Here is an 83,498-nt window from a genome sequence, read left to right as displayed (position 1 = left end):
TGCTGCTTGTTGCCGAATCCGATGTTGATGCCGCCGCCGGTGTTTCCGCCGGCGCCGCCGGTGCCGTTTCCGCCGGTGTTGTTGTTGCCGTTGCCGGCATCACCGCCGGTGCCGTTGCCACCGTTGCCGCCCTGCTGCTTGTTGCCGAATCCGATGTTGATGCCGCCGCCGGTGTTTCCGCCGGCGCCGCCGGTGCCGTTTCCGCCGGTGTTGTTGTTGCCGTTGCCTGCGTTGCCGCCGGTGCCGTTACCACCGTCGCCACCCTGCTGGGTATTGCCGAACCCGACGTTGATCGGGCCATTGAGCGGGATCGGGGCGGCGGACGGGATCGGGGCGGCGGACGCCGCGCCCGCACCGAGGATCAGCATCGGCACCGCGATCGCGCCAAGGGCGAGGCCACGCAGAGTGGACTTGGTGGAGGTGGACTTGGTGGACTTGGTGGTGTTCGACATGGAGTGTTCCTTCGGTGTCGGGGGATGGGGTGGAGCTTTCGATGCCGTCAACGATGCCCGGCGCCACGGTGCTGCCGCATCCCCTTCCGGGTGAGCATCACCGCACCCTCGACGTGTTCCGAAAACCGATTTACCGCAGCGCATTACCTAACCTCGCATGGGGGTGAGCGCACTCCCACCCTGAAGGGGATGCGCGCGGCGCCGCGGGCCGTGGCCGCCGCGGTTTTCTGCCGGCCCCTCGCTGCCACGCGTTCAGCGACGCGCTGACAGTGTTACCGCAATCCAGGCACCCTCGGCATCATCACGCTGTGCCGCGGCGGCTTCTTCACCGCTGGTGCCTGGTCTCCGCCTGCATCTGCGCGAACCGAACTCGGACCATGAGCCAGAGAGTCGAAGAGTCAGGGTTCCCAGGGTGGCCGAAAACCACCCCAGTGTGGCTAACCCCGCCCCGACCAGCGCACTACCGTGAAGAACCAGACACAACCAGCGCCGATCGCCACATCCCGGACCCGAGGGACGCGCGCGCCCATGACGCCGAGCGCCGACACCTCCCGGCTCGCGCGCCCCGACCCCACCGAAAGAACCATCCCCGTGACAGATCCCGTTCTGACCTACACCGACCACGGACACGCCCACCAGATCCCGCTGACCACGGACCGCTCCCCGATCGTCATCGGCCGCTCCGCGCACGCCGATGTTTCACTGCCCACCGACCCGGACATCTCCCGGGTGCACGCCCTCATCGAACGCATCGGCACCTACTGGATCATCACCGACGAAAGCTTCTCCCGCAACGGCACCTTCGTCAACAGCACCCGGATCCGCGGACGCCGTACCCTGCGCCCCGGAGATGTCATCCGCATCGGCGACAGCGCCCTCACCTACCAGGAGGACCCCGCGACGGACTGCGTCGAAACCGAGATAGGCGACACCCTCGGCACGCACCCCGACCTCACCCCAGCCCAACACGCCGTCCTCACCGAACTGTGCAGGCCGTTCCGCGACGGCACCGAATACCCCATCCCCGCGTCGAACCATGACATCGCCGACGCCCTGCATCTGAGCACCGAAACCGTCAAATCCCACCTGCGCGCCCTCGGCGTCAAATTCCAGATCGACGACTTCCCCCGGCACCAGAAACGCGCCCGACTCGTCGCCCTCGCCCTCGCCAACAGCATCGCTACCCCTCACCCCTGACACCTCTGTTCTCGATCACCACCATGCGAACCCTGCGAAGACCGGCCTGACCTGGACTTGTCGGTCCGCACCGCGACCTTCCGGGGGGCCTTAGCACGGTAGCGAACCGCCCGCCGGTAATCCGGATGAATCGCGCGAACCCGATCCCATAGGATTTATGCAGCACCGATACGGGTAGGCAATGACGCACCCGTGAACCGATCCCCAGGGGAGAGTCGAACGATCGTGGCCGACGACAACAGTGGAGTCGAGCAGAACGCCTTGCTGACCGAGGAGGCACTCGCGGCAGCGGCAGCGGAGGCCGAGAAGGCGTTCGCCGCTGCGGCTGATCTGGATGCGCTGGCGGTCGCCAAGACCGACTACATCGGCGGCAAGTCGCCGATCGCGCTCGCCCAGCGCGGGCTGGGCGCGCTGCCCAAGGAGGAGAAGGCCGACGCGGGCAAGCGGGTCAACGTCGCCCGCAAGCGCGTGTCCGACGCGTTCGAGGCGCGCCGCGCCGCGCTGCTGGAAGAGCGCGATCAGGCCGTGCTGGTGGCGGAGAAGATCGACGTCACCCTCCCGGCACGCCGTCAGCCGGTCGGCGCCCGCCACCCCATCACCGTCATCTCCGAGCAGATCGCCGACGTGTTCGTCGGCATGGGCTGGGAGGTCGCCGAGGGTCCCGAGGTCGAGACCGAGCACTTCAACTTCGACGCGCTGAACTTCCTGCCCGATCACCCGGCGCGCACCATGCAGGACACCTTCCACATCGCCCCGGAGGGCTCGCGCCAGGTGCTGCGCACGCACACCTCCCCGGTGCAGGTGCGGTCCATGCTGGAACGCGAGCTGCCGATCTACGTCGTGTGCCCCGGCCGCACCTTCCGCACCGACGAACTCGACGCCACCCACACCCCGGTGTTCTCCCAGGTGGAGGGTCTGGCGATCGACAAGGGCCTGACCATGGCCCATCTGCGCGGCACCCTGGACGCGTTCGCGCGCGCCCTGTTCGGCCCCGACACCCGAACCCGCATGCGCCCCAACTACTTCCCCTTCACCGAACCGTCGGCCGAGGTCGACGTGTGGTTCCCGGACAAGAAGGGCGGCGCGGGCTGGGTCGAGTGGGGTGGCTGCGGCATGGTCAACCCGAAGGTGCTGATCGCCAGCGGCATCGATCCCGAGGTGTACTCCGGGTTCGCGTTCGGCATGGGCATGGAGCGCACGCTGCAGTTCCGCAACGGCATTCCCGATATGCGCGACATCGTCGAAGGCGACGTGCGGTTCACCCTGCCCTTCGGTATCCGGTCTTAGAGAGAGAGCGACAAGTCACGTGCGAGTAGCGCAGTCCTGGCTGACCGAGATCCTGCAGCGCACCACCCCGGAATGGTCGGTGTCCGCCGACGAGCTCGATGCCGGTTTCGTCCGCGTCGGCCTGGAGGTCGAGGAGGTCGACGAGCTCGAGCCGATCGGTGGTGACATCGACAAGCCGCTGGTCGTCGGCCGTGTCGCCGAGATCACCGAGCTCACCGAGTTCAAGAAGCCGATCCGCTTCTGCAAGGTCGATGTCGGCAACCCCGAGCTGCAGGAGATCGTCTGCGGCGCCCGCAATTTCGCGGTCGGCGACCTCGTCGTCGTCGTGCTGCCCGGTGGCGAGCTGCCCGGTGGGTTCAAGATCTCCTCGCGCAAGACCTACGGGCACACCTCCAACGGCATGATCTGCTCGGTCGCCGAACTCGGCATCGGCAAGGATCACGACGGCATCCTCGTGCTCGAGCCCGGCTCGGCGCAGCCAGGTGACGACGCGAACGTGCTGCTCGGCACCGACGACACGATCATCGAACTCAACATCACCCCCGACCGGGGCTACTGCTTCTCGGTCCGCGGCCTGGCCCGTGAACTGGCCTGCGGCTTCGATCTCGAGTACGCCGACCCGGCCGTGCGGACCCTGGCCGACGGCGACGCGGAAGCGTGGCCGGTGCGGCTCGAGGCCGATTCGGAGTGCACCCGTTTCGGCGTGCGCCGGGTCACCGGGATGAACCCGGACGCGGTGAGCCCGCTGTGGCTGCAGCGCAGGCTGATGCTGTCGGGGATGCGCCCGATCTCGCCCGCTGTCGACGTCACCAACTACGTGATGCTCGAACTGGGTCAGCCGCTGCACGCGTTCGACGCCGCGAAACTCCACGGCGGCTTGGTCGTTCGCTCGGCCAACACCGGTGAGACCCTGCGCACCCTCGACGATGTCGAGCGCACCCTCGACGCCGAGGACGTGGTGATCGCCGACGACTCCGGCGTCATCTCCCTGGCCGGTGTGATGGGCGGCGGCAGCACCGAGGTCGGCGCGGGAACCACCGATGTGGTGCTCGAGGCCGCGACCTGGAACCCGCTGCGGGTGTACCGGACCGCGCGCAGGCACAAGCTGGTCTCGGAGGCGGGCAAGCGCTACGAGCGCGTCGTCGACCCGGAGATCAATATCGCCGCGCTCGACCGGGCGGCCACCCTGCTGGCCGAGATCACCGGCGGCACCATCGAATCCACGCTCACCGACATCCGCGTTCCGCTGGAGCCGGTCGCGCCGATCGCGATGGACATCGACCTGCCCGACCGTGTCGCCGGCGTCACCTACCCGGCGGGCACCGCCGTGCGCAGGCTCGCCCAGATCGGCGCCGGGGTCGAGATCGAGGTCAACGACGCGGGCAAGACCCAGCTGCTGGTGACCCCGCCGAGCTGGCGCCCCGACCTGTCCCAGCCCGCCGACCTGGTCGAAGAGGTGCTGCGGCTGGAGGGTCTCGAGCAGATCCCGTCGGTCCTGCCGTCGGCGCCCGCCGGTCGCGGCCTGACCGCCACCCAGAAGCGGCGCCGGGCCGTGAGCCGGGCGCTGGCCTTCGCCGGTGGCGTCGAGGTGCCCGCGCCGGTGTTCCTGCCCGCCGGGGTGTTCGACGTCTGGGGTCTCGACGTCGACGACGCGCGCCGCAACACCACCCGCGTGCTGAACCCGCTCGACACCGAGCGCCCCGAGCTGGCGACCACGCTGCTGCCCGGTCTGCTGGAAGTGGCCATCCGCAATATCTCGCGCGGCGCCCGCGACCTCACGATCTACGGCATCGCCCAGGTCGTGCGGCCCGGTGCCGAGACCCACGCGGTCGCGGCGCTGCCGGTGGATCGTCGTCCCACCGACGAGCAGATCGCCGAGCTGAACGCCTCGCTGCCCGCGCAGCCGGTGCACGTGGCCGCGGTGCTCAGCGGCAAGCGGGACCCGCGCGGTCCGTGGGGCCCTGGCCGCCAGGCCGAGGCCGCCGACACGTTCGCGCTGGTCGACGCCGTCGCCGACGCGGCGGGTGTCACCATCGAACGCCGGGCCGCCGCCTACCTGCCGTGGCATCCTGGCCGCTGCGCCGAACTGGTCGTCGACGGTGTCGTGGTCGGTCACGCGGGCGAGCTGCACCCGGCCGTCCTGGAGCGTGCCGGGCTGCCGCCGCGCACCTGCGCGCTGGAACTGGACCTCGACGCCCTGCCGCTGCTCGAGGCCCGTCCCGCGCCGACGGTGTCGGCGTTCCCCGCCGTCCTGCAGGATGTGTCGATCAGTGTCGAGAAGGCGGTTCCCGCCGCGAGTGTCGAATCGGCGCTGCGCACCGGCGGTGGTGACCTGCTCGAGGACATCGCCCTGTTCGATGTCTACGAGGGCGCGCAGGCCGGTGAGGGCCGCAAGTCCCTGACCTACGCCCTGCGTTTCCGCGCCACCGATCGCACCCTCACCGAGGACGAGGCCAGTGCCGCGCGCGATGCCGCCGTCGCCTCGGCAGCGACCGCGGTAGGCGCCGAACTGCGCGGCTGATCCGCATCCCGAAGGCCGCCCGGCATCCCACCGGGCGGCCTTCGCCGTTTCCGCCCTCAGGTCAGGAGACCAGGTTCTTCCGCAGTTTCATCAGGGTCCAGCCGTCGAGTCCGAGTCCGTCGGTGAGGTACTCGCCGAAGTCCCCGTACTTCTCCTCGATCTGCTGGAGCGCCACGTCGAGGTACGCGACCCGTACTTCCTGCAGGGGAATCAGCAGGTCCGGATTCTGCATGATGCCTGCCTGCTTCAGCTGGGCCCGCAGTGCGGCATCCGCCGCCGCCCGATACTGATTCGACAGCAGGTAGTCCTGCCGGGCCACCGACTCCGGCACACCGACGGCCCGCAGGGTCACGTAGGACAGCCATCCCGTCCGATCCTTGCCTGCGGTGCAGTGGTACAGCGTGGCGTTCGCGGTATTCGCGAGATCCTTGACGGACTGCCCGAACTTCCCCAGCGCGTCGGGGGTGAAGAAGTTGAGGTACACGTTCTGCATGATCTGCTCGGCTTTGCCGTCGCCCAGCATTGCCTGCTGCTGCACCGGATCCTTCGACGAAATCGCCTGGAACATCTTCGTGAACATGCCGCCGTCGTCGATCGGACGCGCCACCAACGGAACTCCCGCGGGCAGCTTGTCCGCCCCCATCGCCTGCACCTCGGACGGCGTCCTGAGGTCGATCACAGTCTGGAGTTTCAACGCCGCCAGCTTCTGCAGATCGGCATCGGTCAGCTTGGCGAGCGCGTCGGCCCGAACAAGCTTGCCCGCCTTGACCTTGGCTCCGTCGTAGGTGATGTACCCACCCAGATCCCGAACGTTGGCAGCACCCTGCAGGTCGATCTTGGTGGGTCCCCCCGCGGCAGGGGCTGCGCCGGCGGTACCCGCCAACCCCGCAGCCACCAACCCGACAGCCAGCAGCGGCACGGACACCAACGACAACAATGATTTCCGCTTCCGCGAAACAGATGAATTACTCATCCGCGAGACGATATTTCCGCCCTACGGCCGCGCCTCCGGTTCCCGAATGCGGCACCGCCCAGCAGGACTCGCTACTCGGTCACCGGGATCGGTCGTTTCGGTGAGCCACGCGGCGGGGCGGGATCGGGACGCGGTCCAAGTCGTGGGCGAGCACGGCGCCGGGGAAGTCCGCCTGCTCCAGGAACAGTGGGTCGTCGGCTTCGGCATAGCGTTCGGAGAAGTGAGTCAGGACCAGGGTGCGCACCCCGCAGGCCCGCGCCACCTCGCCCGCCTGCCGCGCCGTCAGGTGGCCTCGCTCGGCGGCCTGGCCGGTCTCGGAGTCGAGAAAGGTGGACTCGATGATGAGCATGTCCACGCCCTCGGCCAGGGCGAAGACGTTGTCGCACAGGCGGGTATCCATGACGAAGGCGACCTTCTGACCGGGCCTGGGCACCGTGCACTCCTCCAGGAGCGCGCCGGATAGTTCGCGGACGGCCGAACCCGAGATACCGTGCGCGCGTAGCTGTTCGGGCAAAAATGTCCGCCCGTCCGGCTCGGCGATGCGGTAGCCGTAGGTGGGGATGCTGTGGTCCAAGGGCAACGCGGTGAGTGTGAAGCCGTCACCCGGCAACGTCGCACCCGGGCCGCTGACGGGGTGCTCGACAAGTGTGGGCGAACCGTAGTAGCTGGTCGCGAACTTCAGGCGCTCCCAATATTCGGCGCCGTCGGCGGGGAACACGGCGTGGACAGCATGCGGTACTCCGTCGCGACCGAGCCGCTGCACGATGCCGGGGACGCCGAGGGCGTGATCCCCGTGGAAATGGGTGATGCAGACCCACTGCAGTTCGGTCGCGGAAGCGCCCGCGTGCGCCATCTGCCGCTGGGTACCCTCGCCCGGGTCGAACAGGATGCCCTGGCCGTCCCAGCGCAACAGATAGCCGTTGTGATTGCGGCGGCGGGTGGGCACAGCCCCGGCTGTGCCCAGCACGATGAGTTCCCGGGTCGACATGAGCCCATCCTCGCGGGTCGTGGCGGTGGTGTCAGGTCGATTTCCGGCTCGCGGTTCGACCGGCATCCGGACCAGGTGGCCGGCTCGGCCGAGGAGGGGCGACGGCTCGGGTACCGCGCGGGGCGGGATAGGTTGGCACGTGTGTCGATGATGAAAGGCGCCAATGTTGCGGTGCCTGCCTCCGCGGTCCGCGTCGAAGTGGGTTGGCAGTCGGGTGCGGGGGTGCCCGATGCCGACGTCTCCGCCCTGCTCCTCGCCGGCGCGAAGGTGCGCTCCGACGACGACTTCGTCTTCTACAACCAGGCGGTACACCCCTCGGGCGCGGTTCGCCACGAAGGAAAACAGCAGGGCCACACCGTCATCGACGCCCTGTCGGTGAACCTGGCTCAGGTGGAGTCGCAGATCGAGACGATCGTGCTCGCGGCCTCCGCGGACGGCGGCACCTTCGGCCAGTTCCACGGCCTCTACATCCGGGTGATCGACGCCGCCACCGGCGCCGAGGTAGCCCGCTTCGACAGCGCCGGCGCCACCACCGAGACCGCGTTCGTCCTCGGTGAGCTGTACCGCCGCCAGGGTGCGTGGAAGTTCCGCGCGGTCGGCCAGGGCTACGACTCCGGATTGGCAGGACTGGCAACAGATTTCGGCATCTCGGTCGACGACGCACCCGCCACCCCGCCCGCCCCGGCGCAGTTCACCCCGCCGACCCCGCCGCCGTACGTCCCCGCACCCCAGCCGTACGCCCCGGCCGCTCAGCCGAGCCCGCCCCAGCCGTTCGCACCCCCGCCCCAGCCGTTCGCACCCCCGCCCCAGCCGTACGCTCCTTCGCCCCAGCCGTACGCTCCTTCGCCCCAGCCGTTCTCCCCGCCCCACCATGGCCAACTTCCCGTCGCCCCGCCTCCCGCACCTCCGGTGAACCTGTCCAAGATCTCGCTGACCAAGGAATCACCCACGGTCTCGCTCACCAAGCACGGCGCGACCGGCGGCGTCATGCGGGTGAACCTGAACTGGACGTCGATGGCCGCGACCGGCCGCCTGTTCGGCAAGCTGCGGGGCAAGAACATCGACCTCGACCTGTGCTGCTTCTTCGAACTGGTCAACGGCGCGATCGGCTCGGTCCGCGCTCTCGACCGCCGCTTCGGCGCACTGTACGAGCCGCCGTTCATCCACCTCGACCAGGACGATCGCACCGGCGCCAGCATCACCGGCGAGAACCTCTCGATCAACCTGGACTACACCCAGTTCTTCCGCCGCATCCTGGTCTTCGCCTCGATCTACGACGGCGCGAGCGATTTCCGCGGCGTGCACGCCACCGTCACCCTGAACCCGGTGAACTCGCCGGCGATCGAGATGACCCTCGACGGCTGCACCGACAACTCCCGTGACGCCGTGCTCGCCGTGCTGGAGAACGTCGACGGCGAGCTGGTTGTCCGGCGCGAGGGCACCTTCGTCCGGCCGCCCGCCGGTCAGCCGGGCGGCGGTGTCGTGGAGATCGCCCGGTTGTACAACTGGGACTTCGGCTTCCAGGCGGGCCGCGGCAAGTGATGCGACACCCTGCGACCCGGGCGCTGAACGCACTGGTCTACCACCCGGACAAGCACGTCGCCCAGACGCCCGCCGCCTACGGCCTCGACTACCGCGATCTGCACCCGCGCACCACCGACGGCGTCGACCTGCACGGCTGGTTTGTGCGCGCCGACCGCCCACGCGGGCACATCCTCTACGCGCACGGCAACGCAGGCACCATCGGCGACCGCGTGCCGATCATCGCGCTGCTGGTCCGGGCCGGGTTCGACGTCCTCGCCTTCGACTACCGCGGCTTCGGCCACAGCACGGGATCGCCGGGGGAGCAGGGCACCTACCTCGACGCCAGGGCGGTCCGCGCCGCTCTGCTCGACCAGCCCGGCGTCGACCCCGATCGGGTGCTGTACTTCGGCAAATCGCTCGGCGGCGGTGTTCTGCTCGAGCTGGCCACCGAGCATCCGCCCGCGGGCATGATCCTGATGTCGACGTTCAGCAGTATGCGCGCCGCAGCCCGCTCGGTCTACCCGTTCCTGCCCGCTCCGCTGATCCCGAACGCCTACCCGAGCCTGCGTCGGATCGCCACGCTGCGTGTCCCGGTGCTGATGTTCCACGGCGACCGCGACGAACTGCTCCCGCTGCGCCATGCCGAACGCCTCTTCGCGGCGGCGCGGGAACCGAAGGAGCTGGTCGTGGTGCCCGGCGCGGGCCACAACGACGTCATCGACGCGCTCGGCCAGCGCTGGCCGCAGCGCATCACACAGTGGTCGGAGACCTTCCTGCCTGCGTAGCCTGGCGGTATGAGCGAAACGAGCGAGATCCTCGGCCGCCTGGCCGCGCTGCCCGACGCCGAGCTGGTGTCGGTGCTGCGGGCCGCGGTCGCCGGACGGCCCGGGCTCGGCGGCGTCGCCGCCGCGCTCGCCCAGGTCGAGGCCGGTCATGCGGAGACCGGATCACCTGTGACTCTGGACACGAACGTCGTGGACGCCGATGTGGTGTCCGTCGCATCGGACCAGGTAGGAGGCGCCATGCCGGTACCGCCGGTACCGCATGGCCTGCCCGGCGCCGCCGCACCCACTGTGACCGGCGGCTATTCCACTTCCGGAGTGCCGACATTCGACGCGGTTCGCGATAAGGTCGAGCAGCGTTTCGGCACCGCGCAGGGAATGGGTGAGCTCGACCAGCAGACCCCGGCGGGTCGCAGCGTCGACGAACAGTGGGAGGCGCGGGAGAAAGCCGCGCGCGAGCGTCTGGCTCAGATCCGGAAATCGATGCAGGGCAACGATTCCGGCGCCGACGACAAGTAGCCGCAAGGCCTCCCGTCCGAGCAACGACCGTGATGGGTGGACCCAGATGACACAGGCGCGCCAGATCGCCGAACGACTGCTCGACGCGCAGGTGGACTTCCTGCTCGCCGAGGTGACCGGCGACCGGTTCGCCGAGGTGATCGCGCGGGATGTGGCCGCCGTGCTGGCCGTCGGCGACACCATCGTCTTCGGTGACGCCGTCTCGCTCGAGCAGGGCGAGGAAACCGTGGCCACGGTGTTCGATCGCATCGGCGGCAGCCCCGTCATCGCCGACACCGTCGGTATCTTCTCCGACGCGATCTACGACCACATCGCGTCCAACACCGAGTACACCCTCGGCGACGTGGTCGACCGCGAGCCGGTGGAAGCGTTGCTGGAGAAGATCTTCGGCATGCACCAGGCCCAGGAGCGCATTCTGGACCGGCTCACCGAGAGCCCGCTCGTCGCCACCGTCGCCGCCCGCTTCGTCGACAAGCTGATCGGCGACTTCATGCAGGCCAACCGGGAACGCGCCGAGAAGATCCCCGGCGTCTCCTCGCTGATGTCGCTGGGCCAGTCGGCCGCCAACCGCGCCAAGAAGGTCGCCGACAGCACTTTCGTCGGCGACCTCGCGGGCAAGGGCGCGCTGTTCGCGCTCAAGCGCACCAACAACGCCATCCGCGACATGCTGCGCGACGCCCCCGTGCACTCGGCGGCGATGGAGTTCTGGGATCTGCACGCCGACGAGCCGGTGGCGGGCCTGCGCGAGTACCTCACTCAGAAGGATCTCAACGAACTGGTCCAGATCTGCTACGAGATCGCGGTGACGACCAGGGAGAAGGAATACTTCGGGATGCTGGTGCGCGAATGCGTCGAGGTGTTCTACGCCAAGTACAGCAAGCACACGCTCTCGGCGATGCTGCCCGAGCTCGGGCTGACCGCCGACGACATCAGCACCGAGATCCTGCGCTACGGCCCCGCCGTCATCGATGCGGCCAAGCGCAACGGTGTGCTGGCCGGACTGATCCGGGAACGCCTCGAGCCGTTCTTCTTCTCCGAGCAGGTGCTCGGCATTCTCGGCGGCGAGTAATCACCGTCGGGTCTCGAATTTCCGGAATATGCCGGGGATTTGCGGGTCGGGTCGCTATCGTTCATTTCTGATCGGTTGACGTGCCCGCGTTTGCCTCGGTGCCGTGCGAGTCGCGCTGCCGGAAATGTGGGTGGCGTCACGATGCCATTTCCCGGCTATGTGTCGAGCATCGAACAGGCCGGTCACGCAATTGCCGTGTGGGCTGTGAGCTTTCGGATACAGAAACCCCCGTTGATTTCCGGCATGTTGAGATCAGTGCACGAAACCCGTTCTTACACCGTCTCGGATTGACCGCGCGGTCCGCGCAGTGCAAGTTGACACCTGACTTTCGGTGGGCCGCCGGGAAATTCGCCCGGCGGCGTGACAAAGGAGCAGGTGGTGCGTTCACATTCCCGTCGGCAGGCCGCGGGTGGCAGGCTGATCCGGCCGCGCACCATCTCCGGCCAGCTCGCCCGGATCCTGGCGGTGTCGCTGGTGCTGGTGCTGGCGCTGCTCGGGCTGACGATGTCCACGCAGATCGGCGCCTTCCGCCGCAGTGGTGAGACTGTGGACGCGGTCGCGGTGGCACTGGCCGCCCAGGATCTGGTGCACCAGGTGCAGCGCGAACGCGGCCTGAGCAACGGACTGCTCGGTGGCGACCAGCGGCTGCTGCAGCCGGTCACCGATCAGCGCGCGGGCACCGATGCGGCACTGCGGAATCTGGCCGCGATCGTGGCGGCCGACCCGCCGGGTGCGGGTGAGGTGCGGTCGGCGCTGGGCCACCTGGCCGGTCTGCCCAGCTTCCGCTCGCAGATCGACACCCGCACGATCTCGCGGGCGGCGGCCTTCCAGTTCTACTCCGACAGCGTTGATGCGATGAACCGCCTGGTCCTCGGTCTCGACCAGGCCCGCGACCCCGCGGTGCGCCACGGCCTGCAAGCCCTCTACGCCCTCGGGGACGCGAAGGAGTTCACGGCGCGCGAACGCGGTTTCCTCAACGGCGTGTTCGCCGCCGGGGAGTTCGCGCCCGGGGAGTACGTGCAGTTCCTCGACATCCGCGCCGCCCGCAACGCCGCGCTCACCCAGTTCGACCGCGACGCCACCGCCGCCCAGCAGGACCGACTCGACCTGGTATTCGCCGGTGAGAGCGCCACGCGGGCAACCGAATCGGAGAACATCGCGATCGCGTCGACGGCCGGACCGGTGGTGCAGGCGGTCGACCCGGCGGTCTGGTGGTCGCAGATGACCGACGTGATCGACGCGCAGCGCACCGTGCAGCAGGCGGTCGGCGACGACGTCCGCGCTCGCGCCGCCGACCTGCGTCGCACCGCCGCGCTGATCCTCGCCGGGTTCGCCCTGGCGGCTCTGCTCGCGATCGCCGCCGAGGTGGCGCTGGTGTTCGCGAGTATCAGGGCCATCGTGCGGCCGCTCGCCCGGCTGGCCGCCGAGGCCGACGATGTCGCCTCCCACAGGCTGCCCGAGGTGATCGCCGCCTGGCGCGGCGCCGCCGACACCCAGCCTGATCCGCCCGCGCCCGTGCGCACCCCGCCCGGTGCGAGTGCCGAGATCGGCGCCGTCGCGGGCGCGCTGGACCGGGTCCAGACCACCGCCTTCGACCTCGCCTCCGAGCAGGCGCTGGTGCGGCGCAACACCACCGAGTCGATGGCGAACCTGGCGCGGCGCAACCAGAACCTCGTGCGCAGGCAGCTCGGCCTGATCAGCGAGTTCGAGCGCGAGGAACTCGATCCGAAGGCGCTGTCGAACCTGTTCGAACTCGACCACCTCGCGACTCGCATGCGCCGCAATGCCGAAAGCCTGCTGGTACTCGTCGGCGAGGCCAGCCCGCGCCGCTGGGCGGAACCGATCGCCCTCACCGACGTCATCCGGGCAGGCCTGTCCGAGGTCGACGACTATCGCCGGGTGATGCTGCGCCGGGTCGACGACATCGCGATCGCGGGTGCGGTCGTCAGCGAACTCGCTCACGTCCTGGCCGAACTCATCGAGAACGGCCTCGCCTTCTCCCCGCCCGACCTCGAGGTCGAGGTCTACGGGCGCAAGGTCGCGGGCGGCTACCTGCTCGCCGTCGTCGACCACGGCGTCGGCATGGCACCCGAACAGCTCGCCGAGGCCAACGCCCGCCTGCGCGGTGAGCAGGACTTCATCGTGGCCTCCACGCGCTACCTCGGGCACTACGTGGTCGGCCGGCTGGCCGGTCGGCTCGGCATCGATGTGGAGCTCAACACCTCGCCGGTGAGCGGCATCGTCGCGCGGCTGCTGCTCCCGCCGAGCATCCTGGCCGACGAAACATCTTCCCGCCCAGCATCATCAGTTGCCACGAGGGCCCAGGTCGGCGCGGACGAGGCCGGTGTGTCGGCGAGTCCGGCCGGCGCGCCTGGTGCCCACACTCAGGATGCGCACTCGGGGAAGCGCCCCGGAACGGCGTCGAACGGTGCTGACCGCCGAGTCGGACACAGCCGCGTCGAGATGCCGGTGCACACCACCAACGGCACTCAGCTGCCGGAGGCTACCGATGGCACCGGGCGGTGGCGGGCCGCCGACGGCGGCGCGGCGGCAGACGGGCCGCGCACTGCCAACGGCCATGCCTCGGACCATGCGGCGGGTGTGTCACCCTACGCGCAGTTCCTCACCGGCACAGGGAGTTCCGTCGGTGACCGCAGCGGCCGCAACGGGGCCGCACCCGCGGATTCCGTCGCCGCCCGGACCAGCAACGGATCGGCGGCGCCCGGGCTCCACGCGGACCGTCCCGACCGGCCGGTGGCCGAATCGATCGGCTCCGCAGCGCTCCTCGCAGATCATCTCGACCGGCCTGCGGTCGAATGGATCGGCTCCACAGCCTCCGACCCGGACCGTCGAGGCCGGCCCGCGGTCGAACCTGGTGGCCCCGCCGTCGAACGCACGCGCAACGGTCTGGTGAAGCGCAGCAAACGCGCCAAGATCACCGGCTCTCCGGACCGCCCTCGCCGTGAACCGGCGGCCCGCCAGGACCGTCCACCCGCCGTCGAACGAACCCCGGACCAGACACGCAGCATGCTGTCCTCCTTCCGCACCGGCCACGAACGCGGTGGCGATACCCGATCCGCGCCCACCCCGCCCGATCCGACCCACTGACCGATCGGACCCGACCTCAGGAGCCCCCGGTGACCACCCATCTACCGACCGCCGACCCCCACACCTTCAACTGGTTGCTCGGCAACTTCGTCCGCAACACCGACGGCGTGCGCGACACCGTCGCCGTGTCCTCCGACGGTCTGCTCATCGCCATGTCCGACGGTCTGGATCGCACCGGCGCCGACCGGCTCGCCGCCATGGTCTCCGGCCTGTCCAGCCTCGCCCGCAGCGCCTCGCGCAGTTACGATTTCGACGGGCTGAAGCTGATCATGATCGAGATGAAGCGCGGCTTCCTGCTGGTCTCGGCGCTGGGCGACGGTAGCTGCCTCGGCGTGATCGCCGACGGTGGTTGCGATGTCGGTCTCGTCGGCTACGAGATGGCGGTGCTGGCCGAACGCGCGGGCGCGCTGCTCGACCCGATGCTGATCGGGGAACTGCGAGAGTCGTTGCGCAGATGAGAGATCCCGATCGCCCGCGGCTGCCCGACCCGCGCATGATCCCGATGAACCGGCCCACCGGCTGGCGCGACGAGCTGGGACCGGTCCCGGTGGCGCCGACCGACAGCGCGGACGTCGAGGACCGCTTCGTCCGTCCGTTCGTGGTCACCGCGGGCCGCACCGTCCCGGTGCTGGACGGTCTGCGCATCGAGACGCTCGTCCAGGCGCCGCCGTCCGCGCTGTCGGCGCCGCTGCGGTTCGAGGAAAGAACCGTCGTGCGGTTGTGCCTGCGACCGCACTCCATCGCCGAAATCGGTATCGCGCTGCGCGTTCCGGTCGGCATCGCCAAGGTGATCGTCAGCGATCTGGCGGCGGCGGGTCATGTGACCGTCCGCGACGCGCCGGAACTGTCGACCGCCGCCATCGAGAGGATCAGGGATCTTGTTCGGGCACTCTGAATTCCGCACCGCTCCGGCGATGCCGACGTCGGTCAAGATCGTGGTCAGCGGCGGCTTCGGCGTCGGCAAGACCACCTTCATCGGCGCCATCTCCGAGATCGAGCCACTGGTCACCGAGGCATCGATGACCGAGGTGTCGATCGGCGTCGACGACCCCGGCCGCCGCGCCGAGAAGACCGCCACCACCGTCGCTTTGGACTTCGGCCGGATCACCCTCGACCAGTCCCTGATCCTCTACCTGTTCGGTACCCCGGGCCAGGACCGCTTCGTCTTCCTGTGGGACGACCTGGTCGACGGCGCGCTGGGCGCGGTGATCGTCGTCGACACCGGCCGCGTCGAAGACTGCTACCCGGTCCTAGACTACTTCGAAGACCACAACACCCCGTTCGTCATCGTGGTCAACCGCTTCGACGACGCCACCCACTTCGACCTCACCGAGGTCCGCGAAGCCCTGGGCCTCGACGACTGGATTCCCGTCCTCGACTGCGACGCCCGCGACCGCGACTCCGTCCGCGACGTCCTCGTAGCCCTCCTCGAACAAGTCCTCCTCCACCGAGTCCAACCCCGCCACCGGGAGGTGAGCTGACCGGGGCGGGTCAGGGCTGGACGTGGACATCGAGTGCTCTCGGGCCACGCGCGGTGCCGCTGATCACCGTCGATTCAGCGTGATGCCCCACAGGGCGATGTGGAAGCGCGCATCGGTGACGTCGACCGAGGTGTCGGTGAAGCGGTTGCCGCCGAGGGTGTTTCGCACGAAATCCCGCACCGTGGCCGGTTGTGCGTCCAGCTCGGCGAGCAGCTGCTGCGGCACCTCGATGGTGCCGTCGAAGTACCGTGGCTGACCGGTGATTCCGGGCTGTTGTGGAGTTTGCCGCAAACCGTCGACGGTGTGCAGGACGACGTCGAGTCCGGTGCCGTCGCCGAAGTCGATGCGCAATGGGGTGGGGGAGACGGCCAGGTCGAAGGACTGCACACCGGCAGTCCAGCCCTGTGGCGAGACGCCCCGGTAGTCGTAGGGTGACGGCGGGCCCAGTGTTTCCTCGGCGCGGTTCACCGGCGAATTCTCCAGTGCCGCACCGGCTGGTGGCTGATCGGTGGCGACGAAGGTCCACGCCGACTCGGTGAGTGTCTTGCGCCAGAAGCCGGTTCGGCCACCGTCACGGCCTTCGACCCGCAGTTCCCGTGCGGCGGAGCCGGGTCCGGTCCGGTGGATGGAGATGCGGTCGGTGATCTCGCCGGGCACCTTCGGCTGCGCGACCCAGTCGGGGGCGGGCAGCTGGATGGCGGCGTAGCGGCTGTCGACGCGCTCGGACAGCATGTCGGGGGCTTCGGGGAGTCCGCGCTGATCCTGGTAGGAGTAGCGGAAGAAGACCTTGTCCGCGCCGGAGATGTCGAAATCGTAGAGGCGCGTGTAGAAGTCGCCGAACCGGTTGACAATCAGCGAGGTCGACGCGCTGGTGGACAGCGCCACCGCCTGGAAGCGGCCGCCGAACGGCAAACCCATCTCGTAGCTGTGATCCACCGGCAGCCACGGATCGACGTACTGGATTCGCTGGCCGCCGTGGGTCAGGGCGAACACGTGCGACACCTTCGCCCCGCCGACCGGATGCTCGTTGCCCGCGGTGTCGGTCCAGACGTGATCCTCGTTGGGCGACAACACCGACCACGACCAGGTCAGCGCACCCGGTGGGAGGGTGTTGCCGGGGCCGGTCCACAGCGGGGTGCCGTAGCGGCTGCTCCAGTTCCAATCCTTGGGCGCGCTCAGGGCATGGTCCATCGTGATGAAGCGGCCGTCGCGGTCGATCATCATCACTTCGTCGTCGTCGGCCGAGACACCGGCGATGGTGCCCGCCAGGCAGCCGGGCAGCGCGACGGTGCGCCAACCACCCCGGGCAGCGGCCTCTTTCACATACACGTTGCCGTCGCGGGCGGCGAAGCTCCAGCGCCGGTTGAACGACTCGGTGGTGGTACGGAGGTAGACCTGCTCGGGCAGCGCGACAGTAGCCGGGGCGAAATCCGCCAACCCCGCGGTGGACTCGTCGACAGTCACCTCCGGCGTGCCGACCGTACCCACCGGCAGACATCCCGGATCGGCGCCGGACGCCGATTGCGTTGTCACCCCGGCGAAGACCAGACCGGCCGCCGCGAGCAGCGCTCCACGCCGCACGGCGTGCCCGCGCCTCACAGCCACCCCGCCGCGCCGAAACCGGCCAGGGCGACGGCATTGATGCCGAAGATCGTGCCGACCACCAGCGCCTTGCTGCGCACGCTGGGCAGATCATGCACGAAGAAGCAGGCCGCGAAGAACGGCACGTACCCGATGATCCAGATCAGGAACGGGAAGCCGGGCTGCCACCACGACCAATCCCAGGTGAGCACCCCGGCCTTGTTCAGCAGCACCTCGACACCCACCGCCGCGGCGGAATTCGCCGCGATCAGCACCGGCCGGTTCGGCAGCCCGAAGATCCGGGTTTCCCTGGGCGGCAGCATCTTCGCCGCCGCGATCCCCATGATCGCGAACATGAAGCAGATCTCGATATTCAGCCCGATGAGGATCTGATACGCCGTCGGCCCGCTCGCCGCCCACACCGGCGCACGCTCGGTGAAGTGGAAGACCAGCGCGTTCCAGATCTCGTTGAACCAGTCCATGCCCCACAGCGCGAGCCCCGCGAACAGCACATTCCAGTTCCGGCGCTCGATCTCGACGGAATAGATGTAGATGACCATCAGCAAGAGCGGAATGACATACCACTTGAACTGATCCGCATCGCGAAGTAATTCCAGCGCAGCCCGTGCATTGTCGGTCAACGGGGCACCTCCTGCTCATGATCGACGAACCCGGCGAGTATGATACAAATCAACACAGAACGTCAACGTGTATCGCCGAATCGGCGTCGATCCTGAATCAGCGTGTGTGCGAACACGACCGGGGCATGGTCATCGACCACGCCCCGGCAGCGGACCTCAGCGGGAGCCCAGCGGCACGCCGAAGAGGGTGGCGAACTTCGCGGAGAGGGACTCGCCGAGGAAGTCGAGCGCGCCCGGAGTGGCCGCCATGGTGCCCGCGTCGGAGGTGGTGCAGCCGGCGGGGGCGGGGACACCGTCGAGACGGTCGCGCAGCCACAGCAGCGCGGCCGGTCCGCCGACGACCTCGGCGACGATGTGCTCACTGGCGTGGTCGCGGGTGTAGGTGAGTGACGTCTTCGGGTCACGGCAGTACGTGTCGACCAGGGTGTTGGTGGCCGAGAGGGGCAGGATTTCGTCCCAGGCCGAATGCCAGACGTACAGGGGCATGTCGGGCACGGACTTGCCCATACGGGTGTCGTCGAGCATGGCCGCGACCGGCGGGTCGTCGAGCGGATTGCCGTTGGAGCCGATCATGCCGATCATGTTGAGGAACGGCAGCAGTGCCGACTGGTACTGCACACACAGGGGCGACTTGATCGCGGACAGCCCCTTGCCGACCGGGTCGAGTCGCTGATCGAGGTAGGCCGCGAAGTCGGGGTACTCGCGCGTGAGCCCGAGGACGGCCGCGAAGACGAGACCCGAGGTCGCCTGGTTGTTCGCCATGCTCAGTGCCGCACCGAGATCGGCGCCGACGCCACCCTCTGCCGCGCCCACGATGTTCAGTTCGGGCGCGTAGGAGGCCTTCAGTTCGGCGGCATGGCCGGTCGCGATCGAGCCGCCGGAGTATCCGTAGAGCCCGACCGGCGCGGTCGGGCCCACTTCGAGCGGCGCGAACGAGGTCGCCGCGCGAATTCCGTCGAGGGTGATCCGGCCGGCCAGCGGCCCCGCCGCATAGGCCGAGTTCGGGCCCTGGTGATCGGGAACGACGACCGCCCAGCCCTGCGCCAGCGCGGCCTGCGCGAAGAGGAACTCGGCCGGAACGACGATCTGACCCGCCAGGGGCGCGACCGAAAGATGTTGCAGCGCATAGGACGGCGCGCAGTAGCCCGCGGTCGAGTCCTCGGCCAGCTGCACCGACAGCAGCTTGCGCGGCTCGGGTGCCTGCCCGCGCGGCTTGATCACGGTGGCGACCGCCGGGATCGCCTCGTCGCGGCTGTTGTTGGAGCGATACGACACCTGCCAGGCGTCCACGTCGATCGGCAGCAGGCCGAAGTCGGCGATGCGCACCTGGCGGGCCGCGATGATCGCGCCCGGCGCCGTGGCCGCCACGATGTCGGCGGGCGGCAGGTAGAAGCCCGGATCCAATTCGGGCGGCAGCGGAACCACCGGTGCGGGCGCCACCGCCGCCGGCTCGGCGGCCAGTGGGCCTGCCACCACGACCGTTGCGGCCGCGAGCACGCCGGTCGCCAGGGCGAACCATCGCAGAGCGAGGGGAGATCTCATCGTGCACAGTCCTCACGTGAATTGAGACGCCTTCGTCTCAATGACGGTTACTATGGCACGGGTGTGGCGTGGATCGCAATCAGCGGCCGGGGTGTTCCGCGGTGGTGAGGGCGTTGAGCAGGGTGGAGAACACGTCGACCAGCTCGTCGACGGGCGGGCGCGGGTCGTCCAGGCTCCACTGGTGCACGGCGCCGTTCACAGCGCCGATGAATGCCGCCATCGCGACCCGCCAGCCACCGGGTGGCGTCCGCACCCCGTCGCGCCCGGCGGCGATCGCGGCCACCACCTCGCCCCACTGGTCCCTGACCTGTGCGCGATGGGCCTCGATCGCCGGGCTCACGCCGACGATGTCCACGAAAGCGACTTTGGCGCACCGGATGTCGTCGGTGATCGCGGTCGTGTACGCCCGCACCGCGGCGTCGATGAGCGCGCGCAGGTCATTGGTCTGCGCTGCCGCCAGCGCCGCGGCGACCGCCTCCCTCGCCTTGCCCTGCACCGTGTCGTACACCGCGACGAGCAACTCCTCGCGCCCGGCGAACTGCTCGTAGAACTGCCGCCGCGACAGCCCCGCCGCCGCGCACACATCGGTCAGCGAACTGTTGGCATACGACTTCTCCGCGAACACGGTCAGCCCCGCCTCGATGAACAGCGCCCGGCGCTCGATCTGCCGTTCGGCGACCGAGGTACCGGTGTAGTTGTGTCGGGTCCGCGCTGTCGTCACATCTCCGACCCTACTTTCACGCCGTCGCCGACGCCCCCACGGTGGTCAGTCTTTGCGCCCGGTGAAGGCCAGCGAGGTGCCGAGGCCGATCATCACCAGCCCGCTGGTGCCGCCGACCGCGGCCAGGCGGCGCGGGGTGCGGGCGATCCAGCCGCGCACGGAGTCCGCCGCGAGCGCCCACAGCGAATCGAACACCAGCCCGAACAGGGGGATGCAGATGCCGAGCACCAGCATCTGCTGTGAGACCGCGCCCCGGGTGGGATCGACGAACTGCGGCAGCAGCGCCGCGAGGAAGACGATGGTCTTCGGATTGGCGAAGCCGACGACGAACCCGTCGCGCAGTACCGCGGTGGTGGAGAAACCCGGCGTGGCGTGCTCGGGCTGGAGTGCCCTGGCCAGGTCGGCGCGGTGCCTGATCGCCTGGACTCCCAGATAGACCAGATAGAGCGCGCCGACCAGTTTGACGGCGGTGAACACCGCCGCCGAGGTGGCGACGAGGGCGCCGAGCCCGACGGCGACCGCGACGACCTGCACGTACACCCCGACCGAATTGCCCACCACCGTCAGCAGCGCCGCGCGCCTGCCGACGGTGAGCGCCCGGCTGATCGTGAACAGCACGCTCGGGCCGGGTACCACGACGAGCAGGAAGGACAGTCCCGCGAAGGACGCGAGATGCGTCATCGACACCATGCCGACCCACGCTATCCACCGGACCACCGCGAGGCAACGGCGCGCAACGCCCCGACGGGCGCCCATACACTCGGCGCAATGGGCGAACAGAAGCAGCGGATGTTGAGCGGGCAGCTGTACCAGGACAGCGATCCGGACCTGGTGACCGAACGGCAACGGGCACAACGGTTGTGCGACGAGTTCAACCGGACCGGTCCCGACGAGACCGGGCGCAGATTCGAGGTGCTGGGCGAGCTGCTGGGGAAGGTGGGGGAGGGATCGTGGATCATGCCGCGATTCCAATGTGACTACGGCTATCTCATCGAGATCGGCGCCAACAGCTTCCTCAACTATGACGCGATCCTGCTCGACTGCGCGCCGATCGTCATCGGCGACGACTGTTCGATCGGCCCGCGCGCTCAGCTGCTGACCGCGCTGCATCCGATCGACGATCACGAGAAGCGCAGGCAGCGGTGGGAATCCGCGGCGCCGATCCGGATCGGGAACAACGCCTGGTTCGGCGGCGGCGTGATCGTGTGCCCGGGGGTGACCATCGGTGACGATGTGGTCGTCGGCGCGGGCAGTGTGGTCACCCGCGACCTGCCGGACCGGGTGTTCGCCGCGGGCAACCCGGCTCGAGTGATCCGGCACCTGTAGGCCGGATCACTCGTGCGGGGCGCGTCGCCGGGTCGCGTCGCGGGGACGGCGGCAATACTGTCTTTCCATGGGCGAATCGCGAACCGTGCAGGAGCAGGAAGCGACCCGGCCGCTGCGCGAGGACATCCGGTTTCTCGGTGGCATCCTGGGCGACACCATCCGCGACCACGAGGGTCCCGAGGTCTTCGACCTGATCGAGCGGGTGCGCACCGAGGCGTTCGCGGTGCGCCGCGAGGAGGTCGAGCGCAGCGCGGTCGCCGACATGCTCGACGGTACCCCGACCGAGGTCGCGATCCCGCTGATCCGGGCGTTCAGCTACTTCGTGCTGCTGGCCAACCTCGCCGAGGACATCCAGCGTGACCGCCGCCGCGCCGCCCACGTGTCGGCGGGAGAGCCGCCCCAGGATTCCTCGCTGGCCGCCACCTACGACAAGCTCGACGCGGCCGCCCTCGACGGTTCGACGGTGGCCGAGCTGCTCACCGACGCCCTCGTCTCGCCGGTGATCACCGCGCATCCGACCGAGACCCGCAGGCGCACGGTCTTCGACGTGCAGGCCAAGATCACCGCGCTGATGCGGCTGCGGCGCAGGCTCGAGCCCGGCGATCCCGGGTTCGACGACTCCGAGCGACAGATCCGCCGGGAGGTCCTCACCCTGTGGCGCACGGCGCTGATCCGGTTGGCGCGCTTGCGGATTCAGGACGAGATCTCGGTCGGCCTGCGCTACTACGACCTGACCCTTTACGACGTGATCCCGGCGATCAACGCGCAGGTGCGCGCCGCGCTGCGCTCGCGCTGGCCCGATGCCGAGCTGCTGCCGCGCCCGCTCTTGCGTCCCGGCTCGTGGATCGGTGGCGACCGGGACGGAAACCCGTATGTCACAGCGGAAGTCGTGCACACCGCGGCCGAGCAGGCGTCGGCCTACGCCTTCGGCCGGTATCTGGACGCGCTGGTCGACCTGGAGAAGACGCTGTCCCAGTCCGCCCGGCTGGTGCAGGTGACGCCCCCGGTCGCCGCGCTCGCCGAGGCGGGCTATCCCGATCCGGCCGTGTTCGCCGACGAGCCGTATCGCCGTGCGCTGCACGCGATCCGGGCCCGCCTCAGCGCCACCGCGGAACTGGCGCTCGGCGAACTGTCGGAGAACGGCCTCGACACCACGGCCGCGCCGTATGCCACCCCGCAGGCGGTGCTCGACGACCTCGACGCCGTCGACGCCTCGATGCGCGCCAGCGGTGACGCGCTGCTGGCCGACGACGGCCTCGCCGCGCTGCGGCACGCCATCGAAACCTTCGGGTTCCACCTGCAGAGTCTGGACCTGCGCCAGAACTCCGAGGTGCACGAGCAGGTCGTCACCGAACTGCTGGCCTGGTCGGGCGTGCACACCGACTATCCGAGCCTGTCCGAGGCCGACCGCGTCGACCTGCTCGCGAACGAACTGCGCACCCGCAGACCACTGCTCGGCCCGCACGCGCAGCTGAGCGAACTCGCCGGCAAGGAGCTCGGGGTGCTGCGGGCAGCCAAGGAGGTGATCGACACCTTCGGCGCCGCCGCCATCCCGAACTACATCATCAGCATGTGCACCTCGGTCAGCGACATGCTCGAGGCGGCCCTGCTGCTCAAGGAGGCGGGCATCCTCGATCCCGGCACCGCCGAGGGCACGCCGAGCAGCCCCGTCGGCATCGTTCCGCTGTTCGAGACCATCGAGGATCTGGGCGCAGGCGCGACGACACTGTCGGAGGTACTGGAGGTTCCGGTGTATCGCGAGCTCGTCGCGGCGGCGGGCATGCGGCAGGAGGTGATGCTCGGCTACTCGGATTCGAACAAGGACGGCGGGTATCTCGCCGCGAACTGGGCGCTGTACCGGGCGGAACTGGACCTGGTCGAGGTGGCGCGGAAGTCGGGAATCCGGTTGCGGCTGTTCCACGGTCGCGGCGGCACCGTCGGTCGCGGCGGCGGCCGCAGCTACGACGCCATCCTGGCTCAGCCCGCCGGGGCGGTGCGCGGTTCGCTGCGGCTCACCGAACAGGGCGAGGTGATCGCCGCGAAATACTCCGAACAGGGTGCGGCCCACCGCAATCTGGAGTCGCTGATCGCGGGCACGCTCGAATCGACCCTGCTGGATGTCGAAGGCCTCGGTGACGACGCCGAACCGGCCTACGAACTGCTCGACGACCTGGCCGCCCGTGCCCGCGCCGCCTACGCGCGACTCGTGCACGACACCCCGGGATTCGTCGAGTACTTCCGCCAGTCCACCCCGGTCGCCGAGGTCGGCGACCTCAATATCGGCAGCCGCCCTGCCTCGCGCAAACCCACCAATTCGGTGGCGGACCTGCGCGCCATCCCGTGGGTGATGGCCTGGAGCCAGGCGCGCGTCATGCTGCCCGGCTGGTACGGCACCGGCACCGCACTCGAGGAATGGGTGGGCGGGGACCCGCAGCGCCTGGTCCGGCTCACCGACCTCTATCAGCGCTGGCCGTTCTTCCGGACGGTGCTGTCGAACCTGGCGCAGGTGATGGCCAAGAGCGATCTCGACATCGCCGCGCGCTATGCGGACCTGGTCGAGGACGCGGCGCTGCGCGCCCAGATCTTCGGGATGATCCGCGACGAACACGCCCGCACCATCCGCATGTATGTGGCGGTCACCGGCCACGACGAGTTGCTCAGTGACAACCCGTCACTGGCGGAGTCGATCCACAATCGTTTTCCGTACCTGGAGCCGCTCAACCAGCTCCAGGTGGACTTGCTGCGTCGATTGCGCGGCGGTGACGATTCCGAACTCGTGAAGCGGGGCATTCTGCTCACCATGAACGGCCTGGCCACCGCCCTGCGCAACTCGGGTTAGCCGCTAGATACAGAAGTTGACGAAAAGCGGCCCGACCGGAACGCCGAGGCAGACCGTCACCGAACCGACGACCGGCTGCGCGGTGGCCGCCGAGGCGGGGCCTGCGCCGATGGCGGTGACGGAGAGGGCGAGAGCGGCGATGGCGAGCGGACGAGCGGTTTTGGCGAACATGCGGTGCTCCTCGGTAGAACGGTGAAACTGCCCCGCACGGGGGCTGCCCCATCTCAACACGGGGTAGTGCGCGATGTCGGAGACATCACCGGAATCGCCGTTCAGTCCGTGACGACGGCGAGCGCGTCGATCTCCACCAGCATCTCTTCGCGGGGCAGGCCGGTGAAGACGGTCGTGCGCGACGGCAGGACGCCGGTGGTCGTGTGCTTGACGACGAATTCACCATACGCTTCGTTCATCACCGCGAAATCGTCTCTTTGAGTGAGGTAGACGCGCAGCATCACCACGTCGTCGAAGGTGGCGCCCGCGGCCTCCACGATCGCCAGCACGTTCATCAGCGTGCGAGTGGTCTGCGCGGCGACATCGCCGGGATGCAGGTACTCGTTGGTCGCGGGGTCGACTGGACCCTGGCCGGAGACCTGGACGAACGGTCCCTTGCGCACGCCCTGGGAGAACGTATGCGCCGGTGCGGGAGCGTCGGCGGTGCGCACGGCGATCTTGTCGGACATGGGGTTCAGCCTTTCCTCACGGTGACCTCTCGGCGGGGGTCCCAGCCGAGTTCGGTGGAGATGGCGTCGGCGGTCGCCCTGACCTGCGGCAACAGCGCCAGCACCTGATCGTGGTCGAGCAGTACGTCGGGGACCGAGACCGACACGGCGGCGACAACGGCGCCGATCCCGTTGCGGACGGGCACGCCGACGCAGTTGACGAAGCTCTCGTGTTCCTCGTGGTCTTCGGCGAATCCCTGCGCCGCGACGAGTTCCAGCTCGGCGAGGTACTGCTCGGGCGTGCGCAGGGTGCGGGTGGTGAACGGGTGATAGTCCAATCGTGCGGCGACGGAACGCCATTCGGTGCGGGGCAGCGCCGCGACCAGCACCTTGCCGACGGCGGTGCAGTGCAGCGGGGCGGGACGGCCGATCCGCGAGTACATCCGCACCGCCTGCTCGGCGTCGACCTTGTCGATGTAGACCGCGTCGCCGGATTCGTAGGCGGCCAGGTGCACCGTCTGCCCGGTGGCGGCGCCGAGCGCGCTCAGATGCGGGCGGGCGACGGTGCGGACGTCACGGTTCTCCAGTGCGCGACTGGCCAATTCGAACATGCGGGTGCCCAGGGAATACCGGTGGGCGTTGTCGCGCACGACGAACCGTTCGGCCTGCATGGTCTGCAGCAGCCGCAGCACCGTCGACTTGTGCACCCCGAGCCGCGCGGCCAGCTCGTCGAGGGACTGCGAATCCTCGCCGAGGGCAATGAGAATGGACAGGGCCCGCGACACGCTTTGACTCATCGGCTGATCGTCCCATCCAGCGAGTCCGGGTAGCGCAGCCCGGTCCAGTCGGTTGCCGGCAGCGCGGCCAGGCACCGGATGTCCTGCACCGGAGGCAGTTTCGCGACATCGCCAGTTGCGGTGAGAGCGACCGCGGCGCACAGATGGCCGTAGCGTAACCGGGTGCGCAGGTCGGCACCGTGTAGCAGGGCGGCCAGGTAGCCGCCCGCGAAAGCATCACCGGCGCCGATGCGTTCGGTGATGTCCAAGGCCAGCGCAGGCACGTCGACGAAGGCGGCACCGTCGAAGCCGGTCACGGTGTGCTTGTCGTTCTTGACGATCAGCTGGGCAGGCTCGGGGAACAGCGCGCGCAAGGCGGCCGGGTCACCGGTACCGAAGATCTCCTCGGCTTCGTCGGCGCCGAGCAGCACCACATCCGCGCCGCGGACATGGGCGGCGAGTTCGTCGGCGGCCTCGTCCACGCGCGAACCCCACAGTGCCGGACGGTAATTCAGGTCGAAGCTGACTCGCCGGCCACGCCGTGGCAGGGCGATCAAGGTGCGGGTCAGTTCGTTCGCCGACTCCGACAGTGCCGGCGTGATGCCGGTGAAATGCACGAGATCGGTGCGATCGAGCAACCCGGCGGCCGCTCGCGGCGCGAGGTCGGCGGGGGACAAGGCGCTGGCCGCCGATCCGGCGCGGTAGTAGTGCATGCGGCTGGCGTTGGCCGGCAGATCGTGCGGTGCGCCCGACCCGCTGCCACGCTCCTTGATGTAGACGCCGGTCGGGCGCACTGCATCGACGGCGACCGCGTCGACATCGACGCCCTGGGCGGCCAGCTGCGTCACCAGGTAGCGCCCGAACCCGTCGTCACCCACCCGGGAGAGCCAGGCGGCCGAGACGCCGAGCTGGGTCAGCACCATGGCCACATTCGCCTCAGCCCCGCCCGCGCTCCGATCGAACTGCGCGGACTGCTCGAGCGGTCCTGAGCGGGCCACGAGCACGGCCAACCCCTCGCCCACGGTGACCGCCCTCGGCGTCGCCGCTGTTGCCTGTGTCACCCTTTTCGCCCTTTCGTGCTTGCGGTCACTGTCGTCGAGATGCACAATATCGAGCAGAAACATTCAATGCAACCAGCGTTGCGCATTATGCAATGTAAATCCGATATGACCGCCCGGCTGGGTGACCTCCGTGGCGATCGACGGAAAGGGAAGCTGTGACGATCGACAACGCCGTCGTGGACGCGCTCGCCGACGAGGTGCTCGGGCCGCAGGACAAGAGCGTGCCGCCCGCGGCGTGGGGGCACGCCGTGCGCGACTACCTCGCGACCGCGCCGGAACTCGCCCCCTGGCAGACGCCGCTGCTCACCCTCGATCGCGGCTTGCTCGATGCCAATCTCGCGCTGATGGCGGGGTGGACCGCCGCGGCGGGCGTCGCGCTGGCTCCGCACGGCAAGACAACGATGGCGCCGCAACTGTGGCGCGAACAGCTCGCGGCAGGCTCGTGGGCGATCACGCTGGCCACCGGCTGGCAGGCCCAGATCGCCCGGTCGTTCGGCGTCGGCCGGATCGTGCTCGCCAACGCGCTCGTCGATCCGGCCGGATTGGCCTGGGTCGCAGCGGAATCGGCGCGCGACGGCGCCTTCGAGTTCTACTGCTGGGCCGACAGCGTCGCCACCGTCGAGCTGATGGACAAGATCCTGCGCGACACCCCGCCCGGCCCGCCGGTGCGGGTGCTGGTCGAACTGGGTGGCCCGCACGGTCGCACCGGGGCGCGCACCCGCACCGAAGCGCGGGCAGTCGCGGCAGCCATCCGGGACAGTGACCGGCTGGCCTTGGCGGGTGTCGCCGGCTACGAAGGCGCGCTGGCCCACGATCGCAGCACCGCGGGTCTCGCGGCCGTGCGCGGCTACCTCGGCGAACTCGCCGCCCTGCACACCGAACTCGCCGCGTCCGGGGCCTACCCGGGCCGGGCGATCGTCACCGCGGGCGGCAGCGCCTACCCCGAACTCGTCGTCGACGAGCTGGCGCGCCTGGCCGACGACACCACCACGGTCGTGCTGCGCAGCGGCGCCTACCTGGTCCACGACGACGGCTTCTACGCCGGCATCTCCCCACTGACCGCACCCACCCTCGAGCCCGGCCTGCGCGCCGCGATGCACGGCTGGGCCAGGGTGGTCTCCCGGCCGGAACCGGAACTGGCGCTGCTCGACGGCGGCAAGCGCGACTTCCCCTTCGACGAGGGCCTGCCGGTGCCGCAGCTGGTGGTCGGCGGTGGCGCGCTGCCCGCCGGCGCGCAGGTGACCGCGCTCAACGATCAGCACACCTTCCTGCGCTTGCCCGGAGCCGCTGCCACCGATCTCCCGGTCGGCAGTGTCGTGCGGCTCGGGTTGTCGCATCCGTGCACGGCATTCGACAAGTGGCGGCGCATTCCGGTGATCGACAGCGCCGCGGCGGACCGGCCGCGCGTGGTCGACCTGATCCGCACCTACTTCTGACGGATGACCATGACGGACTTGCTGTTTCGTGACATCGATATCGTCGACGGCACCGGTACCCCACGCCGTCGCGGCGACGTACTGATCCGCGCCGGGCGCATCGCCGAGACGGGTCCGGCGGGATCGATCACCGCTGGCGCGAGAGTGGTTCCAGCCCAGCCGGGTTCGGTACTGACACCCGGATTCATCGACATGCACGCGCATTCGGACCTGTCCCTGCTCACCCACCCCGGGCACTTCCCGAAGATCACCCAGGGCGTCACCACCGAGGTGATCGGCCAGGACGGTCTGTCCTACGCGCCGATCGACGACGCCGCGCTCGCGGTGGTGCGCAAACAGATCGCGGGCTGGAACGGCAACCCCGCCGATTTCGACTTCGCCTGGCGCACGGTCGCGCAGTACCTGGACCGGCTCGACGAGGGCATCACGCCCAACGCCGCCTATCTGGTCCCGCAGGGCACACTGCGGTTGCTCGTCGTCGGCACCGAACAGCGACCGGCCACCACCGCCGAGATCGACCGGATGTGCGCGCTGCTGGCCCAGGGTCTCGACGAGGGCGCGGTCGGCATGTCGAGCGGGCTCACCTACACGCCCGGAATGTATGCCGACACCGGTGAATTGGCCGCACTGTGCTCGGTCGTCGCCTCCTACGGCGGCTTCTACGCGCCGCACACCCGCTCCTACGGCGCGGGCGCGCTCGAGGCCTACGCGGAGATGATGGGCCTGGCCAAGGCGACCGGCTGCGCGCTGCACCTCACCCACGCCACCATGAACTTCGGCGTGAACCGCGGCCGCGCACCGGAATTCCTGGCGATGCTCGCGCTGGCCCGCGCCGACGGCTGCGACATCACCCTCGACACCTACCCGTATCTGCCCGGCTCGACCACGCTGTCGGCGCTGCTGCCCAGCTGGGCGATGTCGGGGGGACCCGATGCCGCGCTGGGCAGGCTCGACGATCCCGCCGATCGCGCGCGGATCACCGCGGATGTGAACGTCAACGGGTCCGACGGCTGCCACGGCGTCACCGTCGAGTGGGAGACCATCCAGATCAGCGGCGTCGGCGACGATGCGCTGTCCGCCTATGTCGGACGGACCGTCGCCGAGATCGCGGCCGGGGAGGGCAGGGCGCCGGTCGAGGTGTTCTTCGACCTGCTGCGCCGCGACCAGCTGGCGACCACCATCCTCCAGCACGTCGGCCACGAGGAGAACGTGCGCGCGATCATGGTCGACCCCGGCCACATGGGCGGCAGCGACGGCCTGCTCGTCGGCGCGCGACCGCATCCACGCGCCTGGGGCACCTTCCCCCGCTACCTGTCGCGCTACGTCCGCGAACTCGGCGTGCTCGGGCTGGAGGAGTGCGTGCACCACCTCACCGGCCGCCCGGCCGCCCGGCTGCGGCTGGCCGAGCGCGGACTCGTCCGCACCGGCTACGCCGCCGACCTCGTCGTGTTCGATCCGGCGACGATCCACGACACGGCGACATTCGATCATCCACAACAACAGGCGCGTGGCATCCAGCACGTGCTGGTCAACGGCGAATTCGCGCTGGAGAACGGCACCGCGACCGGTGTGCGCGCCGGACGCGCCCTGCGCATGGACGCCACGCGAGAGGAGACCCGATGAACCCGCTGCTCAGCTCGTCGTCCGAGGCCATGGAGGTGATCCGCGCCGACCGCGCGCTCACCGTGGTCCGCGCGCCTGCCATCCCCGACCCGGTCGCGCTCGCCGAAGCCCTGGCCGGGTCCGGCATTCGCGCCGTCGAGCTCACCTTCACCACCCTCGGCGTGCTCGACGCGATCGGCAAGGCCTCGGCGGTGAGCGCCGCCGTCATCGGCGTCGGCACCGTGACCACCCGCGACCAGGCCGAAGCGGCGATCGCGGTGGGCGCCAAGTTCCTGGTGACGCCCGCGTTGCGTCCCGAGGTCGCCGAAGTGGCCGTCGCCCACCAGATCCCGGTCATCATGGGCGCGTTCACCCCCTCGGAGGTGCTGGCCGCGGTCGAGATGGGCGCGGCGGCGGTGAAGATCTTCCCGGCCCGCACGCTCGGGCCTGCCCATCTGAAGGATCTGCTCGGTCCGTTCCCGCACGTTTTCCTCATCCCCTCCGGCGGCGTCAACGCCCACAACGCCCGCGAATTCCTGCAGGCGGGTGCCATCGCCGTCACCGCGGGGACCGAGGTGGTCGCCCCACTGGACGTAGCGAGTTCGCGCTGGTCCCACATCGGCGCCAAAGCCGCACGCTTCGTCCATTCGCTTGATTGAGAGGTATCCCATGGGCGCCACTGTCGACTGGTTGCGTACCACCACCCCCGGGTTGCTGGTTCTGTGCGGTCTCGCGATCGCCGTGCTGCTCATCGCCATCATCAAGGTCAAACTGGAGCCGTTCGTCGCGCTGCTGCTGACCGGTCTGTTGCTGGCACTCGCCGCGGGGCTACCGGTCGCCGAGATCGTCGGCACACCGCTGAAAGCCGGTGAGTCGCTGCTGGAAACAGGCTTCGGCGGCATCCTCGGGCACATCGCGGTGATCATCGGTCTCGGCACCGTGCTCGGCGCGATCCTCGAACGATCCGGCGGCGCCGACGTTCTCACCGACAAACTCCTGAAGATGTTCGGCGAGAAGGGCGCTCCCGTCGCGATGGGCCTGCTCGGCCTCATCTTCGGTATCCCCGTCTTCTTCGACATCGGTATCTTCGTGCTCGCGCCGCTGGTCTATGTCGCGGCCAAGCGCGGCGGACGCTCGCTGGTGCTCTACGCCATGCCGATGCTGGCCGGCCTGTCGATGACGCACGCGTTCCTGCCACCACACCCCGGTCCCGTCGCGCTCGGCGGCCTGCTCGGGGTGAGCCTCGGGTGGCTGATCCTCATGGGATTCGTCTGCGGTATCCCGGGTTTCCTCGCCGCGGGCATCGCCTGGGGTACCTGGATCGGCAAGCGCGTGCAGGTCGAGGTGCCTGCCGAGTTCGTGCCGCTCGAGCCCAACGGCAACGGCGCGGACAAGACCGGCGACAACGGTGCGACCGAGGGAACCGGCGGAACCGCCGTGTTGACGAAATCTCCGCCGTCGGTGGCACTGATCGGGGCGATCATCGCGATTCCGCTGGTGCTGATCCTCGGCGCGACCTTCGGCTATCAACTGCTGGACAAGGATTCGGCCCTGCTGCAGGTGCTCACCTTCTTCGGCACGCCCGCGGTCGCGCTGCTCATCACGGTGCTGGTGGCGTTCTACCTGCTCGGCATCCGGCGCGGCTCGACGGTGCAGGAACTGAGCACCATCACCGCCGAGTCGCTCAAGCCGGTCGGCATGGTGCTGCTGGTGGTCGGCGCCGGCGCCTTCTTCGGCAAGGTCATCTCCGCCACCGGCATCGGCACCGCGCTGGCCGACACCATGTCCGCGGCCGGTCTGCCGGTGATCGTGCTGTCCTACCTGATCAGCTGTGGTCTGCGGATCGCGCAGGGCTCGGCGACCGTCGCGATCGTCACCACCGGTGGCATCGTCGCGCCGCTGGTGGCCGATCAGGGATACTCGCAGATGTCGATCGCGCTGATCGCCATGGCGATCGCGGCGGGGTCGATCATCGCCAGCCACGTCAACGACGGCGGCTTCTGGATCATCGCGAAGTATTTCAACATGACGGTGAAGCAGACGCTGCAGACGTGGACGGTGCTCGAAACCATCTTGTCGGTGGTGAGTTTCGCGGTGGCCGCGGTGTTGTTCGCCGTCGTCGGCTGAGGTCGGCGGTCAGCGCGCCGGCCAGCCGTCCGAGTGCGGCGCGTGGATCCGTGCCAGGGTGGGCCGGTACCTGCAACGAGGGGAGAGCGCGATGTCCACAGCAATCGTCGTCGGCGGCGGAATCGGGGGATTGGCTACCGCGCTGGCGTTGACGCGGCGTGGTTGGCCGGTCCAGGTGCTCGAGCGTGCACCCGAAATCGCCGAGGTCGGCTCGGGAATCTCGTTGTGGGCCAACGCGGTGCGGGCGCTCGATGCGCTCGGTGTCGGTGCCGCCGTGCGCGAGCAGGGGATCGAGGATGTCGCGGCCGGGATTCGGACCGCGCGTGGCCGGTGGCTCTCACGCACCGATGTGGCGACGATGCGTGCGCGATTCGGTGCTCCCGTGGTGATCCACCGTGCGGCCTTGCTCGACATCCTGCGTGCCGCGATCCCCGATGGTGTTGTGCGAACCGGGATCTCGGTGTCGAGGGCGGGAACCGACGGTTCGGTGGTCCATACCGGCGGTGTGTCGACCGCGGATCTGGTCGTCGGCGCGGACGGCATCCGCAGTGTCGTCCGCCGGGCGGTCTGCGGCGATGTGCCCGCGCGCTACGCCGGGTACACCGCCTGGCGTGCGGTGGTCGCTGTCGACGAACCGCTGACCGAGTTCGGTGAGACATGGGGTCGTGGAGCACGTTTCGGGATGGCCCCGCTCGCCGACGGGCGTATCTACTGTTTCGCCGTGTACAACGCCCCCGAGAACGCTCCGGGCTCGTTCGCCGAGGTCCGTGCTCGCTTCGCCGGCTGGCATCATCCGATCCCCGCCCTGCTGGCCGCCGCGGACGAGAACACGGTGCTGCACAACGACATCTACGAGCTCGTACCGCTGCCGACCTTCTCGGCCGGTCGCATCGCCCTGGTCGGCGACGCCGCCCACGCCATGACACCGAACCTCGGGCAGGGTGGATGCCAGGCGCTCGAGGACGCCGTGGTGCTGGCTCGGCTGGCAGGCGAACCCAACGGGCCGGCGCAGTATGACCGGGAACGTCGTCCGCGGACGCAGATGATCGCCGCTCGATCGGCCCGCATCGGCACGATCGGTCAGCTGTCCGCCGCACCGCTGGTTGCCTTGCGCGACACGGCATTGCGGATCACCCCAGCGTCCGTTTCCTTCCGTGCGATGGACGAGATTCTCGACTGGACATGTTGATCGTCGCAGGGGGCCGGATCGTCGTGGGGCGTCCGCGATCTGGCAGTGCGAAAGCTGATACGCGGACCATGCCGGTCAGGCCGACGGGTGGTAGCGCGCGTACATCGCGGCCGCCGTACCCGCCATCGCGGTGCGTAGTTCGGGCGGATCGAGGACTTCGATGTATTCGCCGATGGGCAGCAGTGCGTGGGCGAGGATCTCGTAGGACTCACCGGGAACGGTGATGTCCACCCAGCCGTCGGCATCCGGTGCGCCGATGGACGTGAGCGCCTGGCGCACCGCGGCAGGGTCGTTCATCAACCGGAGCAAGTTCAGGTGGTCGGCCGAGATCCGGCACTGCGCGCTGACGCGCAGGATGGACCGGGCGAACTCGTCGGCCGACTCCTGCCAGTGCGCGGCGAGGTCGAAATCGGCAGGGCGGGTGAAGGATTCGCCGGTCGGCACGGCGGTGGCGATCCGGCTCACCCGGTAGGAGCGGATATCGGACCGGTCGCGCGCGATCAGATACCAGGTGCCCGCCTTCATGACCAGGCCGAGCGGGTCGAGGGTGCGCTCGACGGTCTTGTCGTGCCTGCGGTAGCCGATCGCCAGTCGGCGGTCGTGCCAGAGCGCATCGGCGACCGTGGCCAGCGTCGGCGTTTCGTCCGGGCGGTGGAACCATCCCGGCATGTCGATGTGGACGCGTTCGGCGATGCGCGTCGCTCGCCCGCGCAACTCGGGTGGAAGCGCGGCGAGCATCTTGAGCTGGGCGGTGGCGAGCACGGTGCCGAGTCCGAGGTCGGCGGCGGCGCCGGGCAGCCCGGCCAGCAGGACGGCGTCGGCCTCGTCGGAGGTGAGGCCGGTGAGCCGGGTCCGGTAGCCGTCGATCAGCCGGACGCCACCACCGCGCCCCGGCTCGCTGTACACCGGAACGCCCGCCGACGACAGTGCCTCGACGTCGCGGTACACCGTGCGCACCGACACCTCCAGCTCCCGTGCCAGCTCGGCCGCGGTTGCCCCGCCGTTGGCCTGCAACAGGAGCAGCAGCTGCACCAGCCTGCTCGCTCGCATGTTCTCGAGACTAGCCGCAGAACATGACACAGGATGTCAGCATTTGGTCGTACCGTTCGAACCATGACCACTTGGAGCCAGTTCACCGAGGAAGCGCCGAGTATCTCCGCCCTGTTCCTGCGCAGGCACCAGGCGACCGGCAATCTGTGCATGCTCGGCACCCTCCGCGCCGACGGATCACCGCGGATCAGCCCGATCGAGCCGACGGTCTTCGAGGACATGCTCGTCCTGGCGGGCATGCCGAACACCCGCAAGTTCGACGACCTCGCCCGCGACCCTCGCTTCTGCCTGCACACCGCCACCGTCGACACCAAGGTCGCCGACGGCGACGCCAAACTGTTCGGCACCGTCACCGACCTCCCGGACGAAGCCGTCCACGCCCGCTTCGCCCAGAAACTGTTCGACGACAACGGTTTCGATATCCGCGGCATGAAGTTCGATCACTTCTACGTCGCCGATCTCACCGGCGCGTCGACGGTCGAAGTCGAGGACGATCACCTCAACATCACCGTGTGGAAGCCGGGCGCGGGCGAACGGGTCGTCCGCAAAGACTGAGCACGGGTCAGGCTGGTCCGACCGGGACTACCAGCGGCGTTCCGGTGACCGGGTCCTCGATCACCTTCGACCGTAGACCGAATACCTCCGCCACCAGTTCTTCGGTGAGGACCTCGGCGGGCGTTCCCGCCGCGACCACCCGGCCTGCCCGCATCGCGACCAGCCGATGCGCGTATCGCGCGGCGAGATTCAGGTCGTGCAGCACCATCACCACGGTCCGGCCTGCTTCGAGGTGCAGTCGGCGGACCAGGTCGAGAACCTCGATCTGGTGGGCGAGATCGAGGAAGGTGGTTGGTTCGTCGAGCAGGAGCAGGTCGGTGTTCTGGGCCAGCGCCATCGAGATCCAGGCGCGCTGGCGTTGCCCGCCGGACAGCTCGTCGAGCGGACGGTCGGCGAACTCGGCCATGTCGGTCCAGGACAGGGCCTCGGCGATGGCGGATTCGTCGTCGGCGGACCACTGGCGGTACCAGCGCTGGTGCGGGTGCCGACCGCGGGCAACCAGGTCGGCGACGGTGAGTCCTTCAGGGGCCTGCGGTGATTGGGGCAGGATGCCGAGGACGCGGGCCACCTCCTTGGTCGACATGCGGTCGATGCGGTGGCCGTCCAGGTGCACGGAACCACCGCTGGGGCGCAGCAGCCGGGCCATCGCGCGCAGCAGCGTGGATTTGCCGCAACCGTTGGGCCCGATCACCGCGGTGACGGTGCCGCTGATGATGTCCAGGCTCAGGCCGTCGACGACGGTCAGCGGTCCGTAGCCGAGGGTCAGGTCGCTGGCCTGCAGCCGCACGGTCATCACACGCCCACTTTCCCGGCACGATTGCGCCGCATCAACAGATAGATCAGATAGGGTGCGCCGAGCACGGCGGTGATCACACCGACAGGGAGTTCCCCGGCGGGCAGCAGGGTGCGGGCGACGAGATCGGCGGCGACGGTGAAGGCCGCGCCGAGCACTGCCGAGGTCAGCAGGGGCGGTTGTGCTGAGCCGGTGAGCCGCAGTGCCACCTGGGGCACGGCGAGGGCGACGAAGATGATGGCGCCCGCGGACGCGGTGGCGACCCCGGCCAGCAGCACGGCGAGGACCAGCAGCGTCAGGCGGGCGGCGTTGAGCCGCACACCGAGCGAGCGGGCAGTGTCGTCGCCGAAGTGCAGTGCGCCGAGCAGGTGGGTGCCCGCCAGCACCACCGGCACCAGGATCGCCAGGGCGAGCGCCACCGGTGTCACCTGGATCCAGCCACTGCCGTTGAGGCTGCCGGTCAGCCAGGTCACCGCCCGCGCCGCGACGTCGACTTCGCCGACGCTGAGCATCCAGAAGGTGGCGCTGGACAACACCGAACCGGCGCCGAGGCCGACGAGCACGAGCCGATATCCTTCGATGCCGCGACGCCACGCCAACGCGAAAACGGCCAGCGCGGCGATCAATCCGCCGATCATGGCGGCGGCGGGCACCCCGATCGCGGCGGCGGCGCCGCTGATCTGACCCTGGCTCCCCGACAGGGCGATCACCGCGACCGCGGCCACGTTCGCGCCCGCGGTGACGCCGAGAATATCGGGACTGGACAACGGATTCCGGGCGATGCCCTGCGTGATCGCACCCGACAACGCCAGCGCGGCGCCGACCAGCGCGCCGGTCAGGATCCTGGGCAGGCGCAGGTCCCACACCACGTACGCGAGGCCGTCGTCGCCGCCACCGGTCAGCACCGCGAGCACATCCCACGGGGTGACCGGACCTCCGTCGGGCATCGTGTAGGTGCCCAGCGCCAGCGCGACGCAACTCGTCGCGCCCAGCACACCCAGACCTACCAGCAGCACGGTGACGGTCCGTAGCCGCAGTTGCCATGACACCGGTCCCAGCCGGACCGCGGGCACGGTACTCAAATGCTCACCAGCCTGCGGCGGCGGACCAGCACGATGAAGAACGGGGCGCCGACGAGGGCGAGCATGATGCCCGCGGGGAGTTCGCCCTTGTCCAGGATCAGCCGTCCCGCGGTGTCGGCCACCAGCACCATGACCACGCCGAGCAGTCCGGCGACGGGGACGAGCCAGCGGTAGTCGGGTCCGGTGATGCCACGCGCCAGGTGCGGGACGACGAGCCCGACGAAGCCCAGCGGCCCGGCGATCGCCACGACCGCGCCGGTCAGCAGCACGATCGAACCGATGCCGACGGTGCGAGCCAGGAAGACGCGATGGCCCAGCGCGCGGGCGGTGTCCTCACCGAGCCCGAGGGCGTTGAGCGCGGGAGTGTTGGCCAGTGCCAGGACTATCCCGACGATCACGAACGGTGCGGCTTTGCCGAGGAGGCCGAGGTTGGAGCCGACCAGGGAACCGGCCTTCCAGAAGCGGTAGATATCGGTGACATCGGTGTCGAAGAGCACCACCGCCGAGATCAGGCCCTGCAGGAGATAACTGACGGCGGCCCCGGCCAAGGCGAGGGTGACCGGGGTGGGTCCGCCACGGCCTGTCGCACCGATGACGAAAACGGTGATGGTGGCGATCAGCGCACCGGCGAACCCGAACCACACATACCCGAACAGGCTGGAGATGCCCCCGATCATCACGGCCAGGACGATGCCGAGGGCCGCGCCCTGCGTGATTCCGAGCAGTGACGGGTCGGCGAGGGGGTTCCTGGTGTGGCCCTGGATCACCGCGCCCGCGACGCCGAGCGCGAGGCCGGCGAGGATCCCCAGCAGGGTGCGCGGCATGCGCAGGCCGTTGACGATGGCGCCGGTCTCGGTGTCGGTGGTGCCGCCGAGCGCGTGCAGAACATCCAGGGGCGGAATGAATTTGGTGCCTACGGCCAGGCTGAGCAGGATGGCCGCGAACACCGCGGCCAGCAGTCCGGCAACGAGCAGCAACCTGCGAGACCGCGTGCGGGTGAGCACGATTCCGGGCGATGCGGTCACTGCCCCCCTTCCGGTTAGGTTATTAGGTAAGCCTTCGCTACGTTAGCGAAGCCTAGCCATCGTAACCCACCCTGGAGGACGTCAATGTACACCCCAACGAGCCGCCGGCTCGCCGCTGCCGCTGTGGTCGCCGCAGCCGTCTTGAGCCTGTCCGCGTGTGGCCAGGGCCAGACCACCACCGGTGCCACCGGAAGCGGTTGCGATACCGCGGGCAACCTCGACGGCGGCGCCTACCCGCGCACCATCGAGAAGGGCGCGGTCAGGGACAAGGCGGGCGCGAATGTCGGCACCGTCGTAGACCCGGCCACCATCACCACCCGGCCGGTGCGGATCGCCGCTCTCGATCAGACGTTCGTCGATGCCGCCCTGGTGCTCGACACCGAACTGGTCGCGTACACGACCTACCAGAGCATGGGCGAGAAGCTGCCCGCGTTCCTCGGTGCGGCCGCGCAGACCTGCGGCGGACAGGCGGTCAACATCGGCAACCTGCAGACTCCCGACATCGAGAAGCTGGCCGGCGCCCGTCCGGACCTGATCGTGTCGGCGCAGGTGCGTCACGAGAAGCAGTACGAGCAGTTCAAGGGCATCAAGCTCGGTTCGGGCACGGTGCCGGTGGTGTTCAGTCAGACGACCGGCGCCACCTGGAAGGAGAATCTGCTGCTGCTCGCCAAGGCGGTCGACAAGGAGTCGCTGGCCCAGGCCAAGCTCACGGCGTACCAGGACCGCGCCGCCAAGATCGGCGCGGCGATCAAGGCCAAGAACGGTGGCACCGCCCCGAGCGTCTCGCTGCTGCGCTTCCTGCCGAAGGAGGACCGGCTGATGCAGCGGGTCAGCTTCGTCGGCGACATCTTCGCCGACACCGGCCTGAACCAGCCTGACAAGTCCGACGATCCGAAGAACGACTTCGCGCTCGCCCTGAGTCCTGAGCGGCTGCTGGACGCCGACGCCGACTACATCTTCCTCACCAGCAACGGTGAGGACGCCGCCGCCCAGCGCAAGGCGGCCGCCGCGGCGAACCCGTTGTGGAATCAGCTGAAAGGCAAGATCACCCCGGTCGACGACCTGGTCTGGCTGACGTCGGTCGGCCTCACCGGCGCCAACGCGGTGCTGGACGACATCGCCGAGACCTTCGGGGTCGACCCGGCGAAGTAGCGAGCGATCGCCGGAAACACTGCGCTGCGTGCACCGGGCGCGCAGCGCGGTGTTCCGTCCGGTTCGCTCGGAAGCTGTTCGACGACACCGGCGTCGACATCCACGGCCGGAAGCTCGACGACTGCTACGTCGCCGATATCCCGCGATCGGTGCGGGAATTGGGCAGCGAATTCCTTCTGCCGCGCAGGTATTCGCGTTCGACCTCGTTGAAAGTGAGCGCGATCGCCGCGTCGTAGGCGGCCGCGGCTTCGGTGAGATTGCCTTCGCGGCGGAGGAGATCGGCGCGGATGGCGTGGAACAGGTGGTGGTTCGGGAGGCCGATGGTGGTGAGTTCGCGCAGGGCTGGGGTGGGGCCGTGCACTTCGGCGAGGGCGACGGTGCGGTGCAGGGCGACGATGGGGGTGGGCGTGAGGATGTGGAGATGGTTGTAGAGGGTGAGGATCTGGGGCCAGTCGGTGGCGGCAGCGGTGGGGGCGTCGGCGTGGACGGCGTTGATGGCGGCTTGGAGTTGGTAGGGGCCGGGGGTGTTGCGGCGCAGGCATTCCCGGAGCAGGGACTGGCCTTCGGTGATCAGGTCACGGTCCCAGCGGGTGCGGTCCTGGTCGGCCAGAAGCACGAGGTGGTCGCCGTCGGTGCGGGCGGTGCGGCGGGATTCGGTGAGCAGCATGAGGGCGAGTAGCCCCAGGACCTCCGGTTCGCCGGGCATGAGCTCGGTGAGCAGGCGACCGAGCCGGATCGCTTCCGCGCACAGGTCGGCGCGGGCGAGTTGCGGGCCCGCGGTGGCCGAATAGCCTTCGGTGAAAACGAGATGCACGACCGCCAGGACGGCGGGCAGTCGCGCGGGGAGTTCGGCGTCGGCGGGCACCCGGTAGGGGATTGCCGCTGCGCGGATCTTGCCCTTGGCGCGGACGAGCCGTTGCGCCATAGTCGATTCCGAGACCAGGAACGCACGTGCTATCTCGGCGGTGGTCAGACCGCCCAGCAGTCGCAGCGTCAACGCCACCCGCGTGGCCGGGGCCAGTGCCGGATGGCAGCAGGTGAAGATCAGGCGCAGCCGGTCGTCGGGGAAGCTGTCGGTGGGCTGGTCGGGATCCGGGTGCAGGAGAGCGGCTTCGGCGTGTCTGTCGGCGCGGGTGGCCTCGCGGCGCAGCCGATCGATCGCGCGATTGCGCGCGGTGGTGATGATCCACCCCGCCGGGCTCGGCGGGACGCCGTCGCCGGGCCAGCGCACGACCGCGGCCGCGAATGCCTCCTGCACCGCGTCCTCGGCGAGTCCGATGTCACCGAAGACGCGGATCAGGGACGCGACCGCACGGCCGTAGTGCTCGGCGAACACGGCCTCGATCACCGCGGTGTCCATCTAGCTGTGCGCCACCGGTCGCACCTCGATCGGCAAGGCGAGCACCGCGGCCAGCCTGCCCGCCCACTCCAGTGCCTCGTCCAGATCGGAGGCCTGGATGAGGGTGAAGCCGCCGATGTGCTCGGTGCCCTCGGCGTACGGCCCGTCGGTGAGCAGCACGTCACCCTCCTTCGCCCGCACGACGGTCGCGGTGCTCGGCTCGTGCAGTCCGACCGCGAACACCCACGCCCCGGCGGCGCGCATGTCGTCGTTCAGGGCCGCGAGATCGTCCATGATCGCGTCGATGTCGTCCGGCGCGGGTCCGTCGGGCTGATAGATGGACAGCAGGTACCGCTTCATGATCGTCCTTTCGTCGATGGTTCCGGTGCGCGACCGGTTCATCTCCTATACGAACGCGATGCCGCCGAATCGACAGCGTGGGTGAGTTGATTCTCGTCCGGACGCCAGCGAGGTTTCCAGGATCGGCCGATCCGCTGTGCCACGATGAGGCGATGGAGCTGCTCGCCTCCGCCGCCGTGGCCGGCCCGTCGCCGATCGTGTCGCTGTTCTGGATAGCACTCGTCGCGGTGGTGGCTCCGCTGCTCTCCCGCGCAGTGCGCGGATTCGTGCCGGACGTGGTGATCTTGCTCGTGGCCGGCACGATTCTCGGACCGTTCGCCCTCGGCTGGGCCACCGCCGAGGGCGGCGTCGACCTGATCAAGGAACTCGGCCTCGGCATGCTGTTCCTGCTGGCAGGCTACGAACTGGACCCGAGACTGCTCGGCGGCCGCTCGGGACGGGTGGCCTGGCTGGTATGGCTGGCCGGTCTGGTGTTCGCGTTCGGGCTGGTCACCGTGCTGGCGAGCAGCGAATCGACCACCAACCACATCGCCGTCGCCATCGCGATGACCTCCACCGCGCTGGGCACCCTGCTGCCGATCATCAAACAGGCCGGACTGCTCGACACCCCACTGGGCCGCGCGGTGCTCGCGCACGGCGCGGTCGGCGAACTCGGCCCGATCGTGGCCATGTCGGTGCTGTTGAGCAGCCGCGATGTCGTCGCCGCGCTCGTCGTGCTGGCCCTGTTCGTGGTGGCGGCGCTGTTGGTCGGGCTGATCCCGGTGCGCCTGTTCGGCCGCGTCCCCGATCTCGGCGCAGCGCTGGCCAGGATGGACGGCGGCACTTCCCAGTTGCCGGTGCGCGGGTCGATCCTGCTGCTGCTCGTGCTCATGGTGGTGGCCGAACGCTTCGATCTGGACGTGGTGCTCGGCGCGTTCGCCGCGGGCATGGTGCTGCGCAGGCTCATCGCGGCGGGTCATCCACGTGTCGACGAGCAGTTGGAGACCATCGGCTACGGCCTGCTGATCCCGGTATTCTTCGTGGTGTCGGGGATGGGGATCGATATGTCGGCGGTCGCGGGACAGCCGCTGCTGTGGGCATCGTTCGTGGTCGCCATCGCCGTCGCCCGCGGCCTGCCGGTCTGGCTGAGCGAACGGTACGTCCCGCACGGGCGCAACCTGGAGTCACCGCGCGAGCGGGCCCAGCTCGCGCTGTTCGCGGCCACCGGCCTGCCGATCATCGTCGCCGTCACCCAGGTGGCGGTCTCGACGGAGCTGATGACCGGCGACACCGCCTCGGTCCTGGTCGCTGCCGGAGCGACGACGGTTCTGGTGTTTCCCCTGGTCGCACGGCTGATCGGGCCAAAGACGCTCGTCGTGACCGCACCTGCTCATGAATGAGCTTGCATAGTCGTGCATAATCATCACATGGTTGATTCGTCGGGAGGACCCGCCTTGCGGGTGGCGGTTGCCGGTGCGAGTGGATACGCCGGTGGCGAAGTGTTGCGTCTGCTGCTGAACCACCCCGAATACCGAGCCGGGCGCCTCGAGATCGGGGCGCTGACCGCCGGATCCAACGCGGGCACCGCGCTGGGCGCGCTCCAGCCGCATCTGCTGCCGCTGGCCGACCGGATCCTGCAGGAAACCACCCCCGAGGTCCTGGCGGGCCACGACATCGTCTTCCTCGGCCTGCCGCACGGTCAGTCCGGCGCCATCGCGCAGGCCCTGCCCGAGTCGACGGTGATCATCGACTGCGGCGCCGACTTCCGGCTCACCGACGCCGCCGCCTGGGAGAAGTACTACGGCAGCGCGCACGCGGGCAGCTGGCCCTACGGCCTGCCCGAGCTGCCCGGCGGCCGGGCCGCGCTCACCGGCGCGCGGCGCATCGCCGTGCCCGGCTGCTACCCGACCGTGTCGAGCGTCGCGCTGGCCCCGGCCATCGCCGCGGGCATCATCGAGCCGACCGTGAACGTGGTCGCCATCAGCGGCACCTCCGGCGCGGGCCGCAAGCTCGACGTCGGTCTGCTCGGTTCCGAGGTGATGGGCAGCGTCCGCGCCTACAGCATCGCGGGCGCGCACCGGCACACCCCTGAGATCGCGCAGAACCTGAAGGCGGCGGGCGGCGTCGACGTCGCGGTGTCGTTCACCCCCGTTCTCGCCCCGATGCCGCGCGGCATCCTCGCGACCTGCACCGCCCCGGTGAAGGTGGACGAGGCCGAGGCGCGCGCGGTCTACGACAAGGCGTACGCCGACGAGCCGTTCGTGCATCTGCTGCCCGAAGGCGTGCTGCCGCAGACGGGTTCGGTGCTCGGCTCCAACGCCATCACCCTGCAGGTCGCGGTCGATACCGACGCGGGGCTGCTCGTGGTGATCGGCGCGATCGACAACTTGACCAAGGGCACCGCGGGCGCCGCGGTGCAATCGATGAATCTGGCCGTCGGATTCGACGAGACCGCAGGACTTTCCACCGTAGGAGTGGCACCGTGACGACCCCTGATCCGCACACGACGGACCATGGCAATTTGATCCACACCCAGGGCGTCACCGCCCCGCTCGGCTTCCGCGCCGCGGGCATTGCGGCCGGAATCAAGGCCAGCGGCAAGCCCGATCTCGCGCTGGTGCTCAACGAGGGCCCCGAATACGCCGCGGCGGGAGTGTTCACCAGCAATCAGGTGAAGGCCGCGCCGGTGCTGTGGTCGCAGCAGGTGCTCACGTCCGGTCGCGTGCGCGCGGTCATCCTGAACTCGGGCGGCGCGAATGCCTGCACCGGCCCCGGCGGTTTCCAGGACACCCACCGCACTGCCGAGGAACTCGCTGCGGCACTGAGCAATTGGGGCACCGAGACCGGCGCGGGCGAGATCGCGGTCTGCTCGACCGGCCTGATCGGTGACCGGCTGCCGATGGACAAGCTCATCCCCGCCGTCACCGAGATCGTGCACGAGATGGGCGGCGGCATGTCGGGCGGCTCCGATGCCGCGCACGCCATCATGACCACCGACACCGTGCCGAAGGAATCGGCGTTCCACCACGAGGACAAGTGGAACGTCGGCGGCATGGCCAAGGGCGCGGGCATGCTCGCGCCGTCGCTGGCCACCATGCTCGTCGTGCTCACCACCGACGCCGTGGCGACCCCCGACCAGCTCGACCAGGCGCTGCGCAAGGCCACCAAATACACCTTCGACCGGCTCGACGTCGACGGTTCCTGCTCCACCAACGACACCGTGCTGCTGCTGGCCAACGGCGCCAGCGGCGTCGCCCCGTCGCAGGAGGACCTCGACGCCGCCGTCTTCACCGTGTGTGACGACCTGGCCGCCCAGCTGATGGCCGACGCCGAGGGTGTCACCAAGCGGGTGCGGGTCACCGTCACCGGCGCGGCCTCCGAGGAGGAGGCGCTGACCGTCGCCCGCGCCGTCGCCCGCGACAGCCTGGTCAAGACCGCGCTGTTCGGATCGGACCCGAACTGGGGCAGGGTGCTCGCCGCCGTCGGCATCGCCCCGGTGACGCTGGACCCGAACCGGATCGCGGTGTCGTTCAACGGCAATCCGGTCTGCGTCGACAGTGTCGGCGCGCCCGGCGCCCGCGAGGTCGACCTGTCCGGCGAGGACATCGACGTGCTGATCGAACTCCATGTCGGTGACGGCACCGCGATGGTGCGCACCACGGATCTCTCGCACGCCTACGTCGAAGAGAATTCGGCGTACAGCTCATGAGCAGCGGTGTGGTGCAGTCGCTTTCGGCGCTGGACAAGGCGCATGTGCTCGCCGACGCGCTGCCGTGGCTGCAGAAGTTCCGGGACAAGGTCGTGGTCGTGAAGTACGGCGGCAACGCCATGGTCGACGACGAACTCAAGGCCGCCTTCGCCGCCGACATGGCGTTCCTGCGCACCGTCGGCGTGCACCCGGTGGTCGTGCACGGCGGCGGCCCGCAGATCAACGCGATGCTGAAGAAGCTCGGCATGGCGGGCGAGTTCCGCGGCGGCTTCCGCGTCACCACCCCCGAGGTGATGGACGTGGTGCGGATGGTGCTGTTCGGCCAGGTCGGGCGCGAGCTCGTCGGGCTGATCAATGCGCACGGGCCGTACGCGGTCGGCATCTCCGGGGAAGACGCGCACCTGTTCACCGCGACCCGGCGCACCGTCACCGTCGAAGGCGTCGCCACCGACATCGGGCTGGTCGGTGACGTCACCGAGGTCAACCCGGGTGCCGTGCTCGACCTGATCGACGCGGGACGGATCCCGGTGGTCTCCACCATCGCCCCCGACGCCGACGGCGTGGTCCACAACATCAACGCCGACACCGCCGCCGCCGCGCTGGCGGAGGGGATCGGCGCGGAGAAGCTCGTCGTCCTCACCGACGTCGAGGGCCTCTACACCGACTGGCCCGACCGCGCCTCGCTGACCAGTGAGATCGACGCGACGGCGCTGGCGGAGTTGCTGCCGCGCCTGGATGCGGGCATGGTGCCGAAGATGGAAGCGTGCCTGCGCGCCGTCCAGGGCGGGGTGCCCAGCGCCCACGTCATCGACGGACGGGTGCCGCATTCGGTACTACTGGAGTTGTTCACCGGAGAAGGAATCGGAACGATGGTGACCGCATGAGTGAAGTAGAGAAGCTGCAGCAGCGGTGGTCGGCCGCGATGATGAACAACTACGGCACCCCGAAGGTCGCGCTGGTGCGTGGCGCCGGCGCGGTGGTCTACGACGCCGACGGCAAGCGCTACGTCGATTTCCTCGGTGGCATCGCGGTGAACAGCCTCGGCCACGCCCACCCGGCCATCCTGGAAGCGGTCACCCAGCAGCTGGGCACGCTCGGCCATGTGTCGAACATCTATGCCAGCGAGCCGGTGATCGAGCTGGCCGAGAAGCTGCTCGCGCACTTCGGCGACGGTGAGGGCAAGGCGTTCTTCTGCAACTCCGGCACCGAGGCCAACGAGGCCGCGTTCAAGATGGCCCGGCTGACCGGCCGGTCCAAGATCGTCGCCGCGGAGGAGGCCTTCCACGGCCGGACCATGGGAGCGCTCGCGCTGACCGGTCAGGCGTCGAAGCGGGAGCCGTTCGCGCCGATGCCGCCCGGCGTCGTGCACGTGCCCTACGGTGACGCGGACGCGCTCGAGCGGGTCGTCGACGCCGACACCGCCGCGGTGTTCCTCGAGCCGATGATGGGCGAGAGCGGCGTGGTCGTCCCGCCGTTCGACTACCTGGCGCGGGCGCGGGAAATCACCTCGCGGGCGGGCGCTTTGCTGATCCTCGACGAGGTGCAGACCGGAATCGGCCGCACTGGAACGTTTTTCGCGCATCAGGCGGCGGGCATCGTGCCCGATGCGATCACCCTGGCCAAGGGCCTCGGCGGTGGCCTGCCGATCGGCGCCGTACTGGCGCAGGGCCGGGCCGCCGAACTGCTCACCCCCGGCCTGCACGGGACGACCTTCGGTGGCAACCCCGTGTGCGCCGCGGCGGCGCTGGCGGTGCTGCGCACGATCGACTCCGAAGGCCTTCTCTCCCATGTGGAATGGGTCGGCAAGAAGCTCACTGACGGTATCGCGCTGCTCGAGCACCCCGAGATCGATCATGTGCGTGGCGCGGGTCTGCTCATCGGCATCGTGTTGAAGAACGACATCTCGGCCTATGTGGACGAGCGGGCGCGGGAGGCGGGCTACCTGATCAACCCCGCCAAGCCCAACGTGATCCGGTTGGCTCCGCCCCTGGTGCTCACCGAAACCCAGGCCGACAATTTCGTCGCCGACCTGCCCGGGATCCTCGACAAGGCCGCCGCCGATGCCGACGAACGAGCCGAGCAGCACCGCAACCCGGATGCGAAGGGAGCGAGTAAGTGACCCTGCGCCACTTTCTGCGCGACGACGACGTGACCCAGGCCGAACAGGCCGAAATCCTCGCCATCGCCGCGGAATTGAAGAAGGATCCGTTCGCGCACCGGCCGCTCGACGGCCCGCGGGGTGTCGGGGTGATTTTCGAGAAGAACTCCACCCGCACCAGGTTCTCGTTCGAGCTCGGCATCGCCCAGCTCGGCGGGCACGCGGTCGTCGTCGACGGCCGTGACACCCAGCTGGGCCGCGAGGAAACCCTCGGTGACACCGGCAGTGTCCTGTCGCGCTATGTCGACGCCATCGTCTGGCGGACCTTCGAGCAGTCCCGTCTCGACGAGATGTCGGTCACCGCGACAGTTCCCGTGGTGAACGCGCTGTCCAACGAGTTCCATCCCTGCCAGGTGCTCGCCGATCTGCAGACGATCACCGAACGCAAGGGCGTTCTCGCGGGCCTGAACCTCACCTACTTCGGTGACGGCGCCAACAATATGGCGCATTCGCTGCTGCTCGGCGGCGTGACGGCGGGCATGAACGTGACCGTCGCCGCTCCCGCCGGGTTCGAGCCGCTGCCGTGGATCCTGGACGCCGCCGCCAAGCGGGCCGCCGAGACCGGGGCGACCGTGTCGGTCACCCACGATCCGGTGGCCGGTGCGACGGGCGCCGACGTGCTCGTCACCGACACCTGGACCTCGATGGGCCAGGAGAACGACGGCCTCGATCGCGTCGGACCGTTCCGGCCGTTCCAGGTCAACGAGGCGCTGCTCGCCGCCGCCGATCCGGAAGCCATTGTGATGCACTGTCTTCCGGCGCACCGTGGCGAGGAGATCACCGACGAGGTGCTCGACGGCCCGCACAGCGTGGTCTGGGACGAAGCCGAGAACCGGCTGCACGCCCAGAAGGCGCTGCTGGTCTGGCTGCTCGCGAAAGCCGCCGCGTGAGACCGCGAACCGGGGCCGGCGCGGAGGCCCGGCGATGAGCACGGCACCCGAGAAGGGCTCGCCCGCCATCGCCCGTACCCGCGCCGGCCGCCAATCGCGCATCGTGGAACTGCTGTCCGCGCATTCGGTTCGCAGCCAAACCGAACTCGCGACGTTGCTGGCCGCCGAGGGCATCGAGACCACCCAGGCGACCCTGTCGCGTGACCTCGACGAACTCGGCGCGGTGAAACTGCGTGCCGCCGACGGTGGCGCGGGCGTCTACGTCGTCCCCGAGGACGGCAGCCCCGTCCGCGGCGTCACCGGCGGCACCGGCCGCCTCTCCAAACTCCTCGGCGACCTCCTGGTCTCCACCGACGCCAGCGGCAACCTCGCCGTCCTGCGCACCCCACCCGGCGCCGCCCACTTCCTGGCCAGCGCCCTCGACCGCGCCGCCCTGCCCTACATCGTCGGCACCATCGCCGGCGACGACACCATCGCCGTCATCGCCCGCGAGCCCCTCACCGGCGCCGAACTAGCCGCGGAAATCGAACGCCTGGCCTGATCAGGTCAGGGTTGTGCAGCCTGCGCTGTTGTCCAACGATGGACGCATAAAGTTAGGTAACGATGCTGCTCAGCTAACGCTGACCGCGCAGAACGTCGACTATTCCCTGGTGGCGCCAGGGGGCCAGATGATGTCGACGGGGATGTCGAGGGTGCGGGCGAGGGCGACGACGGTGGCGGTGCCGCCGCGGGCGCCGTGGTCGCCGTCCCAGACTGCGATCAGGCGGTCGCAGTCTTCGAGGAGGACGCGGTTGGCTGCTTCGTAAGCCACTCGGCCCGCGTCGTCGAAGTCCATCACGCGCACCGTGTCGGCCTGGGCGTGGAGTTCGTCGAAGCGGGGGAGGTCGTCGGGCTTCACCTGGGCTGTTCGATAGTTCCGGGAGGGCAGCACTACCTCCAGGCGGCCGCCGAGGTGGAGTACGGCCTCCGCGAAGACCGAGTCCGCGCCGCGGGCGAGGCAGGTGATGCCGACCAGGTCGGGGATATCGGCGAGGAGGGCCGACAGGGCGTCCCGGACCAGGGGTTCGGTGGCGGCGCTGATGTTCATGTGTCCGGTGACGCTGATCCGCATTCGCCCATCATGCCGGGTGCCCGACGGTTGGTGTCGGCGCGCTGGTCCGTGGATCGGTCAGCACGTGACAAAACGGCCGCCGTGACATGCCAGAGCAGCAGATAGATCGTCCAGGTGCAGCCCAGGCCCTGGGCTGCACCGACGATCGTGTGTCGGATGAGGTCGTAGGTGCTGGTTCGGGCGACCGGGTCGTCGACGGCCGAGGCGGCAGCGGCTACCGGTGCGAGGAGGAGAATGGTGAGGACCGCGCGGCGCCACGGGGCGGGCATGGTGGGTGGGTGCCGGCGAGTACGGCGAACGAGGAGGCAGGCGAGCACTGCCGTGCCGACCAGCGACGAGGCGTAGCCGAGCACGTTGTAAGCCTTGTGTGGTTCGAGAACCGGAGCGCGCAACAGATCCCAGTGCTGGACCGCGAAACCTGCTGTCTGGGTGAAGGAATCCCACATGATATGGGTCATCGCGCCGAGAACGAGAGCGATGATCGTCGACGATGCTCGACCCCAGGTGCCGGAATGAACCGGTGCGGGCAGTATTGCTCGACAGGGGAGAAGGGCGGCAGCAGGCCCGGCGGAGAGCCGGAAGGCCGACAGCAGCGCCAGCCCGATCACCAGATCCCAGCCGAGGACGCCGAGCGGCGAGTGGGTCATGCTGCCGCTGACCGGAATCGGCAGATAGTAGACGACATCCGGGGCCACCGATCCGGCGATCAACGCCGGCAATGGAAGGAATCGGCGAAACGGCAGCACAACCAGCGGATGGGCGAGCGTGAACGGCACCGGCTCAACGTATTCGGCGAATGCGGAGATGCTGTGGCGCACGTGTGGAGAGTTTGTCGCGCCGCGCGACGATGCCGGGTGAGGTGGCCGAATTCAGTTCGGCGACAACCGCCGCCAGGTCCAGTCGACGCGGATGTCGAGCGGTGAGTCGGGGGTGACCATCCTGGGGTCGGTGTTCACGCCGTCGGGCGGGCCGGATTGGGCCTCCACCGACAGCGATTCCTCCGGCAGGGTCCAGACGACCACGTCGGGAACCCGGCTGGTGATCGTGAATTCGAGGAAGCCGGGCCAGGTCAGGCGAACGAGGACACCGTCGGGCATGCCGAAACAGTCGTCCCACGGTGGCGGGGTCGGCGGGATGTGGCGGCCGGTGGGCAGGTAGTCCGCGCCGCGCTCGTACTGCCAGTCCGGCCGGAAGTCGAGCGCGAGCGGTCCGGTGGCAGGCGGCACCTCGCGCAGGAACCACGGATGCCAGCCGCCCTGTGCGGGGAAGGGCTCGTGGTCGGTGGCGATGTGCAGCGACAGCGTGAGACCGGTGTCGGTGAGGGCGAACGTCTGGGTGACGGTGCCCGCGAACGGCCATGGGTCGGTCAGCCGGTGCCGCAGCGTCGCCTCGGTAGCCGAAGCGGTGACGACCTCCCACGCGCCGTCGCGGGCGGTGCCGTGGATGCTGTGCGGCGGATGGTTGATCGGCATGCGGTAGGTCTGGTCACCGACGGTGAAGCTGCCGTACCCCAGCCTGCCCGCCCATGGCGCCATGACGAAACAGCCGGTCCCCGGGTCCTGCCGCAGCAGTTCGGTGCCGTCGACGGTGAGGCTGTGCAGCGCGCCGCCGTCCCCTGGTGCGATGACGAGTCCTGCCTTGCCTGCGTCGAGCTGCACGTCGTCGTCGGCCATGCCGGGGAGGCTAGCGGCACGCTCAGGTCGGTGGCGGGAGCCCACGCCGGGTCAGTTGAACGGGTACTGACCGCCGCCGGCGCCGCCGCCCGGATTGTTCGGAGTCGCGATGTCGATGATGTCCTGCACCAGTTCGACGACGGCACGGCCGACATCGAGCACGCCGTTGCCGAGGGTGGAGAATTCCTGCGCGATGTAGTGGAGCATCTTGTTCGTCCTCACTTGTGGCGAGCCGAATAGTGCTCTCCCAGAGTGCCACACGTGGACGCGACGGTGTCGGGTGTCGAGCGATCCGAGGTGGCGCCGAAAAGTTCTTGCACCGGGCTACGCGCAGTTCGGGCCGTATATTCCCGGTGTGCCACAAACTTTCGATCCGGACCGCTTCGAGCCGATACCCGATCCAAGAAGTTCCGATGAGGTGTGGCCGGAGATGGCATGGCCCGTGCCCGCCGATGCGGTGCTCGCCGGTGACATCGTGCAGTTGACCGTCACGAATCCCGAAGCCGATGCCGGCGAGCTCTTCGCAGCGCTGGACCACGATGTGGCGTGGGCGCATGTTCCAGGGCGGCCGCGCGATCCCCGCCACTTCGAGGACATCCTGCGTGACCTGGGCGCATCGGGTGAGTGGCAGCTGTGGACGGTGCGTGCTTGCCGGGCGATCGGTGACCGGCCGGCCGGAGCGGTCATCGGCGTGACCGCCTACCTGGACGTCCATCAGCGCGATGCCTGGCTCGAGATCGGCTTCACCGTCTACACGCCGTCTGTCTGGGGCACCGCGGTCAATCCGGAAACCAAACTGCTGCTGCTGGCGTATGCCTTCGATACTCTCGGGGTCGGCAGGGTGCAGCTGAAAACCGATGTGCGCAACCAGCGTTCGCAGCAGGCGATCGCACGGCTCGGCGCCCGCTACGAGGGCACCCTCCGTCGGCATTTTCGCCGCAGCGACGGCACCGTGCGTGACAGCGTGCTGTTCTCGATCACCAGCGAGGACTGGCCCCGGGTGCGGGCGTCGCTCGACAGCCGCCTGCAATCGACCCGGTGATCAGGAAGCGAGGAAGTTCAGGATCGCCAGCGCCAGGGGTGCGGAGAGATCGAAGAGGACCCGCCCGATGGCAAGGCCGGCGGTGGCGCCGGATTCGTAGTGGTCGGACAGAAATTGCAGGATCGCGTCCTCCATGATGTGCTCCCTGTGCTGGTACGGACTCGGCGGGTCAGGCGAAGTAGCCCTGGAGGATCGGCGTACCGAGATCGATGACCAGCTTGGCGACCGTCAACCCGAAATTGCCGAGTCCGATGACAACGGCCCCGATCAGGTCATAGTTCGCCTCGGCGAAATCACGTAGCTGCTGCATGTTCACTCCTCGACCCCGACCGATGGCTGGTTGTGTGACCAGCGTCTCACAGAAGGTGCTTGCTGCCAAGTTGCTGCTGCAATGTATCCGCAGGTGGCGGGCGATTTCAGTGGGGATGCCCGGCGCGATTCGAGGCGGCGCTACCCCCGGGTATGAATGAGATTGCATTATCGTGCATAATCATTTGCAGCAGCGGCGCGAGCCGAACCGGCGGCCGGAGCATTCATACTGCTCGAGGCAGCCCGTGCAGATGACGTACACACTTCGAGGAGCACAACAGACATGTCCGATCGCGTCGTACTCGCCTACTCCGGTGGGCTTGACACCTCCGTCGCCATCAGCTGGATCGCGAAGGAGACCGGTTCCGAGGTGGTGGCCGTGGCCATCGATCTGGGCCAGGGTGGCGAGGACATGAACGTGGTGCGCCAGCGCGCACTGGACTGCGGCGCCGTGGAGGCCATCGTGGTCGACGCGCGCGACGAGTTCGCCGACGAGTACTGCCTGCCCACCATCCAGGCCAACGCCATGTACATGGGGCAGTACCCGCTGGTCTCGGCCATCAGCCGCCCGCTGATCGTCAAGCACCTGGTCGAGGCCGCGAAGTTCCACAACGCGACCACCGTCTCGCACGGTTGCACCGGCAAGGGCAACGACCAGGTCCGCTTCGAGGTCGGCATCGGCGCCCTGGCGCCCGACCTGGAGGTCATCGCCCCGGTCCGCGACTACGCCTGGACCCGCGAGAAGGCCATCGCCTTCGCCGAGCAGAACAACCTGCCCATCAACGTCACCAAGAAGTCGCCGTTCTCCATCGACCAGAACGTGTGGGGCCGCGCCGTCGAGACCGGCTTCCTCGAGGACCTGTGGAACGCGCCGACCAAGGACGTCTACGACTACACCGCCGACCCGACGGTGAACTTCGAGGCGCCCGACGAGGTCATCATCACCTTCGACAAGGGTGTGCCGGTCGCCATCGACGGCCGTCCCGTCACCGTGCTGCAGGCCATCGAGGAGATGAACACCCGCGCCGGTCGCCAGGGCGTCGGCCGCCTCGACATGGTCGAGGACCGGCTCGTCGGCATCAAGAGCCGCGAGATCTACGAGGCGCCGGGCGCCATCGCGCTGATCACCGCGCACCAGGCGCTGGAGAACGTCACCATCGAGCGCGAGCTGGGCCGCTACAAGCGCCAGGTCGAGCAGCGCTGGGGCGAGCTGGCCTACGACGGCCTGTGGTTCTCCCCGCTCAAGCGCGCCCTGGACGCCTTCGTGCAGGACACCCAGCAGCATGTCACCGGCGACATCCGGATGGTGCTGCACGGCGGTTCGGCCGTCGTCAACGGACGCCGCTCCGAGCAGTCGCTCTACGACTTCAACCTGGCCACCTACGACGAGGGCGACACCTTCGACCAGTCGCTGGCCAAGGGCTTCGTGCAGATCCACGGCCTTTCGTCGAAGGTCGCCGCCCGCCGCGACCTCAACCAGAAGTAAAAGTAGGAAGTAGCAAGGCTCCTCCGCCTCCCCGTGACTTTGCCGGTCGTGGGGAGGCGGCCGCTCTTCCTATCGGGCTCACCTGAAGCGCCGCGCCTGTTCGGGCGTACCCGGTGAGTTACCCATGTTCTCGCTAGATCAGGCGGCAACCGTAGGCTCGATGCGGTTGCCCTTCTGTGCGCGGCAGCCGTTCTGCGCCGTAACCGCCGACACCCAGGAGAGGGCACACGATGACCCACAGTGGAACCAACGAAGGTGCGCTCTGGGGTGGGCGATTCGCGTCCGGCCCGGCCGAGGCGATGGCGGCGCTGAGCAAGTCGACCCATTTCGACTGGGCGCTGGCTCCCTATGACATCCGCGCCTCCAAGGCGCACGCCCGGGTGCTGCACAAGGCAGGTCTGCTCTCCGACGACGACCTGACCGGCATGCTGACCGGCCTGGACGCGCTCGCCGCCGACGTCGTCTCGGGCGCCTATGGTCCCGCCGACTCCGACGAGGACGTGCACGGTGCGCTCGAGCGTGGCCTGATCGAGCGGGTCGGCACCGAGCTCGGTGGTCGGCTGCGGGCAGGCCGTTCGCGCAACGACCAGGTGGCCACCCTGTTCCGGATGTGGCTGCGTGACGGTGTGCGCCGGGTCGCCGCCGGTGTGCTCGACGTGGTCGACGCGCTCGTCGCCCAGGCCGCCGCCCACCCGGACGCGGTGATGCCGGGCAAGACCCACCTGCAGGCCGCGCAGCCGGTGCTGCTCTCGCATCACCTTCTCGCCCACGCGCATCCGCTCCTGCGCGACCTGGAACGCCTGCGCGATTTCGACAAGCGCGCCGCCATCTCGCCGTACGGTTCGGGCGCACTGGCCGGTTCCTCGCTGGGCCTCGATCCCGAGCAGATCGCCACCGAGCTGAATTTCGCTGCGTCGGCGGCCAATTCGATCGACGCCACCTCCTCGCGCGATTTCGCCGCCGAGGCCGCCTTCGTGCTCGCCATGATCGGCGTCGACCTGAGCCGGATGGCCGAAGAAGTCATCATCTGGAGTACACCGGAATTCGGCTACGTCACCCTGGCCGACGCGTGGTCGACCGGGTCGTCGATCATGCCGCAGAAGAAGAACCCGGACGTCTCCGAGCTGACCCGCGGCAAGGCGGGCCGCCTGATCGGCAACCTGACCGGTCTGCTGGCCACGTTGAAGGCGCAGCCGCTGGCCTACAACCGGGACCTGCAGGAGGACAAGGAACCCCTGTTCGACTCGGTCGCCCAGCTCGAACTGCTGCTGCCCGCGATCGCGGGCCTGGTCGGCACCCTCACCTTCCACACCGACCGGATGGCCGAACTCGCCCCCGCCGGATTCACTCTCGCCACCGACATCGCGGAATGGATGGTGCGCCAAGGTGTTCCGTTCCGTGTCGCCCACGAGGCTGCCGGTGCGTGCGTGCGGGCCGCCGAGGCACGTGGTGTCGGCCTCGATGAGCTGACCGACGAGGAGTTCGCCGCCGTCGACCCGTCCCTGACCGCGGGCGTCCGCGACGTCCTCACCGTGCAGGGCTCGATCGCCTCCCGCAATGCCCGCGGCGGCACGGCAGGCGTCCGCGTCGCCGAGCAGCTCGACGAGGTCCGCAAGAACGCCGAAGACGCCCGCGCCTGGCTGCGCTGACTACTGGGCGGCTGGTTGGCTAGTCTGCGGCCATGACCCTGCTCTTCCTGGCGCTGGCCATCGCCACCGAGGTAACGGCGACGGTGTCGCTGAAACTGTCGGAAGGCTTCACGAAACTGGTGCCCTCGATCGTCGTCGTGATCGGCTATGGTGCCGCGTTCTTCTTCCTGTCCCAGGCGTTGAAGCGGGGGATGTCGATCGGGGTCGCCTATGGCATCTGGTCGGCGGTAGGGGTCGCCGCGATCGCGGCGATCGGTGTGCTGTTCCTCGGGGAGCGGCTCACCCTGATCCAGGTCGGGGGAATCGGGCTGGTGATCCTCGGGGTGCTCGCTCTGGAACTCGGTGGCGCGCACTGATTCTGGAGTCGTGCGCTGTCTCGGGAAGGGGCGCTGCGGCCCCTCGGGTCGCCGAGGCAACCGGCGGCTATAGCTCCGCGTGGACTCGGAATCCGGCGTCGCGGAGCGCGTCCAGGACGTCGTCGCGGTGGGCCGGGCCGCGTGTTTCGACGGTGAGCGAGACCTCGACCTCGTCGACAGCCAGCCACATGCCGGTGCGGGAGTGGACGATGTCGACCACGCTCGCGCCCGCGCGGCCGACGACGCCGAGCAGTGCGGACAGTGCGCCGGGGCGGTCGGCGATGGTGACCCGCATGGCCAGATAGCGGCCCGCCGCGCTGAGACCGTGGCCGATCACTCGCGTGAGCAGCAGCGGGTCGATATTTCCGCCGGACAAGATGGTGACGACCGGGCCGGGCAGGTCGCCGAGGTTGGTGGCCAGCAGCGCGGCGACACCCGCCGCACCCGCGGGTTCGACGATGAGTTTGGCCCGTTCGAGACACAGCAGCAGCGCCTTCGACAAGGAGTCCTCGTCGACGGTGACGATCTCGGACACCAGCTCGGCGACGTGGGCGAACGGCACCGCACCCGGTTGCCCGACCGCGATACCGTCGGCCATCGTCGACATGCGCGGCACCCGAATCGGCTTGCCCGCCGCGAGCGAATCCGGCCACGCGGCCGCCTCGGCCGCCTGCACACCGATCACCCGAACCCGCGGCGCCACCGCGTGCAATGCCACCGCGACACCCGCGAGCAGTCCACCACCACCGGTCGGCACGACGACCGTGCCCACATCGGGAACCTGCTCGAGGATTTCCAGGGCGACCGTCGCCTGTCCGGCGACGATATCGGGATGATCGAACGGGTGGATCAGCGTCGCCCCGGTGCGCTCGGCGAATTCCTGTGCGGCGAGCAGGGATTCGTCGATGGAGTCGCCCGCCAGATGCACCTCGGCGCCATAGGCGCGCGTCGCGACGAGCTTCGGCAGCGACACTCCGACCGGCATGAACACCGTCGAAGTGATCCCGAGCTCCGCCGCCGACCATGCCACGCCCTGCGCGTGATTGCCCGCGCTGGCCGCCACCACACCGCGCGCCCGCTCGGCCGCGGGCAGGTTCGCGATCCGGTTGTAGGCGCCGCGCGGCTTGAACGACCCGGTGCGCTGCAGGTTCTCGCATTTGAGCAGCACCTGCGCACCGACCCGCTCCGACAACACCCGCGACCCCACAGTCGGCGTACGCCGAATCACGGGTGCGAGCAGCCGCGCGGCCGCCTCGATCCGCTCGAGCCCGACGATCTCCATGGGCCGAACGTACCGCCCTGAGTGTCGCCGGCGAGGTCAGAAGGAGTTGATAGCTTCCTGCTCGATGTCGTAGGTTTCGAACACCGTGATGAGTTGGGTGATCATGAGGATATCCCGAACACGGTCGGGCAAGCTGACCAGTTTGAGTGTCCCGCCGTTGTTGGTGACGGTCGTGTAGCTCGCTACCAATTCGCCGAGTCCAGAGGAATCGATGCGACGCACAGCTGCGAGGTTCAGCAGGATCTGGTTCTTCCCGGTGTCGATCAGATGCCGGATCTTCTCCCTGAGCTGAACGTCGCCCACACCGATGTCGAGATTCCCGGTCAGATCCAGGATGGTGACGCCGTTGACGCTACGCTCTTTGATCTCCATGGAACCCTCCTCTTTGTGGTGGTACTCCCTCCGCGACGGAGCGGGGGAGCTTGGTACGCAGGGTGAGTGTGAACCGCCCGTTCGGACCGTGGGCGGCCTCGAGGGAATCGACGACTGCGCGCATGAGAAGCACACCCCGCCCCGACGCGCGGAGCACGCTGTCGGGGAGGCGCGGATCGGGCACGGTATCAGGGTCGAATCCCGGTCCTTGGTCGCTGATCTCGATCAGTAGTTCATCGTCCTCGATATCGAGGGTGATCCCGACCGTGGCGTCCGGAATACCGGCGCCACCGTGTTCGATCGCGTTGACCACCGCTTCGTGTACTGCGAGTTCGATCGGCCAGACCGCGGAATCGTCGCCCCACAGGCCGTGCAGGATCGGCGTGAGTTGGGCGTGCGCTCGTTCGATCTGCTCTTGTCGACTACCGATGACGACACACAGCGGCAGTGTGGCGCCGGCATCGACTCGATATGCCGAGCGTGTCACCGGAGATGCCGAGTTGCTCTGTCAGCCGCTGAGCCCTGCTGGTCGTTCGCCATCTGTGCACTCCTCGAGTCGAAGGTGTCAGAGTCGAGAACAATCATCAGAAAGCACGCACAAGGCTACAGCCAAGAACCCGATCACAACAGCCTGGTCAGCCGGTTACGGGTCGTGTCGCGGTGTTTCGAGCGCGGTGGGCGCGGGCGAGTGGAGGTGTGGCGATGCACCGGGTCTCAGCGGTGCCCGTCGGCCTTCGCGATGTTGTGGGCGGTGGTGCCGAGGCGAGTCAGGCGGGCGTCGCCGAGTGGGGTGAGTTTGCCGCCGAGGCGGTTGGTGACGAAGGCGAGGGACAGGCCGGTCTCGGGGTCGGCGAAGGCGCCGGAACCGCCGAGACCGAAGTGGCCGAAGGCCGAAATCGGGTCGGCCTTGGACGGTTTCATCGGAACACCGTGGAAACCGAGGGCCCACGGGATACGGAACGCCAGCACGTAATCCGGGGTGAAGACCTGGCGGGTGGCGACACGGCGGATCGAGCCGGGGTCGAGGATGCGGGTGCCGTCGAGTTCGCCGCCGTTGGCGAGTGCGGCGTAGACGCGGGCCAGGGCGCGGGCCGAGAAGACGCCGTTCACGCCAGGCATCACCGAATCGTGCACGCGCGGGTCGACGATGAGGTCGGCGAAACCGCGGGGCGTGGTTTCCGCGGCGGCGGCGTACCTGGTGCGGGTGAGCAGGTCCGAACCCCGGTCCCACTCCATGCCCGCCGCCCGCAGACGCGGGAAGGTGGTGGCGATGCGATGCCTTTCCTCTTTCGGCACCCGGAACCAGAGTTCTTCGGCGCCAAGGGGTTCGGCGAGTTCGGTGCGGACGACGTCGACGAACTCGCGCCCGGTCACCCGCCGCACCAGCTCGGCGGCCAGATGCCCGTAGCTGATGCCGTGGTAGCCGCTGGTGATCCGGTGCCGGGGGTCGGGGGTGGCCGCGCCCAGCGCGGCGGTGACGGCCTCGTCGTCGAGGAAGCGGTCGACGGGGCCGGGCAGCAGGCCGCGCAGCCGGTGCAGACCGGCGCGATGGGTGAGCACGTCGCGCACCGTGATGTGCGCTTTGCCCGCCGCGGCGAATTCGGGCCAGTATTCGGCCACCGCGGTGTCGTAGTCGAGCTGCCCGCGCTCGGCGAGCTGATGGATCACCGTGGAGGCCACGCCTTTTCCGGTGGAGAAGGCCAGCGCCACCGTGTCCGCGGCCCACGGCACGCCGGGGCTCGCGTAGCCTGCCCACACATCGACCACCGGCTCACCGTGCAGGTACACGCACAGGGCGCCACCGCCGTGCGACGGCTTGCGGAAGAGGCGGTCGAACATCGCGACCAAGCTGACGAAACGGCGATCCACCGACTGCGTTGTCGAAACTCCCATCGTTCGAGCATGCCACCCCGCCCATGGGACCGGTCGGTACGGTGATCGTTTCGCCGGGGGAGGGGAGCGGTCGTGACGCCGCCGTTCGCGCGGAACGGGAAGGGTCGGTTCAGGCGCGGACGGATTGCCCGGTCAGCGCGTTCAGCACGCCGTCGAGGTCGTCGACATCGACGACCAGGCGGGTGAAATCGGGCCCGTCGAGGTCGATACGCACCGCGCTGCCACCAAAAGTGGTGTCCCAGAACTCTTTCCGGCCCTTGCCCCGGTAGACGCCTGCGGCGATCACACCGGGGATGAAGGTGCCGGGAGCGCGCACCCACGGTGGGCGCAGGTCCACCTCGGCGGGGGTGATGCCGGTGATGGCGGCGCGGTCGATCACGACCTGCTGGCGCAGCGCGAGCAGTCGATGTCCGCCGAGTACATGGACCGTCACCGTGTCGTCGTTGATCTCGACCTCGACCATCGCTACCTCACTCACCTGCTGCGGAATCGTTCCCTGTCCAGAATGCGCGTTCGGCCTGGTCGGCGACTGTGGCGAGCCTGTGATTTCACCAAGAACCGTGAACATCGACAGATATAGATATGCGCATTGAACCTGTTTGTACCTCCTGGGATGGATGGGCAATGTGCCGGTCGAAAAACAGCAAGGAGGGAGAGGCTACGCCCGGTGCGCGGTGTGCGCGTGGTCGGCGATGTCGAGCACCTCGGCCAGCCACGGCGTGTACCTGCCGGGGTGGTCGGCCAGCTCGGCCCGCAGGGTGTGCGGGGCGATCCACGCCCACGCACCCACCTCGTCCGGATCGGGTTGCGGCGTCACATCGCCAACCACACCGATCAGGACATGGTCGTATTCGTGTTCGACCCGGCCCGTCGTCTCGTCGCCTGCGCGGTAACGGAAGGTCCCGACCTCGGCGAGGTCGGCCGCGAGACCGAACTCCTCGCGCAGCCGGATCGCCGCCGCCTCGAGCACCGGCTGACCGGGCGCGGGATGCCCGCAGCAGGTGTTGGCCCACTGCCGCGGGAAGCGGGTCTTCACCGCGGCGCGCTGCTGGATCAGCACGTGCCCGTTCCGGTCGAACAGCAGCACCGAGAAGGCGCGGTGGAGCGTGCCAGGTGGCCGATGGGCATCGGCCACCGAGCACGCTCCGATCGCAACACCGTTGTCGTCGACCACCTCGACGGGCATGGCTTCGCGGTCGGTCGACGGGTCGGCGAGCTGTTCGGTCACCTGGCTACCTTATCGGCGACGATCAGCAGGTACTGGAAGCTCCCCTCGCGATAGGCGGTGAGGAACGGCTGCTCGACGCCGGTGGCGAGCTCGGAATGGGTGCGCAGCTCCCAGTACGGGATGGTGTCGGGCGTGAGGTCGACGACGGTGGTGGGGATCAGTCCGTTGTCGGACAGCGCGCGGAAGTACTCGCTGCGTGGATGGATCATGCAGCCGTAGTGCGCGTCGATCCAGCTGACCGAGGCCGACCGGCCACCGGTGACGTCGTTGGAGCAGCCGGTGATGCACACATACCGGCCACCGGGTTCCAGGAGCCGGGAGAATTCGTCGAACAGGTCGAACAGATCGACGTACATGGTGGTCTCGTTGGTCCAGATGCCGCGCACCGACTCGTCGGCGAAGCCGGTGTCGAGCATGTTGCGGAAGTGGAACCGGACCTGGTCGGTGACACCGCGGGTCTCGGCCTGGTCGTTGGCGAAGCCGACCTGGTACTCGGAGATGGAGACACCGTCGACCTGGCAGCCGAAGCGTTCCGCGGCCATGAAACTGGTGCCGCCGCGCCCCGAGCCGCCGTCGACGAGGCGGTCGGCGGGCTGGATAGGGCCGAGATGGTCGAGCAGGTAGTCGGCCTGGGCGGTCTCGAGCCGGTGCAGTTCGCGCACGAGGCGGTCCTGCCTGGTCTGCTCGGGGCCCTCGATGACCGACCAGTCGGGCGTGCCGATGCCGTAGTGGTGGTGGTAGAGACCGTCGACCTCGCCCAGCTTGGTGTTGACCCGATCGTCGTTGGGGTTGTTGTTCCAGTACGCCGCGACGGAACGCTGGTAGGTGGTGCGCAGCACGGTGCGGTCGGTACGGGGGTTCGCGATGGTCATCGGTCGTCCTCTCCTGGTGCGATGTCGTGGTAGCGGCGGCTGTCGGCGTGCCAGGCGCGATTGCCGCCCATCCAGGCCCACAGGCCGGCCAGGAAGCGGCGCAGCTGGGGTGAGCCCGTTGCGGCGAGCGGGGCCGCTTCCCGTTCGAAGCGGTGCATCAGCTCGTCGTGGATCTGCGCGGTCCGCAGGACCGCGTCGGCGCGGCTGCAGCCCTCCTCGGCGGCGAGGACCGTCGGCAGGTTGAATTCCCTGCCTCCCGAAAGGTCCTCGCGCGCCATCGAATACAGGTCGTTCACCATCTGCGCGGCCAGTGCGGCAGTGGTGACGACCCGCCGGACGGCCGGATCGGTGTACTCCGGAGCACCGAGTTCGTAGCCGCCGACGGCGTCGATCGGCGCCATGCACGGCAGGAAACTGTGCGGCTGACGGTTGGTCAGGTACTCCCAGACCGGTGGCATCCGATCCGCCGCGCGCCAGCCCGCCTCGGCGCCGAGCGCGATGAACCAGCCCGCGATCTCGGTGCGCAGCCTGGCCAGCTGCGCCGGGCTCGCATACCCCGCCAGGCACGCGAACGACGTGCGGAACGCGCGCAGGATCGGATCGGCCTGCATGGCCTGTTCGAGCCGGGGTGCGTACTGCGCGGGCAGATGAGCCGGATCCATCGCGGCGGCGGCGAGCTCGAGCCGTGGCCCGAGCTCGGCGGCGGCGCTGGACGGTGTTCCGTCGGGTGCGGTGTCGCCAGGGGCGTCCTCCTCGCAGTAGTAGTCGTCGACCGACCATTCGGACACCGCGCAGCGGGCGGCGCCGAGGAGCAGGTCGGGGTCGTCGCAATCGGGATGGGCGAGCATGATCAGCCGACCGAAGTCGGCCTTGCCCAGCTCGTCGAGACGGCCCTCGTAGAGGCCGATTTCGGCAGCCCAGGCGAGTAGGCCGACATTCACGGCCTCGGCCAGCGCGGGATCGTCGCGTTCGGGTGGTGGACAGTAGAGCGGCGGGATCGCTTGCCGTGCACCGGCTTGCGGGGTGGGTGGGGTGGCGCGCCAGAGCGAGGTCGTGCCGATCCCGGTGGGCCCGAGCAGGTGTCGCGGTTCGGGGGCGGACAGCTTCGGCGGCGAAATCCGGCGGGGGAGTGTGGCTGCCGCCGTACCGAGCCGGGGGAAGAGATCGGCAGGCGCCGTCGCGTCGTGCAGCAGGGCCGCCACCGTCGCGGCGAGCGCGGTGCCCGCGTGCGGGGCCGCTGCCCTGGTGAGGATCGACACGGCCCGCGCCGATCAGTCGGCCCGGCGCGCGACGAGCACGTCGTCGAGTACGCCGAGCGCGTCGGGGACCAGGACCGCAGCCGAGTAGTAGCAGCTCACCAGGTACGACATGATCGACTGATCGTCGATCTGCTTGAACCGGACATTCAGACTCGGCTCGTACTCGTCGGGAATGCCGGTCTGATGCAATCCGACGACGCCCTGGTCCTTCTCGCCGATGCGCATGGCCATGATCGAGGTCGTCTGGGTGCCGTTCACCGGGATCTTGCCGCACGGCAGAATCGGCACCCCGCGCCAGCCGGGAACCCGAGAGCCCTGGAACTCCACCGGATCGGGATACAGTCCGCGGCGCGAACATTCGCGGCCGAACGCGGCGATCGCCTTGGGATGGGCGAGGAAGAACTTGGTGCCGCGGCGCATGCTCAGCAACTCGTCCATGTCGTCGGGGGTCGGTGGGCCCGATTCGGTGGTGATGCGCTGCTTGAGATCGCAGTTGTGCAGCAGGCCGAAATCGGGATTGTTCACCAGGTCGTGCTCGCGCCGCTCGTAGAGCGCTTCGACGGTCAGGCGCAGCTGCTGGTCGATCTGGTTCATCGGGTCGTTGAACAGATCGGCGACGCGAGTGTGGATCCGCAGCACGCTCTGGGCCAGGCTGAGTTCGTATTGGCGAGGGCTGGCGTCGTAGTCGACGAAGGTGCCCTCGAGCAACGGTTCGCCGGAATGGCCGGAGGAGATCTCGATATCGGCCTCGCCCTTGGAATTCTGCGTCCGACGTGGTGTCTGGGCGGCCTCGGTGCGGATCCGGGCCAATGCGGGATTCATGTCGAGGAATTGTTCGAATGCTTGTCTTGGCAGGCAGAGAATGGTCGTCTTGGTCACCGTCTTCACGGTGTCCGGCCAGATCGCCGACGGGTCGGTGAGCATATCTTCGCCGTAATAGTCGCCGCCGGAGAGCATGCCGAGTTTCGTCGCCTCGCCGTATTCACCGGAACCCAGCCGGGCGAGTTTTCCGTGGACGACCAGAATGACCTGGTCCATCGGATTACCGAATTCGGCGACGACGGCGCCGGGATCGAGATCGTACTGCACGAAAGTATCGGCGAGCGGGCGCAGCAACTCGTCGTCGTCGACAGTGCGCAGGGCAGGCAGTTCGCGCAATTCCTGCGGGATCACCCTGGCGCGCGAGCCGTCGACGACGAACTCGACCTCGCCGTTGCCGACGGTGTGGGTGAGCCGGCGGTTGACGCGATAGATACCACCCGCGACCTGCACCCAAGGCAGCGCGCGCGACAGCCACCGGGAGCTGATCCCCTGCATCTGCGGCTCGGATTTGGTGGTGTGCGCCAGCTGTTGCGCCGCGCTGGTGCTGAGGCTCTTGCGAACGGAATTGTCTGTGGGCAGCGGCATTTCGATGGTCATGAAGTTCCTCACCTCGAGGCGGATTTCGGCACGGCCGATCAGCCTGTGCGGCGCGACGATGCGCGACAGGCTGGGGGTGGGTAACGATGTGAATCGAATGGTCCTGCGCGGAAGAAGCCGGGCGTGTGAAACGGTGTTACGCGAAATTGGATGCGTGCCAGTGTGTTCCGGACGAGAACGATGGTAGGGCGTCGAGCCGACGGTGTGCGGGCTAATCGGAAAAACATGGCTCTGACCGGGAGATCCGTTGCGCGGGAGGCGATTGCGTGGCGGCGAATGTCCTGGGATGAATCACCGACAGGCGCCGGATCGGCGGATGGTCGTTATCGTCGAATCATGTTCTTCGGCCCCGAGCCCGGCTGGAACGAGACCGTCGCGATGGTGCTCATCGTCGGCGTCGTGGTCTACGGTCTGCTCCTCGGGCTGATCGCGGCGGCCACCCACGAGTCCTACGATGCGGATCTTCCTGATCGCCGCGCTGGATTATCCGTTCCGCGGTGACCTGAGTGTGAGCAGCGAGCCGTTCGACAGTGTCTACGTCAGCGTGACGGGCCGCTGAACAGCGGGTGTGACCCGAATCGCCGGAACATGCGGCCTGTCACAGGCGACACATAATGGAGGTCCGGTGTGGTTAGCTCATATGAGCACATCGGGGTGTGTGAGGTGTGTCACTTTCAGTAGGGTAGGCCAGGTGGGAACGGTGGATATCAGTCCAAAAGGTGTGGTCGGTTCTATGCAGCGGTTGCTGGCTACCGCGCAGAACGGGCTGGAGGTGATCCGCTTCGGCGGATTGGCGCACGATGTCGAGTCCTCGCCCTTCGAGGTCGTCGAGCGCAGACGCATGTACCGGTTGCGTCACTACTTCCCCGACGATACGTCGGCGGGCCGTCCGGTGGCGTTGCTTGTTCCACCGTTGATGGTGAACGCCGACATCTGGGACGTGAACGCGGCGGGCGGCGCCGTCGGCATCCTGCACGCGAGCGGAATCGACTGCTGGGTCATCGATTTCGGTTCGCCCGCGACCGAGGAGGGCGGCTGGGAACGTGACCTGGCCGACCATGTGCTTGCGGTGAACTCGGCCATCGACACGGTCTGTGAGGCCACCGGCGCGCAGGTGCACCTGATGGGCTATTCGCAGGGCGGCATGTTCGCCTACCAGACCACCGCCTACCGGTACGGCAAGGGTGTGGCCTCCATCGTCACCTTCGGCAGCCCGGTCGACATCGTCGCGGGCATGCCGTTCGGGCTGCCCTACGGCGTGGTGTCCGAGGTCGCCGATTTCCTGGCCGACCACGTGATGCACCGGCTGCCGATCACCGAATCGATGGTGCGCATCGGCTTCCAGATGCTCGACCCGGTCAAGACCGCCAAGTCGCGGATCGACTTCCTGCTGCAGCTGCACGACCGGGAAGCGCTGCTGCCCAAGGAGCGTCAGCGCCGCTTCCTCAACAACGATGGCTGGGTGGGGTATTCGGGTCCCGCGGTCGCCGATCTGCTCAAGCAGTTCGTCGCGCACAACCGGTTGATGCTGGGCGGCTTCGTGATCCGCGATCACCCGGTCTCGCTCGCCGAGCTGAAGTGCCCGATCCTGGCGTTCGTCGGTGAGGTCGACGACATCGGCCAGCCCGCCGCGGTGCGCGGCATCGTGCGGGCCGCGCCCAATGCCGAGGTGTACGAAGCCAGTTTGGTGGCAGGGCATTTCGGGCTCGTCGCCGGTTCGATCGCGACCAACCACACGTGGCCGATGGTGCGCGAGTGGATCGAGTGGATGGAAGGCAACGGCACCCTGCCCGAGCAGATCGTCCCGATGCAGGAGCACGTGCCGAGCAACGCGCCCCGCACCGCGGCGACCCGGGTCGTGCACACCGCGGCCACCCTGGCCGAGGCGGGCGCCGGCGTCGGCAAGGCGCTGGAAGGCCTCGCCAGCAATACGATTCGCGGTTCGGTCGAGATGGCGGGGGAGGCGGCGCGCGCCCTGCCGCGGCTGACCCGGCTCGGGATGATCCAGCCGCACACCCGGATCTCACTCGGCAAGCTGCTCAACGAGCACGCCAAGCGGGCGCCGCAGAAGGATCTGTTCCTCTTCGACGACCGGGTGCACACCAATGCCGCGGTCGAGGTCCGCATCGACAATGTTGTGCGCGGGCTGATCTCCGTCGGCATCCGGCCGGCCAACCGGGTCGGCGTGGTCATGGAGACCAGGCCCAGTGCGCTGGCCGTGGTCGCCGCGCTCTCGCGCCTCGGCGCTGTCGCGGTGCTGCTCGCGCCCGGCGCCGAACTGGACCGGGCCATGGAGCTGACCGGCGTGCAGACGCTGATCACCGACCCGGAGAACCTGCGCACCGCCGCCGCGACGGGTGCGCGCGTGCTGGTGCTCGGCGGCGGTGACACCAGGCAGCTGATGGTGCCGACCGGCGATCGGGTGATCGACCTCGAGCAGATCGATCCGTCGCGGGTGCGGGTGCCTGCCTGGTTCCGGCCGAATCCTGGTCTGGCCCGCGAGCTCGCGTTCATCCTCGTCATCGGCACCGGTGACCGCCTCGAGGCCAAGTACATCACCAACCATCGGTGGGCGCTGTCGGCGTTCGGCACCGCCAGCGCGGCCGACCTCGACCGCCGCGACACCGTGTACTGCCTTGCGCCGCTGCATCATTCGTCGGGCCTGCTGGTGAGTCTGGGTGGGGCGATCGCCGGTGGCAGCCGGATCGCGCTGGCCAGGCCGATGGACATGGAGCCGGGCCGCTTCGCCGAGGAAGTGCACCGCTACGGCGTCACCGTCGTCACCTACACCTGGACGATGCTGCGCGACCTGCTCGACGCGCAGGTCTTCCCGGCGGGCCACAACCATCCGATCCGGCTGTTCATCGGCTCCGGCATGCCCGCCGGGCTGTGGCGGCGCACCGTCGAGCAGTTCGCCCCGGCCAGGGTGCTCGAGTTCTACGCCTCGATCGACGGCGACGTTGTGCTGGCCAATGTGCCCGGCGCCAAGATCGGGTCCAAGGGCAGGCCGGTGCCGGGCACCGCGCATGTCGAACTGGTCGCCTACGACCCGGTCACCGAGCAGATCCACGTCGGCGACGACGGCTTCGCGCGGCGCTGCGCCGACAACGAGCCGGGGCTGCTGCTCGGTAAGTCGGTCGACGGCGGTGACCTGTCCGACGGCGGACTGCGCGGGGTCTTCCGGGCCGGCGACGCCTGGTGGCCGACGGAGAACCTGTTCCGGCGCGACAGCGACGGCGACTACTGGCTCGTCGACCGCCGCGACACGGTGATCCGCACCGCCCGCGGTCCGGTGTTCACCCAGCCGATCGTGGACGTGCTCAACGACATCACCCCCGTCGACATGGAGGTCGCGTACGGGCTGAAGACCCCGTCGGGCATCCTGGCCGCCGCCGCGCTGAGCGTGCGCAAGGGCTTCAAGATCGAACCGGGCGATGTCACCGAGGCGATGCGGGCACTTGCCCGCGATCAGCGGCCCGATCTGGTCTACGTCGTCGACGAGATCCCGCGCAGCACCAGCTTCCGGCCCTCCGCCACGGCGGTTCAGGCCGCCGGTCTGCCCAAGGCTGGTCCGAACACCTGGATCTACAACCGGGAGACCGACGTCTACGAGGTGCTCACCGACGCCGCTGCCGCCGGGTTGTTCGGCGGTAACTGACGGGCGAGTGGGGTGGACGGCGGTCGGCCAACCACCCCACTGGAGCGACAACTCACCGGTGCGGGCCGGGTTACACCTGGTATTCGGTGACGGCGTCGATCACGCGGGTCAGCTGCGTCTCGCTCAGCAGCGGCCACAGCGGCAACCGCACGATCGTCGCGGAGAAATTCGCAGACCGTGTGCACGGCACCGGAGTCCGGCCGTACTTCAGGCCCGCCGGGCTCGAATCCAGCGGAATGTAATGGAACGGCGCCACGATGCCGCGCTCGGCGAGATGAGCGATGATGCCGTCACGGCTCTCCTCGGTCGGCATCCGCAGGTAGAACAGGTGCGCGGTGTGGCCGCGATCGGCGGGCACCGTCATCGGTCGCACATCGTTGCGGGCAGCCCAGTCCGGCAGTGCGGCCGCGTAGGTGTCCCACACGCGGTGACGCTGCTGCTGGATGGTGTCGAACTCGGCCAGCTGCGCGTCCAGCACGGCCGCGTTCAGCTCGCTGGGCAGGTAGCTGGAGCCGATGTCCTGCCAGGAGTACTTGTCGACCTGGCCGCGCAGGAAGCGGGCGCGGTCGGTGCCCTTCTCCCGCATGATCTCCGCGCGGCCCATCAGGATCTCGTCCGAGAGCAGCAGCGCGCCACCCTCGCCGCAGTGCACGTTCTTGGTGTCGTGGAAGCTCTGCGTGCCCAGGGTGCCGATGGTGCCCAGTTGCCTGCCGCGCCACGTGCCGCCGAGGCCGTGCGCGTTGTCCTCGATGATCGCCACACCGTGCTGGGCGGCCAGCGCGAGCAACGGCTCCATGTCGGCGGCGACACCGCCGTAGTGCATGACGACGATCGCCTTGGTGCGGTCGGTGATCGCGGCAGCAGCGGCCGCCGGATCGATATTGCCGGTGGTCTCGTCGATATCGACGAACACGCAGGTCGAACCGCGCAGCGCCATCGCGGTCGCCGCCGAGGTGAACGCGAAACTCGGAACGATCACCTCGTCCTCGGGGCCCAGCTCGAGCAGCAGCGCGCCCAGCTCCAGCGCGTGCGTGCACGACGTGGTGAGCAGCGTGTGCCCGGCGCCGGTGATGGCCTTGATCTTGGCCGTCGCCGACTTGGTGAACTGACCGTCGCCGTGACTGTGATCGGATTCGAGCACGGTCAGCAGATTGGCGCGTTCAGCGGCGGCGCGGAACGGCCTGCTGAAGATGATCCGGTCGCTCACTCGTGGTGACCCTTCTCCGTCGCGGCTGCCGGTACCGCGGCGTCGACTCGATGGTTCACGGCCGGCGCATGCATCGTATCCGGGCGCGGTGTCGGGGTCTCGACGGTCAGGTACAGCGGCTTGCCGACCAGGATGTGCAGGGCCACACCGAGATATTCCGCGATCAGGCCGAGCGAGAACAGCGTCGCCCCCGAGCACAACAGCAGCACGACGATGATCGATGCCCAGCCCTCGGGATTGTCCTGCGTCAGCGCCTGCACGATGACAACCCCGGCCATGATCACGCCGGCCAGCGCCAGTGTCACCCCGAGCATGCTCACCAGGCGCAGACCGCGAGTGCCGCTGCACAGCACCATCTTCCAGAACAGCGAGAAAAGGCGGCGATAGTTGTAGCCGGACTCCTCGCGGCCCTCGGCGCGCAACACCACCGGCACCTGAACGGCTTTGCCGACCACCCAGGTCAGTGCCACATCCAGGTACACGCCGTTGGCCGCGACCTCGGCCAGCTGACGGCCGATATCACCGCGGATCAGCCGGAAGCTCTCGAACCGTGTCGAATCCGGGAAAGCGAACACCGTCGCCAGCACGATCTTCGAGCCGCGCGAGGTGATGTTGCGGAGGAAACCGTGCGGTCGGGTATTGGTCGGCTTCGAATAGACCAGATCCGCGCGCGAGGCCAGCGCCGCGTCGAGGAAATCGGCGATGAACGCCGGGTCGTGCTGACCGTCCTCGTCCATCGTGACGATCCAGTCGCCCCGCGCCGCCGCCATTCCCGCGATCGTCGCCGCGTCCTGACCGAAGTTGCGGCTCAACCACACCGGGCGAACCTGTGGATAGGCGCCTGCCAGTTCTTGCAGCACCACATCCGAACGGTCGGGGCCGTTGTCGTGCACGAGGATGATCTCCTCGACCGCGAAGCGGGCGCCGCTGGTCGAGGTGGACGGGCCGGTCAGCCGGTCCAGCTCGGCGACCAGCGCCGCGATCGTCTCCTCGCCGCGATACACCGGGACGACCACCGACACCGAATGCACCGGGCGCGATCCGTCGCGGGCGGGCGCACCGGCACGCAGGACTGCGCCGGGTCGGGACGAATGTGCGGAAGGAATCGGCATCGTCGACTTTCGGTGTATGAGGGCGAGCGCGTGGAGAAACCCAACAGTGAGCGCACTTTAACATCGGTATATGGCGGCCCGTGGCGCTGCTCGGGCGCCTGCCACGGGTCCGCGGCGGATGTGCCCTGCGGCGGTGCCGGTGTGGGCGCTTGCCTGTAGGGTCTGGTCCTCGTGGTGGAAAGTAGAACCCCTCCCCGTCGTGCCGTGTACCTGTGGGGCCTGATCACCTCCCTCGGAGTGATCGCGGGCTATGGCGCGGTTCTGCTCGCCAACGCCAGGCACTTCTACACCGACGACACCGAATCCCAGTACGTCCCGCTGTGGGTGATGCTCGGCAGGCGGCTGCGCGACGGTGATCTGCCGGTCATGGTGCCCGAGCACTGGATGGCCGGAAACTACTCGATCGAAGAAGCGGGACTGCTGAATCCGCCGCAGCTGCTGATCGATCTGATCGCGCCGTCGGTCGGCAATCTCGTGCTGTACGCGACCGTGGTGAAGCTGATCTTCGCGATCATCCTCGGCCTGGGCGTCTACCGGATCTGCCTGGCTTACGGCTCGAAGGTGCAGTGGGCGGCGCTGGCGGGCGTGTCGATCCCGTTCACGGGCTGGCTGCTGTTCTTCGACGAGGCCAGCTGGATGACGGCGTTCACCGGCACCGCGTGGATGGTGCACGCGTGGGCGTCGGGGGTGCGCTACGCGCGCGGTAGCGGCGGGCCGATCCCGGTGTTCGTCTACCTGTATCTGGCGATCTCGGTGCAGTACATCTTCCCCGCGGTCGAGGCCGGTCTGATGGTCGGCGCGGTCGCGGTCGGCGAGCTGATCTACCAGAAGACCTGGCGGCCTTCGCTGAAACTGCTGCTGGTCTCGGGTCTGGCCGCGCTGGCCGGGCTGGCGACCTATCTGCCCAGCATGCTGTCGGCCAAGGTGACCTGGCGCGGCACCGCCCAGATCAACAACGACCAGTTCCTCACCGTGCCGTGGTCGGAATCTCTGAACGCGAGCCTGCCATCGACGCTGCCCGCGTTCACCTCGTGGTGGGGCTATGTGCAGCCGCTGCCGGTGGTCTACATCGCCTGGTTCCTGATCCCGGCATTGGCGTTCATCGACTGGGGTAAGGCGCGGGAGGCGTGGCGTGAGCTCAGCGGGATCGCGCTGTTCGCGATCGCCGCGCTCATGTGGACCGCCGGTCCCGGCACGATCGGACCGCTACGCTGGCCTGCCCGTGTGCTGCCGATGGTGGCGCTGGGTCTGCTGCTGCTGGTGTGCGTGCTGCTCGGCCGTTTCGCGACGTTCAAGGACTGGCGTTCGCGTGGCATCGCCGCCGCGGTGCTGATCGGGCTGCTGTGGGTGCGGTCGTTCTCGGCCGATCCGCACAACTGGCTGGTCCACGTAGTGGCCGCGCTGGTCCTCGCCGCGCTCGGCGCCGGGGTGGTGTGGCTCGCGGTGAACAAGGGCATTTCGGCCGCGGCCGCGCTGGCGATCGTAGCGGTGTTCCCGATCGCGTACTTCCAGGTCGACCGCGCGCAACCGACCCCGATGAGCTGGAACCTGCCCAGCGACCGCGGCGCGGCGATGGCCGCGTTCCCCGATTTCGCGGGCACCACGCTGCAGCTGGGTGATCGCGCGCTGATCCAGCCGGGGGAGCGCACGCTCGACGATGCGTACGGCTCGCTGGTGTTCGGCAACTACGCCAAGGATCTCGAGCTGACCTACGTCAGCGGGTACACCCCGAACGGGCACTTCTGGTTCGGCGACATGCTGTGCATGCGCTGGGACACCAGCGTCTGCCCCGACGCCTATCGGCGCGCGTTCGCGGTGGAACCGTCCACCGGCAAGACGATCGTCGATCTGATGAACGTCGACCGCGTCGTGCTCCAGCGCGCGCTCTACCCGGACGCCCGCAACCAGGAGGCGCCCGCAGGCTGGAAGTGGGTCGACTACCCCGGCCACGAGAAGTACATCGCGGTGCTCGAACGCGAGAACGGCCTGATCTCCACCCGCAACGGCCGCGTCTCGGCGGTCGAGGGCGGCACCGCGGTCTCGGTGTCGGAAACCGACACCACCAGCCGGGTCAGGGTCAGCTCCGAGACCGGCGGCCGCGTGGTGTTCGCGCGTCTCGGCTGGCCGGGCTACCGGGTCAGCATCAACGGCAAGGACGTGCCGTTCACGGTCGTCGCCAAGTGCTTCGTCGCGGTCGACATCCCAGCGGGCACCCGCAACGGCGATCTCGAACTGACCTGGCGTCCGCCGGGCTGGAAGATCGGCGGGGCGGCGATCGTCGCAGGCCTGCTCGGCCTCGCGCTGTTGCAGTGGCTGTACGTGCGCGGGCGCAAGCCCGAGGACGAGCAGACGGCGCCCGCGGCCGAGTCGATCCCCGATGACGCCGAGCTAGCGGACGCGGTGCGATGACCGCCGAAGCGGCGCCCGCCCACGGCGTGCTCGAAACGCCGGGCCCGCTGCTGCGGATCGTCAAACGCCAGGAGCTGGCGTTCGCGATCGTCGGCGGGTTCAACACCCTGCTCGGCATGGCGCTGGTCGTGTTCTGGCTGGGTGTGTTCGGTGACGGCAGGCCCGGTCTGGCTGTGGTCGCGGCCTATGCGGTGAGCACGGTCGGCGCGTTCGTGCTGCACCGCACCCTGGTGTTCCGGGTTCGCGGGCACCTGCTGCGCGACTTCGTCGCCTTCTGCGGCGTGAACGTGGGCGGCCTGGTCCTCAACGTCGTCCTGGTGGAGCTGGCGGTGACCGGGCTGGACTTCCCGGCCGCACCCGCGTCGGTGATCGTGATGGGTCTGGTCGCGGTGCTCAGCTTCTTCGGGCACCGCTACATCTCGTTCCGGCGGGCGCGGTAGGTTAGGGACATGGCGCACGAATCCACCATCGACGCAACCCTGCTCAGCCTGCTGGCCTGCCCCCAGGACAAGGGCCCGCTGCAGCTGGTGCGCACCGAGTCGGACGCGAGCGTGCTCTACAACCCGCGCCTGCGCCGTGCCTACCCGATCGACAACGGCATTCCGGTGCTGCTGATCGACGAGGCCCGCGACGTCACCGACGCCGAGCACGAGTTCTTCACCGCCCAGTCCTGACCGGCGCGGCGAACCTGGGGTCCCCAAACACCCCGCTTCGGAGTTAGGGTTACCTCAGTCGCCGTCCCGTGGCGGTGACGTCGATTTCATCCGGCGAGCGCGAGAAGGTGCCTCCGATGTCCGACGATGTAGCCCTGAGCGGCATTCCGCTGACCATGCTCTGGACCCTGCACAACCGCGGGTCGGAGGTGAAACGCGCCGACGCGGTCCTGACCGATCCCGACTGTGAACGCGTCTACGACACCATCGCCTTCGACTACGAGCGATCCTTCGGCCCACCCGACGGCACCCACGCCGTGCGGTCGGCCCGCTTCGACGAGGCGCTGCGCCCGTGGCTGGCCGACCATCCCGGCGCGACCGTCGTCGAACTCGCCGCCGGGCTGGAAACCCAGTTCCAGCGCTGCGACGACGGCGCGGTGCGCTGGCTGTGCGTCGATGTCCCCGAGGCGATCGAGATCCGCAGCCGATTCCTGCCGCCGTCGCGGCGGTGCCGGTACTTGCCGATCAGCGCGCTCGACCTGACCTGGCTCAACGCCGTCGATCCCACGCACGGCGTATTCGTCACAGCGCAGGGACTTCTCATGTACTTCGAACCCGACGAGGTGCGCCGCCTTGTCACCGTGATCCTCGAACGCTTCCCCGGCGTCGAGCTGATGTTCGACACCATCCCACCGTGGTTCTCCCGCAAGACGATGCGCGGATTCCACAAGACGCCGGACTACACCGCCCCGCGGATGCCGTGGGGCGTCGAGCGGAGCAAGATCGCCGCGCTGCTCCGGTCGTGGAGTCCCGCGGTCGAGGAGGTGACGGTGAGCTCCTACGGACCCTCGCACGGTCCGCTCGCCACGACCCTGTCCCTGTTCGCCGCGCTACCGATCCTGCGTGACATCCCACCCGCGATCGTCCGGGTGCGTTCGCGCTGAATCACGCACCGCCGATATCACCGGTCAGGTAGCGCTGCATCGAGGGGCCGACGGCGGCCACGACCTCGTCGATCGGCATCGACGCCAGCGGTTCGATCCCGACGATCTTGCGGGCGGTCAGCACCCCGACCATCTGCGCGGCCGCCAGCGCCACCCGCGCCCTGCCGTCGTCGGTGGGGGTGGCGATCCGGGCCCGCACCCTTTCCAGCACCACCTGGAGCAGGAACGAGCGGGCCAGATTCACCTCGCCGCCGCCGAATATGCTGCGCACCATCGCGACGATGCCGGGGCCGGCGGGGGAGTCCCACACCCCGACCACCGCGCGCACGATGGTCTGTCCGAGCTCGTCGAGCGGCGCGTGGTCGACCGCGTTCAGCGTCGCCTCCGGATCGACGGGGAACTCCACGGCCGCGGCGAACAACTGCTGTTTGGTGCCGAAGTAGTGGTGCACGAGGGCGGGGTCGACGTCGGCGTCACCGGCGATCGCCCGGATCGAGGTCTTGTCGAAACCGGTGTCGGCGAATCGGATCCGGGCCGCGTCGAGAATCGCCGCGCGCGTATCGGTATTGCCGGGCCTGCGCCCGGTGCGACCGGATCTGGCTGTGCCCGAACCGGATTCGCCGTCACTCATGGGTGTCCCTCTCCTCGTTCCTCAGGGAGTCCGTCGACGCAGGGTAGCCGCACCGAGGCACAGGGCCACGACCGCGAACCCGGCGACCACCGCGATATCGCGCCACATGGTCGCGGTCGGCTCCGGATACAGCGACACCTGTTGCAGCGCGTCCACGGCGTAACTCAACGGCATCACATTGCTGATCGCCTCCAGCCACCCGGGCAGCTGATCGCGCGGAACGAGCAAGCCACACAGGAAGATCTGCGGCGCCACGACCACCGGCATGAACTGCACCGCCTGGAACTCGGTGCGCGCGAACGCGCTGGCGAGCAGGCCGAGTGCGACGCCACAGACCGCGTCGACCATGGCGATCAGCATCACCCAGCCGGGATTGCCCGCGGCGTTCATGCCGAGCAACCAGAAGGCGACCAGACAGGCGACGGCGGCCTGCGCCGCGGCGGCCAGCGAAAACGCGCTGCCGTACCCGGCCAGCAGATCCAGTTTGCGCAACGGCGTGGTGAGCAGCCGCTCCAGCGTGCCCGAGGTGCGTTCGCGCTGCATCGCGATGGCGGTGATCAGGAACATCACGATGAACGGCAGGATGCCGAGCATGGTGATGCCGACCCGGTCGAAGATCGTCAGCGGGGCGTGCGGCGCGCGCGGCGCGTCCTGATAGATGAAGTACAGCAACGTCATCAGCAGGGCAGGGACCACCAGGATCATGGCCACGGTGCGGTGATCGTTGCGCAGCTGCCGCAGGATCCGGCCGGTGGTGGCGGTGTAGGGGCGCAGGGTCATGGTGGTCATGCGCTCTCTCCCATCGTGATCAGGGTGAGGAAGGCGGTCTCGAGGTTCTGCTCGTCGGTGCGTTCGCGCAGTTCGTCGGGGCTGAGCTGGGCGAGCATGTTGCCCTCGCGCATGAGCAGCAGCCGATCGCAGTGGTCGGCCTCGTCCATCACGTGACTCGAGACGAGCAATGTCGTTCCCGCCGCGGCCAATTCGCGGAACTGCTTCCACAGTTCGACGCGCAGGACCGGGTCGAGGCCGACCGTCGGTTCGTCCATGACCAGCAGTTCCGGCTTGCCGACCAGCGCGCAGGCCAGCGACGCCCTGGTCTCCTGACCACCGGAGAGCTGATCGCCGAGCTGGTCCGCGTACTCGCGCAAACCGACCGAGGTGAGCGCTGATTCGATGTCGTCGCGGTCGCGGCCGTAGAGCGCGGCGTAGTAGGCGACGTTCTCGCGGACGCTGATGTCGGGGTAGATGCTCGGCGCCTGGGTGACATAACCGACCCGGCGGCGCAGCCCCGCACTGCCCGCCGGATCGCCGAGCACGGTGACGGTGCCCGACTCCACGATCTGAGTGCCGACGATGCTGCGCAGCAGGGTGGTCTTGCCACAGCCCGACGGGCCGAGCAGACCGGTGATCGAGCCGCGTGGGATATGGAGCGTCAGTTCGTGCAGAACGGTGCGTTTCCCGCGTTTGACGGTCAGGCCGTCGACCTGGATGGCCGGGGGTGCGGTGTGCGACATGGTCGCCTCAATTCATCGAGTGTTGAATTCACTACATGATGAATTTAGCGCTGCCCGGTCGGCGTGGCAAGAGTCAATGCGCGTGCCGTGGGGGCGCCGTGGCCTGCTGACCTGGCTCGACGACCACGAACTGGCCCATCATTCCCACGTCCTCGTGCCAGAGCAGGTGGCAGTGATACATGTACGGGGTGTCCGGATCGGCGGGTCCGTCGAAGCGCAGTGCCAACATGGCGGTCGTGTTCGGCGGCAGGAAGATCGTGTCCTTGGGTCCGGTCAACGCCGGTGGTGGCGGCGCGCCCGCGTAGTCGAGCACCCGGAACTGCACGTCGTGGACGTGGAAGTTGTGCGGCATCCCGTCGGCATTGCGGACGATCCATTTCTCGGTCGTGCCACGGGTGACGGTCGCGTCGATGCGATCCATCGCCATCGGGGAGCCGTTGATGCCCGCGAGGGTGAGATCGAAGGTGCGTTCCACGGCGGCATCCGAGCCGTCCGGCGTCGACGGCGCGACGAGTGCGGCGGGCAGCTCGGGGGAGGGGCGCAAAGTGTCGGCGGCCCGGAGTTCGAGCACATCGAACCGGTCGTCGCCGCCGGAGAACCGGTTGGACCAGAAATCCAGGCCCGCGTCGAGCCGCTCGCTGCGCAGCACCGCGCGCTCACCGGGCTGCATGCGCACCACGATCTCGGCGCGCTCACCGGGCGAAAGCTGCACGGCGGTGAGCGATTCGGGCCGTTCGAGCAGGCCGCCGTCGGAAGCGATCAGCGAGAATCGCTTGCTGTCGCGGAACGCGAAGTTGTAGATCCGCGCGGTCGAGGCATTGAGCAGCCGCAGCCGGACCAGTTCGTCACCGACCTCCTGGTACGGCGCGATGGTGCCGTTCACCATGGTGCGGTCGCCGAGGAACCCGATATCGCGGAAGGCGGTGTGGCTGCCGTCGAGGCGTTTGCCGCGCAGGCGCAGGTCCTGCACGATCACCGGGATGTCGTCGACGCCGTAGGTGTCGGGCAGCGGCAGCGCGGTGTCGTCGTCGATCAGGAACATGCCCGCCAGGCCGCGGCGCACGTGGTCCTCGGTCGCGCCGTGCGGGTGCGGGTGGTACCAGAGCGTCGAAGCGGGTTGTGCGACTGTCCATTCCGGCGTCCAGGTCGCGCCCGCCTCGACCATCTGGTGCGGGCCGCCGTCCATCGCCGCGGGCAGGTGCATGCCGTGCCAGTGCACCGTCGAGGCCTCGGGCAATTGGTTGCGTACGCGAACCCGCACCTTGTCGCCGCGGGCGGCGCGCAGCGTCGGGCCGAGGTAGCTGCCGTTGAAACCCCAGGTCTCGGTGGCGCGACCCGGCTCGAATTCCGTTGTGCCGGTCTGCATATCGAGGGTGAACACGCGGGTGCCGTCGGGTTCGACGGTTGACGCGGCCTGCGGGGGGATCGCGAGCGGGCTGGTGAATTCGGTGGTGCCGACGGTGGAGATGTCGGCGCCGGCCCAGGTCCAGGTCACCAGGCCCGCGATCGCGAGCACCAGGGTGAGGGCGAGTGCGCCCGCGCCGAGCAGTACCCGGCGCAGGCGGCCGGGTCGAGAAGGGGAAGCCATGCTCCGACGGTAGGGAGGCCGACCGTGGTCGCACATCGGGAAGCGCCCCCCATCGGACCCTGGCTCGCACCCTGATCGCGCCGATGTTTCCGCAGGTAGCGGCATATCTCCGCGCACCCAGACGGTGATGTGATGCGGGTCACATCGAGTGGTTGTCACGATCCGGCGGGGTCGTTTGTCCTATCGACATCCCACCGACAAGGAGCATCGCCATGAACACCACCACGCACCGCATCGTCGTCCTCGGCGCCGGCTACACGGGCATGCTGGCCGCGATCCGCCTCGCCCGGCGCACCCGCAAGCTCGACGTCCGAATCACCCTGGTCAACCCGTCGGCGCGGTTCACCGAGCGGCTGCGCATGCACCAGATCGCCGCCGGTCAGGAACTCGCGAACCACCACATCCCCGACCTTCTCGACGGCACCGGCATCGAATTCGTCCAGGGCCGGGCCACCGCCATCGACCCCGAGACACAGCGTGTGCACGTCGATGGTTCCGGCGAGCTTCCCTACGACGCGCTGGTCTACGCGCTCGGCAGCACCACCGACACCACCGCCGTCCCCGGTGTCGCCGAGCACGCGTGGACGCTCAACGATCCGCGCCTCGCCCACGAATTCGCGGGCAAGCTCACCGAACTCGCCGCCGCGGGCGGCACGGTGACGGTGTGCGGTGGCGGCCTCACCGGCATCGAAGCCGCCACCGAGATCGCCGAGAGCCATCCCGGTCTGCGCGTCACCCTGATCAGCGCGACCGAGCCGGGCGCGATGATGGGCGAGAAGGCCCGCGCCTACCTGAACACGGCGATGGACCGGCTCGGGATCGTCCGGGCGACCGGCCTGCGCGTCACCAAGGTGCTGCCCGACGCGGTCGAACTCGCCGACGGCACCAGGATCGACGCCGACCTCACCCTGTGGACCAGCGGCGTGCGAGTCTCGCCGCTCGCCGCCGAGGCGGGTATCGCGACCGACGAGCGCGGCCTGATCGCGGTCGATCCCACGCTGAAGTCGGTGTCGCACCCCACGATTCACGCCGTCGGCGACGCCGCCGCGGTGCGTCAGGCCTGGGGCCAGGTCCACGGCACCTGCCAGAGCGGCCTGCCCACCGCCGCCTACGCCGCCGACGCGATCGCGGCCGAGCTGCGCGGCAAGCCGGTGCGGCCGTTCCGCTTCGGCTACTTCCATCAGCCGGTGAGCCTGGGCCGCCGCGACGCGGTCATCCAGTTCACCAATGCCGACGACACCCCGCGCCGCATCTACCTGACCGGCTGGGCGGCGAGGACCTACAAGGAGATGGTCAGCAGCAGCCCGGTGCCGACGTTCAAGGCGAGCAAGCGGATGACCATGAGCGTCCAGTTGTCCAAGGGCGGCAAGGCGACTCGCGCGAACGCGTGAGTCCGCCCCCGCCATCACCCACGCGCCGGTTTCGTGCGAACCGGCGCCCGAACTCGCCGCAGTGACGGAGCATGCGCCATGGTTGACCCCATGCCGGACCAGGACCCCTTCCTCGAGCACCGCCGTCTGTTGTTCTCGACCGCCTACCGGATGCTCGGCACCGTCACCGACGCCGAGGACATCCTGCAGGACGCCTGGCTGAAATGGAACGACACCGATCACGCCGCGGTTCAGCACCCGAAGGCGTACCTGGTCCGCGCCGTCACCAACCTGTCGCTGAACCGGCTCACCTCCGCCAGGGTGACCCGCGAGGCCTACGTCGGCCCCTGGCTGCCCGAACCGGTGCTGACCTCACCCGATATCGCCGAGGATGCCGCATTGGCCGACACCGTCTCCACCGCGATGCTGGTGGTATTGGAAACCCTGACCCCCGTCGAACGCGCGGTATTCCTGCTGCGTGAGGTGTTCGGCTACACCCACGCCGAGATCGCCGAGGCGCTCGACAAGACCGAGGCGAGCGTGCGGCAGATCGCGCACCGCGCCAAGAACCACGTCCAGTCGCGGCGTCCGCGCTTCGACACCGACAAGGCCGCCCGCGCCCACATCACCGAACAATTCATGGCAGCCTGTTCCGGCGGCGACCTGAACGCGCTGATGGACCTGCTTGCTCCCGACGTCACCTGCTGGTCCGACGGCGGCGGCGTCGTCACCGCGGCGCGCAGACCACTGCACGGCCCCGACCACGTCGCCCGCTGGATCCTCGGCGTGCTGGCCAAACCGTCCTCGGCGGGCATCGAACTCAGCACCGCCGAGATCAACGGCGAACTGGGCACCCTCGCCTCGTTCGGCGGAAACCCCGGCGCCGCCTTCACCTTCGACCTCGTCGGCGGCCGCATCCAGAACCTGCGCTTCCAGGTCAACCCGGGCAAGCTGGCCGGCCTCTACCGCGGCACCGACCTGCTCGGCTGAATCCCGCTGCGCTGCCCGCACGCCCGGATGGGCCAGAATGACGAGCGTGTCCGCCCAGGAACTCACCGTCGATCCACCCACCGCCGCGCGCAGGTTGCTCGGCGCGACCCTGTCGTCGGGGCCGGTCGCCGTGCGCATCGTCGAGGTCGAGGCCTACGGCAGCGATCCGGCCGGGCTGTGGCCCGATCCCGCCGCCCATTCCTGGCCGGGGCCGACCGCCCGCAATGCGGTGATGTTCGGTCCGGCCGGGCGGCTCTACGTGTACCGCTCGTACGGGATCCACGTCTGCGCGAATGTGACCACCGGATTCGACGGTGCTGCCTCGGCGGTGCTGCTCCGGGCGGGTGAGGTCATCGCGGGTCATGATCTCGCCCGCGCCCGCCGCCCTGCCGCGCGTGCCGATGTCGACCTGGCTCGTGGTCCCGGAAATCTCGGCAGCGCATTGGGTTTCACCTTCGACGACTACGGCACCGAGCTGTTCGACCCGTACTCCGGGATTCGGCTCGAGCTGAATCCCGCTGTCCCGCAGGCCGAGATCGCCGTGGGGCCGCGCGTGGGGGTGAGTGTGGCCGCCGACGTCGCGTGGCGGTTCTGGCTGCCCGCCTCACCCGCGGTGTCCACCTACCGGCGCAGTCCACGTGCGCCCGAATCGGTCGCGAGAAAAGTTTCGCGGCGGCGATGAATTCGCAACGCGGGCCACGTCCTATCTGGTGAACGCGCTACCCACCGAGCGCGACCGAACCGAAGGACACGACATGACCACCACCGCCACCTCCTCCGCGACCTTCTCCAGCGCCGCCGTCCACCGCCCCGGCAAGATCCGCAACCGCGTCCTGTGGACCCTGCAGGTGGTGCTCGGCCTGTTCTTCATCATCGCCTCGGGCGGCCCGAAGCTCGTCATCCCGAACATGCTGATGGACAACCCGCCCGAGAACCTGACCATCCCGCTCGGGCTGCTGATCTTCATCGGAGTCGCGGAGGTGGCGGGCGGTATCGGCCTGATGGTGCCGCGGCTCAGTGCCCTGGCCGCCGCGGGTCTGTCCGTGCTCACCGTGCTCGCCGCCGCGACGCAGGCCTTCATCGCCGATCTGCCGGGGATGGCGATCTTCCCGCTGGTGCTGGCCGCGATCTTCGCCTGGATCGGCTATGAGCGCCGCGAGAGCATCACCTCGCTGGTTCGGTGAGTCACCGACCGCGCTGAGCATCGCCGGGCCGAGCAGGTCCGGCGATTTTCGGCGTCCGCGGACAAGGTGGGTTTGTCCGCGGACACAAGGTCGCGCCGCGGAACTCGTTGGCGAATCCTATGGGGTCAGGGCCACTTCCGGTGCGACGATCGATGTCCACATGCCCGACGCCTTCCGCAGGAGTATTCGTGTTCACCTTCACCAGCAGTGACGGCATCACCATCCACGTCCGGAGTTGGTTGCCCGTCGCTGTCGAACCGGTGGGCGTGGTACAGATCGCGCACGGCATGGGTGAACACTCCGACCGCTACAGCCACCTGGCCACGACACTCGCAGGCCTCGGCTACGCCGTCTACGCCGGCGACCACCGGGGCCACGGGTACAGCATGTTCTCCGAGCCGGGAAAGCTCGGCGACGACGGCTGGAACCTGCTGGTCGCCGATCTGGTGACGCTGACCCAACTGCTGCGCGAACGTCATCCCGGGCTGCCGGTCACCCTGTTCGGGCACAGCCTCGGCTCCTTCGCGGTACAGCAGTACATTCTCGACCACTCCGCGCTGGTCGACGAGGTCGTGCTGTGCGGGTCGACGGCGGTGGACGGGCTCTTCGACAACATCGCGGCCGCGGGCGGCGACCTGACCGCGTTCTTCAACGCCGGATTCCAGCCGACGCGCACCGACGCGGACTGGATCAGCAGCGACGAAGCGCAGGTCGACGCCTACCTCGCCGACCCCTGGTGTGGCTTCGCCGTCGACGACACCAATATGGCGCAGCTCGCGGCCACCGCTTACCAGCGCCTGAACGATCCGAGCACCGTGCGCACCGACCTGCCGATGTATGTGATGGTCGGCGACCAGGATCCGCTCAACGACGGCACACGCCTGTCCGACCAGCTGGTCCGGCGCTACCGCGACGCGGGCCTGTCCGACATCACGTACCGGATCTACCCTGGCGCTCGCCACGAGGTGCTCAACGAGGTCAACCGGGACGAGGTCGAAGCCGAGCTCGCCGCCTGGATCACCCGCGTGCGGGTCTGAGCACCCAGTCGGCCCGACACCGCCCGGCCTGCGCGCGGGCGGTGGAACGAGTACGGAAAGATGGAGCACCGTGACCGGCGACATCTTCGACGAACTGACCTGGCGCGGCCTGATCGCGCAGTCCACCGACCTGGACGAGTTGCGGGCGGCAGCCGCTACCGCGCCGCTGACCCTGTATGCCGGCTTCGACCCCACCGCGGCCAGCCTGCACGCGGGTCACCTCGTCCCGCTGCTGGCACTGAAGCGGTTCCAGCGGGCCGGTCACCGGCCGATCGTCCTCGCGGGCGGGGCCACCGGCCTGATCGGTGACCCCCGCGACGTCGGCGAACGCACGATGAACTCCACCGACACCGTCGCCGAGTGGGCCCAGCGCATCCGCTCCCAGCTCGAGCGCTTCGTCGACCTCGACGATTCGCCGACCGGCGCGGTAATCGCCAACAACATGGACTGGACCGGCTCGCTGTCGACCGTCGACTTCCTGCGCGACGTCGGCAAGCACTTCTCGGTCAACGTCATGCTCGCCCGGGACACCGTCAAGCGGCGGCTGGAGGGTGACGGCATCTCCTACACCGAATTCAGCTACATGCTGCTGCAGGCCAACGACTACTTGCAGCTGCGCCGCGAATACGGCTGCACCTTGCAGGTCGGCGGCTCCGACCAGTGGGGCAACATCATCGCCGGCGTCGAGTTGAACCGCCGCGTCGACGGCGCGCACGTGCACGCGCTCACCGTTCCCCTGGTGACCTCGGCCGACGGCAAGAAGTTCGGCAAGTCCACCGGCGGCGGCAGCCTGTGGCTCGACCCCGAGCTGACCAGCCCCTACGCCTGGTACCAGTACTTCGTGAACACCGCCGACGCCGATGTCGTGCGGTACCTGCGCTGGTTCACCTTCCTCGGCAGGGAAGAACTCGACGAGCTCGAACAGGCCACTACGGAACGCCCGTTCGCCCGTGAGGCGCAGAAGCGCCTGGCCGCCGAGATGACCACACTGGTGCACGGCGAAGCCGAGACCCACGCGGTGGAACTGGCGAGCCAGGCCCTGTTCGGCCGCGGTGACCTGCGTGAACTCCCGGAGTCGACGCTGGGTGCCGCCCTGCGCGAAACCGCCATCGACGGCAAGGTCGCCGAGGTCGTGCCGGGCGAACCGAACACGATCGTCGATCTGCTCGTCGCGTCCGGCCTGGCCGAGAGCAGGGGAGCGGCGCGTCGCGTGGTCAACGAAGGCGGTGCCTCGGTGAACAACGAGCGCATCAGCGACATCGAGTGGACCCCGTCCGACGCCGACTACCTGCACGGGGAGTGGCTGGTGCTGCGACGGGGCAAGAAGAACATGGCAGGCGTCCGGCGGATAGCCTGACCTCGCGGCGGAGGCCTGAATCACATTCGTGTGATTCAGGCCGGCGCAGCGGCCGGGTCCGACGCGCTGACCTGCGCAGATCCCGTGCTGTCCAGGCGATTTGACGCGGAGTTATCCGGCGCGTAACTTATTGGAAGTCAGAGCGACACGGACACCAACCCGGAGCCGAGACGCTGGCCCTCAGGGCGAGCGGGCGTAGGGAAAACGAGGTAGGACGGGGTGCGCCTGGCATTGCCTCATCGGGTGACCAGCGTTACGATTGACATCGCCTGGAAGCGCGGTTAGGCTGGAACAGTTGCCCTGGAGGAGATCCGGACGAGAGTCGGTGGTCCTCCTTGTGCGTGTGTTCTTTGAGAACTCAATAGTGTGTCGATGAATGTCAGTGCCAATATTATTATTG

At 68.8% G+C, this 83,498-nt stretch carries 82 protein-coding genes; 43 read left to right on the top strand and 39 right to left on the bottom strand.

The features are described from left to right. Positions 1–452 (bottom strand): hypothetical protein (locus ACFWF2_RS11380; protein ID WP_379306999.1); only part of this gene is annotated, 452 nt, incomplete at its 3' end. Positions 453–1,043: 591 nt separating this feature from the next. On the opposite strand from ACFWF2_RS11380, the gene ACFWF2_RS11375 reads away from it, so the two are divergent. The 3 genes from ACFWF2_RS11375 to pheT all read left to right on the top strand — a co-directional run bounded on the left by ACFWF2_RS11375 (position 1,044) and on the right by pheT (position 5,457). Beyond that, positions 1,044–1,649, top strand: a complete 606-nt coding sequence (locus tag ACFWF2_RS11375) for an FHA domain-containing protein (protein ID WP_379306997.1) — start codon at positions 1,044–1,046, stop codon at positions 1,647–1,649. A 225-nt stretch (positions 1,650–1,874) separates the two neighbouring features. Beyond that, the gene (pheS, locus tag ACFWF2_RS11370) at positions 1,875–2,936 is read left to right on the top strand and encodes a phenylalanine--tRNA ligase subunit alpha (RefSeq protein ID WP_378851818.1); all 1,062 of its coding nucleotides are present in this window, start codon (positions 1,875–1,877) and stop codon (positions 2,934–2,936) included. A 19-nt stretch (positions 2,937–2,955) separates the two neighbouring features. Continuing rightward, positions 2,956–5,457, top strand: a complete 2,502-nt coding sequence (gene pheT / locus ACFWF2_RS11365) for a phenylalanine--tRNA ligase subunit beta (RefSeq protein ID WP_379306995.1) — start codon at positions 2,956–2,958, stop codon at positions 5,455–5,457. A gap of 61 nt (positions 5,458–5,518) precedes the next feature. On the opposite strand, the gene ACFWF2_RS11360 is transcribed toward pheT, so the two are convergent. Together ACFWF2_RS11360 and ACFWF2_RS11355 are read right to left on the bottom strand one after the other, a co-directional pair. After that, positions 5,519–6,382, bottom strand: coding sequence for a tyrosine-protein phosphatase (locus ACFWF2_RS11360; RefSeq protein ID WP_379306993.1), 864 nt, complete (start codon positions 6,380–6,382; stop codon positions 5,519–5,521). A 127-nt stretch (positions 6,383–6,509) separates the two neighbouring features. After that, a complete protein-coding gene (locus ACFWF2_RS11355; RefSeq protein ID WP_379306991.1) occupies positions 6,510–7,418 on the bottom strand; it encodes a ribonuclease Z in 909 nt (302 codons plus the stop codon). 147 nt (positions 7,419–7,565) lie between these two features. Between ACFWF2_RS11355 and ACFWF2_RS11350 the strand changes: the two genes are divergently transcribed. From ACFWF2_RS11350 to ACFWF2_RS11315, 8 genes are all read left to right on the top strand, one after another. Then, positions 7,566–8,960 carry a TerD family protein gene (locus tag ACFWF2_RS11350; RefSeq protein ID WP_379307007.1) on the top strand — a complete coding sequence of 465 codons (1,395 nt, stop codon included), beginning with the start codon at positions 7,566–7,568 and terminating at the stop codon, positions 8,958–8,960. After that, positions 8,960–9,727, top strand: coding sequence for an alpha/beta hydrolase (locus ACFWF2_RS11345; protein WP_379306989.1), 768 nt, complete (start codon positions 8,960–8,962; stop codon positions 9,725–9,727). Before ACFWF2_RS11350 ends, ACFWF2_RS11345 begins: the two co-directional genes overlap by 1 nt. A gap of 9 nt (positions 9,728–9,736) precedes the next feature. After that, complete coding sequence (locus ACFWF2_RS11340; protein ID WP_379306987.1) at positions 9,737–10,243, top strand: PspA/IM30 family protein; 507 nt, start codon at positions 9,737–9,739, stop codon at positions 10,241–10,243. Between the two features lie 46 nt (positions 10,244–10,289). Then, on the top strand, positions 10,290–11,312 hold the full coding sequence (locus ACFWF2_RS11335) for a hypothetical protein (protein ID WP_379306985.1): 1,023 nt from the start codon (positions 10,290–10,292) through the stop codon (positions 11,310–11,312). Positions 11,313–11,690: 378 nt separating this feature from the next. After that, positions 11,691–14,420, top strand: coding sequence for a nitrate- and nitrite sensing domain-containing protein (locus ACFWF2_RS11330; RefSeq protein ID WP_379306983.1), 2,730 nt, complete (start codon positions 11,691–11,693; stop codon positions 14,418–14,420). A gap of 29 nt (positions 14,421–14,449) precedes the next feature. Beyond that, positions 14,450–14,878 (top strand): roadblock/LC7 domain-containing protein, encoded by a 429-nt coding sequence (locus tag ACFWF2_RS11325; protein WP_379038804.1) that lies wholly within the window; start codon positions 14,450–14,452, stop codon positions 14,876–14,878. Beyond that, positions 14,875–15,315 (top strand): DUF742 domain-containing protein, encoded by a 441-nt coding sequence (locus ACFWF2_RS11320; RefSeq protein WP_379306981.1) that lies wholly within the window; start codon positions 14,875–14,877, stop codon positions 15,313–15,315. The genes ACFWF2_RS11325 and ACFWF2_RS11320 overlap by 4 nt, the downstream gene beginning before the upstream one ends. 40 nt (positions 15,316–15,355) lie before the next feature. Further along, positions 15,356–15,901 carry an ATP/GTP-binding protein gene (locus tag ACFWF2_RS11315; protein ID WP_379307005.1) on the top strand — a complete coding sequence of 182 codons (546 nt, stop codon included), beginning with the start codon at positions 15,356–15,358 and terminating at the stop codon, positions 15,899–15,901. Positions 15,902–15,964: 63 nt separating this feature from the next. On the opposite strand, the gene ACFWF2_RS11310 is transcribed toward ACFWF2_RS11315, so the two are convergent. The 5 genes from ACFWF2_RS11310 to ACFWF2_RS11290 form a co-directional block, all read right to left on the bottom strand. Further along, a complete protein-coding gene (locus tag ACFWF2_RS11310) occupies positions 15,965–17,482 on the bottom strand; it encodes a hypothetical protein (RefSeq protein ID WP_379306979.1) in 1,518 nt (505 codons plus the stop codon). A 14-nt stretch (positions 17,483–17,496) separates the two neighbouring features. Further along, on the bottom strand, positions 17,497–18,123 hold the full coding sequence (locus tag ACFWF2_RS11305; protein ID WP_379306977.1) for a hypothetical protein: 627 nt from the start codon (positions 18,121–18,123) through the stop codon (positions 17,497–17,499). Positions 18,124–18,279: 156 nt separating this feature from the next. After that, the gene (locus ACFWF2_RS11300) at positions 18,280–19,665 is read right to left on the bottom strand and encodes a lipase family protein (RefSeq protein WP_379306975.1); all 1,386 of its coding nucleotides are present in this window, start codon (positions 19,663–19,665) and stop codon (positions 18,280–18,282) included. A 79-nt stretch (positions 19,666–19,744) separates the two neighbouring features. Next, positions 19,745–20,386 carry a TetR/AcrR family transcriptional regulator gene (locus ACFWF2_RS11295; RefSeq protein WP_379306973.1) on the bottom strand — a complete coding sequence of 214 codons (642 nt, stop codon included), beginning with the start codon at positions 20,384–20,386 and terminating at the stop codon, positions 19,745–19,747. Positions 20,387–20,431: 45 nt separating this feature from the next. Next, the gene (locus ACFWF2_RS11290; protein ID WP_379306971.1) at positions 20,432–21,076 is read right to left on the bottom strand and encodes a LysE family translocator; all 645 of its coding nucleotides are present in this window, start codon (positions 21,074–21,076) and stop codon (positions 20,432–20,434) included. A 78-nt stretch (positions 21,077–21,154) separates the two neighbouring features. On the opposite strand from ACFWF2_RS11290, the gene ACFWF2_RS11285 reads away from it, so the two are divergent. Both ACFWF2_RS11285 and ppc read left to right on the top strand, forming a co-directional pair. Then, positions 21,155–21,712 (top strand): sugar O-acetyltransferase, encoded by a 558-nt coding sequence (locus ACFWF2_RS11285; protein ID WP_379306969.1) that lies wholly within the window; start codon positions 21,155–21,157, stop codon positions 21,710–21,712. A 67-nt stretch (positions 21,713–21,779) separates the two neighbouring features. Beyond that, on the top strand, positions 21,780–24,551 hold the full coding sequence (gene ppc, locus ACFWF2_RS11280) for a phosphoenolpyruvate carboxylase (protein ID WP_379306967.1): 2,772 nt from the start codon (positions 21,780–21,782) through the stop codon (positions 24,549–24,551). Positions 24,552–24,554: 3 nt separating this feature from the next. On the opposite strand, the gene ACFWF2_RS11275 is transcribed toward ppc, so the two are convergent. From ACFWF2_RS11275 to ACFWF2_RS11260, 4 genes are all read right to left on the bottom strand, one after another. Then, entirely contained in the window at positions 24,555–24,722 is a 168-nt protein-coding gene (locus ACFWF2_RS11275; protein WP_379306965.1) for a hypothetical protein, read from the bottom strand. A gap of 101 nt (positions 24,723–24,823) precedes the next feature. Beyond that, positions 24,824–25,231 (bottom strand): RidA family protein, encoded by a 408-nt coding sequence (locus ACFWF2_RS11270; protein ID WP_379306963.1) that lies wholly within the window; start codon positions 25,229–25,231, stop codon positions 24,824–24,826. A gap of 5 nt (positions 25,232–25,236) precedes the next feature. Next, positions 25,237–26,007 (bottom strand): IclR family transcriptional regulator, encoded by a 771-nt coding sequence (locus ACFWF2_RS11265; protein WP_379306961.1) that lies wholly within the window; start codon positions 26,005–26,007, stop codon positions 25,237–25,239. After that, complete coding sequence (locus ACFWF2_RS11260; RefSeq protein WP_379306959.1) at positions 26,004–27,047, bottom strand: sugar kinase; 1,044 nt, start codon at positions 27,045–27,047, stop codon at positions 26,004–26,006. The genes ACFWF2_RS11265 and ACFWF2_RS11260 overlap by 4 nt, the downstream gene beginning before the upstream one ends. Before the next feature lie 155 nt (positions 27,048–27,202). On the opposite strand from ACFWF2_RS11260, the gene ACFWF2_RS11255 reads away from it, so the two are divergent. From ACFWF2_RS11255 to ACFWF2_RS11235, 5 genes are all read left to right on the top strand, one after another. Then, entirely contained in the window at positions 27,203–28,483 is a 1,281-nt protein-coding gene (locus tag ACFWF2_RS11255) for an amino acid deaminase (RefSeq protein ID WP_379306957.1), read from the top strand. A gap of 9 nt (positions 28,484–28,492) precedes the next feature. Further along, positions 28,493–30,106 carry an amidohydrolase family protein gene (locus tag ACFWF2_RS11250; protein ID WP_379306955.1) on the top strand — a complete coding sequence of 538 codons (1,614 nt, stop codon included), beginning with the start codon at positions 28,493–28,495 and terminating at the stop codon, positions 30,104–30,106. Further along, positions 30,103–30,744 carry a bifunctional 4-hydroxy-2-oxoglutarate aldolase/2-dehydro-3-deoxy-phosphogluconate aldolase gene (locus ACFWF2_RS11245; RefSeq protein ID WP_379306953.1) on the top strand — a complete coding sequence of 214 codons (642 nt, stop codon included), beginning with the start codon at positions 30,103–30,105 and terminating at the stop codon, positions 30,742–30,744. The genes ACFWF2_RS11250 and ACFWF2_RS11245 overlap by 4 nt, the downstream gene beginning before the upstream one ends. Before the next feature lie 10 nt (positions 30,745–30,754). Further along, positions 30,755–32,212: a GntP family permease gene (locus ACFWF2_RS11240; RefSeq protein WP_379306951.1), complete on the top strand. Its 1,458-nt coding sequence runs from the start codon at positions 30,755–30,757 to the stop codon at positions 32,210–32,212. A 91-nt stretch (positions 32,213–32,303) separates the two neighbouring features. After that, positions 32,304–33,401 carry an FAD-dependent oxidoreductase gene (locus ACFWF2_RS11235; protein ID WP_379306949.1) on the top strand — a complete coding sequence of 366 codons (1,098 nt, stop codon included), beginning with the start codon at positions 32,304–32,306 and terminating at the stop codon, positions 33,399–33,401. 75 nt (positions 33,402–33,476) lie between these two features. On the opposite strand, the gene ACFWF2_RS11230 is transcribed toward ACFWF2_RS11235, so the two are convergent. Then, positions 33,477–34,451, bottom strand: coding sequence for a helix-turn-helix transcriptional regulator (locus tag ACFWF2_RS11230; protein WP_379306947.1), 975 nt, complete (start codon positions 34,449–34,451; stop codon positions 33,477–33,479). Between the two features lie 63 nt (positions 34,452–34,514). Here ACFWF2_RS11230 and ACFWF2_RS11225 point away from each other — a divergent pair, with 63 nt between their 5' ends. After that, positions 34,515–35,006 carry a pyridoxamine 5'-phosphate oxidase family protein gene (locus tag ACFWF2_RS11225; protein WP_379306945.1) on the top strand — a complete coding sequence of 164 codons (492 nt, stop codon included), beginning with the start codon at positions 34,515–34,517 and terminating at the stop codon, positions 35,004–35,006. Between the two features lie 7 nt (positions 35,007–35,013). Here the strand turns inward: ACFWF2_RS11225 and ACFWF2_RS11220 are convergent, their stop codons facing one another. Genes ACFWF2_RS11220 through ACFWF2_RS11210 form a run of 3 tightly spaced genes read right to left on the bottom strand, consistent with a single transcriptional unit; the run spans position 35,014 to position 37,906 of the window. Further along, on the bottom strand, positions 35,014–35,799 hold the full coding sequence (locus tag ACFWF2_RS11220) for an ABC transporter ATP-binding protein (RefSeq protein ID WP_379306943.1): 786 nt from the start codon (positions 35,797–35,799) through the stop codon (positions 35,014–35,016). Further along, entirely contained in the window at positions 35,799–36,872 is a 1,074-nt protein-coding gene (locus ACFWF2_RS11215; RefSeq protein WP_379307003.1) for a FecCD family ABC transporter permease, read from the bottom strand. Before ACFWF2_RS11215 ends, ACFWF2_RS11220 begins: the two co-directional genes overlap by 1 nt. Before the next feature lie 5 nt (positions 36,873–36,877). Continuing rightward, positions 36,878–37,906: a FecCD family ABC transporter permease gene (locus ACFWF2_RS11210; protein WP_379306941.1), complete on the bottom strand. Its 1,029-nt coding sequence runs from the start codon at positions 37,904–37,906 to the stop codon at positions 36,878–36,880. A gap of 84 nt (positions 37,907–37,990) precedes the next feature. Here ACFWF2_RS11210 and ACFWF2_RS11205 point away from each other — a divergent pair, with 84 nt between their 5' ends. Beyond that, on the top strand, positions 37,991–39,058 hold the full coding sequence (locus tag ACFWF2_RS11205; protein ID WP_379306939.1) for an ABC transporter substrate-binding protein: 1,068 nt from the start codon (positions 37,991–37,993) through the stop codon (positions 39,056–39,058). A 124-nt stretch (positions 39,059–39,182) separates the two neighbouring features. Here ACFWF2_RS11205 and ACFWF2_RS11200 read toward each other — a convergent pair whose 3' ends face one another. Together ACFWF2_RS11200 and ACFWF2_RS11195 are read right to left on the bottom strand one after the other, a co-directional pair. Beyond that, the gene (locus ACFWF2_RS11200) at positions 39,183–40,418 is read right to left on the bottom strand and encodes an RNA polymerase sigma factor (protein ID WP_379306937.1); all 1,236 of its coding nucleotides are present in this window, start codon (positions 40,416–40,418) and stop codon (positions 39,183–39,185) included. Next, entirely contained in the window at positions 40,419–40,757 is a 339-nt protein-coding gene (locus ACFWF2_RS11195; protein ID WP_379306935.1) for a YciI family protein, read from the bottom strand. A gap of 152 nt (positions 40,758–40,909) precedes the next feature. Here ACFWF2_RS11195 and ACFWF2_RS11190 point away from each other — a divergent pair, with 152 nt between their 5' ends. From ACFWF2_RS11190 to ACFWF2_RS11160, 7 genes are read left to right on the top strand one after another with little or no spacing between them, the layout of a single operon-like run. Continuing rightward, entirely contained in the window at positions 40,910–42,136 is a 1,227-nt protein-coding gene (locus ACFWF2_RS11190) for a cation:proton antiporter (protein ID WP_379306933.1), read from the top strand. A gap of 27 nt (positions 42,137–42,163) precedes the next feature. Beyond that, positions 42,164–43,222 carry an N-acetyl-gamma-glutamyl-phosphate reductase gene (gene argC, locus ACFWF2_RS11185; RefSeq protein ID WP_379306931.1) on the top strand — a complete coding sequence of 353 codons (1,059 nt, stop codon included), beginning with the start codon at positions 42,164–42,166 and terminating at the stop codon, positions 43,220–43,222. Then, positions 43,219–44,445, top strand: a complete 1,227-nt coding sequence (argJ, locus tag ACFWF2_RS11180; RefSeq protein WP_379306929.1) for a bifunctional glutamate N-acetyltransferase/amino-acid acetyltransferase ArgJ — start codon at positions 43,219–43,221, stop codon at positions 44,443–44,445. Before argC ends, argJ begins: the two co-directional genes overlap by 4 nt. Beyond that, positions 44,442–45,329: an acetylglutamate kinase gene (argB, locus tag ACFWF2_RS11175; RefSeq protein WP_379306927.1), complete on the top strand. Its 888-nt coding sequence runs from the start codon at positions 44,442–44,444 to the stop codon at positions 45,327–45,329. The genes argJ and argB overlap by 4 nt, the downstream gene beginning before the upstream one ends. After that, positions 45,326–46,564 carry an acetylornithine transaminase gene (locus ACFWF2_RS11170; RefSeq protein WP_379306925.1) on the top strand — a complete coding sequence of 413 codons (1,239 nt, stop codon included), beginning with the start codon at positions 45,326–45,328 and terminating at the stop codon, positions 46,562–46,564. The genes argB and ACFWF2_RS11170 overlap by 4 nt, the downstream gene beginning before the upstream one ends. Beyond that, entirely contained in the window at positions 46,561–47,493 is a 933-nt protein-coding gene (argF, locus tag ACFWF2_RS11165) for an ornithine carbamoyltransferase (protein ID WP_379306923.1), read from the top strand. The genes ACFWF2_RS11170 and argF overlap by 4 nt, the downstream gene beginning before the upstream one ends. A gap of 34 nt (positions 47,494–47,527) precedes the next feature. Then, complete coding sequence (locus tag ACFWF2_RS11160; protein WP_379306921.1) at positions 47,528–48,034, top strand: arginine repressor; 507 nt, start codon at positions 47,528–47,530, stop codon at positions 48,032–48,034. A gap of 99 nt (positions 48,035–48,133) precedes the next feature. Here the strand turns inward: ACFWF2_RS11160 and ACFWF2_RS11155 are convergent, their stop codons facing one another. Genes ACFWF2_RS11155 through ACFWF2_RS11140 form a run of 4 tightly spaced genes read right to left on the bottom strand, consistent with a single transcriptional unit; the run spans position 48,134 to position 50,484 of the window. After that, positions 48,134–48,604, bottom strand: a complete 471-nt coding sequence (locus ACFWF2_RS11155; RefSeq protein ID WP_379306919.1) for a hypothetical protein — start codon at positions 48,602–48,604, stop codon at positions 48,134–48,136. Next, positions 48,577–49,422, bottom strand: coding sequence for a DUF4184 family protein (locus ACFWF2_RS11150; protein ID WP_379306917.1), 846 nt, complete (start codon positions 49,420–49,422; stop codon positions 48,577–48,579). Before ACFWF2_RS11150 ends, ACFWF2_RS11155 begins: the two co-directional genes overlap by 28 nt. 51 nt (positions 49,423–49,473) lie before the next feature. Continuing rightward, on the bottom strand, positions 49,474–50,277 hold the full coding sequence (locus ACFWF2_RS11145) for an aldose 1-epimerase (RefSeq protein ID WP_379306915.1): 804 nt from the start codon (positions 50,275–50,277) through the stop codon (positions 49,474–49,476). A gap of 51 nt (positions 50,278–50,328) precedes the next feature. Continuing rightward, positions 50,329–50,484 (bottom strand): hypothetical protein, encoded by a 156-nt coding sequence (locus ACFWF2_RS11140; protein ID WP_379306913.1) that lies wholly within the window; start codon positions 50,482–50,484, stop codon positions 50,329–50,331. Positions 50,485–50,707: 223 nt separating this feature from the next. Here ACFWF2_RS11140 and ACFWF2_RS11135 point away from each other — a divergent pair, with 223 nt between their 5' ends. Then, positions 50,708–51,319: a GNAT family N-acetyltransferase gene (locus ACFWF2_RS11135; RefSeq protein WP_379306911.1), complete on the top strand. Its 612-nt coding sequence runs from the start codon at positions 50,708–50,710 to the stop codon at positions 51,317–51,319. On the opposite strand, the gene ACFWF2_RS11130 is transcribed toward ACFWF2_RS11135, so the two are convergent. Both ACFWF2_RS11130 and ACFWF2_RS11125 read right to left on the bottom strand, forming a co-directional pair. Further along, entirely contained in the window at positions 51,320–51,454 is a 135-nt protein-coding gene (locus ACFWF2_RS11130) for a hypothetical protein (RefSeq protein ID WP_378854309.1), read from the bottom strand. A 34-nt stretch (positions 51,455–51,488) separates the two neighbouring features. Continuing rightward, the gene (locus ACFWF2_RS11125; RefSeq protein ID WP_189034092.1) at positions 51,489–51,629 is read right to left on the bottom strand and encodes a hypothetical protein; all 141 of its coding nucleotides are present in this window, start codon (positions 51,627–51,629) and stop codon (positions 51,489–51,491) included. A gap of 282 nt (positions 51,630–51,911) precedes the next feature. Between ACFWF2_RS11125 and ACFWF2_RS11120 the strand changes: the two genes are divergently transcribed. From ACFWF2_RS11120 to ACFWF2_RS11110, 3 genes are all read left to right on the top strand, one after another. After that, positions 51,912–53,114, top strand: a complete 1,203-nt coding sequence (locus tag ACFWF2_RS11120) for an argininosuccinate synthase (protein ID WP_379306908.1) — start codon at positions 51,912–51,914, stop codon at positions 53,112–53,114. Between the two features lie 230 nt (positions 53,115–53,344). Beyond that, positions 53,345–54,763, top strand: coding sequence for an argininosuccinate lyase (argH, locus tag ACFWF2_RS11115; RefSeq protein ID WP_379306906.1), 1,419 nt, complete (start codon positions 53,345–53,347; stop codon positions 54,761–54,763). A 32-nt stretch (positions 54,764–54,795) separates the two neighbouring features. Then, a complete protein-coding gene (locus ACFWF2_RS11110) occupies positions 54,796–55,119 on the top strand; it encodes a DMT family transporter (protein ID WP_379074623.1) in 324 nt (107 codons plus the stop codon). 67 nt (positions 55,120–55,186) lie between these two features. Here ACFWF2_RS11110 and ilvA read toward each other — a convergent pair whose 3' ends face one another. The 9 genes from ilvA to ACFWF2_RS11065 form a co-directional block, all read right to left on the bottom strand. Next, positions 55,187–56,401: a threonine ammonia-lyase gene (gene ilvA, locus ACFWF2_RS11105; protein ID WP_379306904.1), complete on the bottom strand. Its 1,215-nt coding sequence runs from the start codon at positions 56,399–56,401 to the stop codon at positions 55,187–55,189. A 36-nt stretch (positions 56,402–56,437) separates the two neighbouring features. Further along, entirely contained in the window at positions 56,438–56,773 is a 336-nt protein-coding gene (locus tag ACFWF2_RS11100; protein ID WP_379306902.1) for an STAS domain-containing protein, read from the bottom strand. Next, on the bottom strand, positions 56,754–57,260 hold the full coding sequence (locus tag ACFWF2_RS11095) for an ATP-binding protein (RefSeq protein WP_379306900.1): 507 nt from the start codon (positions 57,258–57,260) through the stop codon (positions 56,754–56,756). Before ACFWF2_RS11095 ends, ACFWF2_RS11100 begins: the two co-directional genes overlap by 20 nt. A 227-nt stretch (positions 57,261–57,487) precedes the next feature. Beyond that, positions 57,488–58,666: a serine hydrolase domain-containing protein gene (locus ACFWF2_RS11090; protein ID WP_379306898.1), complete on the bottom strand. Its 1,179-nt coding sequence runs from the start codon at positions 58,664–58,666 to the stop codon at positions 57,488–57,490. A 109-nt stretch (positions 58,667–58,775) separates the two neighbouring features. Beyond that, positions 58,776–59,144 carry a hypothetical protein gene (locus ACFWF2_RS11085; protein WP_379306896.1) on the bottom strand — a complete coding sequence of 123 codons (369 nt, stop codon included), beginning with the start codon at positions 59,142–59,144 and terminating at the stop codon, positions 58,776–58,778. A 180-nt stretch (positions 59,145–59,324) separates the two neighbouring features. Further along, positions 59,325–59,894, bottom strand: coding sequence for an isopentenyl-diphosphate Delta-isomerase (gene idi / locus ACFWF2_RS11080; protein WP_379306894.1), 570 nt, complete (start codon positions 59,892–59,894; stop codon positions 59,325–59,327). Continuing rightward, entirely contained in the window at positions 59,891–60,766 is an 876-nt protein-coding gene (locus tag ACFWF2_RS11075; RefSeq protein WP_379306892.1) for a geranyl diphosphate 2-C-methyltransferase, read from the bottom strand. Before ACFWF2_RS11075 ends, idi begins: the two co-directional genes overlap by 4 nt. Next, positions 60,763–62,025 (bottom strand): family 2 encapsulin nanocompartment cargo protein terpene cyclase, encoded by a 1,263-nt coding sequence (locus ACFWF2_RS11070; protein WP_379306890.1) that lies wholly within the window; start codon positions 62,023–62,025, stop codon positions 60,763–60,765. The genes ACFWF2_RS11075 and ACFWF2_RS11070 overlap by 4 nt, the downstream gene beginning before the upstream one ends. 12 nt (positions 62,026–62,037) lie before the next feature. Continuing rightward, positions 62,038–63,444 carry a family 2B encapsulin nanocompartment shell protein gene (locus ACFWF2_RS11065; RefSeq protein ID WP_379306888.1) on the bottom strand — a complete coding sequence of 469 codons (1,407 nt, stop codon included), beginning with the start codon at positions 63,442–63,444 and terminating at the stop codon, positions 62,038–62,040. A 336-nt stretch (positions 63,445–63,780) separates the two neighbouring features. Between ACFWF2_RS11065 and ACFWF2_RS11060 the strand changes: the two genes are divergently transcribed. Together ACFWF2_RS11060 and ACFWF2_RS11055 are read left to right on the top strand one after the other, a co-directional pair. Beyond that, positions 63,781–63,945: a hypothetical protein gene (locus ACFWF2_RS11060; protein WP_379306886.1), complete on the top strand. Its 165-nt coding sequence runs from the start codon at positions 63,781–63,783 to the stop codon at positions 63,943–63,945. Between the two features lie 139 nt (positions 63,946–64,084). After that, entirely contained in the window at positions 64,085–67,102 is a 3,018-nt protein-coding gene (locus ACFWF2_RS11055; protein WP_379306884.1) for an acyl-CoA synthetase, read from the top strand. A gap of 70 nt (positions 67,103–67,172) precedes the next feature. Here the strand turns inward: ACFWF2_RS11055 and rffA are convergent, their stop codons facing one another. Together rffA and ACFWF2_RS11045 are read right to left on the bottom strand one after the other, a co-directional pair. Then, positions 67,173–68,309, bottom strand: a complete 1,137-nt coding sequence (gene rffA, locus ACFWF2_RS11050) for a dTDP-4-amino-4,6-dideoxygalactose transaminase (protein WP_379306882.1) — start codon at positions 68,307–68,309, stop codon at positions 67,173–67,175. Continuing rightward, positions 68,306–69,340: a glycosyltransferase gene (locus ACFWF2_RS11045; protein ID WP_379306880.1), complete on the bottom strand. Its 1,035-nt coding sequence runs from the start codon at positions 69,338–69,340 to the stop codon at positions 68,306–68,308. The genes rffA and ACFWF2_RS11045 overlap by 4 nt, the downstream gene beginning before the upstream one ends. Before the next feature lie 255 nt (positions 69,341–69,595). Between ACFWF2_RS11045 and ACFWF2_RS11040 the strand changes: the two genes are divergently transcribed. From ACFWF2_RS11040 to ACFWF2_RS11025, 4 genes are all read left to right on the top strand, one after another. After that, on the top strand, positions 69,596–71,830 hold the full coding sequence (locus ACFWF2_RS11040; RefSeq protein ID WP_379306878.1) for a hypothetical protein: 2,235 nt from the start codon (positions 69,596–69,598) through the stop codon (positions 71,828–71,830). Beyond that, entirely contained in the window at positions 71,827–72,270 is a 444-nt protein-coding gene (locus ACFWF2_RS11035) for a GtrA family protein (RefSeq protein ID WP_379306876.1), read from the top strand. Before ACFWF2_RS11040 ends, ACFWF2_RS11035 begins: the two co-directional genes overlap by 4 nt. Positions 72,271–72,279: 9 nt before the next feature. After that, complete coding sequence (locus tag ACFWF2_RS11030; protein WP_378857006.1) at positions 72,280–72,504, top strand: Trm112 family protein; 225 nt, start codon at positions 72,280–72,282, stop codon at positions 72,502–72,504. Between the two features lie 116 nt (positions 72,505–72,620). Continuing rightward, positions 72,621–73,427: a class I SAM-dependent methyltransferase gene (locus ACFWF2_RS11025; protein ID WP_379306874.1), complete on the top strand. Its 807-nt coding sequence runs from the start codon at positions 72,621–72,623 to the stop codon at positions 73,425–73,427. Between the two features lies 1 nt (position 73,428). Here ACFWF2_RS11025 and ACFWF2_RS11020 read toward each other — a convergent pair whose 3' ends face one another. The 4 genes from ACFWF2_RS11020 to ACFWF2_RS11005 form a co-directional block, all read right to left on the bottom strand. Next, complete coding sequence (locus ACFWF2_RS11020) at positions 73,429–74,058, bottom strand: TetR family transcriptional regulator (RefSeq protein WP_379306872.1); 630 nt, start codon at positions 74,056–74,058, stop codon at positions 73,429–73,431. A gap of 21 nt (positions 74,059–74,079) precedes the next feature. After that, positions 74,080–74,838, bottom strand: coding sequence for an ABC transporter permease (locus ACFWF2_RS11015; protein WP_379307001.1), 759 nt, complete (start codon positions 74,836–74,838; stop codon positions 74,080–74,082). 5 nt (positions 74,839–74,843) lie between these two features. After that, positions 74,844–75,572, bottom strand: a complete 729-nt coding sequence (locus tag ACFWF2_RS11010; RefSeq protein ID WP_379306870.1) for an ABC transporter ATP-binding protein — start codon at positions 75,570–75,572, stop codon at positions 74,844–74,846. Positions 75,573–75,645: 73 nt separating this feature from the next. Then, a complete protein-coding gene (locus ACFWF2_RS11005) occupies positions 75,646–77,160 on the bottom strand; it encodes a multicopper oxidase family protein (RefSeq protein ID WP_379306868.1) in 1,515 nt (504 codons plus the stop codon). A 212-nt stretch (positions 77,161–77,372) separates the two neighbouring features. On the opposite strand from ACFWF2_RS11005, the gene ACFWF2_RS11000 reads away from it, so the two are divergent. From ACFWF2_RS11000 to tyrS, 6 genes are all read left to right on the top strand, one after another. Continuing rightward, positions 77,373–78,551, top strand: a complete 1,179-nt coding sequence (locus ACFWF2_RS11000) for an NAD(P)/FAD-dependent oxidoreductase (protein WP_379306866.1) — start codon at positions 77,373–77,375, stop codon at positions 78,549–78,551. Positions 78,552–78,629: 78 nt separating this feature from the next. After that, complete coding sequence (locus ACFWF2_RS10995) at positions 78,630–79,520, top strand: RNA polymerase sigma-70 factor (RefSeq protein ID WP_379306864.1); 891 nt, start codon at positions 78,630–78,632, stop codon at positions 79,518–79,520. A 37-nt stretch (positions 79,521–79,557) separates the two neighbouring features. Then, the gene (locus ACFWF2_RS10990) at positions 79,558–80,202 is read left to right on the top strand and encodes a DNA-3-methyladenine glycosylase (protein ID WP_379306862.1); all 645 of its coding nucleotides are present in this window, start codon (positions 79,558–79,560) and stop codon (positions 80,200–80,202) included. A gap of 73 nt (positions 80,203–80,275) precedes the next feature. Further along, the gene (locus ACFWF2_RS10985) at positions 80,276–80,704 is read left to right on the top strand and encodes a DoxX family protein (protein ID WP_379306860.1); all 429 of its coding nucleotides are present in this window, start codon (positions 80,276–80,278) and stop codon (positions 80,702–80,704) included. Positions 80,705–80,892: 188 nt separating this feature from the next. Next, entirely contained in the window at positions 80,893–81,741 is an 849-nt protein-coding gene (locus ACFWF2_RS10980; protein WP_379306858.1) for an alpha/beta hydrolase, read from the top strand. 70 nt (positions 81,742–81,811) lie between these two features. Beyond that, positions 81,812–83,098: a tyrosine--tRNA ligase gene (gene tyrS / locus ACFWF2_RS10975; protein ID WP_379306856.1), complete on the top strand. Its 1,287-nt coding sequence runs from the start codon at positions 81,812–81,814 to the stop codon at positions 83,096–83,098. Positions 83,099–83,498 lie beyond the last annotated feature (400 nt).

The organism is Nocardia sp. NPDC060259, from assembly GCF_042728775.1.
In the GTDB taxonomy this organism is placed as follows: Bacteria; Actinomycetota; Actinomycetes; order Mycobacteriales; family Mycobacteriaceae; genus Nocardia.
Note: the sequence above shows the minus strand (reverse complement) of the source record. Positions and strands in the feature narration are given on the sequence as shown.

Coding starts and splice junctions, on each gene's coding strand:
- ACFWF2_RS11100 (WP_379306902.1), bottom strand. CDS start 56,773: ATGGAGATCAAAGAGCGTAGCGTCAACGGCGTCACCATCCTGGATCTG.
- ACFWF2_RS11235 (WP_379306949.1), top strand. CDS start 32,304: ATGTCCACAGCAATCGTCGTCGGCGGCGGAATCGGGGGATTGGCTACC.
- ACFWF2_RS11090 (WP_379306898.1), bottom strand. CDS start 58,666: ATGGGAGTTTCGACAACGCAGTCGGTGGATCGCCGTTTCGTCAGCTTG.
- ACFWF2_RS11335 (WP_379306985.1), top strand. CDS start 10,290: ATGACACAGGCGCGCCAGATCGCCGAACGACTGCTCGACGCGCAGGTG.
- ACFWF2_RS11025 (WP_379306874.1), top strand. CDS start 72,621: ATGTCCGACGATGTAGCCCTGAGCGGCATTCCGCTGACCATGCTCTGG.
- ACFWF2_RS11075 (WP_379306892.1), bottom strand. CDS start 60,766: ATGACCATCGCGAACCCCCGTACCGACCGCACCGTGCTGCGCACCACC.
- ACFWF2_RS11300 (WP_379306975.1), bottom strand. CDS start 19,665: ATGAGATCTCCCCTCGCTCTGCGATGGTTCGCCCTGGCGACCGGCGTG.
- ACFWF2_RS11275 (WP_379306965.1), bottom strand. CDS start 24,722: ATGTTCGCCAAAACCGCTCGTCCGCTCGCCATCGCCGCTCTCGCCCTC.
- ACFWF2_RS11195 (WP_379306935.1), bottom strand. CDS start 40,757: ATGAAGCGGTACCTGCTGTCCATCTATCAGCCCGACGGACCCGCGCCG.
- ACFWF2_RS11350 (WP_379307007.1), top strand. CDS start 7,566: ATGATGAAAGGCGCCAATGTTGCGGTGCCTGCCTCCGCGGTCCGCGTC.
- ACFWF2_RS11060 (WP_379306886.1), top strand. CDS start 63,781: ATGTTCTTCGGCCCCGAGCCCGGCTGGAACGAGACCGTCGCGATGGTG.
- ACFWF2_RS11240 (WP_379306951.1), top strand. CDS start 30,755: ATGGGCGCCACTGTCGACTGGTTGCGTACCACCACCCCCGGGTTGCTG.
- ACFWF2_RS11120 (WP_379306908.1), top strand. CDS start 51,912: ATGTCCGATCGCGTCGTACTCGCCTACTCCGGTGGGCTTGACACCTCC.
- ACFWF2_RS11320 (WP_379306981.1), top strand. CDS start 14,875: ATGAGAGATCCCGATCGCCCGCGGCTGCCCGACCCGCGCATGATCCCG.
- ACFWF2_RS11345 (WP_379306989.1), top strand. CDS start 8,960: ATGCGACACCCTGCGACCCGGGCGCTGAACGCACTGGTCTACCACCCG.
- ACFWF2_RS11010 (WP_379306870.1), bottom strand. CDS start 75,572: ATGTCGCACACCGCACCCCCGGCCATCCAGGTCGACGGCCTGACCGTC.
- ACFWF2_RS11145 (WP_379306915.1), bottom strand. CDS start 50,277: ATGGCCGACGACGACGTGCAGCTCGACGCAGGCAAGGCAGGACTCGTC.
- ACFWF2_RS11270 (WP_379306963.1), bottom strand. CDS start 25,231: ATGTCCGACAAGATCGCCGTGCGCACCGCCGACGCTCCCGCACCGGCG.
- ACFWF2_RS11035 (WP_379306876.1), top strand. CDS start 71,827: ATGACCGCCGAAGCGGCGCCCGCCCACGGCGTGCTCGAAACGCCGGGC.
- ilvA (WP_379306904.1), bottom strand. CDS start 56,401: ATGGAGATCGTCGGGCTCGAGCGGATCGAGGCGGCCGCGCGGCTGCTC.
- ACFWF2_RS11205 (WP_379306939.1), top strand. CDS start 37,991: ATGTACACCCCAACGAGCCGCCGGCTCGCCGCTGCCGCTGTGGTCGCC.
- ACFWF2_RS10995 (WP_379306864.1), top strand. CDS start 78,630: ATGGTTGACCCCATGCCGGACCAGGACCCCTTCCTCGAGCACCGCCGT.
- ACFWF2_RS11190 (WP_379306933.1), top strand. CDS start 40,910: ATGGAGCTGCTCGCCTCCGCCGCCGTGGCCGGCCCGTCGCCGATCGTG.
- ACFWF2_RS11230 (WP_379306947.1), bottom strand. CDS start 34,451: ATGCGAGCGAGCAGGCTGGTGCAGCTGCTGCTCCTGTTGCAGGCCAAC.
- argC (WP_379306931.1), top strand. CDS start 42,164: ATGGTTGATTCGTCGGGAGGACCCGCCTTGCGGGTGGCGGTTGCCGGT.
- ACFWF2_RS11130 (WP_378854309.1), bottom strand. CDS start 51,454: ATGGAGGACGCGATCCTGCAATTTCTGTCCGACCACTACGAATCCGGC.
- ACFWF2_RS11290 (WP_379306971.1), bottom strand. CDS start 21,076: ATGGTGTCGATGACGCATCTCGCGTCCTTCGCGGGACTGTCCTTCCTG.
- ACFWF2_RS11285 (WP_379306969.1), top strand. CDS start 21,155: ATGGGCGAACAGAAGCAGCGGATGTTGAGCGGGCAGCTGTACCAGGAC.
- argB (WP_379306927.1), top strand. CDS start 44,442: ATGAGCAGCGGTGTGGTGCAGTCGCTTTCGGCGCTGGACAAGGCGCAT.
- ACFWF2_RS11020 (WP_379306872.1), bottom strand. CDS start 74,058: ATGAGTGACGGCGAATCCGGTTCGGGCACAGCCAGATCCGGTCGCACC.
- argH (WP_379306906.1), top strand. CDS start 53,345: ATGACCCACAGTGGAACCAACGAAGGTGCGCTCTGGGGTGGGCGATTC.
- ACFWF2_RS11030 (WP_378857006.1), top strand. CDS start 72,280: ATGGCGCACGAATCCACCATCGACGCAACCCTGCTCAGCCTGCTGGCC.
- ppc (WP_379306967.1), top strand. CDS start 21,780: ATGGGCGAATCGCGAACCGTGCAGGAGCAGGAAGCGACCCGGCCGCTG.
- ACFWF2_RS11000 (WP_379306866.1), top strand. CDS start 77,373: ATGAACACCACCACGCACCGCATCGTCGTCCTCGGCGCCGGCTACACG.
- ACFWF2_RS11245 (WP_379306953.1), top strand. CDS start 30,103: ATGAACCCGCTGCTCAGCTCGTCGTCCGAGGCCATGGAGGTGATCCGC.
- ACFWF2_RS11225 (WP_379306945.1), top strand. CDS start 34,515: ATGACCACTTGGAGCCAGTTCACCGAGGAAGCGCCGAGTATCTCCGCC.
- ACFWF2_RS10990 (WP_379306862.1), top strand. CDS start 79,558: ATGACGAGCGTGTCCGCCCAGGAACTCACCGTCGATCCACCCACCGCC.
- ACFWF2_RS11265 (WP_379306961.1), bottom strand. CDS start 26,007: ATGAGTCAAAGCGTGTCGCGGGCCCTGTCCATTCTCATTGCCCTCGGC.
- ACFWF2_RS11110 (WP_379074623.1), top strand. CDS start 54,796: ATGACCCTGCTCTTCCTGGCGCTGGCCATCGCCACCGAGGTAACGGCG.
- ACFWF2_RS11355 (WP_379306991.1), bottom strand. CDS start 7,418: ATGTCGACCCGGGAACTCATCGTGCTGGGCACAGCCGGGGCTGTGCCC.
- ACFWF2_RS11220 (WP_379306943.1), bottom strand. CDS start 35,799: ATGACCGTGCGGCTGCAGGCCAGCGACCTGACCCTCGGCTACGGACCG.
- ACFWF2_RS11250 (WP_379306955.1), top strand. CDS start 28,493: ATGACGGACTTGCTGTTTCGTGACATCGATATCGTCGACGGCACCGGT.
- ACFWF2_RS11135 (WP_379306911.1), top strand. CDS start 50,708: ATGGCATGGCCCGTGCCCGCCGATGCGGTGCTCGCCGGTGACATCGTG.
- ACFWF2_RS11200 (WP_379306937.1), bottom strand. CDS start 40,418: ATGGACACCGCGGTGATCGAGGCCGTGTTCGCCGAGCACTACGGCCGT.
- ACFWF2_RS11340 (WP_379306987.1), top strand. CDS start 9,737: ATGAGCGAAACGAGCGAGATCCTCGGCCGCCTGGCCGCGCTGCCCGAC.
- ACFWF2_RS11055 (WP_379306884.1), top strand. CDS start 64,085: ATGAGCACATCGGGGTGTGTGAGGTGTGTCACTTTCAGTAGGGTAGGC.
- ACFWF2_RS11170 (WP_379306925.1), top strand. CDS start 45,326: ATGAGTGAAGTAGAGAAGCTGCAGCAGCGGTGGTCGGCCGCGATGATG.
- ACFWF2_RS11065 (WP_379306888.1), bottom strand. CDS start 63,444: ATGACCATCGAAATGCCGCTGCCCACAGACAATTCCGTTCGCAAGAGC.
- ACFWF2_RS11160 (WP_379306921.1), top strand. CDS start 47,528: ATGAGCACGGCACCCGAGAAGGGCTCGCCCGCCATCGCCCGTACCCGC.
- ACFWF2_RS11155 (WP_379306919.1), bottom strand. CDS start 48,604: ATGCGGATCAGCGTCACCGGACACATGAACATCAGCGCCGCCACCGAA.
- ACFWF2_RS10985 (WP_379306860.1), top strand. CDS start 80,276: ATGACCACCACCGCCACCTCCTCCGCGACCTTCTCCAGCGCCGCCGTC.
- ACFWF2_RS11015 (WP_379307001.1), bottom strand. CDS start 74,838: ATGACCCTGCGCCCCTACACCGCCACCACCGGCCGGATCCTGCGGCAG.
- ACFWF2_RS11140 (WP_379306913.1), bottom strand. CDS start 50,484: ATGCTCCACTACATCGCGCAGGAATTCTCCACCCTCGGCAACGGCGTG.
- ACFWF2_RS11125 (WP_189034092.1), bottom strand. CDS start 51,629: ATGCAGCAGCTACGTGATTTCGCCGAGGCGAACTATGACCTGATCGGG.
- ACFWF2_RS11005 (WP_379306868.1), bottom strand. CDS start 77,160: ATGGCTTCCCCTTCTCGACCCGGCCGCCTGCGCCGGGTACTGCTCGGC.